Source organism: Pseudomonas sp. WC2 (genome assembly GCF_050586545.1).
Classification (GTDB): domain Bacteria; phylum Pseudomonadota; class Gammaproteobacteria; order Pseudomonadales; family Pseudomonadaceae; genus Aquipseudomonas.
Map to the genome: position 1 here is coordinate 112,528 of NZ_JBOBDR010000008.1, position 115,343 is coordinate 227,870.

Sequence of the window (115,343 nt, forward strand, 5' to 3'; positions counted from 1 at the left end):
GTCTTGCCGAGCATCTGCCCAAAGACGTGCTGATGGTGGTGCGTGACGGGCCGCAGGGTTGCTGGATTCATCAAGGTGCTGAGCGTCGGCATGTGCCGGGGTTTGCCGTGAAAGCGGTGGACAGCAATGGCGCTGGCGATGCCCATGCCGGGGTGTTCGTCGCGGGGCTGGCGCAGGGTTTGACGGCGCATGAAGCCGCGCGGCGGGCAAATGCGGCGGCGGCTATCGCAGTGACACGCTGGGGGCCGGCGACATCGCCGGGGGCGGCCGAAGTGGATGCGTTTATCCGCGAGTCCGGCGGCGCCTGATCATCTGCTATCGCTAGCAGGGCTGGCTCCCACATTGGATCTGCGTCTTACACAAATCCTCTGTGGGAGCCAGCCCTGCTGGCGATGGGTTCATCGAATTCACTACTAGACATCATGCTGGAAACCGCTCGCTGCATCGGCAGCGAGCGGCCCCGGGATTACTGCAGATCCAGCTTGCGCGCCTCTTCAACGCCTGCCGCACTGAGCTTGATCGGCAGACTCAGCGAATGCTCGCCAGCCTCATTGCAGGTCACATGACCGTGGTGAATCAGTCCGCGATCCTGCAGAGCGGCAAGGGCGCTGGCCACGACCTTCTCGCCCCGGTAATTGTCCAGCACCTCCTTGCCCAGTCCACTCGGGTGGGCATGCAGCAGGCGGGTGAGGACTTCTTTTTCCAGGTTTTTATCGACGTTCATGGTTACCTCTTCATGGGTGTGAATAGGACGCTCGCGTCGGCGAACTACTGGCCGGAACCTTCGGAACCGGAGCCACCGGTGGTGGTTTTGGAACCGACGCCAGGGCCCGCGTTGTCTGGCGTGGCGGGGGCGTCGGGAGTGTTCATGCCGCCCTGACGGCCCGGATCACTGCCCTGAGTGCGCGGATCGGTGCCAGTGGCGGGCGGCTGATTGATCAACGGCACGCCCGAGCCATCGGTGTTCATGCCAGGGGCACTGTTGATGGCGGGGGCGCGGGGCGGAGTAGGGTCGGTGGGGCCGGTGCCCGCTGCGGTGGCGGATGCGGCGAACACTGCGGGGCAGAGCAGGGCGCTGAATACGAAAGCGGTCAACCTTGACGGGATCATAGGGCTTCTCCAGTGATTGGAATCCTTACCTGTCGTTGGTCTGCCCTGGGATCGGATTGGTGCCTGATGAGCGACGAACGGTCTAGTTGGTCGCCGCAGTTTTGACGTTCATTCGACGCCAGAGCAAGCGGCCCAGGGTGATCAACCAATTCGCCAGCGCCACCGCCATTACTGTCAGCAGCAACGTCGTCATCCCCTGTTCGACGATGATTTTGCCGGCCAGCATCGGGAAGCCGAACACGCCGATAAAGTACGCAAGGCTGAACAGCAGCAACGCCTGCGACGTGGTGCCGGTCGGTGCTTCGTTGGCTGCCAGACCATTGATCACCGAATAGGTCAGGCCGTAACCGACGCCGAGCATCACCGCCGCCAGCAGATAGCTGAAGCCGCTGTGCACGCCGAACGCAAACAACACGATCGAGCCGAGCATCAACCCCGACAACAGGCACGATGCGCGCAGCGGATCACGCTTGACCACAAAACCGGCAATCAACATTCGGCTGCTGATGGCGGCGCTCATGAAGCCTAGAAAGAACAACGAATAGTCCAGCGAGCGCACCGCCGCATAACTGGTCTGGAAACTCGACAGACCGCCGAATACACAACCGCCGAGGCCGACCATGATGATCGGAAACACCGCACGCGAGCCGAGCACTTGAGTGGTCGCTCGCCAAGTGATTCTCGCCGCTGAGGTGGCTTGCGTACTGTTCAAGCGAGCGCCAAGACGCCAGAACAGCAGCACACCGATCAGGCTGGCCAACGCCGCCAGATAGAACGCCGAAGTCACCGGCAAACCCAGCGCGCTGGCTGCACGCCCGAGCAGCGGGCCGCTGCCGATGCCGGTCATCATGCTGCCGGACAACAACGCAAAGTATTTGGCGCGCTGCGTCGGCGTCACCAGACTGGCGACGATGATCGGCCCCAACGTATAGAAAACACCCCAGCCCAAACCCAAGAGCAAACCGAAAAACAGCAGCAGCTGGCCGAACCCCGGCGTCATCGCAAAGCCCAGACTCGCTGCCACCAGCAACAGGCCGAACAACGCAATCGAGCGCGCCGCGCCGAGCAGATCTGACAGGTGCCCCGACATCAGCACCGCCACGAACGTACTGAGCATCGCCGCCGAAATCACACTGCCGGCATCGTGTTCATTGCCGCCGCGCGAACCGATCAGCAGCGACAGTAAAAACGTCGAACCGTAGGACAGCGACAGCAGATAACTGGCGAGGCAGAACAGGCCGAACAACTTGCCTGACACGGGGGGTGGGGTTTGAGACATGACGCGGTTCCTTGACCGGAAAAATCAGCGTCGTCTGTTTACCACGTCGCGCCTGCGAGTTAGGTCTGAGCTTGGCGAAGTCAGGTTCTGCGTAGGCCGGAGTAAGCGGTCAAACGATGCCGATCTCTTCCTTGAACTGCTCCATGAACCCCTTCAAGCGTTGATGACGAATCTGCGCCAGACGCTGGCCGGCGGCGGTCTGGAAACCGTCGGCGAGGTGCAGCAGTTTGGTCTGGAAATGATCGAGGCAAAACCGGGTGTCGTCGTATTCGCGGTGTTTCGCTTCGGGGTCTCGCGGGTCGTACAGCGCCGAGCCCATGCGTCCGGCGACGTAGAAGGTGCGGGCGACGCCGAGCATGCCCAGCGAGTCGAGGCGATCGGCGTCCTGGACGACTTTCGCTTCGAGGGTGAGCGGGGTGATGTTGGCGGAGAAGCTGTGGGCTTCGATGGCGTGGGCGACTTCGGCGATTTTTGCGCTGGGCCAGTTCAGTTCGGTGAGCACCGATGAAGCCTTGTCTGCCGCCAGTCGTGAGGCTTGTGAGCGCAGTGGCGAGTTCTTTTCAATGGCCACGCAATCGTGCAGCAGTACGGCGGCCAGCAACACCTCAAGATCGCCCCCTTCCTCTTCATGCAACGTGCGCACGTTGTGCCAGACGCGCTGCAGATGGGCGAGGTCATGGGCGCCGTCGTCGGAGGGTTCCAGCGCGTGGGGCAGTAACTCTGCTGCCAGTGCCTCCATGGGTGTAAAAAACTCAAGGTTCATAAGCGTCCTTTCAATAAGTCGAAATTCCTGTGGGAGCGAGCCTGCTCGCGAAAGCGTCCTTTCAGCCAGCATAAATGTTGCATGACCCACCGCATTCGCTAGCAGGCTAGCTCCCACATGGAATGGCGGCGTTTGAAGCATCGCGAGAGGGTATCCAATGTTTTGCCATGTGACGAGCGCCGCTCGCGGCCTTAGTATGGCGTTTTCCTTTTTCCGACAAGGCCCGTCCATGACGATCGAAATCCGCCCGGCGACCCCCAGCGATGCCCCGCAAATCCTCGCCTTCATCACTGAGCTCGCAGATTTCGAAAAGGCCCGCCACGAAGTTATCGCCAGCGTCGCCGACATCGAACGCAGCCTGTTCGGCGAAGGCGCAACAGCCCATGGCCTGATCTGTCTGCGCGATGGCCTGCCGATCGGTTTCGCGGTGTTCTTCTTCAGCTATTCGACCTGGCTCGGCAGCAACTGCCTGTACCTCGAAGACCTCTACATCACCCCCGAACAACGCGGCGGCGGCGCCGGCAAAACCCTGCTGCGCCACCTGGCAAAAATCGCCTGCGACAACGACTGCGGCCGCTTCGAATGGAGTGTGCTGGACTGGAACACGCCGGCCATCGATTTCTACAAATCCCTTGGCGCGCAGCCGCAGGAAGAGTGGGTGCGGTATCGCATGGATGGCCAGGTCCTGAGGGAATTCGCTGAAGGTAACTGAATTCATCAATAGATCGCCGCCTTCGGCAGCTCCTACAGGGAATGGATGATCACTCTGTAGGAGCTGCCGAAGGCGGCGATCTTTTTTTGTTTAAGTCTCACAATATGGGATTGATATTTATATATTGAGATTATCCTACACCAAGGTTTATAGTCCAACGCACTCACTGCCAAAAACAAAACAGGTGAAGCGATGCTGGCGCAATTGATCGCGCTCGATTGGGGGACAACCTCATTACGTGCTTACAAACTCGCGGCGGACGGTGTGGTGCTGGAGCAGCGCTCGCTGTCGTCCGGGATCATGCAGTTGCCCAAGACCCCGCGAATCATCAACGGTCGCGAATGTGCCGATGGTTTTGAACTGGCCTTCGACGAGGCCTGCGGCGACTGGCTCGATGCGCAGCCGGATCTGCCGGTGATCGCCTGCGGCATGGTCGGCAGTGCCCAGGGTTGGCGCGAAGCGGCCTACTGCGATACACCGGCAAACGTCGCCAATCTCGGAAACTCCCTACAAACCGTTGTCAGTCTTCGCGGCACGCGCGTGCACATCGTGCCGGGCGTGATTCAGCGTTCGCGTCTGCCGAACGTGATGCGTGGCGAAGAAACCCAAGTGCTGGGTGTTCTGCAGAACCTGCCAGTCGCGGCGGGCGCTGATTTGTTGATCGGCCTGCCGGGCAGTCACTCGAAATGGGTCGACGTGGTCGATGGCTGCATCACTCATTTCGATACCTTCATGACCGGCGAAGTGTTCGCCGTGCTCAGTGAACACAGCATTCTCGGCCGCACCCAACAACACAGTGCGACGTTCGATAGCCCGGCGTTTGACCGCGGTGTGCAGGTTGCGCAGTCGGCGGACGGTGAACTCGGCGTGCTGTCGACGTTGTTCAGCGCCCGCACCCTGGGCCTGACCGGTGAACTCAGCCCGACGGCGCAGGCGGATTATCTGTCCGGCCTGATGATCGGCCATGAACTGGCGGCACTCGCCAGCGTTCAGCGCCGGCGCCGCAACAACCCGAATCTTCCTTCGATCATCCTCATCGGCAACGCGCAACTTTGCGCGCGCTACCGCCGTGCCCTCGACGCCTGTGGCTTCAGCAACGTGACGCTGGCCGAACAGGCCACCGAGCGTGGTTTGTGGCAACTGGCGCTGGCCGCTGGACTGATCGATTCCTCATCCCGTTAACCCTGACTGGAGGCCTGACATGCTCAAGCAAGCATTGGCGCAAAACGGTCTGATCGCGATCCTGCGGGGCCTGCATCCGCAGGAAGCCGCCGCTGTCGGAGAAGTCCTGTATGCCGCCGGATTTCGCGTTATCGAAGTACCGCTCAATTCCCCTTCGCCGTACGAAAGTATCCGCATCCTGCGCAAGACCTTGCCCGCCGATTGCCTGATCGGTGCCGGCACGGTGCTGACGGCTGAACAGGTCGAGTTGGTGAAGGAGGCCGGCGGCCAAGTGATCGTCATGCCGCACAGCGATGCCAAGGTGTTGCGTGCAGCGAAAGCGGCGGGGCTGTTTTTGTCGCCGGGTGTTGCTACGCCAACGGAAGCCTTCGCAGCGCTGGCGGAGGGCGCGGACATTCTCAAACTGTTCCCGGCCGAGCAGATGGGTCCGGCAGTCGTCAAAGCCTGGCTTGCGGTGTTGCCGTCCGGGACGGTGCTGGCGCCGGTTGGCGGTATCACACCGGACAACATGCAGGCGTTTATCGACGCTGGCGCGAAGGGGTTCGGTCTCGGCTCCGGCCTGTTCAAACCGGGCATGACCCCGGAGCAAGTGGCGGTGAATGCCAAGGCCTACGTCGCCGCGTGGAAGGCCCTTCGCTAAGACTTTTTGGCGCTGCGTGCGCTGCATCTATAAGAGAGACAAAAAGATGAAAATCACCAAACTCACCACCTTCATCGTTCCGCCGCGCTGGTGCTTCCTCAAAGTTGAAACCGACGAGGGCGTGACCGGTTGGGGCGAGCCTGTGGTTGAAGGACGCGCGCACACGGTTGCCGCTGCCGTTGAAGAATTGTCCGACTACCTGATCGGCAAAGACCCACGCAACATCGAAGACATCTGGACGGTGCTCTATCGGGGCGGTTTCTACCGTGGCGGCGCAATCCACATGAGTGCGCTGGCCGGTATCGATCAGGCGCTGTGGGACATCAAGGGCAAGGCGCTCGGGGTGTCGGTGAGCGATCTGCTCGGTGGCCAGGTGCGCGACAAGATTCGCGTTTATTCGTGGATCGGCGGCGACCGTCCGGCCGACACTGCGCGTGCGGCGAAAGAGGCGGTGAGCCGTGGTTTCACTGCGGTGAAAATGAACGGCACCGAAGAGCTGCAGTTTCTCGACACCTTCGAAAAAGTCGATCTGGCGCTGGCCAACGTCGCCGCCGTGCGTGACGCGGTCGGGCCGAACGTCGGCATCGGCGTCGACTTCCATGGCCGCGTGCACAAGCCGATGGCCAAGGTACTGATGAAGGAACTCGACCCGTACAAACTGATGTTCATCGAAGAGCCGGTGCTCAGCGAAAACTACGAAGCGTTGAAAGAACTGGCGCCGTTGACCAGCACGCCGATTGCCCTCGGCGAGCGACTGTTCTCACGTTGGGACTTTAAACGCGTGTTGAGCGAAGGTTACGTCGACATCATCCAGCCGGACGCCTCCCACGCGGGCGGCATCACCGAAACCCGCAAGATCGCCAACATGGCCGAAGCCTACGATGTGGCGCTGGCGCTGCATTGCCCGTTGGGCCCGATTGCGCTGGCGGCGTGTTTACAACTCGACGCGGTTTGTTACAACGCGTTTATCCAGGAGCAGAGCCTGGGCATCCATTACAACGAGAGCAATGACTTGCTCGACTATGTGAAGGATCCGCGCGTGTTCGATTACGACAAAGGTTTTGTGAAGATCCCTAACGGGCCGGGCCTGGGCATCGAGATCAACGAGGAATACGTGATCGAGCGCGCGGCAGTCGGGCATCGCTGGCGCAACCCGATCTGGCGCCACGCCGATGGCAGCTTTGCTGAGTGGTGATTTGTCTCTGACACACCCGATGAGATCGTTCCCACGCTCTGCGTGGGAATGCCTCAATGGACGCTCTGTGTCCGCTTTTGGGACGCAGAGCGTTCCGGGCTGCATTCCCACGCGGAGCGTAGGAACGATCAGGCCTCAGGCCGACCTCAATAAACATAAAAAGAGGCTCTCCCCATGCAACCGCAAACCCTCACCGGGCAGGCGTCTTTAGTCACGCCTAGCCGCAAGCGGTTTTTTATCATGGTGTTGCTGTTTATCACCGTGGTCATCAACTACCTCGACCGCAGCAACCTGTCGATCGCCGCGCCGGCGCTGACCAGTGAATTGGGTATCGACCCGATTCACGTCGGTCTGATCTTTTCCGCGTTCGGCTGGACTTACGCTGCCATGCAGATCCCCGGCGGCTGGCTGGTCGATCGCGTGCCGCCGCGCATTCTGTACAGCGTCGCGTTACTGCTGTGGTCGATTGCCACGGTGATGCTCGGTTTCGCCGCCAGTTTCATCGCGCTGTTCGTGCTGCGCATGGCGGTCGGTGCACTGGAAGCGCCGGCGTATCCGATCAACAGCCGCGTAGTCACGACGTGGTTCCCCGAACGCGAACGCGCCACGGCCATCGGTTTCTACACCTCCGGGCAGTTCGTCGGTCTGGCATTTCTGACCCCGGTTCTGGCCTGGCTGCAACACGAATTCGGCTGGCACATGGTGTTCGTCGCGACCGGCGCGGTCGGCATCATTTGGGCGGCGATCTGGTACGCGGTGTATCGCGAACCGCGAGATTTCAAAGGCGCCAACGAAGCCGAAATCGACCTGATCCGCGAGGGCGGTGGCTTGGTCGATATTCAGCAGGAGACGGCCAAGGTCAAAGCCAAATTCAGCTGGACCGATCTCGGCATCGTCCTGACCAAACGCAAATTGTGGGGCATCTACCTCGGCCAGTTCTGCCTGAACTCGACGCTGTGGTTTTTCCTCACGTGGTTCCCGACCTATCTGGTGAAATATCGCGGCATGGACTTCATCAAGTCTGGCCTGCTCGCATCGCTGCCGTTTTTGGCCGCGTTCGTTGGCGTGTTGTGTTCAGGGTTCTTTTCCGACTTCTTGATCCGTCGGGGCTACACCGTCGGGTTCGCGCGCAAGTTGCCGATCATTGGCGGGCTGCTGATTTCCACCTCGATCATCGGTGCAAACTTCGTTGAGTCGACGCCGCTGGTGATTGCCTTTCTGGCGTTGGCATTTTTCGGCAACGGTCTGGCCTCGATCACTTGGTCGCTGGTGTCGACGTTAGCGCCAGCGCGGTTGTTGGGGCTGACTGGCGGGGTGTTTAACTTCATCGGCAACCTGTCGGCGATTGCTACGCCGATCGTGATCGGCTTCCTTGCCAGCGGCGATTCGTTCGCGCCGGCGATCACCTACATCGCGGTGCTCGCATTGATCGGTGCATTGTCCTACGTGCTGCTGGTCGGCAAGGTCGAGCGTATCGAGTTGTAGTGGTCTGCGTCGGGCGACCATAATGCCGCCCGTTCCCTCGCTCAACGGTAAAGGCTGGATATGCAGGAAGACGCTCCGGAAAAAACCAAGGACGCCGCGCCCACCGGCACGCAAACACTGTTGCGTGGCTTGGGTGTGGTGCAAGCGGTGGCCAGTGGCGCCCGCGATCTCAAGGAAATTGCCCGGCTGATCGGCACCACACGCAGCACCACCCATCGTCTGGCCAGTTGCCTGGTCGATGAGCGTTACCTGCGCGTGGTGCCGCAAATCGGTTACCTGCTCGGGCCGAAGCTGATCGAACTGGGTTTCCAGGCGCGCGAAGAGTTGCCGCTGGTGACCCTGGCCGCGCCGTATCTGGACGAATTGTCGGCGCTGACCGGCGACACCGTGCACTTGGGCATTCGTGAAGGCGATGAAGTGCTGTATCTGCTGAAGAATCCGGGGCGTAATGGCCCGGAAATGCGTTCGCGGGTCGGCCATCGCATGCCGCTGGCGCGCACCGGTATTGGCAAGGCGTTGATGCTCGATGATTCGCCGAAAGATTGGCAGCGTCTGTACGACATCAGCCTGCCGGCAGGTGGGAAAAGTCAGTTCTGGCCGCAGCATCCCCAGCAATCGTGGGAACAGCTTGAGCAGCGCATGAACGAATACGTCGCCGGTGGCTACGCCTTCGATCTGGAAGACAACGAACCGTCGATCCGCTGCGTGGCGGCGCCGATTCGCGACGCGAGCAAGGGCATCGTAGCGGCGATCAGTATCGCCAGCACCGTGCCGTACATGCCACTGGAAAAAATGGCCGAGCTGATTCCCCTGATCAAAGGGGTCACAGCCCGGCTGTCGGCAGAGCTAGGGCTGAAGGTTTAAACCTTGAGCGTTGCCATGTCGATCACGAAACGGTACTTCACGTCGCCGGCGATCATGCGCGCGTAAGCCTCGTTGATCTGACGGATGTCGAGCATTTCGATGTCGCAGGTGATGTTGTGCTCGGCGCAGAAATCCAGCACTTCCTGGGTTTCGGCGACACCACCGATCAGCGAACCGGCCAGCACACGGCGGCTCATCACCAGTTTGCCGGCGTGTACCGGTGGATCAACCGGCTCGATCAGACCGACCAGAATGTGTACGCCGTCGAAACGCAGGGTGTCGAGGTACGGGTTGAGATCGTGCTGCACCGGAATGGTGTCGAGCAGGAAATCGAAGTAACCGGCAGCCGCTTTCATCTGCTCGGCGTCGGTGGAGACGATCACATGATCGGCACCCTGACGACGACCTTCTTCAGCCTTGCTCGCCGAGCGGGTGAACAGCGTGACTTCGGCGCCCATGGCTTTGGCGAACTTGATGCCCATGTGGCCCAGACCGCCCATGCCGAGAATCCCGACCTTGTCGCCAGCCTTGACGCCGTAGTGCTTGAGCGGCGAATAGGTAGTGATGCCGGCGCAAAGGATTGGCGCGGCGCTGGCCAGAGCCAGTTTTTCCGGAATGCGCACCACGAAGTGCTCGCTGACGACGATGCTGTCCGAATAACCGCCCATGGTGTTGCTGCCATCGACCCGATCCGGGGTGGCGTAGGTCATGGTCGGGCCTTCGAGGCAGTATTGCTCAAGGTTCGACTGGCAGGCTTCGCAGGTGCGGCAGGAGTCGACCATGCAGCCAACACCGACCAGATCGCCTACTTTATGTTGGGTGACATTCGCACCGATCGCGGTGACTTTTCCGACGATCTCGTGGCCGGGCATCAACGGGTAAACGGCGATGCCCCATTCATTGCGCGCCTGGTGGATGTCGGAGTGGCAGACGCCGCAATACAGAATCTCGATGGCGACGTCATCGGCGCGCGGGCTGCGGCGTTCGAATTTCATCGGGGCGAGGGGAGTGGTGGCCGATTGGGCGGCATAGCCGATGGCGGTGTACATGTGAAACCTCGCAAAAGCAGGAACAAGTGAGGCGGCGCATTCTGGGCGCTGACTGACCGGTCGGCCATGACGATTCCTCCGGGTCTCATGCCTAATCCTCCGGCATGCGGGTTTGATCGGTCGCATTGGCAAAAGGATCTGCGATGATGCTTGCATCCCTTTTTTCGCTCCATTTTCAGTGAAGAGCTTTGATGCAATTAACCCGTCATCTTGATGCCAATGCCCGGCTGGTTTCGCTGATCGAACCGTTGGCGCTGCGCGATGGTTATTCCCCGACCGGGTTGCCCGGTGTGCAGGTGTTGCGCGCCAGTTGTGACGTCGCCCGTGGCCCGCACATTTATGAACCGAGCCTGATGATCATCGCCCAGGGCAGCAAACTGGCGTTTCTCGGGCCTCGGACGATGGAATACGGCGCCGGGCATTACCTGATTCAGGCGCTGCCGGTGCCGTTCGAGTGCGAGACGTTTGCCTTGCCCGATGCGCCGCTACTCGGGGTGACGGTGGCGATTGATCGGGTGTTGCTCGGTGAATTGGTATTGGCCATGGGGCTGGCGCCGGGGCGACATATTCCGGCACAGACGCCGGAGTCGATGACCTCGGTGGTGCTCGACGATGACATGCGCGGTTGTGTCGAACGCTTGCTGAGCTGTCTGCACGATCCGCTGGAATGCCAGATTCTTGGGCCGGCGCGGGTGCGTGAGTTGTTGTTCACCGCGTTACGCGGACCGCAGGCCGATGTGTTGCGGGCGCTGGTCGAGCAGCAGGGGCAATTCGCGCGGGTGGCGGCGTCGATCAGTCATCTGCATGCGCATTACACCGAGCCGCTGAATGTCGAGACGCTGGCCGGTTGCGCGAACATGAGCGTGTCGACCTTTCATGAGCATTTCAAACGCAGCACGTTGTTGTCGCCGGTGCAGTATCTGAAGCGCTTGCGGTTGTTGAAGGCGCAGACGTTGCTGGTGGCGGAAGGGCTGGGCGTGGCGCAGGTGGCGCATCGGGTGGGGTATCAGAGTACGTCGCAGTTCAGTCGGGAATATAAGCGCTACTTTGAGCGTAGCCCGGGGGATGAGCGCGCTGCCTGATTCACTGATGACTATGTGGGAGCGAGGTTGCTCGCGAAAGCGAACTTTCAGTTGATAAAGACGTTGAATGTTGAATTGCATTCGCGAGCAGGCTCGCTCCCACAGTTTTTTTGTGGTGTCAGAGGAATTTTGGGCAACAAAAAGGCCCCCATCTCGGGAGCCTTGTCGTTCAACGGTTCGGCTTACATATTCGGGTAAGTCGGGCCGCCTGCGCCTTCCGGCGTGACCCAGGTGATGTTCTGCGAAGGGTCCTTGATGTCACAGGTCTTGCAGTGCACGCAGTTCTGGGCGTTGATCTGGAAGCGCTTCTCGCCGTCTTCCTTGGTGATCACTTCGTACACGCCGGCCGGGCAGTAGCGTTGCGCCGGTTCGTCGTACAGCGGCAGGTTCTTGCTGATCGGGATGCTCGGGTCTTTCAGCTTCAGGTGGCAAGGCTGTTCTTCTTCGTGGTTGGTACCGGAGATGAACACCGAGCTGAGTTTGTCGAAGCTGAGTTTGCCGTCCGGTTTCGGATAGTCGATCTTCTTGCAGTCGGCCGCGAGCTTGAGGCAGGCGTAGTCCGGCTTGGTGTCGTGCAGGGTGAACGGCAGTTTGCCGCCGAAGATGTTCTGATCGAGCCAGTTGAAACCGCCGCCAACGATGGCGCCGAACTTGTGGATCGCCGGGCCGAAGTTACGGCTGGCAAACAGTTCGTCGTAGAGCCAGCTCTTCTTGAACGCGTCCACATAGGTGGTCAGCTCTTCAGTGCCGTCCTTTTCAGCGAACAGCGCATCAGCCACGGATTCAGCGGCGAGCATGCCGGACTTCATCGCGGTGTGGCTGCCTTTGATCTTGGCGAAGTTCAGGGTGCCGAGGTCGCAACCGATCAGCGCGCCGCCCTTGAAGACCATTTTCGGCAGCGAGTTCAGGCCACCTTTGCAGATCGCGCGGGCGCCGTAGCTGATGCGCTTGCCGCCTTCGAGGTACTGAGCCAGCACCGGGTGATGCTTGAGACGCTGGAACTCGTCGAACGGCGACAGGTAGGTGTTGCTGTAGGACAGGTCAACGATCAGACCGACCACCACCTGATTGTTTTCCAGATGATAGAGGAACGAGCCGCCAGTGTTCTCGGTGCCCATGATGTCCAGCGGCCAACCGGCGGTGTGGACTACCAGGCCTGGCTGATGCTTGGCCGGGTCGATTTCCCAGATTTCTTTCAGGCCGATGCCGTAATGCTGGGCGTCGGCATCGCTATCGAGGTTGTAGCGCTGGATCAGTTGCTTGCCGATGTGGCCACGGCAGCCTTCGGCGAACAGCGTGTATTTGCCACGCAGTTCCATGCCCGGGGTGTACAGGCCTTCTTTCGGATTGCCTTCGCGGTCGACGCCCAGATCACCGGTGATGATCCCGCGCACCACGCCTTGCTCGTCGATCAACGCTTCCTGCGCAGCGAAGCCCGGGTAGATTTCTACGCCGAGGTTTTCCGCTTGCTGGGCGAGCCAGCGGCAGAGGTTGCCGAGGGAAATAATGTAGTTGCCTTCGTTGTGCATGGTCTTGGGCACAAAGAAGTCAGGGATTTTCTGCGCGCTGTCGGCGTTTTTCAGCACGAAAATATCGTCGCGGGTGACCGGCGTGTTCAGCGGGGCGCCGAGTTCTTTCCAGTCCGGGAACAATTCGTTCAGAGCGCGTGGTTCGAACACGGCACCGGAGAGGATGTGTGCGCCGACTTCGGAGCCTTTTTCGACCACGCAGACGCTGATTTCCTTACCGGCTTCGGCGGCCTTCTGCTTCAGACGGCAGGCGGCGGACAGGCCAGCGGGGCCGGCACCGACGATGACCACGTCGAATTCCATGTATTCGCGTTCCACAGGCTATCTCCTACTCAAGGCTCACAGTTTTTTTTCTAATTTGGAGGTTCGATCTCGCATCCGAATTGCCTTTACGTTAACGTCAAAGGGAATATCGGGAAACCCACCTTTCTCTCTAGGCGGCGCATTATATCTACACCACTCTCAGCGTCCAATACAAACGTTTGTTTGAATTGGCTCCAGCCCAGAGAAATCAAAGAAGCGCGGCTTATGAATGGTCATTTTGCTGTATTGACCGGAATAGGCGTTCCGGTCAAGATACGGGCGGTTTTGCGCTCGTCGTAGGCAGACTGGCGGTTTCAAGAGCACGTCTAAAGACAGGGCACAGGCAGTAAAAGGTGATGCGCAGCGCAGTCTGGCGCGCAGTTTACACCGCGTGAGGAGCTATGACTTGTCGGTCACCACTGACGAACGGTCGCACCCTCCAGCGTCGTGCAATCATCTCGCACCCCGGTCGGCGTTTTTAGAGGTGCCCTTTTAGCCTGATGAGCATCAACCGCCAGGTTCGCCTAGGCGACTTTCTTTTCACCGGAGAGTAACGAGGAATCCATGAAGGTTCTTGTAGCTGTCAAACGCGTTGTGGATTACAACGTCAAGGTTCGCGTCAAGGCGGACAATTCCGGCGTCGACCTCGCCAACGTCAAGATGTCGATGAACCCTTTCTGCGAAATCGCAGTGGAAGAAGCCGTACGCCTGAAAGAGAAAGGTGTTGCGACTGAAATCGTCGTCGTCTCCATCGGCCCGACCACCGCTCAGGAGCAGCTGCGTACCGCACTGGCTCTGGGTGCCGACCGTGCCATCCTCGTCGAATCCGCTGAAGATCTGACCTCGCTCGCCGTCGCCAAGCTGCTCAAGGCTGTGGTCGACAAGGAACAGCCTCAGCTGGTGATCCTCGGCAAACAGGCCATCGACAGCGACAACAACCAGACCGGCCAGATGCTCGCTGCACTGAGCGGCTACGGTCAGGGCACGTTCGCCTCGAAAGTCGAAGTCTCCGGCGACAGCGTTGCCGTGACCCGCGAAATCGACGGCGGCGCGCAGACTGTTTCGTTGAAACTGCCTGCAATCGTCACCACCGACCTGCGTTTGAACGAGCCGCGCTACGCGTCCCTGCCAAACATCATGAAAGCCAAGAAGAAGCCTCTCGAAGTGCTGACTCCGGACGCTTTGGGCGTTTCCACCGCCTCCACCAACAAGACCCTGAAAGTCGAAGCGCCGGCTGCACGCAGCGCGGGTATCAAGGTCAAGTCGGTGGCTGAACTGGTCGAGAAACTGAAAAACGAAGCGAAGGTAATCTGATCATGACTATCTTGGTAATCGCTGAACACGACAATAAAGTGCTGGCCCCGGCCACACTGAACACCGTGGCTGCTGCTGCCAAAATCGGCGGCGACATCCACGTTCTGGTCGCTGGCCAAGGCGCTGGCGCCGTGGCTGAAGCCGCTGCGAAAATCGCAGGCGTGAGCAAAGTCCTGAATGCTGACAATGCCGCTTACGCGCATCAGCTGCCGGAAAACGTTGCTCCGCTGGTTGCAGAGCTTGGCGCTGGTTACAGCCACATCCTGGCTGCCGCTACCTCCAATGGCAAAAACATCCTGCCGCGCGTCGCTGCGCAGCTGGACGTTGACCAGATCTCCGAGATCATCTCGGTCGAAAGCGCTGACACCTTCAAGCGTCCGATCTACGCCGGTAACGCCATCGCTACCGTACAGTCGACTGCTGCGATCAAAGTGATCACCGTGCGTGCCACTGGTTTCGACCCGGTTGCTGCCGAAGGTGGTTCGGCGGCTGTTGAAGCCGTTGGCGCTGCGCACGACGCGGGCACTTCGAGCTTCGTTGGCGAAGAGCTGGCCAAGTCCGACCGTCCAGAACTGACCGCTGCCAAGATCGTCGTTTCCGGCGGCCGCGGCATGCAGAACGGCGACAACTTCAAACACCTGTACGCCCTGGCCGACAAGCTGGGCGCTGCCGTCGGTGCTTCCCGCGCCGCGGTCGACGCAGGTTTCGTACCGAACGATATGCAGGTCGGTCAGACCGGCAAGATCGTTGCACCACAGCTGTACATCGCCGTCGGTATCTCCGGCGCGATCCAGCATTTGGCCGGTATGAAAGACTCCAAAGTGATCGTTGCGATCAACAAGGATGAAGAAGCGCCGATCTTCCAGGTGGCCGATTACGGTCTCGTGGCGGATCTGTTCGAAGCAGTCCCTGAGCTGGAGAAGCTGGTCTAATCCAGCGGCTTCACTTATAAAGAGCCCGGCCTGTTGGTCGGGCTTTTTTTTGTCTCGGATTTGAGTGGGAGCGTTTCGCCATGGATCTGCGCTGCGGATGGTTGTTGGGATTGGCCCTGTTGCCCGGTTTGGCCATGGCCGCTGGCAAGTGCGAGCGCCTCGTCGTCACCGGTAGCCCGGACGCGCCGCCGTACCTGTGGCAGGACCCGCAAAATCCCAAGCAGTTGATCGGTGCCAGCGCCGACCTCTTGCAACAAGTGGCGAAAGACCTCGGCATCAAGGTCGAGTTGCTTTACGCCGGCAAGCGCTCGCAAGCCCTCGACGAAGTGCGCAGCGGGCGCATGGACATGCTGGCCGACGCGCCGCTGACCTTCAATGAGCTGGAAAACCTCGACTACATCTATCCGCCGCTGCTGGAAAACGACTACCTGGTGTGGACGCGCAAAGGTTCGACACTGGTCTACAGCGACGCCAAAGATCTGCACGGCCACGCCGGCGCGTTGTCGGAAAAGTCTCGAATGACCCAGGCATTCGGCACTTTCGCCGAGCAGAATCTGACCCTGACCAAGACAGCCAACCTTACCCAGGCCCTGCAGAAATTGCTCCTCGGTGAAGTCGAATATGTACTCGCCGGGCGCTATTCGGGCATGGCTGCCGCGCAGGCATTGGGGATGGCCAGTGACTTGCTGGCGTTCGAGCAACCCGTCGACCGGCCGGGCCTGTTCCTCGCGGTTTCCCATAACTCTGCCTGCAACGATCCGTGGTTGCGCGGACAGCTAGCCAAAAAGATGACAGAATTGCCCGCGTCCGGACTGACGGAAGCCGCGCTGCAGCGCAACATCGAGCGCTGGAAGGCGCAGCAGCAACAGCCGCAACAACCTGTCAGTGCCCCAAAACAGTAGGGATTCTTTGTGAGTATTCGACCTCTTTTCGCGGCGATGGCCGTTCTGGCCCTGGCCGGTTGCGCCAGCGATCCGGCACCCAACGAACAAATGCGCCTGACCGAGCAGGCCATTACCCAGGCCAAGGCCGTCGGTGCCACCGCCGACGAAGTGCCGGAAATGAAACTGGCGGAAACCAAATACGATCGCGCCAAAGGCAGCATGGCCGACGAGTCCTACCGCAATGCGCGGATGCGTGCTGAACAGGCTGAACTCGACGCACGTCTGGCTGAAGCCAAAGTGCTCACGCAGAAAAGTGAAGAGCAGGTGAATGTGCTCAATACCCGCATCGTCCGACTGCGCAAGCAACTGGGAGATGCCCAATGAGCCTGAAATCCAAAGTCGTCGGCGCGCTGATCCTCGCCGGTTGCGCGAGCCTGTACGGCTGCGCCGGGCAACACAGTGAGTCCGCCCTGCAAGAAGCCGGCGCCGATTTTCAGAAAGTCAAAGAAGACTCCAATGTGCTGCGCATTGCGCCGAAAGACGTGATCCGCGCCGGTGAATCCCTGGCCCGCGCTGATCGCCTGTCGACCTATTGGGGCAGCGGTTCGGACGTGGTGCATTACGCCTACCTGAGCCAGCGCTACAGCGCCATCGCCCGCGAGCACACCAATCAGGTGCTCAACGAAGAGCGCGTGGCCAAGCTCGAGCTGGAGCGTCAGCGTCTGCAACTGGCCTTGCGTGAGTCGAAGCTGCTCAGCGTGCAGCAGCAGGGCAAATGGCTGGAAGAGCAAATTGTTGCACTGGCCACCACGCAGACTGACCGTGGTCTGGTGATGACCCTCGGCGATGTGTTGTTCGACACCGGTGAAGCGGAGCTGAAAAACTCGGCCAACCGTGTCGTGCTGAAGATCGTCCAGTTTCTGCAACTGAACCCGAAACGCGTGGTGCGCATCGAGGGTTACACCGACAGCACCGGCGGCAAGCAGGAAAACCTCAAACTGTCTCGCGACCGCGCGCAATCGGTGGCGGATGTGCTGATGGACCTTGGCATCGAGGACAAACGCATTCAGGTCGAAGGTTACGGCGACGAATACCCGGTGGACGCCAACGCTTCCGAGCGTGGACGTGCACAGAACCGTCGAGTGGAAATTGTCTTCTCCGACGAAAAAGGCCAGCTCGGCGCCGCCCGCTAAGGGTGGCGTCTCTGGAAAGCCCGGGCTGTCAGGCAGCACCGGGCTTTTTTACGTCTGTCGATTGGCTCGCAAATCAGTACAGTCGAGGGCAGACACCGCACTGTATGGTCGACTAAAGTGGCAACTGTCCCAGTACACTTCTAAACTGTTCCGGTATTGTTTCACACAAGAATAAAATGCCCGTGAAATCGAGTGCTGCGTCATGACCAATCTCTTGCTCTACCAACGTATTGCTCAGCAACTGGCCGAAGACATCCGCCGTGGTGTCTATCAACCGGGGGAGCGCGTGCCTTCGGTGCGCAAGATGAGTTCGCAGCTCAACGTCAGTCATGCAACGGTGTTGCAGGCCTACGCCAATCTCGAAGATCAGGGGCTGATTCGCGCACGGCCGCAGTCTGGTTATTACGTGCACCAGACTCCCGCGCTGACCGCGCCGACGCCGGACATTGCCCGGGTCGAGCGTCCAGGTCTGGTCACCCGCAGCAGCATCATTCAACAGGTTCTGGTCGAGTCGCGCCGCGAAGGCGTGTTTCCGCTGGGCGCAGCCGTGCCGAGCGTGGATTATTTGCCGGTACGTGCGCTGCATCAGCAATTGGCCAAAGTGACCCGTTTCCACAGCCCGCGCGCCTTCAGCTACATGTTCAGCCCCGGTTTCGAGCCTTTGCGGCGGCAAGTGGCGATCCGCATGCGCGACGCTGGCGTAGTGGTCGATCCGTCGGAAGTGGTGATCACCCACGGCTGCGTGGACGCGCTGCAGATGTCGCTGCGGGTGCTCACCCGGCCGGGCGATCTGATCGCTGCCGAATCGCCGACCTATTACGGCCTGCTGCAACTGGCGGACCTGCTCGGTCTGAAAGTCATCGAAATTCCCAGCGATCCTGCCACCGGCATGAGCCTCGAAGCCTTGCAACTGGCCGCCAACCAATGGTCGATCAAGGCGCTGGTGCTGACCACGCGCCTGAGCAATCCCTTGGGCGGCACCATGCCGGAAGAGCGGCAAAAACAACTGCTGCGCCTGGCCTCCGACTTCGATATCCAGATCGTCGAAGACGACATCTACGGCGAGTTGATGTTCGAGCAAGGTCGCACCAAAGCCCTTAAGGCTTATGACCGGCTGGATCGGGTGATCTACTGCTCGAGTTTCTCCAAGACATTGTCACCGGGTGTGCGCATTGGCTGGATGATCGCCGGCAAGTACCAGCAGGAGATTCAGCGCTTGCAGACTTTCAGCACCCACTCGGCGTGCAGTGTGACGCAGATGGCGATTGCCGCTTATCTGGAAAACGGTGGCTATGACCGGCATTTACGCTACATCCGCCAGGAATACCGGAAAAACCTCAGCGCCTTCCAGTTGGCGGTGCAGCAATACTTCCCCGAGGGCACGCAAATGACCCGGCCCACGGGCGGTTTCATCCTTTGGGTGAGTCTGCCGGGGAGGGTGAATACCCAGGAATTGCATGTGCGCGCATTGCAGCAGGGCATCAGCATTGCACCGGGGTTGATCTTCAGTAATACCGAACAATTCAACCACTGTATCCGCCTCAATTGCGGGATTCCGTGGAACCGGGAAGCGGAGCGGGCGTTGATGACTTTGGGCTTGCTGGCGACGCAGCTGTGTCAGGAAACTGCGGGCGGTTTCTGAATGAGCGGCCGCTGATGCTTGTCTTGTGGCGCGCAACAGGCGAGCATGTGGCCCTCTGCCGTTAGTGTCGTTGGGTCCATGAAAGCGATTTTTCCTGCCGCCGGGGTTTTGTTGTGTTTGCTGATGATCGGGCACGCGCCTGTGGTCTTCGCGGCCGCCGTGCAGGATAAGCCTGCTGCCACCAGCACAGCGAAGAAGTCAGCGGCCAGTCAGAAAAGCACTCCGGTCAAGAAAGCCCAGCCGAAAAAAGCGGCCCCGGTGAAGAAACGCCCACCGATCGCTTCCAAGTCCAAACCTGCCAGTGAAGTGGCGAAAACCAAATTGCCTCCGGCGAAAATTGATCTGAGCCTGCCCAAGGATATGGTGCAGGAGCTCAAGCCCGAGGGCACCGTCGAGCTGCCCAAGCGCGAGCCGATCCTGCCGCAGTTTTTCGGTGAGAAAAACAGCGGATTTCAGCTCAACGGCCGTTTGCTCAGCAACGAAATGCAGCTGCAACTGCGCAACGAAGAGCGTCGCGAAGTTGAAGGCGCAGCGCTGGATTTCGAATTCAAGCAATAAATCGTCCCGGCTGTGACCCGCCGAGCAGACACTTTGTCGGAGACTGGTCAGTCACTTTCGCGAATCGCTAAAAACCCCGGTATCGGCAATTTAAAACAGCCGTTTTAGCGGGTACTCTGTTCCGCGTCTCTTTAATACATCGCCCATCGCGAGGATTTGCCCGTCATGAAATGCCGTGAAGGCTGTGGCGCTTGCTGCATTGCCCCTTCCATCAGCTCGGCCATTCCCGGTATGCCCGATGGCAAACCTGCCGGCGAACGTTGCGTGCAGCTCTCGGTCGAAAACCTGTGCAGCATTTTCGGCCGTCCGGAGCGCCCTGCCGTCTGTTCTGGTTTCTCTGCCGACATCGAAGTCTGCGGCAGCAGCTCGGAAGAAGCGATCAGGCTGATCGGCTGGTGGGAGCAAATGACGGCGGCGTGATGTGTCAAACGAACGGAACTTCAACAATAAGGAATAAGACTATGGGTTCGCTGCATCGTATCGCTGTGTTGTGTGGTTTGACCGCTGTACTGGCCACCTCGGTTGCCCAAGCCGAAGACTGGAAAGTCGCCAAGAACGAAGACGGCATCAAAGTCTCCCTGAGCGAAGTGCCTGGTTCGGACTACAAGTCCTATCAGGGCGTCGCGCTGATGAAGACCACCGTCGCCAAACTGCGCGCACTGCAGGAAGACGTATCCGGCGCCTGCGCCTGGATCCACGAGTGCAAAACCCAGAAACTGCTCAAACACGAAGGCGATCAGAGCTGGACCTACACCCAGTTCAACACGCCTTGGCCAGTGACCCCGCGTGATTCGGTGCTGAAAGTCACCACCGTTGAAGGCGCCGATGGCAGTCTGACCCGCAACCTGGAAGGCTTGCCGACGTACATGCCGGAAGAAAAAGGCTTCGTCCGCGTGCAGCAGGTCAAGGGCTTCTGGAAGTTCGTGCCCAAGGGTGACCAGGTTGAAGTGACCTACCAAGTGCACACCGAGCCAGGTGGCAGCGTGCCGGCGATGGTTGCCAACAAGTTTGTCGTGGATGCGCCGTTCAACACCCTCAAAGCCTTGAAAGAACGCGCCGAGAAGTAATCTCGCGCGCAAACGGAACGCCCCGACCGACTCGGGGCGTTTTGTTTTGTATCTATATTGTGTTTCCAGATATGCGTTGCACGAAATTTTCACAAAGCGTTCAAGACAATTCGCCCGCGCTGTTTGTCTGCTATGACCGCTCTAAATGAAAGTGTCTGGCAGCGCGGCAGTAATCAATGGCAATGGTGCGGGTGATCGTGCAACATTTGCGCACCGCGCAAACCCCGGGGCCTGGAATGGCCAATAGAGGGTATGGCGCCGCTGTATTTTGCAACTTCAACTTCCAATGGGTCCTTAAACGACATGGCAAACCCGGACGCCCTGAATCAGCAGCGATCTTCTGCTCGCCTGCTGCAACCGACCGTCAAATCGCATCTGGCCTACACGTTGCTTTGTGCGCTGGTCATGATGGTGATGTTTTCCGTGCTGCGCCTCGCGCTGCTGGTCTACAACCGCGAGATGATCCTTGATACCCCGGCTTCGACCTTCCTCGAAGCCTTCGCCAATGGCCTGCGTTTCGACCTGCGCCTGGTGGTTTACCTGTGCATTCCGCTGGTGCTGGCACTGTTCAGTGCCCGCGCCATGGCCGCGCGCGGTTTCTTCCGCCTGTGGCTGACCATCGCCTCGAGCATCGCGCTGTTCCTCGGCCTGATGGAGATGGACTTCTACCGCGAGTTCCACCAGCGCCTTAACGGTCTGGTGTTCCAGTACGTGAAAGAAGACCCGAAAACCGTGATGAGCATGCTCTGGTACGGTTTCCCGGTGGTGCGCTATCTGCTGGCGTGGGTCATCGGCACGGTGATTCTCACCCTGGCCTTCAAAGGTGCTGATCGCGCCACGCGCCCACGCGGGCCGTTCAGTGGTGGCAATGTCGGCACTCGCCAAGTGGCGCCGTGGTACACCCGCCTCGCCGTATTCGTGGTCTGCCTGCTGATCTGCGTGGTAGCCGCCCGTGGCACTCTGCGTCAGGGCCCGCCAATGCGTTGGGGCGACGTCTACACTACCGAATCGAACTTCGCCAACCAGCTCGGCCTCAACGGCACGCTATCGTTGATCGCCGCTGCCAAGGACCGCATGGGCGAAGACCGCGACAACATCTGGAAAGCCACGCTGCCGCAAGAGCAAGCGCAGAAAATCGTGCGCGACATGCTGGTGATGCCGGACGACAAACTGGTCGATGGCGACATCGCCGCCGTGCGCCGTGACTACATGCCGCCCGCCGACAAGACCCTGCCGATCAAGAACGTCGTGGTGATCCTGATGGAATCCATGGCCGGTCACTCGGTCGGTGCTCTGGGTGCGCCGGGCAACATCACGCCATACCTGGACAAACTGTCGAAGGAAGGCCTGCTGTTCGACCGCTTCTTCTCCAACGGCACGCACACCCACCAGGGTATGTTCGCGACCATGGCGTGCTTCCCCAACCTGCCAGGTTTCGAATACCTGATGCAGACCCCGGAAGGCAGCCACAAGCTGTCGGGCCTGCCGCAGTTGCTCAGCCACCGTGACTACGACGACGTCTATGTCTACAACGGCGACTTCGCCTGGGACAACCAGTCGGGTTTCTTCAGCAACCAGGGCATGACCAACTTCGTTGGCCGTAACGATTTCGTTGACCCGGTGTTCTCTGATCCGACCTGGGGGGTGTCCGACCAGGACATGTTCGACCGCGGTCTGGTCGAGTTGAAGAAACGCGAAAGCGGCAAGCCGTTCTATGCGCTGCTGCAAACCCTGTCCAACCACACGCCATACGCCTTGCCGACACCCTTGCCGGTCGAGCGCGTCACCGATCGTGGCAGCCTCAACGAACACTTGACCGCGATGCGCTACTCCGACTGGGCGCTGGGTCAGTTCTTCGAGAAGGCGCGGAAAGAGCCGTACTTCAAGGAAACCCTGTTTGTCATCGTCGGTGACCACGGTTTCGGCAACGAACGCCAGATCACCGAAATGGACCTGGGCCGCTTCAACGTGCCGATGCTGATGATCGCGCCGGGCATCCAGGAGAAGTTCGGCACTCGCGACCACACCGTGGGTACGCAGATCGATATCGTGCCGACCATCATGGGTCGTCTCGGGGGCGAAGTGCGCCATCAGTGCTGGGGCCGTGACCTGCTCAACCTGCCGGAAGGCGACACCGGTTTCGGTGTGATCAAGCCGTCGGGCAGCGAGCAGACCACCGCCATCGTCACCGCTGACCAGATTCTGGTGCTGCCGAAAGACAAAGACATGTCGGCGAAAATCTATCAGTACCAACTGGGCGCCAACCCAAGTGCCGAGGTTATCCCGAATGCACCGCGCACCGCCGAGTTGAAACAGAAACTCGAGGCGTTCCTGCAAACGGCGACCAAGAGCCTGATGGACAACACCGCCGGTGTGGTTAACGGCAAGCCGGACTAACGCTTGGTAAAGTGAAAGTTCGCGCAATAAAAAAGAGGCCCTGAAAAGGGCCTCTTTTTTTTGCCGGTTAGATCGTTATATCCGGCCAAGTAGCAACAGCACCAGCAGCACGACCAACACCACACCAATGATGCCCGACGGGCCATAACCCCAACTTCTGGAGTGCGGGAAGACCGGCAGACCACCGATCAGCAACAGGATCAGGATGATGATAAGAATTGTGCCCATGTCGATTTCCTTGTTGAGAGAGTTCGAGAAGTCTTGGTGTTCAAGGGGCGACTGGAGACTAAGTAATTCCAGACGGCTTACAAATTCCGACTGCCGCGAGTGAAAGAAAATTCAATGTTTTTTTAATGTATTTAGATTTCAGGCTTATTTCCTTTTGCCGATTCCCAAGTGCAGAACTTAGTCCCCGTGATCGAATCCAACGCGCCACGGTTTGCCACCACCATTCAGCAATCTGATGGAGCGTGGGCGCATTCAGAACCTTCGCTACACTCGGCGCATCTTCCCCAGAACAACAAGGCTGTGTGCTATGCAAAATCGCATGATGATCACTGGCGCAGGCTCAGGCCTGGGTCGCGAAATAGCGCTGCGCTGGGCGCGCGAAGGCTGGCAACTGGCGCTGTCGGATGTCAGTGAGCCCGGTCTGCAGGAAACCCTCAAATTGGTGCGCGAGGCGGGCGGCGACGGCTTTGTCCAGCGCTGCGATGTGCGTGATTACAGCCAGCTCACCGCGTTCGCCCAGGCTTGCGAAGAGAAACTCGGTGGCATCGACATCATCGTCAACAACGCTGGCGTGGCCTCGGGCGGATTCTTCAGCGAGCTGTCGCTGGAAGATTGGGACTGGCAGATCGCGATCAACCTGATGGGCGTGGTCAAGGGCTGCAAAGCCTTCCTGCCACTGCTTGAACAGAGCAAAGGAAAGATCATCAACATCGCGTCCATGGCGGCCTTGATGCAAGGCCCGGCGATGAGCAACTACAACGTCGCCAAGGCTGGCGTCGTAGCGCTGTCGGAAAGTCTGTTGATCGAACTGGCACAGCAGGAAGTCGGCGTACACGTAGTCTGCCCATCGTTCTTCCAGACCAACTTGCTCGACTCGTTCCGTGGCCCGACCCCGGCAATGAAAGCGGCGGTCGGCAAGTTGCTGGAAAGTTCGCCAATCACCGCCGCCGATATCGCTGACTACATCTATCAGCAAGTCGCCGCCGGCGAATTCATGATCCTGCCTCACGAGCAGGGGCGTATGGCCTGGGCGATCAAGCAGAAAAACCCGCACTTGCTCTATAACGAAATGACCTCGATGGCCGAGAAAATGCGCGCCAAGGCCAAGCAGAACAACAGCTGACCTTGCCCGTTGCAGATTGCGTCGTTAGGGTGGCCGCAATGGTCACCCTGTCGAGACGCGTCAATGCTCAATTACTTGTGGTTCTTCCTCGCGGCGTTGTTTGAGATCGCCGGCTGCTTCGCCTTCTTCATGTGGTTGCGTCAGGGCAAAAGTGCGTTGTGGGTCATCCCGGCGCTGCTCAGTCTGACGCTGTTTGCGCTGCTGCTGACCCGTGTCGAAGCCAATTACGCCGGGCGTGCCTACGCCGCTTATGGCGGGATTTACATCGTCGCTTCCATAGGCTGGCTGATGGTGGTCGAGCGGGTTCGTCCATTGGGATCGGACTGGATTGGCGTGGCGTTGTGTGTGATCGGCGCCAGCGTGATTCTGTTCGGGCCGCGGTTTTCCGCTGCTTGAGACGTCGTGCGTGAGAAACGTCTTACGGCTCGGTGCCTGTGGGTCTGTAAGGCAAAACTGATTTGCTCGCCGCGCATTGAACAGCGGCGGCAAGCCGCGCATCTTCAGGGTCTGTTAACCCTGAAGGACGAACCCCCATGCTAGTACTCAGCCGTGTTGTCGGTGAGTTGATTTCCATCGGCGACGATATTTCCCTGCGCGTCCTGTCCGTGAACGGATCAAGCGTGCGCTTTGGCGTCGAGGCGCCGCAGAAGGTCAATGTGCATCGCGCGGAGGTCTATGACCGGATCAAGCGCAAGCAGGCCGTTGAAAAAGTCCGCTGAAGCTTTTCAGTCGAACAGATGCTTGGGCACGTCGTGTTTGAGCATCAACTGGCATTGCTCGCTTTCCGGGTCGAAGACGATCAGCGCCTGGCCCTTGGTCAATGCCTGACGCACACGCAGCACGCGGGTTTCCAGCGGCGTGTCATCGCCATTGTCGGTGCCGTCGCGGGTGACGAAATCCTCGATGAGGCGGGTGAGGGTGTCGACTTCAAGAGCGTCGTAGGGGATGAGCATGGGGCACCTCGGTCAAATCAATGGCGGGATGCTACGGCGAATGCGATTGGCCTGCCAGTTTTGTGTTGCCTGATGTGGCCCTATCGCCAGCAGGGCTGGCTCCCACATTTGGAATGCATTCCCCCTGTGGGAGCCAGCCCTGCTGGCGATGGCAATTTTCCCGACAACGCTGACTCAACTGTCGGAACGCTGCCCCACCAAGCTATCCACCGACGGCACCCGCGTATCGCTCTCCATCTGCGTGTCATGTTCGATCTGATGACTGAAGCGATCCAGCGAAGCATTCGCCGGTGCCGCATCGCTGGCAAACACCGGCGGACTCAGGATGTAAGCGCCCAACAACCGGCTCAACGCCGCCAGACTGTCGATGTGCGTGCGCTCATAACCGTGGGTTGCGTCGCAGCCAAAGGCGAGCAGGGCGGTGCGGATGTCGTGGCCGGCGGTCACCGCAGAATGCGCATCGCTGAAGTAGTAGCGGAAAAGGTCGCGGCGCACCGGTAACTCGTTTTCACTGGCCAGGCGCAGCAAGTGCCGCGACAGGTGATAGTCATACGGCCCGCCGGAATCCTGCATCGCCACGCTCACCGCGTGCTCACTGGAGTGCTGACCCGGGGCGACCGGGGCGATGTCGATGCCGACGAATTCGCTGACGTCCCACGGCAATGCTGCCGCTGCGCCGCTGCCGGTTTCCTCGGTGATGGTGAACAGCGGATGGCAGTCGATCATCAGTTCCTGACCGCTGTCGACGATGGCTTTGAGCGACGCGAGCAGGGCGGCAACGCCTGCCTTGTCATCGAGGTGACGGGCGCTGATGTGCCCGCTTTCGGTGAACTCCGGCAACGGGTCGAACGCCACCACGTCGCCGACGCTGATGCCCAGCGAGTCGCAATCGGCCTTGGTCGCGCAATAGGCGTCCAGGCGCAACTCGACGTGATCCCAACTGATCGGCATCTCGTCTACGGCCGTGTTGAATGCGTGACCGGACGCCATCAGCGGCAACACGCTGCCGCGAATCACACCGTTGTCGGTAAACAGGCTGACGCGGCTGCCCTCGGCGAAACGGCTCGACCAGCAGCCCACCGGGGCCAGGGTCAGGCGGCCGTTGTCCTTCACCGCACGGACGGCGGCACCGATGGTGTCCAAGTGCGCAGAAACTGCGCGGTCAGGGCTGTTTTTCTTGCCCTTGAGCGTGGCGCGGATGGTGCCGCGCCGGGTCATTTCAAAGGGAATGCCGAGTTCTTCCAGACGCTCGGCGACGTAACGCACGATGGTGTCGGTGAACCCGGTGGGGCTGGGAATGGCGAGCATTTCCAGCAGGACTTTTTGCAGGTAGTTGAGATCCGGTTCGGGGATTTGCGTGGTCATGGAAACTCCTGATGGGTTAAGCACACCGATGGTTTCGATGAGGAAGAATGGTGATGAATCTGAGGGCCTCTTCGCGTCAGCCCAGACAAAGCAGAATCAAGAAATGGCCGGTTGACTGTGCGGAAACAACAAATCGACAAAACGCTCCGCCGTCGGCTGCGGTTCATGGTTGGCTAACCCGGCGCGTTCGTTGGCCTCGATGAACACGTACTCCGGCTGATCCGCTGCCGGCACCATCAAATCCAGGCCAACCATCGGAATATCCAACGCCCGCGCGGCGCGCACAGCAGCGTCGACCAGCGTCGGGTGCAGAATCGCCGTGACATCCTCCAGCGTGCCGCCGGTGTGCAAATTCGCCGTACGGCGCACAAACAGATGCTCACCCGCCGGCAAAATGCTGCTGTAGTCGTAGCCCGCGGCATGCAAGGTGCGCTGGGTCTCGTGATCCAGCGGAATCTTGCTCTCGCCACTGGTCGCTGCTTGCCGACGTCGGCTCTGGGCCTCGATCAATGCACCGATGGAATGATGACCGTCGCCGACCACTTCCGCCGGCTTGCGAATCGCCGCCGCGACCACTTCAAAACCGATCACCAGAATCCGCAGATCGAGACCTTCGTGGAAGCTCTCCAACAGCACGCGGCTGTCGAACGACTTGGCCGATTCGATGGCCTTCTGCACCTCTTCGATGCTCTGCAGATCCACCGCCACCCCTTGGCCCTGTTCACCGTCGAGCGGCTTGACTACCACCCGTTGATGCTCATCGAGGAAGGCCAGATTGTCGTCGGCATTACCGGCCAATTGCTGCGACGGCAGATTCAGCCCCGCTGATTTCAGCACCTTGTGGGTCAGGCTTTTGTCTTGGCACAGGCTCATGCTGATCGCGCTGGTCAGGTCGCTCAGCGATTCCCGGCAACGCACGCGCCGCCCGCCGTGGCTCAGGGTGAACAACCCGGCATCGGCATCGTCGACTTGCACATCGATGCCCCGCCGATGGGCTTCTTCAACGATGATTCGCGCGTACGGATTGAACTGCGCTTCCGGCCCCGGGCCAAGAAACAGCGGCTGGTTGATACCGTTTTTGCGCTTGATCGCGAAAGTCGACAGGGTGCGGAAACCCAGCTTGGCGTAGAGGCTTTTCGCCTGACGGTTGTCGTGCAACACCGACAGATCCAGATAGCTCAGACCGCGACTCATGAAGTGCTCAATAAGGTGACGCACCAGCACTTCGCCAACGCCGGGGCGCGAGCACTGCGGGTCAACCGCCAGACACCACAGGCTGCTGCCGTTTTCCGGATCGTTGAACGCTTTCTGATGATTCAGGCCCATAACGCTGCCGATCACCGCGCCACTGTCCTCATCCTCAGCCAACCAATACACCGGGCCGCCCTGATGATGCGGGGTCAGCAGCGTGGCATCGATCGGCAACATACCGCGCGCCGAATACAACTGATTGATCGCCTGCCAGTCCGCCTCGCTCTGCGCGCGGCGGATACGGAAGCCACGAAACACGCGGGTGGCCTGGCGGTAATCGCTGAACCACATGCGCAACGTATCGGACGGATCGAGAAACAGCTGTGTCGGTTCCAGCCCGAGAATCTGCTGCGGCGCGGCGACGTACAAGGCAATGTCGCGCTCGCCGGGCTGCTCGTTGAGCAGTTCCTGAGCCAGTGACGCCGGGTCGGGAAAGGTGTGGCCGATCAGCAACCGGCCCCAGCCGCAATGTACGGCAATGGGATCGGCGGCCAGCGCGCTGCCGTCTTCGGCCAGACGCGCCTGCAAGCGTTCATAAGACGGTGTCTGCCCGCGAAGCAAACGCTGGTTGATGGCCGTGGCGTGGGGTTTCATCGATCAGATTCCTTGTTCACTGAGCCACAGGTTCAGGGCCGCCAGTTGCCACAGTTTCGAACCGCGCAACGGCGTCAGTTGGCCTTGCGGGTCGGTCAGCAGTTTGTCGAGCATGGCCGGGTTGAACAGGCCGCGATCCTGACTCGGATCAAGCAGCAGCTCGCGCACCCAGTTCAGTGTGTCGCCCTGCAAATGCTTGAGGCCTGGCACCGGGAAGTAGCCTTTTTTGCGGTCGATCACTTCACTCGGAATCACTCGGCGCGCAGCTTCTTTCAGCACTTGCTTGCCGCCGTCGGGCAGCTTGAATTTGCCCGGTACGCGGGCCGAAAGCTCGACCAGTCGATAGTCGAGAAATGGCGTACGCGCTTCCAGGCCCCAAGCCATGGTCATGTTGTCGACGCGCTTGACCGGGTCATCGACCAGCATCACCGTGCTGTCCAGACGCAGGGCTTTGTCCACTGCGGCATCAGCGCCGGGCTGGGCAAAATGTTCCTTCACGAAGTCGCCGGCAGCGTCATTCGCGGTCAGCCATTTTGGCTGTACGGTGGCGGCGTAATCGTCGTAGCTGCGGTCGAAAAACGCGTTGCGATACGCCGCGTACGGATCGGCGGCGCCGTCGACTTGTGGATACCAGTGATAACCGGCGAACAACTCATCCGCGCCCTGACCGCTCTGCACCACCTTGCAGTGCTTGGCCACTTCGCGCGACAGCAGATAGAAAGCAATGCAGTCGTGGCTGACCATCGGTTCGCTCATGGCGCGGAACGCGGCGGGCAGTTGCTCGATGATCTCTTTCTCGTCGATGCGCAATTGGTGGTGCTGGGTGCCGTAGTGTTTGGCGATCAGATCCGAGTATTGAAATTCGTCACCGCGCTCGCCGCCGGCATCCTGGAAACCGATAGAGAAGGTCGAGAGATTCTCCACGCCGACTTCACGCAACAGACCGACCAGCATGCTCGAATCGACACCGCCGGACAGCAGCACGCCGACATCCACCGCCGCACGCTGACGAATCGCCACCGCTTCGCGAGTGCTGTCGAGAACGCGGTCGACCCAGTCTTCGAGGGTCAGATTTTTCTCGTCATCGTGTGGGCCGTACGGCAGCGTCCACCAGGTTTTCTGCTCGGTGGTGCCATCGGCTTCAACGCGCATCCAAGTGGCTGGCGGCAGTTTTTCTATGCCCGCCAGCAGGGTGCGCGGTGCCGGGACCACGGCGTGGAAATTCAGGTAATGATTGAGCGCCACCGGATCGAGAATCGGGTTGATGTCGCCACCCTTGAGCAGCGCCGGCAGGGCCGAGGCAAAACGCAAGCGCTGGCCGGTGCGCGACAGGTACAGCGGCTTCACGCCGAGACGGTCACGGGCGATGAACAGGCGCTTGGCGTCGCGTTCCCAAATGGCAAACGCAAACATGCCGTTGAGTTTCGGCAACAGCGCTTCGCCCCAGGCGTGATAACCCTTGAGCAGCACTTCGGTGTCGCCACCGGAATAGAAGGCATAGCCCAGCGCTTCGAGCTCAGCGCGCAATTCCGGGAAGTTGTAGATCGCGCCGTTGAAGGCCAGGGACAGGCCGAGCTGACTGTCGATCATCGGCTGCGCCGAGCCGTCCGACAGGTCCATGATTTTCAGGCGACGATGACCCAGGGCAATCGGCCCTTGGGCATGAAAACCCCACGCGTCGGGGCCGCGAGGGGCCAAGTGATGGGTGATTCGCTCGATGGCTGCAAGGTCTGCAGGTTGTTGATCAAAACGTAACTCGCCAGCTAATCCGCACATAAAGTCCTTACCGGTTTTTCCGTTGGGGAGGGGCAAATGACACCGCGCCATAAGGGCGGGTACTCAGAAACTGACCCGCCTCGATCAGCGGAGTTTTAGAACGATAAGTTATAAGAGGGGTTGTCAGACCGGCGGCCCATAGCGCAAAAAGGCGAGGCGTGTGCGGTATCCGGGTATCGCATACATGCGGATTACTGCTGAAAACACGCGCTCATCGGACAGCTTTTCGTGTTTTTCACAGGCCCTTGGAATCGCTAGGGTAACGGCTCGATCCAGCGATAAAGGAATATTGCCGATGACGACCACTGACACGAAAAACCCGGCATCGCCCCCCGCCGCGCCCCCTCCAGCGACGCCAGCAGAAACTGTCGTAACACCACCGACAGCGGAGCAGGTATTGAAGACCTTGCTGGAGGCCACTGGCGATCTGGACACGGCTGAAGCCCTGCAGAACAGCCTGCCATCCTGGCTCCTCAACGCCCCGTCGAAAACCTTGGCCGCGCTGGACAAGACCGCCCGAGCGCTGCAGGCCAGCCGGACTAAAGTCGAAGCCGATCTGGGCAAGCTGCGCCCGTTGAAGACGTTCTGCAGCAATGCGCTGAATGAAGCGTTGGTCAAACAATGGGAAGACGTTGGGTTCGACGTGGAGCTCGACAGACTCGAGCTGCCCGGGGCTGACTGTGGTTGCGCCCCGGAAGCAAAAACCAGCAGCGACCAGACTTTGCTGACGATCACCCAAGCCGTCGACACCACCACACAAGTGGGCACTGCGGCGGTGCAGGCCGGCATTGCCAGCACGGAAACCGCCGTCGACCCGGCAACGAAGATCTCCGCCCCGAAAGCCGCCGCAACCCCCCAAATCAACCATCCCGTTGGCCACCCAGTCGATGCTGGACGCGGCGATGCAAAACTTCACCGCCGATGAAGAGAAGGCCGACGGTTTTCCCGATGGCAGCGTGGTGAAAATTGCCAGCAGTGACGAAGATATCGACGGCTTGACCCCGCACGCGTTCGCCCGACTGTGTCGTCAACTTGATCTGGGCAAACAGTACCAGACCCATTTCGAGGAAGTCGTCGGGTTGCGCGACGACAAAGGCAAGACCGTGGTCAACAGCCGCATCAGCCAGGACATTGCGGCCATGAAAAAGCTGCTGCTGCAACTGGACGTACAACTGGCCCGAGCCAAATCCGATATCAGTCCTTCCCGGGGTGAGCTATTGCAGCGACTCATCGACGCGGATGGTGTGGCCGGCCCGACCACCCTGCACGTGCACAACCTGCCGCTGATCATGCAAGGCATCGAGATTCACGGGGCGTGTGTCTGGGGTGTGGTGGTGTTTTCGGTGAATTCGATCGAGTCCCATGCCAACGAATGGTGCCTGGTGTACATGCCCGGCGAGCCCAAACGGCCGCTGTACGAATACCCCAGTTTCAATGCGTTCAAGGAATACCTGACGCTCAAGTTGCACGTCAAAAGCTACAAGGATTACTTCGCCAACTGCCTGGACGAAGACAACAAGGTCGACTTCTACAAAACCTTCGCCAGCAAACTCAATCTCGGCTCGATCAAGCAATTGCCGATTACTGTTCCGCTGTTCGACTTCATGGTGCAAAGCCATGTCGGCAAGTTGCAGATCGACGCGCGTTCGCTCGCCGTGCCGACGGCGGATGTCGATCAGGAGGAGCGCAAGAAGCGTCTGCTCAATTACATCGAAGTGGGGGTGACCGTTGCCTCGCTCGCCGGTTTTTTTGTACCCGGCCTCGGCCAGTTGATGATGGGCGTGGCCATCGGGCAGTTGCTCGGCGAGATCTATGAAGGCGTCGAGGATTGGCGTCATGGTGATCAGCAAGAAGCACTGCAGCATCTGCTCAGCGTGGTGGAAAACGTCGCGATGATGGGCGCGATGGCGGCCGGGCAAAGAGCCGTCACCGCGTTGGTCAAGCAAACCGTGCGTGCGCATCCGGAGTTTTTTGGTCAGTTCGCGAGCATTCTCAACGGTGCCGGGCAGCCGCGTTTGTGGAAGCCGCAACTCGCCGCTTACGCGCAATCGCTGCCTGAGGAGGCCATCAGCTTCGCCAACAATAGCGGCTTCTATCAAACACAGGGCAAGTCGTTCGGGCGCATCGGCAATCTGGTGTACGGCGGTGTGCGCACCCCCGAGTCGAAGACTTGGAAGCTCGAACACCCAACCCGCAAAGCCGCGTATTCGCCGACGCTCAAGCAGCACCCTGAGGGTGGTTGGCGTCACCCGGCGGAAAATGCCCGCGACTGGACCGGCGCCGGCTACGCCCTGAAGCGTATCGACCCCAGCCTGGCCGATGTGGAAGACCTGCGCCTGGACATGACCCGCCGGCTCACGCAAACCTCCCACGAGACGTTGTTTCACAGCTTCGATGAAAACGAGGCCTTGCCGCCGCGAATGCGCGACATGATCGAGCGCTTCAGGATCGAAGGGCGTCTGGACGGTTTCATTGAAGAAATGGAGCGCGGAGAAGCGTATAGCGGTGATTATGTGCAGGAACAGTTGCTGACCCTGCCGAAACTGAAAAACTGGCCGACGGATCACTTCATCAAAGTCGTCGGCAGTGACACCAGGACGCTCGCCACTTACCCCAACACTTTGGTGGAAGAGCCGTCGCTCGCCGTCACTGTCACGCAACAACAATTGGACGACGGCGATTTGCTCGACACGGTGATCAACCGGCTGAATCAGAAAGACGTGGATGCGCTGTTGGGCGCCAGTTACGCAAAAGATGAAAACGTCCAGTTGGCAAAAAAAATCGGTGCAGCGGTGAAGGCGAATCGGCGGCGTTTGTTCGATCAGCTCTACGGCGTTTATGACCAAGGCAACGCCGAAGAGGTGTTGAAACTGCGCCAAGCGTACCCCGAACTTCCCGCGCGCGTGGCGCAGAGCCTGATTGATCAGGCACCCAGCGTCGAACGCACAAGCTTGCGCAGCACCGGTCGGGTGCCGCTGGCACTGGCGCAAAGGAGCCGCGAAGCCGTGGGCATTTTGCGCCTGGATCGTGCGTTGAGCGGGTTGTACCTGACAACCCTGAGCAGCGCCGACAGTGAAAAACTGGCGATTCAATTGATGGCGCGTTTAGGCGGCTGGGGCACCGATTGGCGCCTGCAACTGCACGAGGGTTCGCTCAAGGGCACGCTGCTGGCGAGCGCCGGAAAGCCAACGGCGCCGGCGGCTGACACGTTCAAACTGGTCAAGTTGCGCGCTGGCTATGAGGCCTTCAACGGTGACGGCAGGTCCCTCGGGCGGGTGGCTGGCGGGCCTGAGGCGCTCTACGAGGGGATTCTGAAAACCTTGCCGCCGGCCAAGCAGCGCAAACTGGGCTTTGACGAGCCGCAGTCCGATGACGGGGCGCGGCTGCGTGGCAAGTTGCTGGACGTTGCCCTCGACGAGCGTGCGCAGGATGCCGGCATGAGCGCCGATGGCCAATACACACTGAAAGTCGCCGAACCGGCCTGTGTTCAGGCCGACCCACCGCTATTGTCGTCGAAGCATTCCAAATCGCTGCTGTACAAGGTGCGCAGGCTGTTTCCGTTATTCACCGAAGCGCAGGCCGACGAATTTCTCAACGGCGTGGGCGGTGATGCGCTTTCCCGCGAAAAGCATGTCCGACAGCTGCGGCGCGATCTGGAACGCCTCGGCGAAACCCTGGAATTCTGGCGCGAGAGCGACCCCAAGACCTCGGGGGCCGTCAAGGGGCGCGAGCTGGCGAAAAGTCGTCATACCTTGGCCAACCAGATCGAGGACAGCTTTCGTCGGCGGATTCTGTTACCTGACGCGCAAGGCCGGCCTGTGTGCGGGCTGAAGCTCGACGGCCTGCGCGTCGGCGACCTGCCGGTGCTGCCGGCGGACATCAATTTCGATCACATCAAACTGGTGTCGATGAAGAACATGCAACTGGATAACACCGTCGGCGGCTTTCTCGGTTCATTCAAACAGATCGAATCCCTGGAACTTGATAGCAATGAGCTCAGCGAATGGCCGCCGGTGATCACTGAGATGGCCAAGCTCGAGCGGCTGTGCCTGCCGGACAATCAAATCAAATTGACCGAGGCCTCGCTGAAGCAACTGGCCGATCTGCGCACGTTGCACACCTTGAACCTGAGCGGCAATCCATTGGGCGCGACCCCAGACGTAAAAAAGATGCTGGATCTGCGCTATCTGTCCCTGCGCAATACCCGCCTCACCGAATTGCCAGTGGGGTTGGCGCGCCTGCCGAATCTGGACCGGGTGGACTTGCGCAATAACGCGATCAAGGAACTGCCCGCGTGGCTGTTTGAGATGCCCAAACGCTTTACCGAAACGATCAATCTGCGTCACAACGAATTGTTGACCGCCAGTGCCGATGCGTTGAAAACCTATCGTGATCGGATCGGCATTGGCATGGGCTATCTGGAGGATGATCTGGCGCGCCTTGATGAGCAAAAGGCGCGCTCGACGTGGTTTCCGGAGCAGGCCGGTGATCAATGGTCCAAGCGTGAACCGGTGTGGAATGCGCTCAAGGACGATAAAACCGCCGAGGGGCTGTTTCATTTACTGGCGGAGTTGGGCAATACCGCCGAGAGCGACAAAGTCCGTGAGGACATGACGCAGCGGGTGTGGCAGGTTCTGCGCGCCGCAGAGGCGAAAACCAGTCTGCGCGAACAGTTGCTGGACCTGGCCGCCAACCCGATCAATTGCACGGATTCAGCGGCCTCGAATTTCAGTCATCTGGAAGTCGCTGTGGAAATCGACACGGTTGTTGCGGCGGCTGCCGAAGCCAGGGTGCCCGCCGCGCCGTTGATCAAACTGGGGCGCGGCCTGTTCCGCCTGGAACAACTGGAGCAGATCGCCCGCGATCATGTCAGCCGCAATTTGAGTGTCGATCCGCTGGAAGTCAGTCTGGCTTACCGCACCGGACTGGCCGATTACTACGACTTGCCGGGGCAGCCGCGCCACATGCGTTACGCGTCCCTGAGCGGCGTCAAAGCCGCGGATCTGGAGACTGCCATATCCAAAGTCGACGCGGCGGAACTGTCATCGAAGTGGATGGACTTCATCGTCCGCCAGCCGTTCTGGCGCGACTATCTCAGACGCACGGAGTCCGCGAGGTTCACCGACACCGATGAAGTCCATGCAGAGAAAATCCAGGCCGTGTTCGACCAGGCCGACACGCTCACCAGTGCCGAGTACCTCAAGCAACTCGACACGGTCATGGTGGCGAAAGACAAGGCTGAGACCGGTGTGTTCAAGACCCTGACCGGTGAAGCTCTGAAAGCGATCGACCTGGGCGTTTGCGCTATCCCCGATTGAGGGCGGTCATTTGCCGCGAATCAATTGGCGCAAGGCAAAACGGTTGGGGTGACACGCCTCGGCGACGCTGCGTGGCAACGGTAACGGTTCGTTGTCCAGCCACGCGGCGAGCAACTCGCCGGACAGTGGCGCGGTAATCAGGCCGCGTGAGCCATGGCCGCTGTTGACGTACAAACCGTCGAGCCACGGGCAGGCGATATCCGGCACCTGTCGGGCATCCTTGCTCAGTGCGGCGTAGGCACTGAGGAAGGCCTCGCGATCGGCGAGGGGGCCGACGATTGGCAGATAGTCAGGGCTGGTGCAGCGGAAAGCTGCACGGCCCTGAAGACTGTCGGCGGGTTGCGCGGCGATGTTCAGGCGTGCCACCAGGTCGGTGGAGATTTCTTCGAGCATCGCCAGATTGCCTTGGTGCTCGGCAAGGGTTGGCGTGAGGTCGTCGCTGTTGAAATCGAAACTGGCGCCGAGGGTGTGTTCACCGAGGCGGGCAGGGGCGACGTAGCCTTCGGCGCAGACCACCGTCGCCAGCGCCTGACTTGGCTCGGTTTGCGCGAGGCGGGTGATCTGTCCGCGAATGCGCTTGAGCGGCAATTCCGCGCTCTGCGCAAATCGTTTGATCTCAGCGGCGCCGGCCAGCACCACGACCGGCGCACTGGCCAGCAGGCGCTCGCCATCGAAGGCTTGCCATTGGTTCTCGACCTTGCGCAGTTCGAGTGCTTCGCGGTGGCTGAGCAACGTGACGTTCGGCTGTGCCGCCTGAGCCTGACACAGCGCCGGCGGATGCACCCAGCCGCCTTCGGGATAGTACAAACCGCCATGGGCCAGACCGACACCGGCCCGGGCTTGTGCTTCGGGCTGCTCCAGCCACTGCAACAGATCTTCCGGGAACGCCGCTGCCAACTGCGCGTGACGCTCGGCTTCCTTGGTATTGAAGGCCAGTTGCAGCACGCCGCAATCGTCCCAGTCGGTGCCGCGTTGCAGGGTTTCCAGCAACCGTCGGGTGTAACCGAAACCGCTGACGATCAGCTGCGACAACGCGGTGCCGTGGGCCGACAATTTCAGGTACAGCACGCCCTGTGGATTGCCCGAGGCTTCCTCGGCGACGCCCGCATGGCGTTCCAGCAGACTGACTTGCCAGCCCCGTGCCGCGAGGCTCGATGCCGTGGCGCAGCCGGCCAGACCGGCGCCGATCACTAGCGCCCGACGGTCGCCGGTCAGCGGCGCCGGGCGAGCGAACCATGGTTTTTGCGTGGCGGGTGGCGTCACGTCCGCCGGCCAGCCGAGAAATTCGCCGCGCAGGATTTCCCACTTGTGGCCGATGCCTGGCGTGCGTTTCATCTTGAATCCGGCCGCGTTGAGCAAGCGGCGCACCCAACCGGTACTGGTAAAGGTGCTGATGGTCGAGCCCGGCGCCGCCAGTCGCGCCAGTTCGACGAACAGTTCGGCAGTCCACATGTCGGGGTTTTTCGCCGGGGCAAAGCCGTCGAGAAACCATGCGTCGATCTGCGCATCCAATTGCGGCAATTGCTCCAGCGCATCGCCGATCAGCAAGGTCAGCGTGACGCGTCCATTATCCAAGGTGATGCGCTGAAAACCCTGATGAATCGCCACGTAGTGCTTGAGCAACTGATCGGCCAGCGGTTTGAGTTCCGGCCACAGGGCCAGAGCCCGTTGCAAATCGGCCGGGCTCAGCGGGTATTTTTCGACGCTGACAAAATGCAGCCGCGCACCGGCCACCGCGTTTTGCTCGAACAGTTGCCAGGCGCAGAGAAAATTCAACCCGGTGCCGAAGCCGGTTTCGCCGATGACCAGACGTCCCTCTGCCGACAACGCCGCGAAGCGCTCGGCCAGACGGTTCTGTTCGAGGAACACATAACGGGTTTCTTCCAGACCCGACTGGTCGGAAAAGTACACGTCATCGAACACTCGCGAACGCGGGCGTCCCTGGTCATCCCAATCGAGTTGGGCGTGGGGCAATACGGCTTTCATGGCAGGCTCGGCAACGACAAGGCCGCCATTCTAGCCGATCGCGCGGACGCTGCTTGATCCACGGCAAGGCTCGCCGACGATCACTCGCTGACAATCCGCAACCCGGGGGAATTTGTGCGCCGCGTCCGTGCCCAATCCGCTAGTCTTGCTGAATCCTGGAAGGAGCCGTCCCATGTTTGAATCCGCTGAAATCGGTCACGCCATCGACAAAGACACCTACGAGGCTGCCGTCCCTGCGCTGCGTGAAGCCTTGCTGGAAGCGCAGTTCGAGTTGCAGCAGCAAAAGCGTTTCCCGGTGATCATTTTGATCAACGGCATCGAAGGCGCGGGCAAGGGCGAGACGGTCAAGTTGCTCAACGAGTGGATGGACCCGCGCCTGATCGAGGTGCGCACGTTCGATCAGCAGAGCGATGAAGAACTGTCACACCCACCGGCGTGGCGTTACTGGCGGATGCTCCCGGCCAAGGGGCGCATGGGGATTTTCTTCGGCAACTGGTACAGCCAGATGCTCCAGGGGCGGGTGCACGGTTTGTTCAAGGATCCGCGTCTGGATCAGGCGATTGCCGGCGCCGAGCGTCTGGAAAAGATGCTTTGTGATGAAGGCGCGCTGATCTTCAAGTTCTGGTTTCACCTGTCGAAGAAGCAGATGAAGGCACGGCTCAAGGCGCTGGCCGATGACCCGTTGCACAGCTGGCGCATCAGCCCGCTCGACTGGCAGCAATCGGAAACCTACGACAAGTTCGTCAAGTACGGCGAGCGCGTGCTGCGCCGCACCAGTCGCGACTATGCGCCCTGGCACGTGATCGAAGGCGCGGACGCCCACTACCGCAGTCTGGCGGTCGGCAAAATTCTTTTGGAAGGTTTGCAAAACGCGCTGAAACGCCCGGATGTGCATCCGCACGATGTCAGCGCGGCACCGTTGGGCACGCCGGTCGATCAGTTGAATCTGCTCGACAGCCTCGACCTGACCCAGCGCCTCGACAAAAAGGACTACGAGGAACAATTGATCACCGAGCAGGCGCGCCTGTCCGGGTTGATGCGCGATAAACGCATGCGTCGTCACGCGCTGGTCGCGGTGTTCGAAGGCAACGATGCGGCCGGCAAGGGCGGGGCGATTCGCCGGGTGGCGGCGGCACTTGATCCGCGTCAGTACAACATCGTGCCGATTGCCGCGCCGACCGAAGAGGAACGTGCGCAGCCATATTTGTGGCGGTTCTGGCGACACATTCCGGCCCGCGGCAAGTTCACCGTGTTCGACCGCTCGTGGTACGGGCGGGTGCTGGTTGAGCGAGTCGAAGGCTTCTGCACACCGGCCGACTGGCTGCGAGCCTATGGCGAGATCAACGATTTCGAAGAGCAGTTGGCCGACGCTGGAGTCATCGTCGTCAAGTTCTGGCTGGCCATCGACAAGGACACGCAGATGGAGCGTTTCCAGGAGCGCGAGGAAATCCCGTTCAAGCGCTTCAAGATCACCGAAGACGACTGGCGCAACCGCGACAAGTGGGATGATTATCGCGCCGCCGTGGGCGACATGGTCGACCGCACCAGTTCGGAAATCGCGCCGTGGACGCTGGTTGAAGCCAATGACAAGCGCTGGGCACGGGTCAAGGTGCTGCGCACGATCAACCGTGCGCTGGAAGAGGCCTTCGAAAAATCCGACAAGCGCGCCAAGAAGCACAAGGACTGAACCGATGGGCACGCATACGCGGGGTGAATGATTGTCGCGGTCGTTGATACGGTGGACTTATGCTCGGTCCACTCTCAACCGACAACAACAATGAGGTATCCCATGCGTGAAGTGGTGATCGTCGACAGCGTGCGGACTGGCCTGGCCAAATCCTTTCGCGGCAAGTTCAACCAGACCCGCCCCGATGACATGGCGGCTCATTGCGTCAACGCGCTGCTGACGCGCAACGACATCGACCCGGCCAGCGTCGAGGATTGCATCGTCGGCGCCGGCTCCAACGAAGGCGCGCAGGGCTACAACATCGGCCGCAACGTCGCGGTGCTCTCGCGTCTGGGCACCGGCACGGCGGGCATGACCCTCAACCGTTTCTGCTCCTCGGGCTTGCAGGCGATTGCGATTGCTGCTAACCAGATCGCTTCCGGTTGCAGCGACATCATCGTCGCCGGCGGTGTCGAGTCGATCAGCCTGACGATGAAAAGCGTCAACACCGATCACCTGATCAACCCGTTGCTCAAACAGCAGACGCCGGGCATCTATTACACGATGGGCCAGACCGCCGAAGTGGTCGCGCGGCGTTATGGCGTCAGCCGTGAAGTGCAGGATCGCTATGCGCTGCAGAGCCAGATTCGCACTGCGCAGGCCCAAGCCGCCGGGCTGTTCGACGATGAAATCGTACCGATGGCGGTCAAGTATCGCGTTGAGGACAAGAACACTGGCGAGGTGCAGATCCTCGACGGCGTGGTCGATCGCGATGACTGCAACCGTCCGGACACTACTTATGAAAGCCTCGCTGGACTGAAACCGGTGTTTGCTGAAGACGGTTCGGTGACGGCGGGCAACTCGTCGCAGTTGTCTGACGGCGCGTCGATGACCCTGGTGATGAGTCTGGAAAAGGCCCTGCAATTGGGGCTCAAGCCGAAGGCGTTTTTCCGTGGCTTTACCGTGGCCGGTTGCGAGCCGGACGAAATGGGCATCGGCCCGGTGTTCTCGGTGCCGAAACTGCTCAAGGCCAAAGGTCTGCAGGTGGCGGACATCGATTTGTGGGAATTGAACGAGGCGTTTGCTTCGCAATGCCTGTACAGCCGTGATCGGCTGGAGATCGATAACGACAAGTACAACGTCAACGGTGGCTCGATTTCCATTGGTCACCCGTTCGGCATGACCGGGTCGCGGCAGGTTGGGCATTTGGTGCGGGAGTTGCAGCGGCGCAGTGTGCGTTACGGGATTGTGACCATGTGTGTTGGCGGCGGGATGGGGGCGACGGGGTTGTTTGAGGCGGTGCGCTAATCGCTGAGTTATTGGTTGTCTGATTGACCGCTTTCGCGAGCAGGCTCGCTCCCACATGGGTTCAGGGTGCGCATATTTTCCATGTTCACCCAAATCCTGTGGGAGCGAGCCTGCTCGCGAAGGCATCGACCGGATTTACCGGTTGGAATCCAGAAGCTGCATCCGCGCGATATAAGCTTTTATCTCCAGCTCAGCCTTCTCAGGACTTTCGAAAGGCCCCTCAAGGGTATTTTCCCGAGTACTGAAATACAGTTCGCCATTGACCCGGCACACCCGGTCGCTGCGAAAGTGCATTTCGGGAGCGCTGTCCTGGGCGCGCATTCCTAACATGATCGGTCTCCTTGGCTGAAGCGCTGGAAGGGATCCAATGAGCTTATGCCTGAAGCACTTGGCGCGCCCGCCCAGCCGATCAACGGCAGCGCGTCAATTAACTGCTGCGACCTGCACAGTTTCATTCGCGTCCTGACCGCAACTGTCCCTGTGTCGACCCGGGTGGCAAGCCTAGAATGGGCGCACTTGTCAGCAGGCTTTGGGGTTTCCATGCACATTTCATCCGGTCGCTGGGTCTACGGCTTGTTCCTGGCGCTGCTGACCGCGTTTCTCTGGGGCATCCTGCCGATCAAACTCAAACAGGTCTTGCTGGTGATGGACCCGGTCACGGTGACCTGGTTTCGCTTGATGGTCTCCGGCAGTTGCCTGTTCATTTATCTGGCCGCGGTCAAGCGCCTCCCCAGTCGCAAAGTGCTTGGGCCGAAGGGCGGCTGGCTGGTGCTGATGGCGGTACTCGGTCTGGTCGGTAATTACGTGCTGTACCTGATGGGCCTCAACCTGCTCAGCCCCGGCACCGCGCAACTGGTGGTGCAGATGGGGCCGATCATGTTGCTGATCGCCAGCCTGTTTGTGTTCAAGGAGCATTTCAGCATCGGTCAGGGCATCGGATTGTTGGTGCTGTTGCTCGGTTTTGTGCTGTTCTTCAATCAGCGCCTGGCTGAACTGCTCACCTCGCTATCGGATTACACCGCCGGCGTATTGTTGGTGCTGTTGGCGTCGACGGTCTGGACCTTTTATGCGCTCGGCCAGAAGCAATTGCTGACGGTGTGGAATTCGTTGCAGGTGATGATGGTGATCTATCTGTTCTGCGCGTTGTTGCTGACACCGTGGGTGCATCCCCTCGAAGCACTGGAACTGAGTCCGCTGCAGGGCTGGTTGTTGCTGGCGTGCTGCATGAACACCTTGATTGCGTACGGTGCGTTTGCCGAGGCGCTGGCGCATTGGGAGGCGTCGCGGGTCAGTGCGACCTTGGCGATTACGCCGCTGGTGACGTTTGGTGCGGTGGCGATTGCCGCCGGGATCTGGCCGGAATATGTGCATGCCGAACAGATCAATGCGCTGGGTTATGGCGGGGCGGTGCTGGTGGTGCTGGGGTCGGCGCTGGTGGCGTTGGGGCCGTCGTTGATTGCCGGGTTGAAGGCGCGGCGGATGAAGATGGCGGCCAGTTGAACCGCGCCGCTGCCATTCGCGAGCAGGCTCGCTCCCACAATTGACCGGATTCTCATGAGAGGAATGCAATCGAATGTGGGAGCGAGCCTGCTCGCGAAGACGGACTTTCAGGCGCCAAAAATCTCAGCCCTTGGCACCCGCCTCAATCATGTTCTCCGGCCGCACCCACGCATCAAACTCTTCATCGGTCAGATACCCCAACGCCAGCGCTGCCTCACGCAAGGTCAGCCCTTCGCTGTACGCCTTCTTGGCAATCTCCGCCGACTTGTCATAGCCGATATGCGGGTTCAACGCGGTCACCAGCATCAGTCCACGTTCCAGATGTCGGGCCATGACTTCGGCATCCGGCTCCAGCCCGGCGATGCAGTGCTGCTGGAAGTTGCTGCAGCCATCGCCGAGCAGGCGGATCGATTGCAGCAGGTTGTGGATGATCACCGGTTTGTACACGTTCAACTGCAGGTGCCCCTGACTCGCGGCGATACCGATCGTCACGTCGTTGCCCAGTACCTGGCAGGCGAGCATGGAAAGAGCTTCGCACTGGGTCGGATTGACCTTGCCGGGCATGATCGAGCTGCCCGGTTCATTGGCCGGCAGTTTGACTTCGGCAAAACCTGCACGCGGGCCTGAGCCGAGCAGGCGCAGGTCGTTGGCGATTTTCATCAGTGCCACGGCGAGGGTTTTCAGTGCACCGGAGAGGCTGGTCAGCGGTTCGTGGCCGGCGAGGGCGGCAAACTTGTTCGGCGCAGTGACAAAGGGCAGGCCGGACAGCGCCGCCAGTTCTGCAGCAATCGCTTCGCCAAAACCGTGTGGCGAATTCAAACCGGTGCCGACTGCGGTGCCACCCTGGGCCAGTTCACACACTGCCGGCAGCGCCGCGCGGATCGCCCGTTCGGCGTAATCCAGTTGCGCTATAAACCCCGACAGCTCCTGCCCGAAGGTAATCGGCGTCGCATCCATCATGTGCGTGCGCCCGGTTTTCACCAGTTTCATATGGCGCGCCGCCAGTTCGGCAAGGCCGCCGGACAACTCGGCAATCGCCGGCAGCAGTTGTTCCTGCACGGCGCGTGCGGTGGCGATGCTCATGGCAGTAGGGAAGCAGTCGTTGGAGCTTTGCGAGCGGTTAACGTGATCGTTCGGATGCACCGGCGTCTTGCCGCCGCGCGGGTTGCCGGCCAGTTCGTTGGCTCGACCGGCGATCACTTCGTTGACGTTCATGTTGCTCTGGGTGCCGCTGCCGGTCTGCCAAACGACGAGCGGAAACTGGTCGTCGTGCTGGCCGTCGAGCACTTCGTCGGCGGATTGTTCGATCAGGCGGGCGATGTCGGCGGGCAGGTCGCCGTTGCGGTCGTTAACCCGGGCGGCGGCTTTCTTGATCAGGGCCAGGGCGTGCAGTACCGGCAGCGGCATGCGTTCCTGACCAATGGCGAAGTTGATCAGCGAGCGTTGCGTCTGAGCACCCCAGTAGGCGTCGTCCGGGACTTCGATCTGGCCCAGGCTGTCGGTTTCGATACGGCTCATCGTGCACACTCCTGTTGGTCTGTTTGCGCAGTTTAGGCCGGCATCGGCCGTGGTGGTTCCCTCGAACCGATTGTTGACCGGTAAAACCCGGCCAATCAAGCGCGGCAAGGCTTGGGGGTTGAGCCGCGGCGTTTTTTAGGCGCAGAATGGTCGCCCTTGGGGTTTGACCTCGCTTTGCTTAAAAGGAAACTCGATGACTCGTCTTCGTGCCATCTGTACCGCGGTTGCACTGGTTTGCGCCAGCGGCCAGGTGCTTGCCGATACCGCCAGCCACAACGCCAGTGCCGAAGCTTTCCTGACGCTGGCTCACGCTGACAAACTCGGCACTCCGGTGTACATGCAAGTACAGCAAATGTTCGCTCAGCGTTTTGAGCAGACCAAAGCCCCGGAAGCCAAGAAAGCCGTTCTGGAAACCTACCAGGCCAAGGCCAACGCCGCGCTGGATCAGGCCATTGGCTGGAACAAGCTGAAGCCGGACATGGTCAAGCTCTACACCAGCAACTTCAGCGAATCCGAGCTGAAAGACCTGGTCGCGTTCTACCAGTCGCCACTGGGCAAGAAAGTCCTGGAAAAAATGCCGCAGCTGACCCAGCAATCGGCCCAGATGACCCAGGCCAAACTGGAAAGCGCCGTGCCAGTCGTCAACAAGCTGCTCGACGACATGACCAAAGAGCTGGACCCGAAAGGCGCTGCTGCGCCGGCCAAGAAGAAGTAAGCGGAGTTCGTGATGACCATGCAACAACGCATCGAATCGACGCTGGCTTTGCTTCAGCCTGAGCACCTGCAAGTGCTGGACGAAAGCCACATGCACAGTCGTGGGTTGCAGACCCACTACAAGGCTGTGGTGGTGAGCGCGCAGTTCGACGGCCTGAACCGGGTCAAGCGCCACCAGAAAGTCTACGGCACGCTCGGCGAGCTGATGGGCGAGTTCCATGCGTTGGCGCTGCACACGTACACCCCGCAGGAATGGGCAGAGATCGACGCCGCCCCGGCGTCGCCGACCTGTGCTGGCGGCAGCAAGCATTAAGCTTCGGTTTTTTGCTAGAATCCGCAACGCGCCGCTTACCCGGCGCGTTTTTTTTTGAATCCGGTTCACCCTTTGCGAGGGTAGCCACCTGGAGAAATACCCATGACACAACCGATTGTCGTGGCGGCACTGTATAAGTTCGTCACCCTCGAAGATTACGTCAACCTGCGCGAGCCCCTGCTGCAAGCGATGGTCGACAACCAGATCAAAGGCACCCTGCTGATCGCCGAAGAAGGCATCAACGGCACGGTGTCCGGCACCCGCGAAGGCATCGACGGCCTGCTCGCCTGGCTCAAGAACGACCCACGCATGATCGACATCGATCACAAAGAGTCGTACTGCGACGAGCAGCCGTTCTATCGCACCAAAGTCAAACTGAAGAAAGAGATCGTCACCCTCGGTGTTGAAGGCGTCGACCCGAACAAAAAGGTCGGCACCTACGTTGATCCGCAAGACTGGAACGCGTTGATCAGCGACCCCGAAGTGCTGTTGATCGATACGCGCAACGATTACGAAGTGTCGATTGGCACCTTCGAAGGCGCCATCGATCCGAAAACCACCAGTTTTCGCGAATTCCCTGATTACATCAAAGAACACTTCAACCCGGCCGTGCACAAGAAAGTCGCGATGTTCTGCACCGGTGGCATTCGCTGCGAGAAAGCCTCGAGCTACATGCTCAGCGAGGGCTACGAAGAGGTTTACCACCTCAAGGGTGGCATTCTGAAGTACCTCGAAGAGGTGCCGCAGGAAGAAACCAAGTGGCAGGGCGACTGCTTTGTGTTCGACAACCGCGTGACTGTGCGTCACGACCTCAGCGAAGGCGACTACGATCAATGTCATGCCTGCCGCACACCGGTCAGTGTTGAAGATCGCGCTTCCGAGCATTACGTCGCCGGCATCAGCTGCCCGCACTGCTGGGACAAACTGAGCGAGAAGACCCGCCGCAGCGCCATCGATCGGCAGAAGCAGATCGAACTGGCCAAGGCGCGCAACCAGCCGCACCCGATCGGCTACAACTATAAGCAAGCATCCACCGAGGCTTAATCATGTCTGCGCGCCTGCTCTATGTGATGGATCCGATGTGTTCGTGGTGCTGGGGTTTTGCTCCGGTGGCCAAGGCCTTGGTCGAGCAGGCGCAAGCAGCCGGAGTCGAGCTGCATCTGGTGGTCGGCGGTTTGCGCACCGGCAGCGGCTCGGCGCTGGAGCCGACCACGCGGCGCTACATTCTTGAGCATTGGCAAGCGGTCACCGATGCAACTGGCCAGCCGTTCAAGTTCGACGGCGCGTTGCCCGACGGATTCGTCTATGACACGGAGCCGGCCTGCCGGGCGATCGTCACCGCGCGCAGCCTGGCGCCGGATTGCGCGTGGACATTGTTGGGCCTGATCCAGCAGGCGTTCTACGCCGAAGGCCGCGACGTTACTCAGGCCAGCGTGCTGGTCGAGTTGGCGGAGAAGGCCGGCGTGCCGCGCATCGAATTCGCGGCGTTGTTCGACCGTGCCGATCAGCACGAAGCCACGCTGGCAGATTTCAATTGGGTGCAGGATCTCGGCATCGCCGGTTTCCCGACCCTGCTCGCCGAACGCAATGGCCAACTGGCGCTGCTGACCAACGGCTATCAACCGCTCAGCGAACTGTCGCCGCTCCTTGGCCGATGGCTGGAGCGTGCCGCCTGTGTCTGATCTGGCCGATGACACGCCAGCCGTAAAGCGTGTCGACCGGCTGAGCTGGGCAGAAGTCCGGCGTCTGGCACTCACTCACAAAAAATCCCTATGGATCGCCAACGGCGTCGCTGTGCTGGCGACGCTGTGCAGCGTGCCGATCCCGTTGCTCTTGCCGTTGCTGGTTGATGAAGTCCTGCTCGGCCACGGCGATGCGGCATTGAAAGTCATGAACCATGTGCTGCCCACCCTGTGGCAGCAGGCGGCGGGCTATATCGGCCTGATGCTGGTCGTCACCCTGACTCTGCGATGCGGCTCATTGTGCTTTGGCGTATTGCAGTCGCGGCTGTTCGCGCGGCTGGCCAAGGACATCGTCTATCGCATTCGCGTGCGTTTGATCGAGCGCCTCAAGCGCATTTCTCTCGGCGAATACGAAAGCCTCGGCAGCGGCACCGTGACCACCCATCTGGTCACCGATCTGGACACCCTCGACAAATTTGTCGGCGAAACCCTCAGCCGTTTTCTGGTGGCGATGCTGACCCTGGTCGGCACCGCGAGCATCCTCATGTGGATGCACTGGAAACTGGCGCTGTTGATTCTGCTGTTCAACCCGCTGGTGATTTACGCCACGGTGCAGTTGGGCAAACGTGTCAAACATCTGAAGAAACTCGAGAACGACAGCACCTCGCGCTTCACCCAGGCGTTGAGCGAAACCCTCGATGCGATTCAGGAAATTCGTGCCGGCAACCGTCAGGGTTTCTTCCTCGGAAGGCTGGGCCTGCGTGCGCAGGAAGTGCGCAACTACGCGGTCAACTCGCAGTGGAAAACCGACGCCTCCAACCGCGCCAGTGGTTTGCTCTTCCAGTTCGGCATCGATATTTTCCGTGCGGCGGCGATGCTCACCGTGCTGTTCTCCGACCTGTCGATCGGCCAGATGCTCGCGGTGTTCAGTTACCTGTGGTTCATGATCGGCCCGGTCGAACAACTGCTCAATCTGCAATACGCCTACTACGCGGCGGGCGGTGCGCTGTCGCGGATCAACGAGTTGCTGGCGCGCGCCGATGAGCCGCAGTATGCCGGCGGCGTCGATCCGTTCAAGGGCCGCGAGACCGTGGGTATCCAGGTGCAGGGTTTGAGCTTCGGCTACGGCGATGAACTGGTGCTGGATCAGCTCGATCTGTCGATTGCCCCCGGTGAAAAAGTCGCGATTGTCGGCGCCAGTGGCGGCGGTAAAAGTACCCTCGTGCAATTGCTGCTCGGGCTCTATACACCGCTGGCCGGCTCCATTCGTTTCGGCGGTTCGACCCAGCAGGAAATCGGTCTTGAGACCGTGCGGGAAAACGTCGCGGTGGTGCTGCAACACCCGGCGCTGTTCAACGACACCGTGCGCGCCAACCTGACCATGGGCCGTACGCGCGCGGATGAAGCCTGCTGGCAGGCGTTGGAAATTGCCCAGTTGGAGGCAACGATTCGCGCACTGCCGGACGGTCTCGACAGCATCGTCGGTCGCTCCGGTGTGCGCCTGTCCGGCGGTCAGCGCCAGCGCCTGGCGATTGCGCGGATGATCCTCGCTGAACCGAAAGTCGTCATCCTCGACGAAGCCACCTCGGCCCTCGACGCCGCCACCGAGTACAACCTGCATCAGGCCATGGCGCGCTTCCTCAATGGCCGCACCACGCTGATCATTGCCCACCGCCTGTCAGCCGTGAAGCAAGCCGATCGCGTGCTGGTCTTCGACGGCGGACAAGTGGCCGAGGATGGCGACCATCAGCAACTGATTGCTGATGGCGGGTTGTACGCCAAGTTGTACGGGCATTTGCAGCAGCACTGACCGAGGCGTCGGTTACTTCCAGACCACGTTCAATGCCTCCGGGCCGCCATCATGGCCGAATTGTTTCATCACGACCGAACAGGAATCGCACGGCGCCATGGTCGTGGCGATGGTGATGGAGTCGAGTTTTTTCGGGTCAGGGTATTGGGTGCGGATGAAGCGGATCAGCTTGCTTTCGGTGTCCAGCGAGGTCGGTCGCGACGTGAGCGCGGGTGTGTAGGTTTCTATGTTGTCGATGGTATGTGGAATCGCCCGAATCTTGCCGGAGTCTGAGACGCTCAACGCTGTCGCCGAGAATTTTTCAGCGTGGTCAATGTTGATATAGGTCGTGTCATCGACAATCGCCTTGCCCCCTGGGTGGCGGGCAAACAATGGCAACTTGCCGGTGTTGTTCTGAATGCCGGAAACACTGACGTAGACTTCGGTCAGGTCGCCGATTTTGATCTCGGCGAAGGCGATGTTGCGAATGTGACCTGAGCTCTCTCCGGGCTTGAACGTGAGGTTGCTCAGGCGTTGCATGGCCTCGTCGATTCTCAAGGCTTGGCTTGAGGCGGCGCTGACCGTAACGATCTCCTTCTCGAACAGCGCGTTGAAGTACTTTTTGGTGATCTGGCGAAGAGGTTCCGAGGCCGCGCGGGTTGCCGTCCAGGTCGAGGCACCATCGGTGGAACTACGGACGATCTGGCGTGTGGAGTGGTCGAAGAGCACCGCTTCTCCGGGGCTGGTGTCCACTTTGATGAGTTTCAGCGTGCCGGGGGGATTCGCATGACCTCCAATGGGAATGGCAATTTCTTCCATGGTTTTCATCGCGCGCTCCACCGCCGTAGTGCCATAGATCCTCGCCATGTTGTTGGCATTGAGCGAACCGGTATACACCGTCATCAATTCGTCCCGCAGTGCCTTGGGCAATTTCGAGGCGGGTTTGAAATTCAGGGCGCCGGTCAGGCTCTGGCTCTTCGTCAGTTCAGCCACGTAAAAATCCCCGGGGCTTAGACGGGTAAACACATAGTGCGTGCCGCCATCGATGGACTCGATGATGACCGCACCTTGCTGAAAGGTGTGTCTCTCGCCTCCTTGGAGAACATCGACAGTGGCCCGGGCATAAATGCCTTTGCGAAAGTCGAGGCTGCCGGCCAGTTCGGCATGATTGCGCAGGGTGCCGGCTTTCAGAGCGGCGGCTCCACTTGCCGGGCTGTAGATCGCATCACCAAACCACGGCGCCCAACCTTTTGTTTCATCAAACGTGCCCTTGGCCGGAACGGGAGCAGGGTCTCTGGCCACATAGTTTGTCTGGCAGGTGTCGCCCGGTGCACGCCTGGTCCGGCACGGAAGTGTCTTGGCGCGGCTGCTGGTGTCGATTTTGTCGAAGCGTCGCAGCTCTCCGGCGTCGAGCTGATAAGGCACATCGTCGAGATACAAAGTTGTTCGCCCGTCGACTGCCAGCACTTCACGCACGGCAGTGCCTTCAGGCAATTCGACGATGGTGTACTGATCGGTATTGTCGAGTGGTCGATAAGTTGAACGTCCCGGCGTGAAACTCTCTGCTGTGCGAGACAGTCGTGGCCCGTAAGGCAAGGCGCTGACGGGGTCGACGAGGCGATAATCGACAATGTCGGTCTTCGAGATTTTGCGCACCAGGACGTCATCGACGCCATCGAGCGATGCCAGATCATCGGTCTTGGTGAGCGATCTATATGTGCCGACGTTTGCGATCTGGGGCAAACCCTTCGCCACGTTGTAGCTGCCCATCCGTCCCGTCACATGATGGAAGCCGGTGAACGCTTTTTTAATTGAATACTTGATGCCTTTGTACAGTGCAGTCGTGCCGAGCTTTAGCAGCGATGCCGCGTCGAATATCGGGGTGATGTTTTTTCCGGTAGCGAAGAGCAGTTTTCTGGCCAGCGTGCCATACAGGGGAAGTGCGGCTTTAATCCCTCTTGCCATTAGCGTGGCGCGTACCACGCCACCAATGAACTTGCCGATAGGGAAGGCAAATGAGGCAATGTCGATGATCAAACCAAATATGCCCATTACCACGACTCGCGGATCACTGGACTTGAGGTCTTCCAGGCTTCCAATAAAGGGCAATATATATTTGAAAATGCCCGCGCCGCGTCGCTCTTTCTCTTTTTGCTCAAACTCTGTTTCATTGTGGGCGGCCGCATACAACTGTTCTTCATCGTGATAGAAGAATTTTTTGGCGATGAAGGTGGCAACTTCCGTGGCACGATCCGTGGCAATTTGCAGCGGGTATCCAGTCGGGGTTTCTGGCAAAAATGCTTCACCCAACTGTTCGACAATGACGAAGCACGATGCGTTTTTCTTCGGGATTTCCCCGTTTTCAAATGCGTCCCAGTGGAACGGAAGGGTTTTGCCCCGCACAAATTCAAGTTCCAGAATTCCCAAGGAACCGACGCGGAATTTCTGTATTCCTTTTCCGTCGTCGATTATGTCTGCCGACAGGTCGTCGCGTTTGCGAATAAGGCCGACCCGGGGCAGGCACTCGTACCACATGTCCAGATGGTTATGGGTTAAACGCAAGAGAAAACCCATGCGCAACAACAAAGGGGGATCTGACCTCGGTTGAGTTGATTCTTCGCGATGGCCGCGCAACGTGTAGATCCGGGTCGTGCCGTACTCCATTGCATGCAGCGCATCATGGGGCAGGGTGCAAAACAGGCTTTCAAGTAATACTTGATAAGCTTTTTTTGTCGAATTCAGATAGGCGTCGAACGCAGTTTTGAACAAGGGTTCGAGTTTTCTTAGGGAGAACGGCATTGGCATGGTTTGCTTGCCGATAATATGGACTTTTCCCCCAATACCTACCTCAAGTCGGCGACCGGTTTGAGTTTCTCCGTCCGGTTTCAAAATCGACCACTGATGTTCTTCCAGAAGGTCGGCCATGTAGACATCGCGAAATCGACGGGCGGCGCCTTTGAAGGCAGGCACCTGCCTGAATCCGGGAATACCGTTATCAGAACCGTGATATGGGAGAACGAGAAACGTATCAGGGTCAGACGCGATAGAGCCCAATGCACGAACCACTTCCTTGTTGGCAATGTTCACGCGCAGCGGTGGCGCAACTTCCATTTGCTCGATGGCGTCTCTCATCGCTTTGGTGTGTTTATCCAGAGCATTCAGTGCACGTTGCTGCTCGTCTGTAGAGAACGGAATGCCGGAAGCGTCGCGCAGCACGCCCGTCGCAACAGCCCAGTCGAGTGCGGGAGAAATTCGGCACCAGGTACTGAACTCTTCGTCGAGTTCGCTGGCGTTTTGGGCCTTCTCCAGCGGGTAGCTGAGCAGTTGCTGAAAACTCATGTACGCCGCGCTCTCCGGTTCCATGAGTTCGGCCAGGTTAAGGCCGTGCTGGAAATTCACCCACACCAAAGAGCGTTTGTAGGGCAGGTCGTGAGGAATGTCGATGCGGTGGAAGTCACTCGGAAACTTGTGCAGGTACAGGCGGGCGAGCAGGATGGCTTCTCGTTCGGATTGCGCTTTTTTGCTTGTCAGCAGATGCCGTTCGAAGTCATGCCAGATCGCTTGGTAACTTTTTCCATAGTTCTCGGGTTGTTGCCAGGCGTAACCGGCAATCCGGGATGAGTCAGTTTCATCGGGTGCGCCACACCACAAGCGTATAGCTCTGGAGAGCAGCTTCATGCTCACCACGGGAGAGGCCTGTTCTTGCGTACCGGCGCCAAACCAACTCAGCTTTTCCAGTAGCGCAGCGGTGATGAGCTGCGCTTCGTCCGATCGCAGCATTTTCTCCAGATAGTAAGTCGGACGTTGCCGAACCTGTTCGGTGGTCGGCGTTTCACCGCTTTTTGCCAGCAAGTAATCGATGGCCGAGGTTTTGCTGTTCGGCAGTGCCAGTCGGATCGTGTCGACGATTTCCGCGTCCGTTACCTGTCGTAAGAAGTCCGCCATCGTCATCGCAGCTTCGGGTTTCGCGCGCTTGATTTGACCGAGCGTTTTGCGGTCATGGGCCGTGGCCCGGCGCAGAAGAGTGTCGATCTCGACGCCGCCTTCCAGTTGCAACGACTGGGTGGCACGCTTTTCCTCAAAGTGGCGGATGGCGGCCTGATGCGCTTCGCTGTCCGCGCAGTCCCAAGGGGCCATGCCGTAAAACATGGCCATATTACCGACGGTAACTTTGCCGTCCGCCCTTAACTGCCCGTGAAGCTGTCGCGCGACGGTTGTGATTCGGTCAGTTCGAGACTTCCAGACTGCGTCCTGCAGCAGGGGCAGATTGATCCTGTCGTTACCAACGCGTCGTTTTATCGTAAACGTCGTGCCCGCCTCGACAATCGACACGGACAAGCTGTCTTCCAGTAGCTGCAGCTCTTCGCACTCGGCCTTGTAATCAGGGTCTTCGAGCAGTGCGCTGAAAGCTCTTTTCCCTTCCTGGCAGATCAGGTCCATGGGCGAGTTCGTGGTGGGGACCACCGTACTGTTCGCTGGTGCCGACGACACGGGGCGCAGGGTACGCAAGGCGCTGAGCAGTAAGTCGTAGTCGGCCAGCAGGGGCGCGTGGGGAACCTCGGCCGTTGCGGCGGTGGTTCCAGTTGATTCAGGTGCAAGCATGGGTTCACTCCTTGAACGGTTATCAGAAAGACCGCCTACCTCAAACGAAGGGTCGGGCAGTCCTGCGCAGTAAACCGTCCAGGCAAACACCGGGGGTGGTACATATATATGTCGATCAGTTAAAACGGCGAACAACCGCGCCTTGCCTTGATGGGCAACCCCACCTAGTCTCGTCATAGCGATTTCGTCCGGAAGACGAGCGGGCAGTGCTCATGCAAGGAATCACATGAAGCAAAAGCGGACTCTGGGAACACCACGGTTGTTGGGCATCGTCTGGCCTTTCATCGCGGTGGTGTTGTTTCAAGCCCTGCTGGGGGGCGTGAGCCTCTACGTGCTATCGGCCGTTCGCGGTTACGTTGCGGGTGAAAGTCTCTGGTCCAAAGGCCAGAAAGACGCCATCTATTACCTCAATCTGTATGCCGACAGCCGAGACGAGGCGATTTTCCTCAAGTACAAAGAGGCGATTGCCGTGCCTCAGGGCGGCCATCAGTTGCGCCTGGCCCTGGACCGCCAGCCGCCCGACCTTGCCTCCGCCCGCGAGGGCATTCTCAAGGGTGGCAACCACCCCGACGACGTCTCCAGCCTGATCTGGCTGTATCTCAATTTTCGCCACTTCAGTTATCTGGAAACCGCCATCGACCGCTGGACGCTGGGCGATGCCTATCTGGTCGAACTCGACACCGTGGCGCAGGAGATGCACGCACGGATTGACAGTAACGTGGCGACAGAGGCCGATATTCGTCATTGGAAGTCCCGGATCTTCGCCATCAATGATGGTGTAACGCCCGCCGCCAAAGCCTTCAGCGATGCCTTGGGCGAAGGCTCGCGAATGATCCTACGCTGGTTGCTGTTCACCAATCTGGCGACAGCGCTGGGTCTGATCGTGCTGGCGCTGTGGCGCACGCACAAGCTGCTCAAACAGCGCCACGCCTTTGCCGAGGCGTTGCAGCTGGAGAAAGACCGCGCGCACGTGACCCTGCAATCGATTGGCGATGGCGTGATCACCACTGACGTGACTGGCGCGATCGACTACATGAACCCGGCCGCCGAGGCCATGACCCACTGGAAGGCCGAGCAGGCTGCGAGCCTGCCGCTGTCGGCGCTGTTCAACTTGCTCGATGACAATGCGCAGGCCGAGGGGCTGACGCTGATCGAGCATATTCTCAGTGGCCAGCTCAGTGGTGGCAGCGAGCATTCGAAATTGATCCAGCGCCTTGACGGCAGCACCCTTTCGGTGACGCTGGTCGGTGCGCCGATCCGCAATGCCGGCAAAGTCAGCGGCACGGTGTTGGTGTTGCATGACATGACCCAGGAGCGGCAGTACATCGCCAATCTGTCTTGGCAGGCGACCCATGACGCGTTGACCGGGCTGGCCAACCGTCGCGAGTTTGAATATCGCCTGGAGCAGGCGCTGCACAATCTCACTCGGCAGGCGGGCCGGCATGCGCTGATGTTCCTCGATCTCGACCAGTTCAAACTGGTCAATGACACCTGCGGCCATGCGGCGGGCGATGAGTTGTTGCGGCACATTTGTACCTTGCTGCAATCCGGTTTGCGCGAGGGCGATACCCTGGCGCGACTGGGTGGCGACGAGTTCGGCATCCTGTTGGAAAACTGCGCGCCGGAAGCCTCAGAGAAAATCGCTGAAAGCCTGCGTCAGACCGTGCAGAACCTGCACTTTGTCTGGAAAGGTCGGCCATTTCTTACCACGGTGAGCATTGGCCTGGTGCACATCGCGCAAACCCCGACGACCCTCGAAGCTTCGCTACGCGCCGCCGACATGGCCTGCTACATGGCCAAGGAGAAAGGGCGCAACCGCGTGCAGGTGTATCACGCCGATGATTCCGAACTGTCCCTGCGCTTCGGCGAGATGGCCTGGGTGCAGCGCTTGCATATGGCCCTCGAAGAAAACCGTTTTTGCCTGTATGCCCAGGAAATCGCCCCGCTCAAACCGGGCAGCAGCAAGGGCGGTCACATTGAAATTCTGCTGCGCCTGCACGATGAAGCCGGGCGCATGATTTTGCCTGACAGCTTTATTCCCGCCGCCGAACGTTATGGTTTGATGAATCAGTTGGATCGTTGGGTAGTGCAAAACGTATTTAAGGTTGTTGCTCAATGTATTGCTCAGGAACATGAAGGTCCATTAGCAATGTGTGCGATTAATCTGTCAGGAATTACTATAGGAGATGACGCGTTTTTGCACTTTCTGCGAGAGCAGTTTGTGAACTACTCAATACCGCCTGAAATGATTTGTTTTGAAATTACCGAAACCAGTGCCATTGCCAATTTAGGCAGTGCAATAAGATTTATTAATGAACTCAAGGACTTGGGTTGCTACTTTTCGTTAGATGACTTTTGCGCCGGAATGTCTTCATTCGCCTATCTGAAACATTTACCTGTAGACTTCCTGAAGATCGACGGGAGTTTCGTAAAGGATATGCTGGACGACCCGATTAACCGCGCAATGGTCGAAGTGATCAATCACATCGGGCATGTCATGGGTAAGCAGACAATTGCCGAGTTTGTTGAAACAACTCAGATCGAGCAGGCATTGCTTGAAATTGGCGTGGATTACGCTCAGGGTTATGTCATAGAGCGTCCGCAATTGTTTACCTGCGACAGTTTGCAAAGTCGGCCCGCCAGACCGCAGCCGCTGTTATTCAAAGCGCCTGGCACGTTCCGTTGAAGTCTCTTGCCGATCCTTACAATCACAAATCAAAAGGAGCCGAACAGTGATCGACACATTCAACCGAACCGGACCGCTCATGGAAGCTGCAAGTTATCCTGGCTGGGCACAACAGCTGATCCAGGACTGCAGCGAGAGCAAGCGCCGGGTTGTCGAACATGAACTTTACTTGCGCATGCGTGATAACAAGCTCAGCGCCAAAACCATGCGTCAGTACCTGATCGGGGGCTGGCCGGTAGTTGAGCAGTTCGCGTTGTACATGGCGCAGAACCTGACCAAAACCAAGTTTGCCCGTCATCCGGGCGAAGACATGGCGCGGCGTTGGCTGATGCGTAATATCCGCGTCGAACTCAATCATGCCGATTACTGGGTGCATTGGAGTCGCGCGCATGGTGTAAGCCTGGAAGACCTTCAAGCGCAGCAAGTGCCACCGGAACTGCATGCGTTGAGTCACTGGTGTTGGCACACCAGTTCGGCCGATGCGCTGATCGTGGCCATCGCCGCGACCAACTACGCCATCGAGGGCGCGACCGGGGAGTGGTCAGCCGTGGTCTGCTCAACCGGCGTATATGCTGCAGCGTTCCCGGAGGAGGATCGCAAGCGTGCAATGAAGTGGTTGAAAATGCATGCCCAGTACGACGACGCTCATCCGTGGGAAGCGCTGGAAATCATCTGCACACTGGCCGGGATGAACCCGAGCAAGGCGCTGCAGGCTGAATTGCGTCAGGCCATTTGCAAGAGTTACGACTACATGTACCTGTTCCTCGAGCGCTGCATGCAGCTTGAGACGTCGGAACGCTTGTTGGTGAGCCGAGAGCGCAGGGCTGTGGTCGAGAGCTGATTCTCGGCTTCACGCAAACGAATGTGGGAGCGAGCCTGATCGCGAAAGCGGTCTGCCAGTCAACTCAGGGTTGATGGTCAGATCGCATTCGCGAGCAAGCTCGCTCCCACACTGTTTAGGCTGGTTTGAAAGGCTTAGCCCGCCATCGCCAACCGATTCCGGCCTTCACGCTTGGCCACATACAACGCGCTGTCGGCGCGGCGCAGCAAGCTGTCGGCCGATTCCCCCGGCAGTAATGTCGAGCAACCGAGGCTCACAGTCAGCTCGATCAATTGTCCATCGGCATAGTATTCAGTCGCCTGTGCCGCATAGCGCAGACGTTCACCGACCATCGCCGCCGAATCCCGGCTGGTGTTGGACAGCAGAATCAAAAACTCTTCCCCGCCGTAACGGAACACCATGTCGACATTACGCAATTGCGCCTTGATGGTGGCGGCAATCGCTTTGAGCACGTCGTCACCGGCGCTGTGTCCGTGGCTGTCATTGACCCGTTTGAAATGGTCGATGTCGAGCATCAGCAGCGATAACGGCTGCTGATGGCGGCGGGACATGTCTATCTCGCGCTGCAGGGTTTGCTCCATGGCAATGCGATTGCCCGCGCCGGTCAGCGGATCGCGCAAAGCACTCTGCGTGGCCTCGCGATATAGCAGCGCATTGCGCATCGGATAGAGCAGGGATGAAAGCAGCGATTCGAGGTTGCCTTGTTCCTTGTCGCTGAAGCGCTGATTGCGCCGGAACACCAACTCGCCCATGTGATCGCCATCGTGGCTCAGGCTGTAGCTGATCGAGTGGTGACCGCGGGTGCCGAACTCCAGGCGCAGGTCGCTGCCCTTGTGCACATAGCTCAAGGCGTCCAGCGGCACCAGACGCTGAACTTCGCGGAAAAACAGACCGAGGATGCGTTGTGGCTCAAGGCTGGTTTGCAGTTGCAGGCTCATTTGCTGACGCAGTTGCGCGAGACTGGCCGGTCGCTCCAGCAGAGGAGGCACCTGACCAAAGCCCAGGCGTTGCAATTTGGCACTGTCAAAGTCAATTGCATTGGTCTGGGAGGGTGATTTCATATGGCGTGAACCCTTAGCGGTAAGTCTGTCTTACAGGCTGGGTGAGAGCGGCTATGGGCTGCGCGTCATACTGATCCATCAGTCCCGTAGGACGTTTGGCGTAAGTCTAGTCTGCCGAATGACGATTAGTAAGCTATCGAAATCGGCCTGGCCCCATTGCCTTCACACGGCATGTTTAGAGAAGAATTAGAGCGAAAGTCGTGCCATTCGGTTCGGATTTATTTAAACCGTTTGGAATCAATGGTTTGTGTTGCAGATGGGGAGGATGGCGCTGGAAATTTGACTGAATTGTGACGCTCGTGGGCGGCAAATACATGCCGCGACAGGAATCTGCCGCGGCAACAAAAGCGACGTATGGCAGTTATTGCGCGTTGAATGCCTGGCCGTTGATGCCGGTGCTGTCCGGACCCATCAGATACAGGTAGACCGGCATGATCTCTTCGGGCGTCGGGTTGTTCAGCGGGTTTTCCCCTGGGTAAGCCTGCGCACGCATGCTGGTGCGCGTGCCACCCGGGTTGATGCTGTTGGAGCGCACGGGCGCCACGCCATCGACTTCATCGGCCAGGGTTTGCATCAGGCCTTCGGTGGCAAACTTCGACACCCCATAAGCGCCCCAGTAAGCACGGCCCTTGCGCCCGACGCTGCTGGAGGTGAACACCACCGAAGCGTCCTGCGACAGCTTGAGCAGCGGCAGCAGGGTGCTGGTCAGCATGAACATGGCGTTGACGTTGACCTGCATGACGCGCATGAAGTTTTCCCCGGACAACTGCTCGATTGGCGTACGCGGGCCAATGATCGAGGCGTTGTGCAGCAGGCCGTCGAGATGGCCGAACTCGGTTTCGATCATCGCGGCCAACTCATCGTATTGATGAGGCAGGGCGGTTTCCAGATTGAACGGAATCACTGCCGGTTGCGGATGCCCGGCGGCTTCGATCTCGTCGTACACCTGCGTCAGGTTGGCTTCGGTCTTGCCCAGCAGCAACACCGTGGCACCATGGGCGGCGTAGGTTTTTGCGGCTGCCGCGCCGATGCCACGACCGGCACCGGTGACCAGAATGACCCGATCCTTGAGCAATTCGGGACGTGCGGAGTAATCAAACATAAAAACCTCATCAAGAGTCAGATCGTTCCCACGCTCGGCGTGGGAATGCAGCCAATGACGCTCTGCGTCAGGCCTCAGCAGCTACACAGGGCGCTATCGAGCACCTTGCGCAACTCCGACGGATGATCCACCACCACGTCCGCGCCCCAATGCCGTGGGTTGTCGTCCGGGTGGATGTAGCCAAACGTCACCGCCGCGGTTTTCGTACCGGCATCGCGGCCCGATTCGATATCGCGCAGATCATCACCGACAAACAGCACCGTCGCCGGATCCAGATCAAGCATCTTGCACGCGAGGATCAACGGCTCCGGGTCTGGCTTGCTGTTCTTCACGTGATCCGGGCAGATCAACAGCGCCGAACGCTCGGCCAGCCCCAGTTGCTGCATGATCGGCTCGGCGAAGCGCAGCGGCTTGTTGGTCACCACGCCCCAGATCAAATTGGCCTTCTCGATGTCGGCGAGCAGTTCGCCCATGCCGTCGAACAACTTGCTGTGCACCGCGCAGCCGACCAGATAGCGCTCAAGGAACTCCAGACGCAGCTCTTCGAAGCCCGGCGATTCCGGGTCCATCGAAAATGTCACCGCGACCATGGCTTTGGCGCCACCGGAAATCTCGTCGCGAATGTGCTTGTCGTTGATCGGCGGCAAACCGCGGTCGGCGCGCATTGCCTGGCAGATGGCGATGAAGTCCGGCGCCGTGTCGAGCAGGGTGCCGTCCATGTCGAAAAGAACTGCTCTGATGGCCATCGGCTTATTCCTCGCGCAGGGTCTGGATCATGTAGTTGACGTCAACGTCGTTGGCCAGCTTGTAGTGCTTGGTCAGCGGGTTGTAGGTCAGGCCGATGATGTCCTTGACGGTCAGGCCAGCCATGCGGCTCCACGCGCCCAGCTCGGATGGACGGATGAATTTCTTGAAGTCGTGGGTGCCGCGCGGCAGCAACTTCATGATGTATTCGGCGCCGATGATCGCGAACAGGTAAGCCTTTGGATTGCGGTTGATGGTCGAGAAGAACACCTGGCCGCCCGGCTTGACCATGCGGAAGCAGGCGCGGATTACCGACGACGGGTCAGGCACGTGCTCAAGCATCTCAAGGCACGTGACCACGTCGAACTGCTCGGGCATTTCTTCGGCCAGGGCTTCGGCGGTGATCTGGCGGTATTCGACGCTGACACCGGATTCCAGCTGATGCAGTTGCGCGACCGCCAGCGGCGCTTCGCCCATGTCGATGCCCATTACTGTTGCGCCACGTTGCGCCATCGCTTCGCTGAGGATGCCGCCGCCGCAACCGACGTCGAGGACTTTCTTGCCGGCCAGATTGACCCGCTCGTCAATCCAGTTGACCCGCAGCGGGTTGATGTCGTGCAGCGGTTTGAATTCGCTTTCACGGTCCCACCAGCGATGGGCCAGGGCTTCGAATTTGGCGATTTCAGCGTGGTCGACGTTGCTCATGTTAAATCCTCTAAAACTTGAAAAAGGCTGTAGCCCCGGCGTGTGTTCCGGGGTTTTTACGATTCTCTGTGGCCGCTGATGCGCTGGCCCCAGGCCCGGGCAGTAGCGCCAAGCTGTTCTTCGTCCAGTCGCGTCAGTTGGCGGTCGTCGAGCAGTTGTTTGCCGGCGACCCACAGGTGTTTCACGCAATCGCGACCGGTGGCATAGATAAGCTGCGAAACCGGGTCATACACCGGTTGCTGGGCCAGGCCGGACAGGTCGAAAGCGACGATGTCGGCGGCTTTGCCGATTTCCAGCGAGCCGACCTGCGCTTCGATGCCCAGTGCCCGCGCGCCATTCAGTGTGGCCATGCGCAGCGCACGATGGGCGTCCAGCGCGGTGGCTGAACCGGCGACCGCTTTGGCCAGCAGCGCGGCAGTCCGGGTTTCGCCGAGCAGATCCAGATCGTTGTTGCTCGCCGCGCCATCGGTGCCCACGGCCACGTTGACGCCAGCCTGCCACAAACGCTCGACCGGGCAGAAGCCGCTGGCCAGTTTGAGGTTGGATTCCGGGCAGTGGATCACGCTGGTGTTGCTTTCTACCAGCAACGCCAGGTCGTCATCGCTGATCTGGGTCATGTGCACGGCCTGGAAGCGCGGGCCGAGCAGGCCGAGACGGCCGAGGCGAGCGAGCGGGCGTTCGCCGCGTTGCTCCAGTGATTGCTGGACTTCGAATGCGGTTTCATGGACGTGCATGTGGATCGAGGCGTCGAGCTCCTCGGCAATCACGCGGATTTTTTCCAGATTCTCGTCGCCGACGGTGTACGGTGCATGGGGGCCGAAAGTGATCTTGATCCGTTCGTGATGCTTCAGATCACCGAACAGCTCGACGCCCTGACGAATCGCCTCGTCGGCGCTGCTGGCGCCCGGGATCGGGAAATCGAGGATCGGAATGGCGATCTGCGCGCGAATGCCGCTGTTGTGCACGCGTTCGCTGGCGACTTTCGGAAAGAAGTACATGTCCGAGAAGCAGGTGATGCCGCCCTTGATCTGCTCGGCGATGGCCAGATCGGTGCCGTCACGGACGAAATCTTCGTCGACCCATTTAGCCTCGGCCGGCCAGATGTGGTTTTCCAGCCAGGTCATCAGCGGCAGATCATCGGCCAGACCGCGGAACAGCGTCATCGCCGCGTGGCCGTGGGCATTGATCAGGCCGGGGGCGAGCAGCACGTCCGGCAATTCGCGGACTTCGGTGGCGTTACACTTCAATGCTTCGGCGCGCGGGCCGATAAACACGATGCGACCGTCGCGGATGCCCAGGCCGTGCTCTTTGAGCACAACGCCTGCAGGTTCGACGGGTACCAGCCAGGTCGGCAGCAATAATAAGTCGAGCGCAATGGCAGGTTTCGGCATCGAGGGTCGGTTCCAGTGCTTTTGTAAAGGATGGCGAAGTATACCCGAGCGTCTTCGCGGGGGGATCGCTATAATCGGCGGCTTTTGTTCATGAGTGCGGGGTGAGGGATGCGCGATCGACTGTTGGCTGCGGAGAAAGTGAAGGCCATCGATTGGCGAGATGGCGCGCTCCACCTGCTGGATCAGCGTATTTTGCCGTTCGAGGAAACCTGGATTGCCTACACCAGCGCCGCCGGCGTCGCTGAGGCGATTCGCTCGATGGTGGTGCGCGGCGCGCCGGCCATCGGCATCAGTGCGGCCTATGGCATCGTACTCGCGGCGCGGGCGCGGATTGCCGAAGGTGGCGATTGGTATGCGGCGCTGGAAGAGGATTTCGCCTTGCTGGCGGATTCTCGTCCGACTGCGGTAAATCTGTTCTGGGCGCTGGGTCGCATGCACGATCGTCTGGATCGCTTGAAAGAAAACGCCGACCCGCTGGCGGCGCTCGAAGCCGAAGCCATCGCCATTCATGAAAGCGACCGCGAAGCCAACCTGACCATGGCTCAGCTCGGCGTCGATCTGATCCGCAAGCACCAAGGCAATGCTCAGGCGATTCTGACTCACTGCAATACCGGCGCACTGGCCACCGGTGGCTTCGGTACGGCGTTGGGCGTCATTCGCGCAGCCTTTATTGAAGGCATGGTCGAGCGCGTTTACGCCGACGAAACCCGTCCATGGCTGCAGGGTTCGCGCCTGACCGCGTGGGAGCTGGCCAACGAAGGTATTCCGGTCACTCTGAATGCCGACTCTGCCGCCGCGCACATCATGAAAACCAAAGGCGTGACCTGGGTGATCGTCGGCGCCGACCGCATTACGGCCAACGGCGACGTGGCGAACAAGATCGGCACCTATCAACTGGCGGTGAATGCCATGCACCACGGCGTGCGTTTCATGGTGGTGGCGCCGAGTTCGACCATCGACATGAACCTGGCGAGCGGCGACGACATTCCGATTGAAGAGCGTGACGGCGCTGAGCTGCTGGAAGTTGGCGGCAAGCGTGTCGGTGCTGACGTTGAAGCCTTCAACCCAGTGTTCGACGTGACCCCGGCGGACCTGATCGACGCGATCGTCACTGAAAAGGGCATCGTCGAGCGCCCGGATACCGCGAAAATGGCTCAGTTGATGTGCCGCAAGCGCCTGCACTAACAGGCTTGAATGCTGCGTCGACCGTTTCGCGAGCAAGCTCGCTCCCACAGGTTTTGTAATCGCCACAGAACTTTGTGGGAGCGAGCTTGCTCGCGAAGGGGCCCAAAAAGTCAATAAACATCCCCAAACCGAGCCACAATTCTGCATTCAACGAAGCTCTGAGCCTCTCTCGTCCCCGTTAAGCCTGTCACCGGTCAACTAACTATGCTCCATGCGCATCTGGGGGATAGGTGCGTGGCGGCCTTTGTGATAACATCCGGCGTTTTCCGAGGCAGCTCCACGGAGCTGTCTTTACTGCGCAAATCCGCGATCCAGTGTTGATTTGTCGTAAGTCGGCGCATGGCACTCGGCCGGCCCCGACGAGCTTCGTTGCTCCCACATGGATATGACGAAGTTTCACCAGAAAAAGGAATCAGGCTTCTCATGGGCGAACTGGCCAAAGAAATCCTCCCGGTCAATATCGAAGACGAGCTGAAACAGTCCTATCTCGACTACGCGATGAGCGTAATCGTTGGCCGTGCACTGCCGGATGCGCGCGATGGCCTCAAGCCCGTGCACCGTCGCGTACTGTTCGCGATGAGCGAGCTGGGCAACGACTTCAACAAGCCGTACAAGAAATCTGCCCGTGTTGTCGGCGACGTGATCGGTAAGTATCACCCGCACGGTGACACTGCCGTGTACGACACCATCGTTCGTATGGCTCAGCCTTTCTCCCTGCGCTACCTGCTGGTAGACGGCCAGGGCAACTTCGGTTCGGTCGACGGCGACAACGCTGCGGCCATGCGATACACCGAAGTGCGCATGACCAAGCTGGCGCACGAGCTGCTGGCTGACCTGCACAAAGAAACCGTGGACTGGGTGCCGAACTACGACGGCACCGAAATGATCCCGGCGGTCATGCCGACCCGTATTCCCAACCTGCTGGTCAACGGCTCCAGCGGTATCGCCGTGGGCATGGCGACCAACATTCCGCCGCACAACCTCGGTGAAGTCATCGATGGTTGCCTGGCGCTCATCGACAACCCTGAGCTGACCGTCGATGAATTGATGCAGTACATCCCTGGTCCGGACTTCCCGACCGCCGCGATCATCAACGGTCGCGCCGGTATCATCGAAGCCTACCGCACCGGTCGCGGGCGCATTTACATGCGCGCCCGCTCGATCATTGAAGACATCGACAAAGTCGGTGGCCGTCAGCAGATCGTCATCACCGAACTGCCGTACCAGCTGAACAAGGCGCGTCTGATCGAGAAGATCGCCGAGCTGGTTAAAGAGAAGAAGCTGGAAGGCATCACCGAACTGCGCGACGAGTCCGACAAGGACGGTATGCGCGTCGTGATCGAGCTGCGTCGCGGCGAAGTACCTGAGGTAATCCTCAACAACCTCTACGCCCAGACCCAGCTGCAATCGGTATTCGGCATCAACATCGTTGCGCTGATCGACGGCCGCCCACGCATCCTGAATCTCAAGGATCTGCTGGAAGCTTTCGTTCGCCACCGTCGCGAAGTGGTTACCCGCCGTACTGTGTTCGAACTGCGCAAGGCGCGCGAGCGTGGTCACATTCTCGAAGGCCAGGCCGTTGCCCTGTCGAACATCGACCCGGTGATCGCCCTGATCAAGGCTTCGCCGACGCCGTCGGAAGCAAAAGAAGCGCTGGTCAGCACGCCGTGGGAATCCTCGGCCGTGGTAGCGATGGTTGAACGTGCCGGCGCCGATTCGTGCCGTCCGGAAAACCTTGATCCGCAATACGGTCTGCGCGAAGGCAAGTACTTCCTGTCGCCAGAACAGGCGCAAGCCATTCTGGAACTGCGTCTGCACCGTCTGACCGGTCTGGAACACGAAAAACTGCTGGCCGAGTATCAAGAGATCCTCAACCAGATCGGCGAGCTGATCCGCATCCTCAACAGCGCCGTGCGCCTGATGGAAGTGATCCGCGAAGAGCTGGAAGTGATCCGTGCCGAATACGGCGATCAGCGCCGCACCGAAATTCTCGATGCCCGTCTCGACCTGACCCTGGGTGACATGATCCCGGAAGAAGAGCGCGTCGTGACCATTTCCCACGGTGGCTACGCCAAGACCCAGCCATTGGCTGCGTACCAGGCTCAGCGTCGTGGCGGTAAAGGCAAATCGGCGACCGGCGTCAAGGATGAGGACTACATCGCTCACCTGCTGGTTGCCAATAGCCACACCACGCTGCTGCTGTTCTCCAGCAAAGGCAAGGTGTACTGGCTCAAGACCTACGAGATTCCGGAAGCGTCCCGCGCCGCCCGTGGTCGTCCGCTGGTCAACCTTCTGCCGTTGAGCGAAGGCGAATACATCACCACCATGCTGCCGGTCGATCTCGAAGCCATGAAGCGTCAGGCTGAAGAAGAAGAGGCTGAAGGCGTCGAGGTTGATGTAGAAGAAATCGAAAACAGCAACGAGACCGACGAAGAGCGTCGTGCCCGTATCAAAGCTGCTGACCGCAAGAAAGCCCCGTTCATCTTCATGTCGACCGCCAACGGTACTGTGAAGAAGACTCCACTGGTGGCCTTCAGCCGTCAGCGCAGCGTCGGCCTGATCGCGCTGGAGCTGGACGAAGGCGACATCCTGATCTCCGCTGCTGTCACCGACGGCGAGCAGGAAATCATGCTGTTCTCCGACGGCGGCAAGGTAACGCGCTTCAAGGAATCCGAAGTTCGCGCCATGGGCCGTACCGCCCGCGGTGTGCGTGGCATGCGTCTGCCAGAAGGGCAGAAGCTGATCTCCATGCTGATTCCGGAAGAAGGCAGCGAAATCCTCACCGCCTCCGAGCGCGGCTACGGCAAGCGCACGGCGATCACCGAGTTCCCTGAATACAAGCGTGGCGGTCAGGGCGTAATCGCCATGGTCAGCAACGAGCGTAACGGCCGTCTGGTCGGCGCGGTTCAGGTGCAGGACGGTGAAGAAATCATGCTGATCTCCGATCAGGGCACACTGGTGCGTACCCGCGTCGACGAAGTGTCGAGCCTGGGTCGTAACACTCAAGGTGTGACGCTGATCAAGCTGGCCAAGGATGAAACCCTGGTCGGGCTGGAGCGGGTTCAGGAACCTTCGGAAGTCGAAGGTGAAGAGCTTGAGGGTGAAGAGGGCGAGGAATTCGAGGGCAGCGTCGTGATCGACGATGCTGGCGAAGACCAGCAACTCGACGCCGCAGCTGACGAAGAACCGCAGGAATAAGCGGGCAACCAAGGGGGCGGATGAGAATTCGCCCCCTTGTTATTTGTCCTGTTTGAAAATTTGCGACACTGCACGGGATCGTTCCCACGCTCTGCGTGGGAATGCCGCTCGGGACGCTCCGCGTCCCATGACGCAGAGCGTCATTGGATGCATTCCCACGCAGAGCGTGGGAACGATCATCCGCAGACCGAAAGATTTAAGTGACCACCAAATCAGAGCGAGATTGGATGTGAGCAAGCGAGCCTATAACTTCTGCGCCGGTCCTGCGGCGCTTCCTGAAGCTGTCCTGCAGCGCGCCCAGGGTGAACTCCTTGATTGGCACGGCAAGGGTCTGTCGGTCATGGAAATGAGCCATCGCAGCGATGAGTTCGTGTCCATTGCCACCCAGGCCGAGCAGGATCTGCGTGACCTGCTGAATATCCCGTCGAACTATAAAGTGCTGTTTCTGCAAGGTGGCGCCAGCCAGCAATTCGCGCAGATTCCACTGAACCTGCTGCCGGAAAACGGCTCCGCCGACTACATCGACACCGGTATCTGGTCGCAGAAAGCCATCGAAGAAGCCTCGCGCTACGGCCACGTCAACGTTGCCGCCACCGCCAAGCCTTACGACTATTTCGCCATCCCGGGCCAGAACGAGTGGAACCTGTCGAAAGACGCCGCTTACGTTCACTACGCGCCGAACGAAACCATCGGCGGTCTGGAATTCCAGTGGATCCCGGAAACCGGCGACGTGCCGTTGGTTGCTGATATGTCTTCGGACATTCTGTCGCGTCCAGTCGACATCTCGCGTTTCGGCATGATCTACGCCGGCGCGCAGAAAAACATCGGCCCGAGCGGCATCGTCGTCAATATCATCCGCGAAGACCTGCTCGGCAAGGCGCGTTCGCTGTGCCCGACCATGCTCGACTACAAAGTCGCAGCGGATAACGGTTCGATGTACAACACCCCGCCGACCCTGGCCTGGTACCTGTCTGGTCTGGTGTTCCAGTGGCTGAAAGAGCAGGGCGGCGTCGACGCGATTGCCAAGCTCAACGACGTCAAGCAGCGCACGCTGTACGACTTCATTGACGCCAGCGGCCTCTACAGCAACCCGATCAACAAGTCGGATCGCTCGTGGATGAACGTGCCGTTCCGTCTGGCCGACGATCGTCTGGACAAGCCGTTCCTGGTCGGTGCCGAAGAGCGCGGTTTGCTCAACCTCAAGGGCCACCGCTCTGTAGGCGGCATGCGCGCCTCCATCTACAACGCTGTCGACATCACCGCGGTCAACGCGCTGGTGGCGTACATGGCTGAATTCGAGAAGGAACACGGCTGATGTCCGAGCAAGAACTCAAGGCACTGCGCGTTCGCATTGACGCTCTGGACACCAAAGTCATGGAGCTGATCAGTGAGCGTGCGCGTTGCGCCCAGGAAGTCGCGCGAGTAAAGATGGCCTCGCTGGCCGAAGGCGAAGTGCCGGTGTTCTATCGTCCTGAGCGCGAAGCTCAGGTGCTCAAGCGCGTGATGGAGCGTAATCAAGGGCCGCTGGGCAACGAAGAGATGGCGCGATTGTTCCGCGAAATCATGTCGTCGTGCCTGGCGCTGGAGCAGCCGCTGAAAGTGGCCTATCTCGGCCCTGAAGGCACCTTCACTCAAGCGGCAGCCATGAAGCACTTCGGTCACGCCGTCATCAGCAAGCCAATGGCCGCGATTGACGAAGTTTTCCGTGAGGTGGCGGCCGGTGCGGTGAATTTCGGCGTGGTGCCGGTGGAAAACTCCACCGAAGGCGCGGTCAACCACACGCTGGACAGCTTCCTTGAGCACGACATGGTCATCTGTGGCGAAGTCGAGCTGCGCATTCACCATCACCTGTTGGTCGGTGAAAACACCAAGACCGACAGCATCAGCCGCATCTATTCCCATGCGCAGTCGCTGGCCCAGTGCCGCAAGTGGTTGGACGCGCATTACCCGAATGTCGAGCGCGTTGCGGTGTCGAGTAACGCCGAAGCGGCCAAGCGGGTTAAAGGCGAGTGGAATTCGGCGGCGATTGCCGGTGATATGGCGGCAGGGCTGTATGGCCTGACCCGTCTGGCCGAGAAGATCGAAGACCGTCCGGACAACTCGACGCGCTTCCTGATGATCGGTAATCAGGAAGTGCCGCCGACCGGCGACGACAAGACCTCGATCATCGTGTCCATGAGCAACAAGCCCGGCGCGCTCCACGAGCTGCTGGTGCCGTTCCATGACAACGGGATCGACCTGACCCGTATCGAAACCCGTCCGTCGCGCAGCGGCAAATGGACCTATGTGTTCTTCATCGACTTCGTCGGCCACCACCGTGATCCGTTGATCAAAGGTGTCTTGGAAAAGATCAGTCAGGAAGCAGTAGCACTCAAAGTGCTGGGTTCCTACCCGAAAGCAGTTCTCTAAGGGCGGTAGCAAATGAGTGGCAACTTCCTCGCTCTGGCACAGCCGGGCGTGCAACAACTTTCGCCGTACGTTCCGGGCAAGCCTGTGGACGAACTGGCGCGCGAGCTGGATCTGGATCCGGCGAAAATCGTCAAACTGGCGAGCAATGAAAACCCGCTGGGCGCCAGTCCAAAAGCCCTGGCGGCGATCCGCGATGAGCTGGCCGAGCTGACCCGCTATCCGGACGGCAATGGTTTCGCACTGAAATCGCTGCTGGCCGAACAATGCCGCGTCGATCTGAACCAGGTCACGCTGGGCAACGGCTCCAACGATATTCTCGAGCTGGTCGCGCGTGCCTATCTGGCGCCGGGCCTGAATGCGGTGTTCAGCGAGCACGCTTTTGCGGTGTATCCGATTGCCACTCAGGCTGTCGGCGCGCAAGCCAAAGTAGTGCCGGCGAAGGATTGGGGGCATGACTTGCCTGCAATGCTCGCGGCCATCGATGCCAACACCCGCGTTGTTTTCATCGCCAACCCGAACAACCCGACCGGCACCTGGTTCGGCGCTGAAGCGCTGGATGAGTTCCTGCAGGATGTTCCGGAGCATGTTCTGGTGGTGCTGGACGAGGCATACATCGAGTACGCCGAAGGCAGTGATCTGCCGGATGGTCTGGATTTCCTAGCCGCTTACCCGAATCTGCTGGTGTCGCGTACGTTCTCCAAGGCCTATGGTCTGGCGGCGTTGCGCGTAGGCTACGGTCTGTCGACCCCGGTGGTTGCTGACGTGCTGAACCGCGTTCGCCAGCCGTTCAACGTCAACAGCCTCGCCTTGGCGGCAGCCTGCGCAGCGTTGAAGGACGAAGAATATCTGGCGCAAAGCCGTGCGCTCAACGAGTCGGGCATGCGGCAGTTGCAAACCGGTTTCCGTGAGTTGGGCCTCGGCTGGATCGAATCCAAAGGCAATTTCATCTGTGTCGATCTCGGCCAAGTAGCGGCTCCTGTGTTTCAGGGTTTGCTGCGCGAAGGCGTGATCGTGCGTCCGGTGGCCAACTACGGGATGCCGAACCACCTGCGGGTGACCATCGGTCTGCCGGCGGAAAACAGCCGCTTCCTCGAAGCGCTGCGCAAGGTTCTGGCTCGTGGGTGATGTCACTGCACTGCAATCTGCTGCACCTATGATCGGTCGCCTTGTGGTGGTCGGTCTGGGGTTGATCGGTGGTTCGTTTGCCAAAGGCTTGCGTGAAAGCGGCGTGTGCCGCGAAGTGGTCGGGGTCGACCTCGATCCGCAATCGCGCAAGCTGGCGGTCGAGTTGGGCGTTGTGGATCGCTGCGAAGATGACCTGGCGGCTGCCTGTCAGGGTGCTGACGTGATTCAACTGGCGGTGCCGATTCTGGCCATGGAGAAAGTCCTCGCGCGGTTGGCGAGCATGGATCTGGGCTCAGCGATTCTGACTGATGTCGGCAGCGCCAAGGGCAATGTGGTGCGCGCGGCGACCGAAGCATTTGGCGCCATGCCGCCGCGTTTCGTGCCGGGGCATCCGATTGCCGGTTCCGAGCAGAGCGGGGTGGAAGCCTCCAATGCCGAGCTGTTCCGTCGCCACAAAGTGATCCTTACGCCGCTTGAGCAAACCGATCCGGCGGCGCTGGCGGTGGTCGATCGTCTGTGGCGCGAGTTGGGCGCCGACGTCGAACACATGCAAGTCGAGCGGCACGATGAAGTGCTGGCTGCGACCAGTCATTTGCCGCACTTGCTGGCCTTCGGCCTGGTCGATTCGTTGGCCAAGCGCAATGAAAATCTTGAGATCTTCCGTTACGCTGCGGGCGGTTTCCGCGATTTCACAAGAATCGCCGGAAGCGACCCGGTGATGTGGCACGACATCTTCCTCGCCAACCGCGAGGCTGTCCTGCGCACACTCGATACATTTCGCAGCGACCTCGACGCCTTGCGCGACGCGGTCGATGCAGGGGATGGGCACCAATTGTTGGGCGTTTTCACTCGCGCCCGGGTTGCCCGCGAGCATTTCAGTAAAATCCTGGCCCGCAGGGCCTATGTGGACGCTATGAATTCCAACGATCTGATCTTCCTGGCTCAACCTGGTGGCCGCCTGTCCGGTCGGATTCGCGTACCGGGTGATAAATCCATTTCCCACCGTTCGATCATGCTCGGCTCGCTGGCCGAAGGCGTCACCGAAGTCGAAGGCTTCCTTGAGGGCGAAGACGCCTTGGCGACCTTGCAGGCGTTTCGCGACATGGGCGTGGTCATCGAAGGCCCGCACCACGGCCGCGTGACCATCCACGGTGTCGGCCTGCACGGCCTGAAACCAGCGCCGGGCCCGATCTATCTGGGCAACTCCGGTACGTCGATGCGTCTGCTGTCCGGCCTGCTGGCGGCGCAGAAATTCGACAGCACGCTGACGGGCGATGCGTCGCTGTCCAAGCGTCCGATGAATCGTGTGGCCAATCCGCTGCGTGAAATGGGCGCCGTGATCGAGACCGCCGCTGAAGGTCGTCCACCGATGACCATTCGTGGCGGTCACACGCTCAAAGGCCTGACCTACACCATGCCGATGGCCAGTGCTCAGGTGAAGTCCTGCCTGTTGCTCGCCGGTCTGTACGCTGAGGGCAAGACCACCGTGACTGAGCCGGCTCCGACTCGAGACCACACCGAGCGCATGCTGCGCGGGTTCGGCTACCCGGTCAGCGTTGAAGGCGCTACGGCATCGGTTGAATCCGGCGGCAAGCTGACGGCGACCCACATTGAAGTGCCGGGCGACATCTCGTCGTCGGCGTTCTTCCTGGTGGCAGCGTCGATCGCCGAGGGTTCGGAGCTGGTGCTCGAGCACGTCGGCATCAACCCGACCCGTACTGGCGTGATCGACATCCTGCGTCTGATGGGCGCGGACATCACTCTGGAAAACCAGCGTGAAGTTGGCGGTGAGCCGGTGGCTGACCTGCGCGTACGAGCAGCTAAGCTCAAAGGTATCGAGATTCCGGAAGAGCTGGTTCCGCTGGCCATCGACGAATTCCCGGTGCTGTTCGTGGCGGCTGCCTGTGCCGAAGGGCGCACCGTGCTGACTGGCGCTGAAGAGCTGCGGGTCAAGGAATCGGATCGTATTCAGGTGATGGCGGACGGTTTGCTGGCGCTGGGCGTCAAATGCCAGCCGACTCCGGACGGCATCATCATCGACGGCGGCCAGATTGGCGGCGGCGAAGTGCACGGTCACGGCGATCACCGTATCGCGATGGCGTTCAGCGTTGCCTCGTTGCGCGCCACTGCACCGATCCGTATCCATGATTGCGCCAACGTCGCGACGTCGTTCCCGAACTTCCTCGCATTGTGCGGGCAGGTCGGCATTCGTGTGGCGCAAGAGGCTCAGTCGTGAAGAACATTGCACCGGTCATCACCATTGATGGGCCAAGCGGCTCGGGCAAAGGCACTGTAGCCGGGATTCTGGCCAAGCGTCTGGGCTGGAACCTGCTGGATTCCGGTGCGCTTTACCGTTTGTTGGCGTTCGCTGCGCATAACCATGGCGTTGACCTGACCAATGAAGAACTGCTGAAGAAACTCGCCGCTCATCTGGATGTTCAGTTCATTGCGGCGACCGAGGGTCAGTTGCAGCGCATCATTCTGGAAGGTGATGAAGTCAGCGATGTCATTCGTACCGAAAGCGTCGGTTCGGGTGCTTCGCAAGTGGCTGCATTGCCCGCTGTGCGCGAGGCGCTGCTGCAGCGTCAGCGTGCTTTTCAGGAAGCGCCGGGCCTGGTGGCCGACGGTCGCGACATGGGCACGGTGGTTTTTCCCGATGCACCGCTGAAGATTTTCCTGACCGCCAGTGCCGAGGAGAGGGCGCGCCGTCGATATTTGCAGTTGAAGGGTAAAGTCGAGGGTGTTAGTCTGTCGAGTCTGCTAGATGAGATCCGTGCACGCGACGAGCGTGATACCCAGCGAGCGGTAGCCCCGCTTAAGCCGGCGGCTGACGCCATACAGCTGGATTCCACGGAGTTGTCCATCGATCAGGTGCTTGAACGCATCATGAGCGAGATCGCCATTCGCGATATCGCCGGGTGACCAAGAAGGCCACAGGGGACCAGTCATAGTCCTGCGGCGCTTCTTCTATATGAAACTAACCCACACCGTCTGGGGTGTGGAGATGGGCGTATCCTTCGCCCTCATTTACAGGAATTAAAATGAGCGAAAGCTTTGCGGAACTCTTTGAAGAAAGCCTAAAAACCCTGAACCTTCAGGCAGGCTCCATCATCACCGGTGTTATCGTTGATATCGATTACCAAGCTCGCTGGGTAACCGTTCACGCTGGCCTGAAGTCTGAAGCACTCATCCCGCTTGAGCAGTTCTACAACGACGCTGGCGATCTGACTATCAATGTCGGTGACGAAGTTCACGTTGCTCTGGACTCGGTTGAAGACGGTTTCGGTGAAACCAAGCTGTCCCGTGAAAAAGCCAAGCGCGCTGAGTGCTGGATCGTTCTGGAAGCAGCCTTCGCAGCTGAGGAAGTGGTCAAGGGCGTTATCAACGGTAAGGTTAAAGGCGGCTTCACTGTCGACGTTAACGGCATCCGTGCGTTCCTGCCAGGTTCCCTGGTTGACGTCCGTCCAGTGCGCGACACCACGCACCTGGAAGGCAAAGAGCTGGAATTCAAGGTCATCAAGCTGGACCAGAAGCGCAACAACGTTGTCGTTTCCCGTCGCAGCGTCCTGGAAGCCGAGAACTCCGCCGAGCGTGAAGCTCTGCTGGAATCCTTGCAGGAAGGCCAGCAAGTCAAAGGTATTGTCAAAAACCTCACCGATTACGGCGCATTCGTCGATCTGGGTGGCGTGGACGGCCTGCTGCACATCACCGACATGGCCTGGAAGCGCATCAAGCACCCTTCCGAGATCGTCAACGTTGGTGACGAAATCGACGTTAAGGTTCTGAAATACGATCGCGAACGCAACCGTGTTTCCCTGGGCCTGAAGCAACTGGGCGAAGATCCATGGGTTGCTATCAAAGCCCGTTACCCAGAAAGCACTCGCGTTACCGCTCGTGTAACCAACCTGACCGACTACGGCTGCTTCGCTGAGCTGGAAGAAGGCGTTGAAGGTCTGGTACACGTTTCGGAAATGGACTGGACCAACAAGAACATCCACCCTTCGAAAGTCGTACAAGTCGGCGACGAAGTGGAAGTTATGGTTCTGGACATCGACGAAGAGCGTCGTCGTATCTCCCTGGGCATCAAGCAGTGCAAATCTAACCCATGGGAAGATTTCTCTGGCCAGTTCAACAAGGGCGATAAAATCTCCGGCACCATCAAGTCGATCACCGATTTCGGTATCTTCATTGGTCTGGACGGCGGCATCGACGGTCTGGTTCACCTGTCCGACATCTCCTGGAACGAAGTTGGCGAAGAAGCTGTTCGTCGTTTCAAGAAGGGCGACGAGCTGGACACCGTTATCCTGTCGGTTGACCCAGAGCGCGAGCGTATCTCCCTGGGTATCAAGCAACTGGAAAGCGATCCGTTCTCCGAGTACGTTCAAGAGAACGACAAAGGCGCCATCGTTAAAGGCACTGTGAAAGAAGTTGACGCCAAAGGCGCCATCATCGTTCTGGCCGACGATATCGAAGCGACTCTGAAAGCCTCCGAAATCAGCCGTGACCGCGTTGAAGACGCGCGTAACGTTCTGAAAGAAGGCCAGGAAGTAGAAGCCAAGATCATCAGCGTTGACCGCAAGAGCCGCGTAATCCAGCTCTCCATCAAGTCGAAAGACGATGCTGAAGAGAAAGAAGCTATCCAAAGCCTGAAGGCTGAAGAAGCTCCTACTGGCGACACCACCATGGCGGCACTGCTGCGCCAGGCAATGGCCAAACAGAACTAAGTTCTGCTTGATCATGAAAAAGGGCGACTTCGGTCGCCCTTTTTTGTGCCTGCGATTTACTGATCGGCGATTGCGTTTTCCTGAAATGGAGGGGGTAGTGAAACCAATCCATTTCCCGGGATGTCTGTTTCTTTAACCGGATCAATCGCCTATTCGCGACTAAGCTTGATTTCAGGTACGTAGTCGCCGGGCTTGGCCTGGCATAAGGAAGTGGATGAACAAGTTTATTGTCTTCGTTGCAGTGCTTGCGCTGGCGGGATGTACCACGAGCGCCAAATCTCATGCGGTGCGTGGTGTCAGTGGGATCGAGATTGACTGTTCGGGGCTGGGCTCTGGCTGGGAGAAGTGCCAAAAACGCGCGGCCAAGGAGTGTAAGGGTTCCGGCTATAAGGTCATTACGCGCTCTGACGACGCCAAGGATGAAGACGATTATCCTTTTGGCTTTAATCCCGCGGGCTTCGTAACCCGCACCATGCTGGTGATGTGCCGCTAGATCTGCGGTCTTCCGGCTTGGTATGGCGCCCTGAAAATGGGCGTCCAGATGCTGTGGAAGATATGTCAATCCCTGGGCTGTTCAAAATCTTCCGGGCGTGCTAAAACCTTTCAAGCGCTGATCTAGCTGCTTGAAAAAGAAGGGAAAAATATGACGAAGTCGGAGTTGATCGAACGAATTGTCACCCATCAAGGGCTGCTCTCATCCAAGGATGTGGAGCTGGCCATCAAGACCATGCTTGAACAAATGTCCCAATGTCTGGCCACCGGTGATCGTATCGAGATCCGCGGGTTTGGCAGCTTCTCTTTGCACTACCGTGCACCGCGCGTTGGTCGCAATCCAAAGACTGGCCAGTCGGTTAGCCTCGACGGTAAATTTGTCCCGCATTTCAAGCCGGGCAAAGAGCTGCGTGATCGTGTTAACGAGGAAGAGGAGGAGGGGGTTTGATCCTCGCTGCTGACTATCAGGGAGACGCTAATGCGTAATCTCAAGCGCATACTAATTGGCGTTTTTATTCTTTTATTGGTGTTGGCGATCCTGGCCTTTGTGCTTGAGAACCAGCAGTCAGTTTCTTTGCTGTTTCTGGGTTGGGCAGGACCTGAGCTTCCAGTATCGCTGGTCGTAGTGCTGGCCTTGCTCCTTGGTATGATCTTCGGCCCGATACTTGGCCTGTTTCTGGGGCGTTCGTCCAAAGCAGCGCGCAAGCGCCTTGCCTGAAAGCGACAGGTACAGGGCGTCTGTCGAATTTGCGCCTCAACCTGTCTATATCCATTAGTAAAAGATTCATTAAGCTGTAAAATGCGTCCCTTGTTCGATAGTGGCATATTCCCACATCGATTCAGACTGACTCTGACAGAAGCTTCGTAAATGGAGGCTTTTGCATTCATGGATTAGACCGCGCTCGTTGATGGCGCTGTCCGCAGCTCAAGGGTATGGTTTCGCGTGAAAATTCTAGTTACCGGCGGCGCCGGGTTCATTGGCTCGGCAGTCATCCGTCACATCATTTCCAATACCACCGACGCCGTGGTCAACGTCGACAAGCTGACGTATGCCGGTAACCTTGAGTCGCTGGCTGAAGTGAGCGGTGATTCGCGCTATGTGTTCGAGCGCGTCGACATCTGTGATCGTGATCAGATCGATCGTGTTCTGCGTGAGCACCAACCAGATGCCATCATGCACCTGGCCGCCGAGTCCCACGTCGATCGTTCGATCACCGGTCCGTCCGAGTTCATTCAGACCAACATCATCGGTACCTACACGCTGCTGGAAGCTGCACGCCATTACTGGGCTGCGCTGGATGATGCGCGTAAAGCCAACTTCCGCTTCCATCATATTTCGACTGACGAAGTTTACGGAGACCTAGAAGGTCCGGAAGACCTCTTCACCGAAACCACGCCTTATCAGCCTAGCTCGCCTTATTCGGCCAGCAAGGCCAGCTCCGATCACCTCGTTCGCGCCTGGGCTCGTACTTACGGCCTGCCGACGTTGGTCACCAACTGCTCGAACAACTACGGTCCTTGCCACTTCCCTGAGAAACTGATCCCGCTGATCATTCTTAATGCGCTGGAAGGCAAGCCGTTGCCTGTTTATGGCAAAGGTAATCAGGTTCGCGATTGGCTGTATGTCGAAGATCACGCCCGTGCTTTGTATAAAGTCGTGACCGAAGGTGTAATCGGTGAGACTTACAACATTGGCGGTCATAATGAAAAACAAAACATCGAAGTGGTGCATACCCTGTGTGCGTTGCTCGATGAGTTGCGTCCTGACTCGGCACATCGCCCGCATGCCAGCCTGATTACCTATGTTCAGGATCGCCCTGGTCACGACGTGCGTTACGCGATCGACGCCAGCAAGATCCAGCGTGAACTTGGCTGGACGCCTGAAGAAACCTTCGAAACCGGTATTCGCAAGACCGTCGAGTGGTACCTCAACAACACTGAGTGGGTTGCTCACGTCAAGAGCGGCAGCTACCAGCAGTGGATCGACCAGAACTACGCAGATCGCATGAACAAGGCATGAAGATTCTCCTGCTGGGCAAAAATGGCCAGGTAGGTTGGGAGCTGCAACGCTCCCTTGCCCCGCTTGGCGAGTTGATCGCACTTGATCGCCATGCCGTTGAAGGTTTTTGTGGTGACCTGTCCGATCTGGATGCGCTGCGTGCAACTATTCGTCGAATCCGCCCCGATATCATTGTCAACGCGGCAGCGTATACCGCTGTTGACAAAGCTGAATCGGAAAGCGAGTTGGCTGACCGGGTAAACGCTCAGGCGAGTCGGCTCTTGGCCGAGGAAGCTGCGATTCTGGGTGGCTGGCTGATTCACTATTCGACCGATTATGTCTTCAGTGGCCACGGCACCACACCTTGGCAGGAGACCGATGCAGTTGCTCCGGTCAATCAGTATGGCGAAAGCAAACTCGCGGGTGAGCAAGCCATCACTGCGTCCGGATGCAAGCATCTGATCTTCCGGACAAGCTGGGTCTACGGCGCTCGAGGCAATAACTTCGCCAAGACCATGCTGCGTCTGGCCAAAGATCGCGACACACTCAGCGTCATCGCCGATCAAATCGGAGCACCGACAGGGGCTGATCTGATTGCCGATGTCACCGCGTTGGCTATCCGCGAGGTGTTGCAGCGGCCCGAGCTGGCAGGCTTGTATCATCTGGCAGCCGCAGGTGAAGTCTCCTGGCATGGTTATGCCAGCCATGTAATTGCATTTGCTCAAGATAACGGTGAGCAGCTCGCCGTCGAGACGATCAGTCCGATCGATACGGCTGCTTATCCGACACCCGCGCGTCGGCCTCTGAACTCACGTTTGAATACTCAGAAGCTACGCGACAATTTTTCTCTACACTTGCCGGATTGGCAAAGTGGCGTAACCCGAATGCTTAGGGAAGTTCTCAACAAATGACCACGACAAATCGTAAAGGCATCATCCTCGCCGGTGGCTCGGGCACGCGCCTGCACCCGTTGACCCTGGGTGTCTCGAAGCAGATGTTGCCGATCTACGACAAGCCGATGATCTTTTATCCGCTGTCGGTATTGATGCTCGCCGGCATGCGCGAGATTCTGATTATCTCCACGCCTGAAGACTTGCCTTGTTTCCGCAAGCTGTTGGGCGACGGCAGTGTCTACGGGATCAAACTCACCTATGCCGAACAACCGAGCCCGGATGGTCTGGCACAGGCGTTCATCATTGGCGAAGAGTTCATCGGTGAGGATCCTTGCTGCCTGATTCTGGGTGACAACATCTTCTACGGTCAGCATTTCTCGGACAATCTGCGTTCGGCGAGCACCCAGCAAAAGGGTGCGACCGTTTTTGGCTATCACGTCTCCGATCCGGAACGTTTCGGCGTTGTCGAGTTTGACAAGAGTGGTCGCGCGCTGAGTATCGAAGAGAAACCGTTGAACCCCAAGTCCAACTACGCGGTAACCGGCCTGTATTTCTACGACAATGATGTTGTCGAGATCGCCAAGGGCATCAAGCCTTCGGAACGTGGCGAGCTGGAAATTACCGACGTGAATCGCGCGTACCTCGAGCGCAAGACTCTAAATGTCGAGATGCTGGGGCGCGGTTTTGCCTGGCTGGACACCGGGACTCATGACTCACTGCTGGAAGCGAGCCATTTCGTCCATACCATCGAACAGCGACAAGGCTTGAAAGTGGCCTGCCTGGAAGAGATTGCTTATCACAACGGCTGGATAACTGCTGAGCAACTGGGCGCTCAGGCTGATGCATTGAAAAAAACCGGTTATGGACAATATCTGCAGAAGCTCCTGGACTTGAGCGCTCGCTAATCACGAGTATCAGTTTTTCAATTATCAGTGTTTCAATCGTGCAAGCAGGAATGGCATGCCAGTCAGATCACCCAGGGTTGCAGTTTTGCTGGCTGCCTACAACGGAACGCAATGGATCGAGGAGCAACTGGCTTCGATCCTCGCTCAATCCGCAGTTAACGTTACCGTCTACATCAGCGTCGATGCCTCCACCGATGAAACCGAAACGCTGTGCGCGCAATTCGCTGCAGACCACCAGAATATCGTGGTGCTGCCGTCGGGTTTGCGCTTCGGTGGGGCATCGCGCAATTTTTTCCGGCTGATCCGCGATGTCGACCTGACGATCTACGACTATGTTTCCTTCGCCGATCAGGACGATATCTGGCACCCCGATAAATTGCAGCGTGCTATCGCTTCATTGCTTGAGAAGGGTGTGGATGCCTGTTCGAGCAATGTCACCGCGTTTTGGGACGATGGCAGGACTCATCTGCTCAACAAGGCGCAACCGCAGACCTGTTGGGATTATTTGTTCGAGGCTGCCGGTCCGGGCTGCACCTACGTGCTGGCAGCACCACTGGTGCAGGCGATGAAACAGTCGATGCTGGCACAGTGGGATGCCTTGCAAGCGGTCGGTCTGCATGACTGGTATTGCTACGCTTTCGCTCGCAGCCATGGTTTCAGTTGGTACATCGATCCTCGTCCTTCAATGGATTACCGCCAGCACGATAGTAATCAAGTGGGCGCGAACACCGGCTTCAGTTCAATGATCGCGCGCTACAAAACCATTCATGATGGTTGGTGGTTCAGTCAGGTTGCGCTCATTGCGCGACTGGTCGGCAAGGACAGTGACCCGTTTGTTCGCTCATGGATTGAGTTACGCCGCTGGCAGTTGATCAGGCTGTCGTTTTCCGCTTGGCGTTGCCGCCGCCGCATGAGGGATCGTGCTTTGTTTTTCGTGATTTGCTGGGCTACTGCACTTCTCGGGAAATCTGCCAAATGAATTTGCCCAAGGTCTGGGTTACCGGAGCGAGCGGCTTCGTCGGAGAAGCCTTGGTCTTGTGCTTGCTCGTACGGAAAAAATTTGCCCCTGTGGCTGCCGTGCGTGGGGCAACTCGTCTTCAAGGCTTGTGTCCCGTCGCCAGGTTCGAGTCGGGGACATGCGAGGCCACACAGTTGGCTGGCGTGCAGGTGGTCGTCCATGCGGCGGCGCGGGTGCACGTCATGAGTGAGACGGCGGGTGATGCGCTGGGCGAGTTTCGCCGGGTAAATGTCGAAGGCACGATGCAGTTGGCTCGTATGGCTGCGCAGGCTGGCGTCAAGCGCTTCGTTTACATCAGTTCGATCAAGGTCAATGGCGAGCGCACGGACCCGGGGCAACCGTTTACTGCCGATGACACTGCTGCGCCGCAGGATCCATATGGCATTTCCAAGCACGAAGCCGAACAGGCATTGCGTCAACTTGGCGAGCAGACGGGTATGCAGGTCGTGATCATTCGTCCGCCGCTGGTCTATGGGCCTGGGGTGAAAGCCAATTTTCTCAGTCTTCTCCAATGGCTGGAAAAGGGTTTCGTGTTGCCGTTGGGCGGCATTCGCAATCAGCGCAGCATGGTTGCGATCGGCAATCTGGTCGATCTCATCGAAACGTGCCTGGATCACCCGGCGGCGGCAGGGCAAACGTTTCTCGTAAGCGATGGTGACGATTTGTCGACACCTCGCTTGCTCAAGCGCCTGGCATCTGCTCTTGGGGTAAAGGCTCGATTGTTACCCGTGCCTGCGGCGCTGTTGCTGCTCGGCGGTGCACTCGTCGGCAGGCGCGGCGTTGCCCAGCGAGTCTGTGAATCTTTGCAGGTCGATATCAGCAAAAACCGCGAGTTGCTGGGTTGGGTTCCGCCCATCGACGTTGACACTGCCATGCGCCGTACTGCAAACCATTTTCTGGAAAAGCAAAAGACATGATATTTGGCGGTTTGCTCGTTACGATTTTTGCGCTGTCTTGGGCGATGACTTGGGGGTTGCGTCACTACGCCTTGTCGAAAAGTCTGATGGATATCCCTAATGACCGCAGTTCGCACTCGGTGCCGACGCCTCGTGGCGGCGGTGTGGCGATAGTGCTTGGGTTTCTGATTTCACTGCCCGTTCTGGGTGGTATGGGCCTGATGGATAACGCAACGCTCTACGCTTTGTCGGGTAGCGGGCTGCTGGTGGCTATCGTCGGGTTTGCCGATGATCACGGACATATCGCAGCCAGGTGGCGCCTGCTTGGTCATTTTGCGGCTGCCATTTGGGCCTTGTTCTGGATCGATGGGCTGCCCCCTGTCACGGTACTGAGTGCAGTGATTGATCTGGGCTGGATAGGCAACGGCCTCGCGGCAATTTATCTGGTCTGGATGCTCAATCTCTACAATTTCATGGACGGTATCGACGGCCTGGCCAGTGCCGAAGCGCTTTTCGTCTGCCTCGCCAGTGCGTTGATCTATGTCCTCGTCCGGCAGGAATCGTCGATTCAGTGCGTGCTCCTGTTGGGTGCCGCCGTGGGCGGTTTTCTGTGCTGGAATTTTCCACGGGCCCGAATCTTCATGGGGGATGCCGGCAGCGGATTTTTGGGTATTGCGCTGGGCATTCTCTCGCTTGACGCTGCCAGCCGTTCCCCTGAACTCCTCTGGAGTTGGTTGATTCTCCTCGGCGTCTTTGTGGTCGATGCGACCTGGACGCTTTGCCGGCGGCTGTTGAACGGGGACAAGGTGTACCAGGCTCATCGCAGCCATGCCTATCAATATGCCTCGCGCGAGTATCAGAGCCACAAGGCGGTGACGCTCGCGGTGGTCGCGCTGAATGTGTTCTGGTTGTTCCCGTGGGCCATTGTCGCGGCTCTGGACGTGGTTCCCGGTCTCATCGCACTGATCATCGCGTACGCTCCGCTGTTCTGGCTAGCCGTCCGGTTCAAGGCCGGCAATCGTGAGCCCGTCACGGAGACTGGAGCGTAGCCGCAGGCTATTCCCTCGGGTGATGCAGGTCGTGGGAGCGTGAATCGGATAATGATATGATCCGCGCCCTCGGTTCGGCGAATACGCGGAATTTTCAGGATTGACATGCAAGAGGGTGTCGTATTGCGGGCCAATATTCATAGGCGCTTACGACAATTCGACCCATTTGTCTTGTTCAGTTCAATGAGTGTCGGAGCAGTCATACATGCAGCACAAGGATAACAATTTAAATCTGCTTCGGCTGGTTGCTGCGCTGATGGTTCTTTACGCACACTCTTTTGATTTGTACGGCAATTTACCTGTCGGGTTTATGGATTCGACCTATGGCAGTCTCGGTGTCAACATTTTTTTCATCATCAGCGGTTATCTGATCGTAAAGAGCTGGGACTCCACACCCAACGCCAGAGCATTTCTGATGAAGCGGTCACTGCGGATTTTTCCCGCGTTGATTGTCGTAGTGGTTGCCAGCGCTTTTATTCTGGGCCCCCTGTTGTCCACGCTGACGGTTCGTGAGTACTTTGCACAACCGCTCACGTGGGGTTATCTGAAAAACATTTTCTTGAAGCCGGTGTTCATTCTTCCTGGTGTTCTTGAAAACGCAAAACTCCCACGCGTCGTCAATGGTTCGCTGTGGAGTTTGCCCATCGAGTTTTTCATGTACCTGATGGTGATGGGCCTGGGGATGGCGTTGAAGGGCGGGCGCTGGATTTATACTGCCACGACTGCGCTGTTTGCTGCGGTAGTGATTTTCTGGTGCTGGCGCGAGACCCCTTTGGTGGTGATATACGGGACCGGTGTCCAGTATGTTTTTCTCACCGGCATCTATTTCATGATCGGTGCCTGTTATGCGAAATGGCGGCTTGAGCGCTGGTTCAGTCTCTCCGGCGTTTGCGTGCTGATAATGGCAACGATCCTGCTGGCACCCTATGTGCAGGTTTCCAAAGGCCTGTTGTGGTTCACCCTGCCGTATGTGGTGTTGGCCTATGGTTTGTCCAGCAGTTGGCTGGGTAGTTGGGTCAACCGGATAGGGGACTGTTCATACGGGGTCTATATCTACGCTTTCCCGGTACAACAGTTCATTCTATTCAAATTTCCGGATATTTCGTATCCGCTTTATCTGGGCGTGACGATCGTTATTACGCTGATGCTCGGTTACCTGTCCTGGCATCTGGTTGAGAAACGGATGTTGAATTTCAAATCCAGATTGCTGGTTCGTGCAGATAAAGCTGAGCCCGTATTAATTCCGGAAATCGGAAAAAACTTAAGTCGATGAGCCCGGATAGTTAAATGGAATTCATGATGTCATGCGGTGGTTTTGAAGTGGTGGTGAATGTGTTTGTGACACACGGTGACTTTCAATGAACTGGTTGAGGACGATGCTGGCGGATCGCAGGATTTTGTTGAGCCTGGTTTCAAATGATCTCCGCGCCCGCTATTTGACCAACTATCTTGGTTTCTTGTGGGTCTTTATTCAGCCGTGCGCGACAACGCTGATCCTGTGGTTCGTGTTTCAGTTCGGCTTCAAGGCAGCACCTCATGGCGACTTTCCTTTCGTCCTGTGGCTGGTGTGCGGGCTGGTGCCGTGGTTCTTTACAGTCGAGGCATTGAATTCCGGTTGTACGGCGGTCAAGGAGAACAGTTTTCTGGTCAAGAAAATTGTCTTCAAGGTTTCTCTGTTGCCACTGGTTAAACTCACCTCGGCAGTACTGGTGCACATTTTCTTTGTGTTCATCCTGCTGCTGCTGTTCGTGATTTATGGCTATCAGCCAAATCTGTACTGGTTGCAAGTCGGCTATTACATCGCCTGCCTGTTCATGCTGCTTCTGGCAATTGCGTGGATTACCAGCTCAGTAGTGATCTTCTTCCCGGACCTTAGCCAGTTGGTGGCGATGGCCACGCAGTTCGGCTTTTGGTTGACCCCGGTGTTCTGGGATATAGATGCCATCCAGGGACGTGCGGGGTCTTACCTGCGCCTGAACCCGTTTGCCTACATCGTTGAAGGATTCAGGGATTCGCTCATTCGCAATATCTGGTTCTGGGAGCGGCCGACTCAAACCCTGGTCTTCTGGGGAGTGTTGATCGTTCTAGCGCTGATAGGCTGGCGCACATTCAAAAAATTAAGACCTCACTTCGCGGATGTTTTGTAATGAATGCAGTGAATGAGAGCGCAATCTGCGTCCGTAACGTGAGTAAGGTTTATCGCCTCTATGACAAGCCTGTTGACCGCCTGATTGAGGCACTTTCACCTTTCGGCAAGCACCGGCATCACGATTTCCACGCGCTGACTGACGTTTCTTTCAACGTCGAGAAAGGCCAGACCGTGGGGATTCTCGGAAAAAACGGTGCGGGCAAAAGTACTCTGTTGAAAATCCTCACCGGCGTTCTCACGCCTTCCAGCGGCGAAGTCCAGGTTGTGGGTCGTGTTGCGTCGCTCTTGGAACTTGGGGCCGGCTTCAATCCGGACTACACCGGTGTCGAGAATATCTATTTCCAGGGATCCCTCATGGGTTACTCCCATGCGGAAATGCAGACGCGTATTGCGGCCATTCTGGAGTTTGCCGACATCGGTGACTTCGTCAATCAGCCTGTGCGCATGTACAGCAGCGGCATGTTTGCGCGTCTGGCTTTTTCCGTGGCAATCAATGTCGAGCCCGATGTGTTGATCGTGGACGAGGCGCTGAGCGTGGGTGATGCGGGGTTCCAGCTCAAGTGCATGTTGAAAATGAAACATATGCAGGAGCGCGGCACCACGATCCTCTTCGTTTCTCACGATACTCAGTCGGTTATTCGCTTCTGTCAGGCCGTCATCGTGATGCAGAACGGGCAGATCATCGATTACAGCACCGACGTGCTGACCGCGACCAAGAACTACGAGAAGAAGGTTCGTAACAGCAGTGCGGTAGCGATTCCGGAAGCTGAGGAATTGCATGCTGATGTGTCCTACGAAAAGGAATTGGGCGATATCTCGGAAGTTCGATTCGGTTCAGGTGCGGCGAAAATAAACGCGGTGGATTTCTACAGCGCCGACGGCACCCAGACCAACCACTTCGAACCTACCGAAGATGTCACCATGCACTGTTATGTGCAGTCCTCCATGGACATCAAGGAAGTCGTGATGGGCTACTCGTTGCGCGACGCCAAGGGCGTCGATGTGGCCGGTGACAATACCCTGTTGGCCGGGTGCAAGTTCGATCTCGATGCCGGTGCGCACAAGGTCAGCTTTTCCTTCCCGCTGAATGTAGCGCCGGGGGAATATTTTCTCTTTATTGGTATGGCCAGTCTGGATGGCGAGCGCGTTGAACTGGATCAGCGTTGGCCCATGCGCAAACTCAGCGTATCGGGCGGGCGCCAGATCGTCGGAGTCGCTTATTGCCCGTCAACAGTCAACGTTGTGAAGGTTGCTTGAATCATGCTTAAGATTGGTAATGCTAAGGTCGCGGATACCGTCAAGTTTCATCTGGACGATACGGCTGACTGCATCATTGAGGATGGCGTTCAGCTGTGCGACAACGTCGTCATTGAATGCGGTGCGGGAGGCAGCGTGCGGATTGGCTCCGGGACGGTCGTCAATTACGGAACGTGGATCAACGGCAGTGGCAAAGTCACCATCGGTGAGAATGTCCTGATCGCCCCCAATGTATGCATCACCTCGTCCACCCATCGATATCATTTGCACACGCCGATCACCGAGCAGGGCATGCGGATGGCCGAGGTGAGCATAGGAGATGACGTCTGGATTGGCGCCAGTGTATCGGTGCTGGCAGGTGCGGAGGTCGGCCGAGGTTCGATTGTCGCGGCGAATTCCGTAGTCAAATTCAATGTGCCCCCTCAAAGCATTGCGGCCGGTGATCCTGCTGTCAAAGTTGCTTCACGCAAATACAAGCGTGTGGTGTTTTATACGCTGCCGCTGATCTTGCGGGATCGCCCGACGTTGTTCAGCAGCATCGTCGACATCTATCTGCCGCTCGCCGATACATTTGCCGTTAAAGGTTGGGAATGTGTTTTTGTCGGCTCCAATGAGCTGAACGAACAGTATCCGGACTTCAAATACGACTGGATCAGTCCGTCCTCCTACAATCTTGATTATCCGCGGGCCGGAAATGCCGAGTGGATGAGTGATTGGAAATGCCTGCTTGAACAGCAGCCACTGGACTTTCACGATCAATTCGTCGCGTCACTCCTGGACAATGTCGAGCCGGACCTGGTGTTCTGCTGGAACTACGACGGCAGTCTCGATACCGCGTGTTCAACTGCGGGCATCCCGTTGTTGTTCAACGAACTGGGCATGCTTCGCGCGCCCAATCCGATGGCTTACTACTCCGATAGTCGCGGCGTAAATGCGCGCAGTGGCTTCAGCGCGGAATTCCTCGAGTACCAGCAGAAGTCCGGCGGAGTACCAAGCGTTGCCGCCTTGGCGAACCTGGCGCAGATGGAAGAAAGTTACCCTCGGCAGAATTCCGGTCGTGTCCCGACGGTGTTGATCCTGCTTCAGGTTCAAGACGATTCCAATATCATCATGGGATCGCCGTTTGCCAGCATGGACGAGTATGTTCGACATGTTCTGTCTTCGATTGAGGGCGCGCCGTTTACCGTCATCGTCAAGCCCCATCCTCTGGATGAAGTGCCGGATCTGCCTGAGCATGTCCAAGTGGCAGGCAAGGAAGCAAACATCGCGGATCTGATCGCTGGCGCCGATGTGGTGTTCACCATCAACTCCTCCGCAGGCTTCGAAGCCGCTTTGGCCGGGAAAACCGTTTATACCCTCGGCAAGGCTCCCTACAGCGGAACAGGTTTGACCATCGATGTCGAACAACCGCAGGACCTCCCGGCCTTGTGGCAGGCTCATGGCGCCGTGGCACCTTGCACCCGGGATCTGCGCGCGCAGGTTCTGGATTTCGCGCGGTCACGCTACTTTCTCAGCGAGGCGCAATTCCGTGAACCATCGGCGCACCTTTCCCGGTTGCCGCGAGCGCTGCCTGTCGACCTGTCAAGAAACGCGTTTGATCCGGATCTTGAGAGTTTCCGTCAGCAGTCCTATATCAGTTGGCTGGAAGGCAAGGCAGAGGAAGCCCAGGTCGATCTTTCCACGCTGAGTGAAACGTATCTGGCCACCCAAAGCGAACTGGCAGCTGTCAGGCATGAGTTGCTGGTGGCCAATGATCAGCTCTCGATCATAGAAGGTAACTTTACCGGGGCGTTGCAATACCCTGATTTGGGCAATGAAGAATCTGTGCGGATTCAGAAGCTGCTGCTTATTGAGCGCGAGTCGCTGCAACAGCAGATTGAATCGAGCAAAGCGGAAGTTGAAGAGCTCAAACGCACACTCCATGATGTTTATGCCTCGAAGTCCTGGCGCCTTACCCGACCCATTCGCGGTGGCCGGCGTGTGCTGTGGACGCTTCGAAACAGGCTCAGCAATCCTCGCGCCGTGCTGCGGCCTATTTATCAGCGGTTGCCATTTCTGATTGGCGTGCGCATGCGATTGAGGCATTGCATCAAGGCTGTGCAAGCCAAATTCATGCGAGCCATCAACTCGCAACACAATCTGAAGTCGTTGCAAGTCATTGCCGACCGGCGTTTTGGCTACTCGCTGGATGCGCCTGTGTTCGATCTGCAGCCGATCATCGATGTCTCGATCGTTACTTATAACAGCAGCAAATGGGTGGATGGATTCTTCGCCTCCCTGCAGGCACAGGACTATCCACTCCAGCATTTGAATCTGTGCTTCGTCGATAACGGCTCCAAAGACAGCACCGTTGAGGACTTGCTCCGTTGGAAAACGCTGCTTGGCGCTGAGGTTGCAGGGTTTGAAGTCGTTCAAGGTGAGAACGTTGGTTTTGGTCTGGGGCATGACAGGGCGATCAAGTCCGGGCAATCGGAATTTATTCTGATCAGTAACATCGACATCGTCTTTGCACCTGATTCGATTGCCAAGGTAGTTGCGACTGCGAACGCGGATAAGATGGGATCCGTTGCATCCTGGGAATTGCGCCAAGCGCCCTATGAGCATCCTAAATACTACGATCCGGTCACCCATGAGACCAACTGGTCTTCCCATGCCTGTATTCTGATCCGACGTTCGGCCTATGCAAAAGTCGGCGGCTACGAACACGAAATTTTCATGTATGGCGAAGATGTCGAATTGTCTTACCGGTTCCGTTCATACGGTTATCAGTTGAAGTATTGCCCTTCAGCGGTGGTCTATCACTACACCTATGAACATGAAAATCACGTCAAGCCGATCCAGTTCACCGGCAGTACATTGGCGAATGCCTACCTGCGTCTGCGCTATGGCGATGTCAGCGACAAGTTTGGTGCGCTGGTGCTACAAAGTGCCTTGCTGTTCCGACCTGAAGTCTACGCGGGTGTGCGCCGCGATCTGATCGCGAATATCCGCAAGATCGTGCGTAAGTTTCCACACTTTCTATCCGGCAAAGGCTCGAACAGCCAGGCTTACTTTCCGTTCCGCGGTTTCGACTATGAAATGATCCGCGACGGGGCATTCTGGACGGTAGGCGAGCCTCTGGCCGAAGAGCCGCTGGTAACGATCGTTACACGAACTTACCGTAACCGGAACGAGTTCCTGCGCCAGTCGATCATGTCTGTTTTGAATCAGACCTATCCAAATGTCGAGCTGGTGGTGGTCGAGGATGGTGGTGAAACGATGAAGGAGCTGGTTGCCGAATTTCAGCGTCCTGAAGGCCGCGCCATTCGTTTCTATGGCATGGACAAAGTCGGCCGGTCCGTCACCGGCAACTACGGCCTGGAAATGGCTAAAGGCACTTACTGCATGTTCCTGGATGACGACGATCTGCTGTTTTCCGATCACGTCGAGGTGCTGGTTGCGGCCTTGGCGAATAAACCCGATTCGGTGGCGGCTTACTCGCTGGCAATGGAAGTAGGCACTAATGTCGCAGCTGACGGACGCTACACCGAAGTCAGTCATGAGACGCCGTCATACTACAAACACGAGTATGACTACGATACGTTGCTGGATCACAACTTCATTCCAATTCAGTCCTTGCTGTTTCAGCGCTCGCTGTACCTGGAGCGGGGCGGGTTCGAAACCGATATGAGTCACCTCGAGGACTGGAATCTGTGGCTGAGGTACGGTTACGGCAACACGTTCACCTATGTTGCCAAAACCACTTCACTGTTCCGTACTCCCGCCGATCCGAGTGTTCGTCTGGAGCGGCACAAGTCATTGCACGAGGCTTATTCTCTCGCCAAGGACCGAGCTGCGAAGTCTTGCGAGGGTTATCGCTCTGCAAGCTCTGAAGGGCAGGAGTAAGTGCTGTTGGAGCAAGCGCTGCCTTCTGAAAGGGCGCTTGCCTAAGTCAGGGAATGAGCAATAAAAAAGCCGATGTGGCTGATACGTTCGAGACAGCGAGCGTATCAGCCACGTCGGCTTTTTTATGGGCGGTTTATTCTTTGTGCTAAGGATGTAACGCGGTTGGCGTTCGCACCTGATCAGACTTTGGGTTCAGAGTGCTTCGGTTTTATGAAAACAAGCTTGCTCAACGTGTAGGTCAGGGGCAGCGAGAGAATAATGGCAGCAAGTGGTGCCAGAAATTCCGGCAAGAATAGAATCCTTACCCAGAACCACACGACCAATAAGCCGAACAGATACTGTGCCAGGTAAATCAGTGGGAAAAAAATGACCGATTTCAATCCCTGGTGTTCTTTAAATACAACGTATCGGCTTAGAAGAAAGGCCAATAGAATCCCGCATACGTAGCTGATCGAATAACTTGTCGTATAAGCGAAGAAGTTAAGCAGTATCAGATAGAGCGCGTAAGTGACGGCGGTGTTGAGTCCGCCGGTCAGCAAGAAGCGGAGAAATTTTATCTCGGTCAGTTTTTTCAGGTTCACGTCACAGTTGCCCGGCGTCTTTCTTTTCCAGCAGGAACTGGTCGTAATCGCGAATGTAGTCGCTTGCCTCATAATGTTCGGAAGCAAATACCAGGAGCACTGCGTCAGACGAGTATTTGTACTGAATGCCCCACGTCATTGCAGGCAGGAACAAGCCAAGAGTGTGGGAGTCGAGCACAAACTCTTGCCGGTTTGTACCGTTGTCGGCGACCACGTGGACGGTCCCTTTCACCGCGATCAAAAACTGATGGCATTCACGGTGCGCGTGTTCACCGCGGGTTTCAGCGGTAGGAACATTTGAAACGAGAAAATATCGCTTCACTGAAAAAGGAATGTCTCGCTCGAATTCCCCGACGCTGAGGCTGCCGCGGATATCGACCGCTTCAAGCATGCGATGCAGGGTCACGCCGCAAGGGTAAACTTCAGACGCTCCCACTTTGCTAGGACTTTCGATTGTCGTGGCATTCGTCGCTTTGGCGTCGACATAGCCAATGATCTTTGCCGGATTCCCTACAACGATCGCGTTGGGTGGCACCGATTTGGTGACAACCGAACCTGCGCCGACCATTGCCGATGAGCCGATGGTAATGCCAGGCAGAATGGTCGAGTTGGCACCTAGCGAGGCGCCTTTTCTGATGATGGTCCTGGCGAACTCAGTCGGATAAACCTTGCTGCGTGGGAAGATATCATTGGTGAATGTCACGTTTGGCCCGACAAACACATCATCTTCGATGGTGATGCCGTCCCATACTTGCACGCCACACTTGAGTGTCACGCGAGAACCGATAACCACGTCATTTTCAACGAAAACATGATCACAAATATTGCAGTCTTCACCGATGTCTGCATTCGGGAGTACATGTGCAAATGCCCAGATTCGCGATCCGGCCCCAACAGTTTGGGACTCGCAAATCGCTCGCTCATGAACAAAAAAATTACGTGAATCGGTCATTTGTTGACTCCAAATTCAAGGGATTGCATCGGGATTGCCAATGGACGTCCCTTGGTATTTTCATAGGTTCGCCAGGCATACGAGCCCACAACGCCGAGACCAAGTAAATTGAGGCTACCCAGAAAGGTGATCATGAATAGCGTCATCGCGTAGCCCGGTACTTCAATGAGTCCAGCCAGCTTGGAAAAAACTACGCTGATGCCATATAGCGACGAAATAAACGAGCCAGCCGCGCCGACCCTGATCAATAAGCGGATGGGCAGGTCTGTAAACGAAAAAACGCTGTCCATCAGATAATTGACTTTTTTCCGAAGCGTCCACGCCGATTTGCCGTGCTCCCGCGCCACGCGGGAATAGAGCACCACCTCTCGACGGAACCCTAGCCAGAAAATCTGTGCGATGAGAGAGCTATGGCGCTCTTCCAGCTTAAGAAGATTGTCGCGGAAAGCCAGATTGCAGCCGAACATGTCCACGCCGCCGGCAGGCATTTCCGGAATGACATAGCGCTTGTAGAGCCCCCAGAACGTTTTCGAAGCAAGCTTTGAAAGTAACGGGTCTTCCCGGCTTTCCCGAACTCCCACAACCACGTCGACAGGCTGGTTTTTCAGAACCTCGTTCATGGTCAGAACGAGGCTCGGAGGCTCCTGAAGGTCTGCCGCCATGACCGCAAAGGTCGTGCCTTTGGCGTGCTGGAGCCCCGTCCTGATCGCCATGAACGAACCGAAGTTCTTCGATAGAAGGACCAGCTGTGATACGAACGGCTGCGTTGGCAGGGCATCGCGCAGCAGTTCGAATGAGCGGTCTGGACTACCATCTACAACAAATACTACTTCCAGTTCGCCTTGAAGTTTAGTGTTCAGGTCTTGTATCGCTTGTAACAACGAAGGGATTGATTCTTCGTTGCGGTAGACTGGAATAACAAGCGATAACACACTAAATCCCCTGTTTGAAGAAGTTGCAGACGACTTCGATGACACGATCAACTTGTTCATCGCTCAAGCCTGGGAAGCACGGAAGCGAAACGAGTTTCGAACTGGCGGCTTCAGTAACCGGCAAACTGATCGACTCATTCAATGTATAAGCTGTTTGCCAATGATCGGGAACGGGATAGTGGATGTCGGTGCTGATGCCGTGTTCTTTTAAATAAAGGGTGAAGTCTTCGCGTTTTTCCACTCGCAATACAAACAAGTGTGCGACAAAGTCGTCGCCCAGGCTGGCGGGCAACTTTACCGGCAGTGCTGCGAAAGCTTCACAGTATTTCTTCGCGATGGCACGGCGTTCTGCGTTCCATTGGTCGAGCAGTGGAAGCTTGACGCGCAAGATGGCGGCCTGCATTTCATCCAGGCGGCTGTTGCGTCCCAGAGGTACGGTCACGTGATACTTGGACGCCCAGCCATATTGCCGCAACTTAAGCAGACGATCGGCAATCTCTGGCGAGGATGTGACGATCGCACCTCCGTCCCCCAGTGCACCGAGATTTTTCGTCGGGTAAAAGCTGAAGCAGGCAAGGTCGCCATAGGAGCCACATTGGCCGTCTTGCGAGCGAGCACCATGCGATTGTGCGCAGTCTTCCAGCACCGCTGCACCCGATGCTCGAGCGATCGAAGCGAGATTCTGGATATCTGCCAGTTGCCCATAAAGATGCGTGACGATGACAACTTTCGCCGGCTTGCTCAACGCTTGCTTCAGCGATTCAGGGCACATAGTAAGCGTGCTGGCGTCGACATCGACGTAAACCGGCTCGGCGCCAACTGCCCTGATGGCAGTGCTGCTATAGAATCCGGCATTAGCGACGGTGACGACGCGATCACCAGGGCCAACTCCCATGCCGAGCAACGCGATTTCCAGGGCTTCGGAGCCATTGGCAACGGAAATGCAGTGCTCTACTCCAACATAGTCGGCAAATTCGCGCTCAAACGCTTTGACCTCTTCACCCATGATGTACCAGTGACGATTGACGACACGCATGAGGGGTTCGGAAAAATCGATGCCCGCGTTTGCGGCAACGGCTGAAAAGAGAGGGATTTGTTGTTTGGCGTCCATGGTTTATCCAGAATTTTTGGCTGCCCGCATGATAAAGGGCAAAGGCTTATTTCACAATTGGCAGAGCAGGCGCGGCGTCCTTAACTCGAGCATCGGGGGCTGCGAAAAAATGACCTGCGTGACGCGTATGGGGGTGGGGTAAGCGCAGGGTGTTTTTCCGTGGGGATGAGACCGTGCAATTGCAATAAATCGTTGATAAGTCACTGCCAGAAGCGTGCCACCATGCCTCGCTTTTTGTGCACTAGTGCTGTATTTTGCAAGCGTTTTTTTCCGAATTCCTAAAAATCCAAGAGTTTGTCATTTGTATATGAATGCCTTTTTCCTTTCTTACATTCTCCAGAAAAAAACACTTGCGGAGTATTGCCGCGGCATTCTGGTTCTTGCGATTTTTTTTGGGTTCATGATTTTTGTTTCGCCTTTCAGTCGCCCCGTCCTGAATATTGACGTGGTGTCGAGTGTGTCCGGCGTGTCTCAAATATTTTTTAATGACGGGATAAGTTACAGCGAAGAAAACTCCCTGCAGTTGGCTGTGAAGAAAGGCGATAATCGCTTGGCTTATCCACTTTCAATTGTGGCATCTCCCGTTCGCTGGGATCCCTTCAATTCGTCTGGAAGCGTTGAGGTCAGGGGCACAAACGTCACTCTCTTCGGTGTGGAGTTGCTGTCGGGTGGAGTGTCATTCAAGCCGCTCAATCAAATCGAGAAGATAGACAGCGTTTCTGGCAAAACCGTCATTGACATGCACGCGGACGCTTTTGACCCTGAACTCGAACTGCATTTTGATGTGAGTCAGTTCAGCAAGGCCAGGGCGTTGTTGAGCGCGGCGGCTGGCGTTGCTGCAGCACTGCTGGTTTTTCTTTTGATTCATTTTGCCAAAGAGTTGAATTCGCTGTTTCGCTCGCTTCCGTCATGGCTGTTCGTGATCGCTTTATTGGCTTTTTTGAATTTGTACGTTTTTTACGATCATGTGTTTGGGCAAAACGTCTTTCCTTGGGACTTTTCAATCACCTACCATGCCGTTCCCAATTACTGGCTGACGTCCCTGCAATCAGGACAGTTCCCCATGTGGGTTCCTTTCCAGGGAATGGGCTACCCACTGCTGATGAACATGCAGTCGGGTCTGTTTTATTTGCCCAACTATTTCTTTTATGTATTCGACGTGCCCTACACCGTACATGCCGCGGTTGTATTTCAAGTGGTTCATGTGTTTTTTGCAGGCATTGGCGCCTACGTGCTTTTGCGCAAAGCGGGCCATGATGTTTTAACCGCCACGATTGGCAGTGTTGCCTATAACTTGTTTGGCGGATTTTTCTGTAACTCTGAACACCTTGATATCGTGCGCAGCTTTGTATTTCTACCGTGGATTTTTGCGGGTCTGGTAGATCTCATGAAAAACGGCGTCAAACCGTTTCCGGTGATTATCCTTCCGCTGATGTTGCTGTTTCAGTGGACAGGGGGCTATCCGGGCGTCTCGATCAGCATGTTGTTCATTTCATTCGTTTTGATTTTTGTCTCCGCTATTGCCAGAGAATGTTCATGGAAACACTTTGTCATTGGCGGCGCACTGATGATGAGCGGCGTGATCATGGCGTCGCCGGCATTTTTCCCAGTGCTGATGCTCAAGGGGGAGATTGCCAGATCCTCTGAGGCTGGCAGCCTGGCGAAAACGTTTGTTTCGCCTGTGAATTTGACGAGTCTGATGCAGCGTATTGATTATGCCGGGCTGCCCAATGATGTTTCGATGCGGTCGCTGCACATCCTGATCATTCCGTTCGTGTTCATCTTTTTCGTGAACATGGGCATATTCAAACGCAATCTGGGAATGGCGGCTGTTGCCTGCTGTGCATTGCTCATGGCTATGGGTGGCTGGGCTTTCGACATCATCGTCAGGTTGTTTCCACCTCTGGGTTACAGCCGATTCCCGAGTGCTGACTATCGTGGGTTTATTGCGCTGGCGCTTATATATTTCGCCATGCTCGGTTATCAGGAGTACAAGGCAAGCAGCTTTGGCGTGGTGAAAGATCGTCTGATCAGGTTTGTCCTTTTCGGTGTACTGACTTACTTCGTTGTGGATCCGTTGCTGGCAAACCAGAACGCGTTTGTCTTCTCGCTCGTTATGATCCTGTGGGTTATCGTCGCGCTGTGCATCCATCGCCTGAAATTGAGTCCACTGATTATTTTCGTGTTGTTTTTCTCAATTCAAGTAGCTGACTTCATGCGTATCGAAGCGGGTCAGGTTTATTGGAACAGCCTGGAGACTGGCGAGAAGCATTTACGCAAGTTCGGGTCACTGGAGACTCCTGCCAAACTGCTCACCCAGCGCATCAAGGGCCTCGACACTCGGGCCGAGCGTAGCGATGAATTCCGCGGTTACGTCTACGGCTATCAGGGTTACCTCACCGGCATCTACATGGTGGGGGATTACTCCGGGCCAATGCAGTTCCTCCGTCAGCGGTACATCATGGATAATCCTGATTTGCTGACGTACGCGAAAAAAGCCTGGACGCCGGTTCTGTTCAAAGCTCAGCCAGGGGCGGAAGAGGCCATCGCTGCTATCAAGTCGCAGAACAGTGCCGCCGATGAGCGAGTAAGGCTTACGTTGTATAAGCCCAACCAGATTGAATATGTTGTCAAGTCTGACTCCGGATTCGGTTTCCTCGAAAATGAAACCTACTTTCCAGGCTGGACGATGACTCTCGATAACGGAGCCACAATACAAGCCAAGGATATTCACGGCTTCCGGTACTGGGAAATGCCTGCAGGCAACTATAAGGCAGTGGCGAAATTCGAAATGCCCTATTTTCGTACCGCTACTCTTCTGGCGATCTGCGGGGTAATCGGCTATTTGCTGGGTGTCATGTGCCTGCTCATACTCCGCAAGAAGCAGCCCCAGCAGTCTGCTGCATAGGTCCAGCTTTCCGCGCCTGCGGGGCCTAGGCCCCTCAGGCGTTTTATTCTGATCAACGGCCGCCGAACTCCCTCTTATCAAGCGCGGCGTTGCCGGATTCGCCATCGTGGCGCAAAAATTCCGCCAGTGTTAAACGAGACGCTCGCCTCTATCGATTTGTCAGCGTGCTTTCGCCCGTGTTTTTTCTGTAACCCGGATCTTTTACTCCGTACAATGCGTACGCCGGTTCAACCAATGGAGTAGGTCAGATTGGTACGAGGGAATATGGGAAAACTACGCGTATTTTTGTTGGCGCTGCCGCGCAGGCAGAAACGATTGATCCAAGTGCTGACGGATACAGTCCTCGTTTGGGCCGCACTGTGGATGGCGTTTATCGTACGTCTCGGCGTTGATGAGATGGTCAACCCGATAAAGGTTCATCTCTGGCTGTTCGTTTGCGCCCCGATCGTGGCTATTCCCTTGTTCATTCGTTTCGGTATGTACCGCGCCGTCATGCGCTACTTCGGCAATGACGCACTTGTGGCCATCATCAAAGCGGTGAGTTTGTCTTCGCTGATTCTGGCATTGGTGGTCTATTGGTACAGCAACCACGAAACGGTTGTCCCTCGCTCGATCATTTTCAACTACTGGTGGCTGAGCCTGGTCATTATCGGTGGTCTGCGCTTGTTAATGCGCCAGTACTTCATGGGTGACTGGTTCAATGCTGCTCAGCACGTACCGTTCACCAATCGCGATGACGGACTGACGAAGGTGGCCATCTACGGTGCAGGCGTTGCCGGTAATCAGTTAGTGGCTGCGTTGCGCATGGGCCGCGTGATGCGGCCTGTTGCGTTTATCGATGATGATTCAAGCATCGCCGATCGTGCCATCTCCGGCCTGCAAGTCTATAAGCCCAAACATATACAGCAGATGATTGATGTCACTGGGGCTCAGGAGATTCTCTTGGCGCTTCCATCATCTACACGTGCCCGACGCCGGGAGATTCTGCACCTGCTTGAAGGTTTTCCCCTGCATGTGCGCAGTGTTCCCAATTTCACCGACCTCGCCAGCGGGCGTGTGAAGGTCGAGGACATTCAGGAAGTCGATATTGCCGACCTGCTGGGACGCGACGCGGTGCCGGCTCAGCCTGATCTGCTGGAACGCTGTATCAAAGGCAAGATTGTCATGGTGACCGGGGCAGGGGGATCTATCGGGTCTGAACTGTGTCGACAGATCTTTTCCTTGCAGCCGACCACACTTCTTTTGTTTGAACACAGCGAGTTCAACCTTTACAGCATTCTTTCCGAGCTGGAGCAGCGTGGCTGTCGGGAGTCGGTATCCGTCAAGCTCCTGCCGATCCTCGGTTCGATCCGGCATCAGGACAAGCTGCTCGATGTGATGAAAACGTGGAAGGTCGATACGGTCTACCATGCTGCGGCTTACAAGCATGTGCCGATGGTCGAGCACAATATCGCTGAAGGCGTTCTCAATAATGTCATCGGCACGCTCAATACTGCCCAGGCGGCTCTGCAGTCTGGCGTTTCAAACTTCGTACTGATTTCTACCGACAAGGCTGTGCGCCCGACCAACGTCATGGGCAGCACCAAGCGTCTGGCCGAGTTGACCCTCCAGGCTTTGAGCCGTGAGATTGCCCCGGTATTGTTTGGCGACCATTCCAAGGTCTCCCGGGTCAACAAAACGCGCTTCACCATGGTGCGTTTCGGAAATGTGCTGGGTTCGTCCGGTTCGGTGATCCCGCTGTTTCACAGCCAGATCAAATCAGGCGGTCCACTGACGGTCACGCATCCCAAGATCACTCGCTATTTCATGACGATCCCCGAAGCTGCGCAGCTGGTCATCCAGGCCGGTTCCATGGGGCAGGGCGGAGATGTCTTCGTTCTGGATATGGGCGAGCCGGTAAAAATCGTCGAACTGGCAGAGAAAATGATTCACCTGTCCGGTTTGAGCATTCGTTCGGATCGAAATCCTCAGGGCGACCTCTCCATTGAGTTCACCGGTCTGCGCCCCGGTGAAAAACTCTACGAAGAGCTGCTGATCGGCGACAACGTTGCGGCAACGCCACACCCGATGATCATGACCGCCAATGAAGATCATCTGCCGTGGGATGTGCTGAAGGCAAAGCTGAGCGAGTTGCTTCTTGCGGTCGAGAAAGATGATTACTCGCGTGTCCGCCAACTCCTGCGTGAAACCGTCAGCGGCTATACGCCTGATGGTGAAATCGTCGACTGGATCTACCAGCAGCGCCGCCTCGAACCCTGATTGTTTCACATCCTGTAACGGACACATTTTTGACAGGCTCCCATCATCGCCTAAGTTTGGGGAGCAGCTTCGGAGAAGCTGCTTTCTAAAAACGATGATGGAGCGTCACTTTATGCGTACCGGTTACTTCTATTCTCTGATGTTTGCCCTGCTTACCAGCGCCTCGATTGCCGCCGTCGCTGCACCTGTGGTGCCAGTGCCCGCGCCTAAGGGCGACATGGTGATGGGAGCGACGGCCCCTGCCCAGAGTGCAAAACTCGACCTCAACGATGCCGATGCGGCGACACTGCAAAAGGAACTGTCCGGCGTGGGTGAGGCAAAGGCGAAAGCGATTGTTGCTTATCGTGAAACAAACGGTCCGTTTGCTTCAGTGGAAGAATTACTGGAAGTGAAAGGCATCGGCAAAGCGATCCTGGATCGCAATCGCGACAAGCTGGAAGTCAACTAAGCTGTTGGTTCTGCGCCAGGAGGCCGGTCATTGACCGGCCTTTTTGTTGGGTAAAGACCAGCACCAGCGGATACACGACACCAGAGACGTTTATCGGACGGCTGAAAATTACGGCTATCATATTGCGTTGAGATTATGCCTATAATAATTTCCACGCGCTCTGGCACATCCTGTCCCGGTGGCGATTTCCCAATCAGTCTTTCAGGAGCACAGTCATGAATTCTGCCCATTCCAAAGGTACCGCTCTGGTCACCGGCGCCTCATCCGGTATCGGTGCGATTTACGCGCAACGTCTCGCGGCACGCGGTTTCGATCTGCTGCTGGTGGCCCGGGATAAGGAACGCCTCGAGAGCGCCGCAACCACGTTGCGTGATGCTCACGGTATTCAGGTCGAAGTGCTCAAGGCCGACCTGACGCAAAAGGATGACGTGCTCAAGATCGAACAGCGTCTGCGCAGTGACTCAAGCATCAGTCTGTTGTTGAACAATGCGGGAGTGGCAGCAGACGGCCTGCTGGCTAACGCTGACCTTGATCAGCTGGAGCGTCTGATCCAGTTGAATATTACTGCTGTCACGCGTCTGGCCTCGGCGGCTGCCGCCAGTTTCGCCAAAGCCGGGCGCGGCACGATCATCAATATCGCCTCTGTGGTCGCCTTGTTTCCCGAGCGGTTCAACGCAACCTACAGCGCGAGCAAGGCTTACGTATTGAGCCTGACCCAGTCGCTGAACGCCGAACTCGAAGGCGCCCGCGTGCAAGTCCAGGCGGTGTTGCCGGGCGTGACCCGCACCGAAATCTGGGAGCGTTCCGGCATTGATGCCAGCGGTATTCCGGCAGAAATGGTGATGGAGGCCGGTGAAATGGTCGATGCGGCATTGGCCGGGCTGGATCAGGGCGAGTTGATCACCATTCCGTCGCTGCCTGATGCCAGCGAGTGGCAGGCGTTTGTCAGCGCCCGGCACGTCATGGCGCCGAACCTTTCTCGCAGCTCTGCAGCCCAACGCTACAAGGCCGGCAATTGAATTGATCAGAGGTCATCACGGTATGGATCAGCGTCGAATAGTGGTCACGGGCATGGGTCTGGTTTCGCCGTTGGGCAGCGGTGTCGAAGCGGTCTGGCAGCGCTTGCTGGCTGGCCGTTCCGGTATACGTAATTTGCCGGAAGCGGTGGTTGCGGATCTGCCCACGCGTGTGGGCGGGCGGGTGCCGACACTGGAAGAGGATGCCGAGGCCGGTTTCGATCCGGATCGTGCAACACCACCGAAAGAACAAAAGAAGATGGATCGCTTCATTCTGTTTGCCATGGAAGCGGCGCGACAGGCCTTGGAACAGGCGGGATGGCATCCCGCTGATGCAAACGATCAAGCGCGCACGGCGACGATCATCGGCTCAGGTGTCGGAGGTTTCGGCGCCATTGCCGATGCGGTACGTACCACTGACAGCCGTGGCCCACGGCGTTTGTCGCCATTCACCATTCCGTCGTTTCTGGTCAATCTTGCCGCCGGGCACGTTTCGATTCAGCACGGTTTGAAAGGCCCGCTGGGCGCGCCGGTGACTGCATGCGCCGCCGGGGTTCAGGCCATTGGCGATGCCGCGCGATTGATTCGTGCCGGTGAAGCGGATATTGCCGTGTGTGGCGGCGCGGAGGCCTGCATTGACCGCGTCAGTCTTGCCGGTTTCGCGGCAGCGCGGGCGCTGTCGAGCGGTTACAACGACACCCCGGAGCGCGCCTCGCGGCCGTTCGACAGTGGCCGCGACGGATTCGTCATGGGCGAGGGCGCCGGGCTGTTGGTGATCGAGTCATTGGAGCATGCGCTGGCACGCGGTGCGCAGCCGCTGGCTGAACTGGTCGGTTACGGCACCACGGCCGATGCCTACCATCTGACAGCCGGCCCGGAAGATGGCAGCGGTGCACGTAGGGCGATGACGCTGGCACTGGCTCAAGCCGGGGTGACGCCGGATCAGGTCCAGCATTTGAATGCGCACGCGACCTCCACGCCGGTTGGGGATCTTGGTGAGCTGGCGGCCATCAAGTCGTTGTTTGGCAGCGAAAAGAAAATCGCCGTGACCTCGACCAAATCGGCCACTGGCCACTTGCTCGGTGCTGCCGGCGGGCTGGAAGCGATCTTTACCTTGTTGGCGATTCGCGATCAGAAGGTGCCGCCGACGCTCAACTTCGATACCCCTGATCCTGCGAGCGAAGGCGTGGATATTGTCCACGGCGAAGCGCGGTCGATGCCGATCGAATATGCATTGTCCAATGGCTTCGGATTTGGCGGGGTGAATGCCAGCGTATTGTTCAGGCGCTGGGAAGACTAATCCTGCTGGTTTTTCAGGTGAGCGCGCGTGACGCCGAGGATGCGCTGGGCCAGTTCCGGATCTTCGACGCTACGCGCGAGTACCAGCGCACCCAACAAGGTGGCCATGATCACGACGCTGCGATCAGCCGCGGTTTCGCCACCCAACGCGTTCTGCACTTGCTCCAGCCGCGCATTGAGCACCGCGTCGGTTGTCGGACTTGGCTGGCCGCGCAGACCGAGTTCCGAGGACATGGTCGGTAACGGACAACCTTCGTGGGGCGAGGTGTGATGCCATTCGGACAAATAACTGTCGATGAAGGCTTCCAGTGGTTGTTCTTCGGAAAACAGCATGGCGCAGTGCGCATCCAGTTGGGCGCCGGCCTCTTGCAGGGCCTTCTCGACCAATTCGTCCTTGGATTTGAAATGCGAGTAAAACCCGCCATGGGTCAACCCCAGCGCTTTCATCAAAGGTTGCAGGCCTGTCGCGCCGATACCGTCCTTGCGGAATCGCGCCGAAGCTTCCTTGATGATGCGCTGATGGGTCTGGGCTTTATGGTCCTGCGAGTAACGCATGTGGAACTCTCCGCAACAATGCCACCATCTTAACCACTGAAAATTAAATGGTGACTGTACTTCTAAAAAGCATGCAGATAAGTCCAATAGCGCCCAAAAAACAAACCCCGCCAATCCGGCGGGGTTTTTTGTCAGCGGTCTTGCGCTTCTTTAGCGTCCGCTTCGGCGTTGCGGGCAGCGACGCGTTTGCGCTCCTCATCGGTCAGTTCGACCTTGTTGGCGGTGTCGCGCAGCATCATCAAACCGCCAACGATCGAGCCGATTGCAACAACCAGAATCAACCAGGCATACCAGGGCATAACGGCTCTCCTTAATGGCAGATCGACGGGCGAGGATTTCGCCGTGCGACGTTGCCTATCATTTATGAGCGAAATCACTTCGCAGTGGTTCCATTCTAGGCCGCTTATGCCCCGTACACCTTAAATCCCTTATTGCCCGGTCAACATCGCATCGGCCGGGGCATCGGCGCGCAACTGACCGGTCAGCAGGAAGTAGCCGAACCCGACGGCCATGAAGCCGAGGAAGATCAGCCCGATCAGTGCGTTGAACCAAGCCATCGCCACCAGGCACACCACGGCCAGGACTAACGCAATCATCGGGATCAGCGGATAGCACGGCGCGCGGAAAGTGCGCTCAAGATTCGGTTCCGATTTACGCAGTTTGAACAGGCTGAGCATGCTCATGATGTACATCACGATCGCGCCGAATACGGCCATGGTGATCATCGCGGCAGTGAGGGTCATGCCGCCGAGGTTGATCAGACCGTCGCTGTAGATCGCCGCAATGCCGATGATGCCGCCGGCGATGATCGCGCGGTGCGGGGTCTGGAAACGCGACAGTTTGGCCAGTGAAGCCGGCAGATAACCGGCGCGGGCGAGGGCAAAGAACTGCCGCGAGTAGCCGAGAATGATCCCGTGGAAACTCGCCACCAGGCCGAACAGGCCGATCCACACCAGCATGTGGAGCCAGCCGGAGTTGTCGCCGACCACGGTTTTCATCGCTTGCGGCAGTGGATCGTTGATGTTGGCGAGGGTGCGCCAATCGCCGACGCCGCCGGCGAAGAACATCACGCCCATCGCCAGCAACACCAACGTCAGGATGCCGCTGATGTACGCCTTGGGAATCGTGCGTTTCGGGTCCTTGGCTTCCTCGGCCGCCATGGCCGCCCCTTCAATGGCGAGGAAAAACCAGATCGCGAAGGGAATCGCCGCGAACATCCCGGCAATCGCTGGCGCGCCAAACACGTCAGAGCCGGCCCAGCCGTTCAAGGCAAAGTTGCTGAAGCTGAACGCCGGCGCGACCACGCCCATGAACACCAGCAATTCAGCCACTGCCAGTACACAAACAATCAGCTCGAACGTCGCCGCCAGTTTCACGCCGAGAATGTTCAAACCCATAAACACAATATAGGCACCGACCGCCGCGTGTTTCGGATCGAGCGCTGGAAACTGCACATTCAAATAGGCGCCAATTGCCAGCGCGATTGCCGGTGGCGCGAAGACGAATTCGATCAGCGTCGCCAGCCCGGCAATCAACCCTCCTTTTTCGCCAAAGGCACGGCGGCTGTAGGCAAACGGCCCGCCGGCGTGGGGAATCGCGGTGGTCAGTTCGGTGAAGCTGAAAATGAAGCAGGTGTACATGGTCGCGACCATGAATGAAGTCACCAGAAAGCCCAGTGTGCCGGCGACACCCCAGCCGTAACTCCAGCCGAAATATTCCCCGGAAATCACCAGCCCGACGGCAATGCCCCACAGGTGCAACGTGCCCAGCGTGGGTTTGAGTTGTGTGTTCATGCGCTTGCTCCCTGAACGGTTTGGAAAGCTCGGAGGAGGGCGCGTGCAGTGGGCGTGCCATTGCGCTGAAACAAGTCGTAATGAGTTGAAAGCTGTCGTATCGGGGATGTCGGCTGCTGGATGCCCGCGTTTTGTGCGCCAGTTGGGTGCGATGTTGGCGGTTATGCCGCCTTCGCGAGCAGGCTCGCTCCCACAGGGGAATGCATTTCAAATTGTGGGAGCGAGCTTGCTAGCAAAGAGGCCCGGCCAGACAGCGCTAAACCCACCTGTAACGAAGCCATAAACCCACTCTTTACGCTTTCTTTATGCCCCGCCGCACCCCTCGCTCTCGTTCCTTTACAGCCTCCTTTCCGACAATCACCCCACACGCGGCAATACGCCGTAACACGGAGATCTTCCATGAGCGTTCTGGATGGGGTGTCACTGCTATTGGCAGTGGGGCTGTTCATTTATCTGTTGGTTGCGCTGTTGCGCGCGGACCGGAACTAGGAGCGGCTATGCACAGTTATGACTATTGGCTGATCCTCGCGTTTTTTGCGCTGGTCTTGCTCCCGGCGCCGCTGCTCGGGCGCTTCTACTACAAGGTGATGGAAGGCCAGCGCACCTGGCTGACGCCGATTCTCGGCCCGGTCGAGCGCGGTTGCTACCGCATCGCCGGCGTCGATCCGCAGGCTGAACAGAGCTGGCAGAAGTACACGCTGGCATTGCTGACGTTCAACCTCGCCGGTTTCCTCCTACTGTTCGCGGTTCTGTTGTTCCAGGATCACCTGCCGCTGAACCCGCAAAATCTGCCGGGCCAGGAGTGGACGCAGGCGTTCAACACCGCGGTCAGTTTCATGACCAACACCAACTGGCAGTCCTACAGCGGCGAAGCGACCCTCAGCTACCTGAGCCAGATGGTCGGCCTCACCGTGCAGAATTTTGTCAGCGCCGCCACCGGTCTCGCCGTGCTGGTTGCACTCTGCCGTGGCATCGGCCGCAAATCGACGAAAACCCTAGGCAACTTCTGGGTCGACATGACCCGCGCCACCCTCTATGGCCTGTTGCCGTTGTGCCTGCTGCTGGCGCTGTATCTGGTCTGGCAGGGCGTGCCGCAAACCTTCGCGCAGTATGTGAACGCGGTGACGATGCAGGGTGTTGATCAAGTGATCCCGCTCGGCCCGGCGGCGAGTCAGATTGCGATCAAGCAACTGGGCACCAACGGTGGCGGCTTCTTCGGCGTCAACTCGGCGCATCCGTTCGAGAACCCGACCGCGTGGAGCAACCTGTTCGAAGTCGCGTCGATCATTCTGATCCCGGTGGCGCTGGTGTTCACCTTCGGCCACTACGTCAAAGACCTGCGTCAGAGCCGCGCGATCATCGCCTGCATGCTGGCGCTGTTCCTGATCGGTGGCGCGACTTCCCTGTGGGCTGAATACCAACCGAATCCGACCCTGAACAACGCCGCCGTCGAACAGACCGCGCCGCTGGAAGGCAAGGAAGCGCGCTTCGGCACCACCGCCACCGTGTTGTGGTCGGTGACCACCACCGCAGCGTCGAACGGCTCGGTCAATGCCATGCACGACAGCCTCAACCCGCTCAGCGGCATGGTCGCGCTGGTCAACATGATGGTCGGCGAAGTGATCTTCGGCGGCGTCGGGGCCGGGCTCTACGGCATGTTGCTCAACGTGCTGATCGCGGTGTTCCTCGCCGGTCTGATGATCGGGCGCACCCCGGAATACCTCGGCAAGAAACTCCAGGCCCGTGAAGTGCAATTGCTGGTCGTGACCCTGCTGGTGATGCCGGTCGGCGTGCTGGTACTCGGTGCGATTGCTGCCGTGTTACCCGGCCCGGCGGCGACGATCAGCAACCCCGGCCCGCACGGTTTCAGCCAGTTGCTTTACGCCTACACCTCGGCGAGTGCCAACAACGGCTCGGCGTTCGGTGGCCTGAGCGCAAACACGCCATTCCACAACCTGATGCTCGGCTTGGGCATGTTGATCGGTCGCTTCGGTTACATCCTTCCGGTTCTGGCATTGGCCGGCAGTCTGGCGATGAAGAAAACCGCGCCGATCGGCCAGAACAGCTTCCCGACCCACGGCCCGCTGTTCGTGACCCTGCTGACCGTGACCATTTTGCTGGTGGGCGGCCTGACCTTTCTGCCGACTCTGGCGCTCGGCCCTATCGCCGAACATTTGAGCATGGGTTTCTGAGGATCTATCGATGAATATGCCCGCAATCAAACCCGCTGCCGTCAAGGCGCCGGAACAAGCGAAGACCGCGATCTCGGCGCTGTGGCGTCCGGCGCTGGTGCAAGCTTTCGTCAAACTCGACCCTCGGCAACTGAAGCGTTCGCCGGTGATGCTGGTGGTCGAACTGACGGCGATTTTCACCACTGTGCTGTGCTTCATTCCTGATGCCGATGTGCCGACCTTCGTCGCCGCGCAAATCGCCTTGTGGCTGTGGTTCACCGTGCTGTTCGCCAACTTCGCCGAGGCCTTGGCCGAAGGTCGCGGCAAGGCTCGCGCCGACAGCCTCAAGGCTGGCAGCGAAGGCCTCAGCGCGCGACGCAAACAAGCCAATGGCAGCTTTCAGGTCGTGCCGGCAGCGAGTCTGCGCAAAGGCGATGTAGTGCGTGTCGAAGCGGGGGAGATGATCCCCGGTGACGGCGAGGTCATCGAAGGCATCGCGGCGGTCAACGAAGCGGCGATTACCGGCGAGTCGGCACCGGTGATTCGCGAGTCCGGCGGTGACCGCTCGGCCGTCACCGGTAACACGCGACTGGTGTCCGACTGGTTGCTGGTAAAGATCACCGTCAACCCCGGCGAGTCGACCCTTGACCGCATGATCGCGCTGGTCGAAGGCGCCAAACGCCAGAAGACCCCGAACGAAGTGGCGCTGGATATTCTGCTGATCGGCCTGACGTTGATCTTTCTGCTGGTGGTGGTGACCCTGCAACCGTTCGCTCACTTCGCCAACGGCAGCCTGCCGCTGGTGTTCCTGGTGGCGCTGCTGGTCACGCTGATTCCGACCACCATTGGCGGGCTGCTCTCGGCGATTGGTATTGCCGGCATGGATCGTCTGGTGCGCCTCAACGTCATCGCCAAGTCGGGTCGTGCGGTGGAAGCGGCGGGTGACGTGCATGTATTGCTGTTGGACAAGACCGGCACCATCACCTTCGGCAACCGTCGTTGCAGCGCAGTGTATGCGGCGCCGGGAGTGACGGGGCGTGAGTTGGCCGAAGGTGCGTTGTTTGCGTCCCTAGCGGACGACACCGCTGAAGGTAAATCCGTAGTTGAGTACCTGCGCGGTCTGCACCCGCAGCCTGAGCCTGCGCTGGAAACCCTGACCGCTGTGCCATTCAGCGCAGAAACCCGGTTGTCCGGCGTCGACTATCAAGGCCGCGTCTACCGCAAAGGCGCGGTGGATTCGCTGCTGAGTTTCCTCGGCCAGAAACGCGCGGATCTGGCCCCGGCGCTGGCGCGAGAAATCGACAAGATCGCCCAGAGTGGCGGCACGCCGTTGCTGGTCTGTGCCGACGGCAAATTGCTCGGCGCGATCCACCTCAAGGACGTGGTCAAACCGGGCATCCGCGAGCGTTTTGCCGAGTTGCGCAAACTGGGGATTCGTACGGTCATGGTCACCGGCGACAACCCGCTCACCGCTGCTGCGATTGCCGCTGAAGCGGGTGTCGATGACGTCCTCGCCGAGGCGACTCCAGAGAAAAAACTTGCGCGCATTCGTCACGAGCAAAACGACGGGCGTCTGGTCGCGATGTGCGGCGACGGCGCCAACGATGCTCCGGCGCTGGCTCAGGCGGACGTCGGCATGGCGATGAACGACGGCACGCAGGCGGCGCGCGAAGCAGCGAACATGGTCGATCTCGACAGCGACCCGACCAAGCTTCTCGACGTGGTGCAGATCGGCAAGGAATTGCTGGTGACCCGTGGCGCGCTGACGACCTTTTCCATCGCCAACGACGTCGCCAAATACTTTGCGATCCTGCCCGCGCTGTTCGCCTCGATTTATCCGCAACTGGGTGTGCTCAACATCATGCAGTTGACCAGTCCGCAGAGCGCGATTCTCTCGGCGATTGTCTTCAACGCTTTGATCATTGTTGTGCTGATTCCGTTGGCGCTGCGCGGTGTGCGGGTGCAAGCGGCGAGTGCAGCGGCGTTGTTGCGACGCAATCTGTTGATCTATGGATTGGGCGGGATTCTGGTGCCTTTCGTGGGGATCAAGGCGATCGACATGTTGCTCACGGCGATGCATCTAGTGTGACCACCCCCCCCTCGCGAGCAGCCTCGCTCCCCATTGGCCATGCATGCCCCTGTGGGAGCCAGCCCTGCTGGCGATGAGATCAACTCGGTCCCGCTGACTTATTGCGCTATGTATTTTTTGAATTCGAGGATTATCAAATGTCCACAATGATCCGTCCGGCCCTGAGCCTGCTGGTGCTGATGACCCTGGTCACTGGCGTCGCCTATCCACTGGTGGTCACCGGTGTTGCGCAGGTCGCATTTCCCGAGCAAGCCAACGGCAGTCTCGTCCACGATGCCGACGGTAAGGTTCGCGGTTCATCCCTGATCGCCCAGGATTTCGTCGGCGATGCATGGTTTCATCCGCGTCCATCCGCCGGTGCGTTTGCTACGGTTTCCAGCAGCGCCAGCAACCTCGCCCCGAGCAATCCGGCACTCGCCACCCGCGTGATCGACGACGCCAATAAACTTCAGGTTCCGGGGCAAGGCCCGGTGCCGTTGGCGTTATTGACCACCTCCGGCAGCGGCCTCGATCCGCACTTGCCACCGGCGGCAATTGCCTATCAACTGGCGCGAGTCGCAGCAGCGCGAAACGTCCCGGTGTCGACCTTGCAGCAACTGCTTGATGCGCACATTGAGCAACCGCTGGTGGGGCCGCCGGTGGTCAATGTGCTTGAGCTGAACATGGCGCTGGAAAAGTTGTAGAAGATGATCGTTCCCACGCTCTGCGTGGGAATGCATCAATGGACGCTCCGCGTCCGCTTTGGTGGGACGCAGAGCGTCCCGGGCTGCATTCCCGCGCAGAGCGTGGGAACGATCATCAGGAAGAGAGAACATCAAGCATGAGCGACTCCGGCCGCGCCGACGCGCTGTTAGCTGATCTGCCCCGAGACGGCCGTGGTCGGCTCAAGGTTTTCCTCGGCGCCGCCCCCGGTGTCGGCAAGACTTACGCCATGCTCCAGGCCGCGCACACGCAACTGCGCCACGGCGTGAAGGTTATCGCTGGCGTCGTCGAAACCCATGGCCGTGCCGAAACCGAAGCGTTGCTCGGCGGCCTGCCGCAGCAACCGTTGGTGCGCTCGGAATACCGTGGCGTGATGCTCGAAGAAATGGACCTCGACGGCATCCTCGCGGCCAAGCCAAAGCTTGTGCTGGTCGATGAACTGGCCCACAGCAACGCCCCCGGCAGTCGCCACGACAAACGCTGGCAAGACATTCAGGAGTTGCTCGCCGCCGGCATCGACGTGTTCACCACGGTCAACGTCCAACACCTCGAAAGCCTCAACGATCAGGTGCGCGGCATCACTGGTGTGCAGGTGCGCGAAACTCTGCCGGATTGGGTCCTGCAAGAAGCCTACGAACTGCTGCTGATCGACCTACCGCCGCGCGAACTGCTCGAGCGTCTGCGCGAAGGCAAGGTCTACGTGCCGGAGCAGGCGCGCGCGGCGATTGATGCGTTTTTCACTCAGACCAACCTCACCGCACTGCGCGAACTGGCGATGCAAACCGCCGCTGCGCAAGTCGATAACGATCTCGCCCAAGGCTATCGCCAACTCGGCCAGGCCGCGCCGGCGGTGCGCGGGCGTTTGCTGGTCGGCGTCGATGGCGATGCCCAGGCCGAGCGCTTGGTAAGGCATGCCAGTCGCGTCGCCCAGCGTCGGCATCTGCCGTGGAGTCTGGTGCACGTCGACAATGGCAGTGTGCGCGACGAGCAATCGCGTCTGCGTCTGCAAAGTGCCCAGCAACTGGCCGAACGCCTCGGTGGTGAAGTGGTGTTGCTGCGCGCCGGTGAAGTGGCGAAAACCCTGATCCAGCACGCAGCCGAACGTCGCGCCAGTCTGGTGCTGGTCGGCCAGTCGCGACCTCGCCTGCGTCGGCGCCTGTTCGGTGGTGGGCTCGCGGCGCGGTTGTTGCGTCAAGCTCATGGGCTGGAAATCAACGTCCTCGACACTGATCAAGAACAGCATCAACCGCGCCCGCGCAATCCGTTGACGCTGGTGTGGTTTGACTATGCGCTGGCTGTGGTCGCAACGCTGTTGGCCAGTGCCTTGGCGTGGGCGGTGTCGAGTGTGTTGCCGCTGCCGAACATCTCGCTGGTGTTCCTCGCGGCGGTGTTGCTGGTGGCGGTGCGCAGCAGCCTCGGCCCGGCGCTGGCGTGTGCGGCGCTGTCGTTTCTGACCTATGATTTTTTGTTCATTCCACCGAATTTTTCCTTCAGCATCCAGCGCGAAGAAGACGTGCTGACCCTGCTGTTTTTCCTGTTGATGGCGGCGCTCACCGGTAACCTCGCGGCGCGGCAGCGTCGGCAATTGCAGGCGTTGCGCGACACCCAGGAAGAGACCACCGAACTGCTCGATTTGTCGCGCAAACTCACCGCCGCGACGGATCGCCAAGCGGTGGTCAGCGCCGCGGCGCAACACCTCAATGGCTGGAGCGACCTGCAACTGTGTCTGCTCAATCGCGATGGCCAGGGCGGCTGGAAAGTCGAGACGGGTGGGCCGCTGCAATTCACTGAGTCGGAACGCGCCGCCGCCGACTGGGCCTGGCAACACGATCAACCCGCAGGCATGGGCACCGGCACGCTGCCGTTTGGGCGTTGGTGGTGGTGGCCGCTGTCGGTCGAGGATGGGCCGCTGGCGCTGCTTGGTGTTTGCGCCAAAGAAGGCCAGACCTTGAGCGGCCAGCGTCGGCGCTTGCTCACCGCGTTGAGTCAGCCGTTGGCGCAAGCGCTGGCCCGCGCGCAATTGGCCGACGACCTCGAAGCCGCGCGCCTGCACGGCGAAACCGAGCAATTGCGCAGCGCGTTGCTGGCGTCGGTGTCCCACGATTTGCGCACGCCGCTGACCGCCATGCGCGGCAGTATCGACAGCCTGTTGGCGCTGGGCGAAGCTATCCCGTTGGAAGATCGTCGCGAGTTGCTCGAAGGCACCCGAGATGAAGCCGAACGCCTCGATCGCTACATCCAGAATCTGCTCGACATGACCCGCCTCGGGCACGGCGCCTTGAAACTGGCGCGGGACTGGGTGTCGCCCGCCGATATCGTCGGCAGTTCGCTCAATCGCCTGCGCGCAGTGCTGGCGCCGTTGCAGGTCAGCACCGCGGTGCCGGCCGAGTTGCCTTTACTGTTCGTGCACGCGGCGTTGATCGAACAGGCGCTGGTCAATGTGCTGGAAAACGCTGCACGGTTCTCGCCGGCTCACGGTCGCTTGCAACTCAACGCAGGCTCGAATGAGCAAGAGATTTACTTCTCGGTCAGCGATGAAGGTCCGGGGATTCCCGAAGACGAGCGCGCGAAGATTTTCGACATGTTCTACACCGCCGCGCGCGGTGATCGCGGCGGCCAGGGCACCGGTCTCGGTCTGGCGATCTGTCAGGGCATGGTCGGCGCGCACGGCGGGCGCATCAGCGTGGCTGATGGCATCGACGGGCGTGGCACCTGCATCACTTTGCACCTGCCGTTGCAGACGCAACCGGGATTGGACGATGAAGCCTGAATCCGACTGCGCTACTCTCTTGCCACTCTTTTCTGTTGATGTGAATTCATGAGCCAGACCGCGACCATTCTGGTCATCGACGACGAACCGCAGATCCGTAAATTCCTGCGCATCAGCCTCGCGTCCCAAGGCTACAAGGTGCTGGAGGCGGGCACCGGTGCCGAAGGCCTTGCGCAGGCGGCGCTGAACAAACCGGATTTGCTGGTGCTCGACCTTGGCCTGCCGGACATGGACGGCCAACAGGTGCTGCGCGAGTTTCGCGAATGGGCGACGACGCCGGTGCTGGTGCTGTCGGTGCGCGCCAGTGAGGGGCAGAAGGTCGAGGCGCTGGATGGTGGCGCCAATGACTACGTGACCAAGCCGTTCGGCATTCAGGAGTTTCTCGCGCGGGTGCGGGCGTTATTGCGTCAGGCGCCGGCGGGGGAGGCGCAGCAAGCGGCGCTGAATTTCGGCCCGCTGACGGTGGATCTGGCGTATCGGCGGGTACTGCTCGACGGCGTCGAAGTGGCGCTGACCCGTAAGGAGTATGCGGTGCTGGCGCAATTGGCGCGGCATCCAGGCCGGGTCATCACCCAGCAGCAATTGCTCAAGGATATCTGGGGGCCGACGCACACCGAGGACAGTCATTACCTGCGGATTGTGGTGGGGCATCTGCGGCAGAAACTGGCGGATGATCCGACGCGGCCACGGTTTATCGTGACGGAGGCGGGGGTGGGTTATCGGCTGTTGAGTGAGGTTGGCTGACTCGCTCACACACCGGATTTGCGTCGTTCACAAAACCCCTGTGGGAGCTAGCCCTGCTAGCGATGACGGACTGACAGTCAGCAAAAAATCAGCTGCGATCGCCTTGCTCGCTTTCATACCGATCCAGCGTATCCCGCGCAATCTCGCGCCCCAACGCGATCAACTCCGGCGCCTTGTAAAACTCGAAAAACCGGCACACCCGCTTCGGCACATTGATCAGGATATCCGGCGGATAACCGGCAATCTTGTATTGCGCCAGTGAGGTCTGCATCACCTCGAAACTCTGGTTGATCAAGTCCAGCAGCGACGCCGGCCCGACGTTATCGATGATGAAAGAACCGGTCGCCGACTTCGGCGCGCCTTCGCGTTCGGGCGCGGCGGCCGGTTGCTGGCTCTCGGGTTCGACACCCTCAAGCCAAGGATTGATGTCCGCCGCCTCGGCGCGCAGGGCTTCCTGCTCCAGCTTCAACAATTGCTCAGCCTGTTTGCGGCGGAACGGCATCTTCGAACCCAACGAATTGATCAGGCTGTCGAAGCGCGAGCGGAACGCCGGCGGGCGCTGGATCACCGGCAATTTGTAATGGCGCTGGTTGGTCGAGTTGAGATTCACCGCGATGATCAGATCACAGTGGCTGGACACCACCGGCACGATCGGCAACGGATTGAGAATGCCGCCATCGACCAGCATGCGGTTGCCTTGCATCACCGGGGTGAACAGGCTGGGGATCGCCGCCGAGGCGCGCATCGCCTGATGCAGGCAGCCTTCCTGAAACCAGATTTCCTGTTGATTGGTGAGGTCGGCAGCAACCGCGGTGTAGGGAATCCGCAGGTCTTCGATGTTGATCTCGCCGACGATCTTGCGGATCTGCCCGAAGACCTTTTCACCGCGAATCGCGCCGAGGCGAAAACTGACGTCGACCAGCCGTAGCACATCGAGGTAATCGAGGCTTTCGATCCAGTTCTTGTACACATCGAGTTTACCGGCCGCATAGATCCCGCCCACTACTGCGCCCATCGAACATCCGGCAATGCAGGCGATGTCGTAACCGCGTCGTTCAAGCTCTTCAATGACCCCGATATGGGCATAGCCCCGGGCGCCACCGGAACCCAGCACCAGTGCGACACGCTTTTTCATCAAACTTCCTCCCGACAAGGTTGCACAATGCACTCATCGCCGGGCCGGCTCAATCGCCAAGGTCGTTCAGTGCGCCGGTGATGTCGTTTTTTTGATATGCACTGACCCATCGACGCTATCCTTCTCAGTTGCGCAGATTCACCGTCGGCAAGGCACTTTTTCGCTGGCGGATCGTCTTACCTGCACGACTGTTGACCTGACTTTGAGGTGTGAGTGATGAAAGCCTGGATCTGTGTTCCCTTGATTGCCCTGGCATTGGCCGGTTGCGCCGGTAAAACCGCGTATCGCGACAGTTGCGGCAGCCAGCTCGATACCGCGTGGCATGAACTGGATCTGGCCAAGGCCGAAGGCTTTGCCGGCACCGTCAGCTATTCCAAAGCCTTGTCGCTGTTGACCGCAGCGAAGACCCAGCAGCAATTCGAAGGGTTCGAAGGCTGCAGCAGCAAAGCCGAAAAGGCGCGTTTCTACATTCGCGAATCCCGCGCCGGTCGCTAAGCGGCTGACCTGAAGCAAGGAGGCTGCGTTCGCCTGACGCCTGACTCATCCTCGAAGCCATTGGAAACAGGAGCACGTGATGTCTGCGTTAGTCGATCAGTTGGTGGCTCATGTTCTGAGTCTGGAAGTGCGATTGCTGGCCTGTCAGGCTCGAATGACGGCGCGCACCGATCCTGAGGCGTTGCATGATCTGCGCACCACGGTGCGACGGTTGCGCAGCCTGTTGCGACCGTTGCGCGGTTTGCCGGGTGTCGAACAACTGGAAGACGCGTCGTCCGCTGTCGGCCAACTGACCACACCGTGGCGTGACCGCGAGGTGTTGGCGGCGTACTTGCTCGAACACGATCAACCTGAAGCTGCGCAGCGGCGCATGGCGCAAATGGCCGAGGCCTATCCGGCGCTGGCGGCGAGTGCCGAACTGGCTTCGCTGTTGATGATTCTCGACGCTTTCCCACGCTTCCTGCGGGCCTCCCAGCGTCAGGGTTTGCTCAAGGGTTTAGACAAACGCATCGAGAAACGCCTTGGCAAACAGTGGAAGAAACTCGATGAGGCGCTGCACGATCCGGCCCACGACCGCCATCGTTTGCGCTTGCTGATCAAGCTCGTGCGTTATGGCATCGAAGCCTATCCCGAACTGGACCGGTTGCCCGAGGCGGCGCTGGCGCGATTGAAATCTGCGCAAGGTGCGCTGGGCGACTGGCACGATTGCTGGCAGTGGCTGGCGAAAGCCGAGCTGGAGGCAGATCTGCAACCCTGCGTGGCGACATGGCAGGCGACCATGATCAAAGCCGAAATCAAGGCTGATCGGGTGCTCGAAAAACTTAGTAGCGCCTGCTTCAAATAATCCTGAATTCACCACCGCCACTTACAAGGGATCTTCTTTGTGGCGGAGATCGGCGTAAGGCCTTTCTGTCAGCCCATTTGACCGGAATAGACGCTGCGGCGCTCTGCCGGTCTGGTTAAGATCCGTGTATTCATTTCTGGATTTCCGAGGTTGCCATGCGCTTTAGCGATTTGCTCGATGCGGTCCGCCGCCAACCGGAACTGACGATTCCTGCCGAATGGGGCCAGGGCCGCGCGAGTTTCGGTGGCTTGGTGGCGGCGCTGCAATACGAAGCCATGCGCGCGAAAGTCCCGGCGGAGCGCCCGGTGCGTTCACTGGCGATTACCTTTGTCGGCCCGGTCGAGCCTGACGTGCCGGTGAGTTTCGAAGTCGATGTGTTGCGCGAAGGCAAAGCCGTCAGCCAGGTGATGGGCCGTGCGATGCAGAAGGGTCAGGTGGTGACGATCGTTCAAGGCAGCTTCGGCGCCTCGCGACCCTCGGAAGTGGCCGTCGAAGCGTATCCGGCGCCATCAATGAAACATTGGGACGAATGCCAGGAATTGCCGTACATCAAAGGCGTCACCCCGGAGTTCATGCGTCATCTGGCTATGCGCTGGAGCGTCGGTGGCATGCCGTTCACCGGCAATCAATCGCGGTTGATGGGTGGCTGGGTACGGTTGCGTGGAGATGTCAAAGAAGAGCCGGTCAACGAGGCGCATCTGCTGGCCTTGGTGGATGCATGGCCGCCCGCGCTGTTGCCGTATCTGAAGAAGCCTGCGCCGGGCAGCACGCTGACCTGGACCATCGAATTCGTTCAGCCGTTACACGACTTGAGTACGCTGGACTGGTGCCAATACCTGGCCGACATCGAATACGCCGCCGACGGCTACGGCCATGTCGCCGCCAAGCTGTGGAGCGCGGAAGGGGAGTTGATTGCGATGAGTCGCCAAACTGTCACGATCTTCGCCTGACTCAATGTCGACGGTGGCGCTCACGCCAGGCGCGCCACCAGCCGCCGCTCAAAAAAAACCGGGGAAAGGTCAGAAACTGTTCGACCAGCAAGCGTGAAATCGCATCTTTGCGATCACTGAACGGCTCGGAGGCTTGCGCCTCCAAGCGGTGGCCGTGGCGCTGCAGACCCAGCGCCGCAACGATACCGACCACGCCGATGGCCACGCTGGCCAGACTCAGGCTGAACACTCCAGACACGATCAACAGAAACGCCACGATAAACAACGGCACGGCAATCAGGTGCAACACCAGATTGGTTGGGTGCTGATGATTGCCGGGGTAGGCGCGCCATTGCCACGCGGGAAGGTTGGGGTGACGTTTGCCCATGTTGATAACTCCTCGATCCATGTTGAACACATGGTTGAAGAATAGGCCCGCGCGGGGAGGGCGGCGAATCAAGGTTGGCTATTGAGCTGATAGCAGCAATGTCTATTTTCGATGTTGGCCGAGCTGACGCCATCGCGAGCAGGCGAAGGCTTACATTTGGAATGCATTCCCCTGTAGGAGTGAACCTGCTCGCGATGAGTCCCTCAAAGTTTCAACTGACCAATCGCCCTATTGAGTTCCCCAGCCAACGTCGCCAATTCATTACTCGTCGTCGCCGAATCCACCGTTTGCTGCACGGTGTTTTCAGTCACATCGCGAATGCTCACCACCGCCCGGTTCATCTCCTCGGCGACCTGACTTTGCTGCTCCGCCGCCACGGCAATCTGCGTGTTGCTCTCGCGCATCTGCGCCACCGCGCCGGTGATTTCCGCCAACGCTTCGCCAGCCTCCTGCGCCTGCTGCACGCAATCGTCAGCCTTGTACGAACTCTCCTGCATGAAATCCACCGCATCGCGCGTGCCGGCCTGCAACGCTGAAACCATGGTGGTGATTTCATCGGTCGAGGTCTGCACGCGTTTGGCGAGGTTGCGCACTTCATCGGCGACCACCGCAAAGCCACGGCCCATCTCCCCGGCGCGGGCG

At 58.6% G+C, this 115,343-nt stretch carries 98 protein-coding genes (2 of these 98 only partly in view); 68 read left to right on the plus strand and 30 right to left on the minus strand.

Features of this window, described 5'->3' with window-relative positions:
- On the plus strand, positions 1-308 hold the 3' portion of the coding sequence (locus ACQ4OE_RS12015; protein WP_430946755.1) for a PfkB family carbohydrate kinase. It extends 622 nt beyond the left edge of the window; 308 of the gene's 930 nt are visible here — the last part of the coding sequence; its start codon lies off the left edge, out of view; it ends in the stop codon at positions 306-308.
- Positions 309-466: 158 nt separating this feature from the next.
- Here the strand turns inward: ACQ4OE_RS12015 and ACQ4OE_RS12020 are convergent, their stop codons facing one another.
- The 4 genes from ACQ4OE_RS12020 to ACQ4OE_RS12035 form a co-directional block, all read right to left on the minus strand.
- Positions 467-724, minus strand: a complete 258-nt coding sequence (locus ACQ4OE_RS12020) for a hypothetical protein (protein ID WP_122592135.1) — start codon at positions 722-724, stop codon at positions 467-469.
- Positions 725-768: 44 nt separating this feature from the next.
- Positions 769-1,110, minus strand: a complete 342-nt coding sequence (locus ACQ4OE_RS12025; protein WP_007908306.1) for a hypothetical protein — start codon at positions 1,108-1,110, stop codon at positions 769-771.
- Positions 1,111-1,192: 82 nt separating this feature from the next.
- Positions 1,193-2,389 (minus strand): MFS transporter, encoded by a 1,197-nt coding sequence (locus ACQ4OE_RS12030; RefSeq protein WP_430946756.1) that lies wholly within the window; start codon positions 2,387-2,389, stop codon positions 1,193-1,195.
- A 109-nt stretch (positions 2,390-2,498) separates the two neighbouring features.
- Positions 2,499-3,152, minus strand: coding sequence for an HD domain-containing protein (locus tag ACQ4OE_RS12035; RefSeq protein ID WP_430946757.1), 654 nt, complete (start codon positions 3,150-3,152; stop codon positions 2,499-2,501).
- 229 nt (positions 3,153-3,381) lie between these two features.
- Between ACQ4OE_RS12035 and ACQ4OE_RS12040 the strand changes: the two genes are divergently transcribed.
- The 6 genes from ACQ4OE_RS12040 to ACQ4OE_RS12065 all read left to right on the plus strand — a co-directional run bounded on the left by ACQ4OE_RS12040 (position 3,382) and on the right by ACQ4OE_RS12065 (position 9,230).
- Positions 3,382-3,864 (plus strand): GNAT family N-acetyltransferase, encoded by a 483-nt coding sequence (locus ACQ4OE_RS12040; protein WP_430946758.1) that lies wholly within the window; start codon positions 3,382-3,384, stop codon positions 3,862-3,864.
- A 192-nt stretch (positions 3,865-4,056) separates the two neighbouring features.
- Positions 4,057-5,046 carry a 2-dehydro-3-deoxygalactonokinase gene (locus ACQ4OE_RS12045; protein WP_430946759.1) on the plus strand — a complete coding sequence of 330 codons (990 nt, stop codon included), beginning with the start codon at positions 4,057-4,059 and terminating at the stop codon, positions 5,044-5,046.
- 19 nt (positions 5,047-5,065) lie between these two features.
- The gene (locus ACQ4OE_RS12050) at positions 5,066-5,686 is read left to right on the plus strand and encodes a 2-dehydro-3-deoxy-6-phosphogalactonate aldolase (protein WP_430946760.1); all 621 of its coding nucleotides are present in this window, start codon (positions 5,066-5,068) and stop codon (positions 5,684-5,686) included.
- A 46-nt stretch (positions 5,687-5,732) separates the two neighbouring features.
- The gene (gene dgoD / locus ACQ4OE_RS12055; RefSeq protein ID WP_008085519.1) at positions 5,733-6,881 is read left to right on the plus strand and encodes a galactonate dehydratase; all 1,149 of its coding nucleotides are present in this window, start codon (positions 5,733-5,735) and stop codon (positions 6,879-6,881) included.
- Between the two features lie 174 nt (positions 6,882-7,055).
- The gene (locus ACQ4OE_RS12060) at positions 7,056-8,366 is read left to right on the plus strand and encodes an MFS transporter (RefSeq protein WP_430946761.1); all 1,311 of its coding nucleotides are present in this window, start codon (positions 7,056-7,058) and stop codon (positions 8,364-8,366) included.
- A gap of 60 nt (positions 8,367-8,426) precedes the next feature.
- The gene (locus ACQ4OE_RS12065; RefSeq protein WP_430946762.1) at positions 8,427-9,230 is read left to right on the plus strand and encodes an IclR family transcriptional regulator; all 804 of its coding nucleotides are present in this window, start codon (positions 8,427-8,429) and stop codon (positions 9,228-9,230) included.
- On the opposite strand, the gene ACQ4OE_RS12070 is transcribed toward ACQ4OE_RS12065, so the two are convergent.
- The gene (locus ACQ4OE_RS12070) at positions 9,227-10,279 is read right to left on the minus strand and encodes an NAD(P)-dependent alcohol dehydrogenase (protein WP_141127034.1); all 1,053 of its coding nucleotides are present in this window, start codon (positions 10,277-10,279) and stop codon (positions 9,227-9,229) included. The genes ACQ4OE_RS12065 and ACQ4OE_RS12070 overlap by 4 nt on opposite strands.
- A gap of 191 nt (positions 10,280-10,470) precedes the next feature.
- On the opposite strand from ACQ4OE_RS12070, the gene ACQ4OE_RS12075 reads away from it, so the two are divergent.
- On the plus strand, positions 10,471-11,361 hold the full coding sequence (locus ACQ4OE_RS12075) for an AraC family transcriptional regulator (protein WP_122592120.1): 891 nt from the start codon (positions 10,471-10,473) through the stop codon (positions 11,359-11,361).
- A 182-nt stretch (positions 11,362-11,543) separates the two neighbouring features.
- On the opposite strand, the gene ACQ4OE_RS12080 is transcribed toward ACQ4OE_RS12075, so the two are convergent.
- Complete coding sequence (locus ACQ4OE_RS12080) at positions 11,544-13,208, minus strand: electron transfer flavoprotein-ubiquinone oxidoreductase (protein ID WP_122592118.1); 1,665 nt, start codon at positions 13,206-13,208, stop codon at positions 11,544-11,546.
- A gap of 549 nt (positions 13,209-13,757) precedes the next feature.
- Between ACQ4OE_RS12080 and ACQ4OE_RS12085 the strand changes: the two genes are divergently transcribed.
- The 10 genes from ACQ4OE_RS12085 to ACQ4OE_RS12130 all read left to right on the plus strand — a co-directional run bounded on the left by ACQ4OE_RS12085 (position 13,758) and on the right by ACQ4OE_RS12130 (position 23,180).
- Positions 13,758-14,507, plus strand: coding sequence for an electron transfer flavoprotein subunit beta/FixA family protein (locus tag ACQ4OE_RS12085; protein ID WP_007908338.1), 750 nt, complete (start codon positions 13,758-13,760; stop codon positions 14,505-14,507).
- 2 nt (positions 14,508-14,509) lie between these two features.
- Positions 14,510-15,439: an electron transfer flavoprotein subunit alpha/FixB family protein gene (locus ACQ4OE_RS12090; RefSeq protein WP_007908340.1), complete on the plus strand. Its 930-nt coding sequence runs from the start codon at positions 14,510-14,512 to the stop codon at positions 15,437-15,439.
- An 80-nt stretch (positions 15,440-15,519) separates the two neighbouring features.
- A complete protein-coding gene (locus ACQ4OE_RS12095; protein WP_430946763.1) occupies positions 15,520-16,341 on the plus strand; it encodes a substrate-binding periplasmic protein in 822 nt (273 codons plus the stop codon).
- 9 nt (positions 16,342-16,350) lie between these two features.
- Positions 16,351-16,707 carry a DUF4398 domain-containing protein gene (locus ACQ4OE_RS12100; protein ID WP_430946764.1) on the plus strand — a complete coding sequence of 119 codons (357 nt, stop codon included), beginning with the start codon at positions 16,351-16,353 and terminating at the stop codon, positions 16,705-16,707.
- A complete protein-coding gene (locus ACQ4OE_RS12105) occupies positions 16,704-17,516 on the plus strand; it encodes an OmpA family protein (protein ID WP_430946765.1) in 813 nt (270 codons plus the stop codon). Before ACQ4OE_RS12100 ends, ACQ4OE_RS12105 begins: the two co-directional genes overlap by 4 nt.
- A 202-nt stretch (positions 17,517-17,718) precedes the next feature.
- Positions 17,719-19,158: a PLP-dependent aminotransferase family protein gene (locus ACQ4OE_RS12110; protein WP_103305643.1), complete on the plus strand. Its 1,440-nt coding sequence runs from the start codon at positions 17,719-17,721 to the stop codon at positions 19,156-19,158.
- A gap of 78 nt (positions 19,159-19,236) precedes the next feature.
- Positions 19,237-19,716 carry a translation initiation factor 2 gene (locus tag ACQ4OE_RS12115; RefSeq protein WP_122592113.1) on the plus strand — a complete coding sequence of 160 codons (480 nt, stop codon included), beginning with the start codon at positions 19,237-19,239 and terminating at the stop codon, positions 19,714-19,716.
- Between the two features lie 165 nt (positions 19,717-19,881).
- Positions 19,882-20,136, plus strand: a complete 255-nt coding sequence (locus tag ACQ4OE_RS12120) for a YkgJ family cysteine cluster protein (RefSeq protein WP_122592111.1) — start codon at positions 19,882-19,884, stop codon at positions 20,134-20,136.
- A gap of 41 nt (positions 20,137-20,177) precedes the next feature.
- Positions 20,178-20,783 carry an START domain-containing protein gene (locus ACQ4OE_RS12125; RefSeq protein ID WP_123375489.1) on the plus strand — a complete coding sequence of 202 codons (606 nt, stop codon included), beginning with the start codon at positions 20,178-20,180 and terminating at the stop codon, positions 20,781-20,783.
- 303 nt (positions 20,784-21,086) lie between these two features.
- Positions 21,087-23,180, plus strand: coding sequence for an LTA synthase family protein (locus ACQ4OE_RS12130; RefSeq protein ID WP_122592108.1), 2,094 nt, complete (start codon positions 21,087-21,089; stop codon positions 23,178-23,180).
- A 75-nt stretch (positions 23,181-23,255) separates the two neighbouring features.
- On the opposite strand, the gene ACQ4OE_RS12135 is transcribed toward ACQ4OE_RS12130, so the two are convergent.
- Positions 23,256-23,414, minus strand: a complete 159-nt coding sequence (locus tag ACQ4OE_RS12135; protein WP_169432680.1) for a DUF3309 family protein — start codon at positions 23,412-23,414, stop codon at positions 23,256-23,258.
- 301 nt (positions 23,415-23,715) lie between these two features.
- On the opposite strand from ACQ4OE_RS12135, the gene ACQ4OE_RS12140 reads away from it, so the two are divergent.
- The 3 genes from ACQ4OE_RS12140 (at position 23,716) to csrA (ending at position 25,250) form a co-directional block, all read left to right on the plus strand.
- Positions 23,716-24,531, plus strand: coding sequence for an SDR family oxidoreductase (locus tag ACQ4OE_RS12140; protein ID WP_430946766.1), 816 nt, complete (start codon positions 23,716-23,718; stop codon positions 24,529-24,531).
- Between the two features lie 63 nt (positions 24,532-24,594).
- Positions 24,595-24,927 (plus strand): YnfA family protein, encoded by a 333-nt coding sequence (locus ACQ4OE_RS12145; RefSeq protein ID WP_008088571.1) that lies wholly within the window; start codon positions 24,595-24,597, stop codon positions 24,925-24,927.
- 137 nt (positions 24,928-25,064) lie between these two features.
- A complete protein-coding gene (gene csrA, locus ACQ4OE_RS12150; protein ID WP_122592104.1) occupies positions 25,065-25,250 on the plus strand; it encodes a carbon storage regulator CsrA in 186 nt (61 codons plus the stop codon).
- Between the two features lie 6 nt (positions 25,251-25,256).
- Here the strand turns inward: csrA and ACQ4OE_RS12155 are convergent, their stop codons facing one another.
- The 4 genes from ACQ4OE_RS12155 to ACQ4OE_RS12170 form a co-directional block, all read right to left on the minus strand.
- Positions 25,257-25,484 (minus strand): YheU family protein, encoded by a 228-nt coding sequence (locus tag ACQ4OE_RS12155; RefSeq protein WP_003192759.1) that lies wholly within the window; start codon positions 25,482-25,484, stop codon positions 25,257-25,259.
- 174 nt (positions 25,485-25,658) lie between these two features.
- A complete protein-coding gene (locus ACQ4OE_RS12160; RefSeq protein WP_105705262.1) occupies positions 25,659-26,849 on the minus strand; it encodes an osmoprotectant NAGGN system M42 family peptidase in 1,191 nt (396 codons plus the stop codon).
- Between the two features lie 96 nt (positions 26,850-26,945).
- The gene (ngg, locus tag ACQ4OE_RS12165) at positions 26,946-28,694 is read right to left on the minus strand and encodes an N-acetylglutaminylglutamine synthetase (protein WP_430946767.1); all 1,749 of its coding nucleotides are present in this window, start codon (positions 28,692-28,694) and stop codon (positions 26,946-26,948) included.
- A 3-nt stretch (positions 28,695-28,697) separates the two neighbouring features.
- A complete protein-coding gene (locus ACQ4OE_RS12170; protein WP_283438957.1) occupies positions 28,698-30,470 on the minus strand; it encodes an N-acetylglutaminylglutamine amidotransferase in 1,773 nt (590 codons plus the stop codon).
- A gap of 295 nt (positions 30,471-30,765) precedes the next feature.
- On the opposite strand from ACQ4OE_RS12170, the gene ACQ4OE_RS12175 reads away from it, so the two are divergent.
- Positions 30,766-31,395: a hypothetical protein gene (locus ACQ4OE_RS12175; protein ID WP_430946768.1), complete on the plus strand. Its 630-nt coding sequence runs from the start codon at positions 30,766-30,768 to the stop codon at positions 31,393-31,395.
- On the plus strand, positions 31,343-35,788 hold the full coding sequence (locus ACQ4OE_RS12180) for an NEL-type E3 ubiquitin ligase domain-containing protein (RefSeq protein WP_430946769.1): 4,446 nt from the start codon (positions 31,343-31,345) through the stop codon (positions 35,786-35,788). The genes ACQ4OE_RS12175 and ACQ4OE_RS12180 overlap by 53 nt, the downstream gene beginning before the upstream one ends.
- A 6-nt stretch (positions 35,789-35,794) precedes the next feature.
- Here the strand turns inward: ACQ4OE_RS12180 and mnmC are convergent, their stop codons facing one another.
- Positions 35,795-37,774 carry a bifunctional tRNA (5-methylaminomethyl-2-thiouridine)(34)-methyltransferase MnmD/FAD-dependent 5-carboxymethylaminomethyl-2-thiouridine(34) oxidoreductase MnmC gene (gene mnmC / locus ACQ4OE_RS12185; RefSeq protein ID WP_430946770.1) on the minus strand — a complete coding sequence of 660 codons (1,980 nt, stop codon included), beginning with the start codon at positions 37,772-37,774 and terminating at the stop codon, positions 35,795-35,797.
- A gap of 172 nt (positions 37,775-37,946) precedes the next feature.
- On the opposite strand from mnmC, the gene pap reads away from it, so the two are divergent.
- Positions 37,947-39,461 (plus strand): polyphosphate:AMP phosphotransferase, encoded by a 1,515-nt coding sequence (gene pap, locus ACQ4OE_RS12190; protein WP_122592097.1) that lies wholly within the window; start codon positions 37,947-37,949, stop codon positions 39,459-39,461.
- A 102-nt stretch (positions 39,462-39,563) separates the two neighbouring features.
- Positions 39,564-40,748 (plus strand): thiolase family protein, encoded by a 1,185-nt coding sequence (locus ACQ4OE_RS12195; RefSeq protein ID WP_430946771.1) that lies wholly within the window; start codon positions 39,564-39,566, stop codon positions 40,746-40,748.
- 135 nt (positions 40,749-40,883) lie between these two features.
- Here the strand turns inward: ACQ4OE_RS12195 and ACQ4OE_RS12200 are convergent, their stop codons facing one another.
- Positions 40,884-41,078, minus strand: a complete 195-nt coding sequence (locus tag ACQ4OE_RS12200) for a DUF6316 family protein (RefSeq protein WP_122592093.1) — start codon at positions 41,076-41,078, stop codon at positions 40,884-40,886.
- 210 nt (positions 41,079-41,288) lie between these two features.
- On the opposite strand from ACQ4OE_RS12200, the gene ACQ4OE_RS12205 reads away from it, so the two are divergent.
- Positions 41,289-42,248, plus strand: coding sequence for a DMT family transporter (locus tag ACQ4OE_RS12205; protein ID WP_430946772.1), 960 nt, complete (start codon positions 41,289-41,291; stop codon positions 42,246-42,248).
- A 123-nt stretch (positions 42,249-42,371) separates the two neighbouring features.
- On the opposite strand, the gene ACQ4OE_RS12210 is transcribed toward ACQ4OE_RS12205, so the two are convergent.
- On the minus strand, positions 42,372-43,766 hold the full coding sequence (locus tag ACQ4OE_RS12210; protein ID WP_430946773.1) for a class II fumarate hydratase: 1,395 nt from the start codon (positions 43,764-43,766) through the stop codon (positions 42,372-42,374).
- A gap of 193 nt (positions 43,767-43,959) precedes the next feature.
- Between ACQ4OE_RS12210 and ACQ4OE_RS12215 the strand changes: the two genes are divergently transcribed.
- The 5 genes from ACQ4OE_RS12215 (at position 43,960) to ACQ4OE_RS12235 (ending at position 48,285) form a co-directional block, all read left to right on the plus strand.
- Complete coding sequence (locus ACQ4OE_RS12215) at positions 43,960-44,481, plus strand: DUF2059 domain-containing protein (RefSeq protein WP_034155305.1); 522 nt, start codon at positions 43,960-43,962, stop codon at positions 44,479-44,481.
- A gap of 12 nt (positions 44,482-44,493) precedes the next feature.
- A complete protein-coding gene (locus ACQ4OE_RS12220; protein ID WP_430946774.1) occupies positions 44,494-44,793 on the plus strand; it encodes a BolA family protein in 300 nt (99 codons plus the stop codon).
- A gap of 102 nt (positions 44,794-44,895) precedes the next feature.
- On the plus strand, positions 44,896-45,837 hold the full coding sequence (locus ACQ4OE_RS12225) for a rhodanese-related sulfurtransferase (RefSeq protein WP_053122483.1): 942 nt from the start codon (positions 44,896-44,898) through the stop codon (positions 45,835-45,837).
- A 35-nt stretch (positions 45,838-45,872) separates the two neighbouring features.
- The gene (locus ACQ4OE_RS12230; protein ID WP_430946824.1) at positions 45,873-46,475 is read left to right on the plus strand and encodes a DsbA family protein; all 603 of its coding nucleotides are present in this window, start codon (positions 45,873-45,875) and stop codon (positions 46,473-46,475) included.
- Complete coding sequence (locus ACQ4OE_RS12235; RefSeq protein WP_430946775.1) at positions 46,468-48,285, plus strand: ABC transporter ATP-binding protein; 1,818 nt, start codon at positions 46,468-46,470, stop codon at positions 48,283-48,285. The genes ACQ4OE_RS12230 and ACQ4OE_RS12235 overlap by 8 nt, the downstream gene beginning before the upstream one ends.
- A 12-nt stretch (positions 48,286-48,297) precedes the next feature.
- Here the strand turns inward: ACQ4OE_RS12235 and ACQ4OE_RS12240 are convergent, their stop codons facing one another.
- A complete protein-coding gene (locus tag ACQ4OE_RS12240; protein ID WP_430946776.1) occupies positions 48,298-52,866 on the minus strand; it encodes a deaminase domain-containing protein in 4,569 nt (1,522 codons plus the stop codon).
- 226 nt (positions 52,867-53,092) lie between these two features.
- Here ACQ4OE_RS12240 and ACQ4OE_RS12245 point away from each other — a divergent pair, with 226 nt between their 5' ends.
- Positions 53,093-55,552, plus strand: coding sequence for an EAL domain-containing protein (locus tag ACQ4OE_RS12245; RefSeq protein WP_430946777.1), 2,460 nt, complete (start codon positions 53,093-53,095; stop codon positions 55,550-55,552).
- Positions 55,553-55,631: 79 nt separating this feature from the next.
- Positions 55,632-56,393: a TenA family transcriptional regulator gene (locus ACQ4OE_RS12250; RefSeq protein WP_430946778.1), complete on the plus strand. Its 762-nt coding sequence runs from the start codon at positions 55,632-55,634 to the stop codon at positions 56,391-56,393.
- A gap of 134 nt (positions 56,394-56,527) precedes the next feature.
- Here the strand turns inward: ACQ4OE_RS12250 and ACQ4OE_RS12255 are convergent, their stop codons facing one another.
- The 5 genes from ACQ4OE_RS12255 to ACQ4OE_RS12275 form a co-directional block, all read right to left on the minus strand.
- Complete coding sequence (locus ACQ4OE_RS12255) at positions 56,528-57,454, minus strand: GGDEF domain-containing protein (RefSeq protein ID WP_122592077.1); 927 nt, start codon at positions 57,452-57,454, stop codon at positions 56,528-56,530.
- Between the two features lie 361 nt (positions 57,455-57,815).
- On the minus strand, positions 57,816-58,556 hold the full coding sequence (locus tag ACQ4OE_RS12260; RefSeq protein ID WP_025113079.1) for a YciK family oxidoreductase: 741 nt from the start codon (positions 58,554-58,556) through the stop codon (positions 57,816-57,818).
- Between the two features lie 74 nt (positions 58,557-58,630).
- A complete protein-coding gene (gene mupP / locus ACQ4OE_RS12265; protein ID WP_016986964.1) occupies positions 58,631-59,302 on the minus strand; it encodes an N-acetylmuramic acid 6-phosphate phosphatase MupP in 672 nt (223 codons plus the stop codon).
- A gap of 4 nt (positions 59,303-59,306) precedes the next feature.
- A complete protein-coding gene (ubiG, locus tag ACQ4OE_RS12270) occupies positions 59,307-60,005 on the minus strand; it encodes a bifunctional 2-polyprenyl-6-hydroxyphenol methylase/3-demethylubiquinol 3-O-methyltransferase UbiG (protein ID WP_007908399.1) in 699 nt (232 codons plus the stop codon).
- Positions 60,006-60,061: 56 nt separating this feature from the next.
- Positions 60,062-61,396, minus strand: a complete 1,335-nt coding sequence (locus tag ACQ4OE_RS12275) for a TRZ/ATZ family hydrolase (protein WP_430946779.1) — start codon at positions 61,394-61,396, stop codon at positions 60,062-60,064.
- A gap of 108 nt (positions 61,397-61,504) precedes the next feature.
- Between ACQ4OE_RS12275 and mtnA the strand changes: the two genes are divergently transcribed.
- The 21 genes from mtnA (at position 61,505) to ACQ4OE_RS12380 (ending at position 88,580) form a co-directional block, all read left to right on the plus strand.
- A complete protein-coding gene (gene mtnA / locus ACQ4OE_RS12280) occupies positions 61,505-62,581 on the plus strand; it encodes an S-methyl-5-thioribose-1-phosphate isomerase (RefSeq protein WP_053122467.1) in 1,077 nt (358 codons plus the stop codon).
- A gap of 423 nt (positions 62,582-63,004) precedes the next feature.
- Positions 63,005-65,779: a DNA gyrase subunit A gene (gene gyrA, locus ACQ4OE_RS12285; protein WP_430946780.1), complete on the plus strand. Its 2,775-nt coding sequence runs from the start codon at positions 63,005-63,007 to the stop codon at positions 65,777-65,779.
- A 229-nt stretch (positions 65,780-66,008) separates the two neighbouring features.
- Positions 66,009-67,094, plus strand: a complete 1,086-nt coding sequence (gene serC / locus ACQ4OE_RS12290) for a 3-phosphoserine/phosphohydroxythreonine transaminase (protein ID WP_122592070.1) — start codon at positions 66,009-66,011, stop codon at positions 67,092-67,094.
- Positions 67,094-68,188: a prephenate dehydratase gene (gene pheA / locus ACQ4OE_RS12295; protein WP_007908404.1), complete on the plus strand. Its 1,095-nt coding sequence runs from the start codon at positions 67,094-67,096 to the stop codon at positions 68,186-68,188. Before serC ends, pheA begins: the two co-directional genes overlap by 1 nt.
- A 12-nt stretch (positions 68,189-68,200) precedes the next feature.
- On the plus strand, positions 68,201-69,313 hold the full coding sequence (gene hisC / locus ACQ4OE_RS12300) for a histidinol-phosphate transaminase (RefSeq protein ID WP_430946781.1): 1,113 nt from the start codon (positions 68,201-68,203) through the stop codon (positions 69,311-69,313).
- Positions 69,314-69,341: 28 nt separating this feature from the next.
- Complete coding sequence (locus tag ACQ4OE_RS12305) at positions 69,342-71,549, plus strand: bifunctional prephenate dehydrogenase/3-phosphoshikimate 1-carboxyvinyltransferase (protein ID WP_430946782.1); 2,208 nt, start codon at positions 69,342-69,344, stop codon at positions 71,547-71,549.
- Positions 71,546-72,235: a (d)CMP kinase gene (cmk, locus tag ACQ4OE_RS12310; protein WP_064391442.1), complete on the plus strand. Its 690-nt coding sequence runs from the start codon at positions 71,546-71,548 to the stop codon at positions 72,233-72,235. Before ACQ4OE_RS12305 ends, cmk begins: the two co-directional genes overlap by 4 nt.
- A 119-nt stretch (positions 72,236-72,354) precedes the next feature.
- Positions 72,355-74,037 carry a 30S ribosomal protein S1 gene (gene rpsA / locus ACQ4OE_RS12315; RefSeq protein ID WP_053122458.1) on the plus strand — a complete coding sequence of 561 codons (1,683 nt, stop codon included), beginning with the start codon at positions 72,355-72,357 and terminating at the stop codon, positions 74,035-74,037.
- 214 nt (positions 74,038-74,251) lie between these two features.
- Positions 74,252-74,530: a hypothetical protein gene (locus ACQ4OE_RS12320; protein ID WP_430946783.1), complete on the plus strand. Its 279-nt coding sequence runs from the start codon at positions 74,252-74,254 to the stop codon at positions 74,528-74,530.
- Positions 74,531-74,680: 150 nt separating this feature from the next.
- The gene (gene ihfB, locus ACQ4OE_RS12325; RefSeq protein ID WP_003189779.1) at positions 74,681-74,977 is read left to right on the plus strand and encodes an integration host factor subunit beta; all 297 of its coding nucleotides are present in this window, start codon (positions 74,681-74,683) and stop codon (positions 74,975-74,977) included.
- Positions 74,978-75,007: 30 nt separating this feature from the next.
- The gene (locus ACQ4OE_RS12330) at positions 75,008-75,247 is read left to right on the plus strand and encodes a lipopolysaccharide assembly protein LapA domain-containing protein (protein ID WP_430946784.1); all 240 of its coding nucleotides are present in this window, start codon (positions 75,008-75,010) and stop codon (positions 75,245-75,247) included.
- A 225-nt stretch (positions 75,248-75,472) separates the two neighbouring features.
- Positions 75,473-76,549, plus strand: a complete 1,077-nt coding sequence (gene rfbB / locus ACQ4OE_RS12335; RefSeq protein ID WP_430946785.1) for a dTDP-glucose 4,6-dehydratase — start codon at positions 75,473-75,475, stop codon at positions 76,547-76,549.
- Positions 76,546-77,439, plus strand: a complete 894-nt coding sequence (gene rfbD, locus ACQ4OE_RS12340) for a dTDP-4-dehydrorhamnose reductase (RefSeq protein ID WP_430946786.1) — start codon at positions 76,546-76,548, stop codon at positions 77,437-77,439. Before rfbB ends, rfbD begins: the two co-directional genes overlap by 4 nt.
- Complete coding sequence (rfbA, locus tag ACQ4OE_RS12345; RefSeq protein ID WP_221729253.1) at positions 77,436-78,326, plus strand: glucose-1-phosphate thymidylyltransferase RfbA; 891 nt, start codon at positions 77,436-77,438, stop codon at positions 78,324-78,326. The genes rfbD and rfbA overlap by 4 nt, the downstream gene beginning before the upstream one ends.
- A gap of 55 nt (positions 78,327-78,381) precedes the next feature.
- Positions 78,382-79,305, plus strand: coding sequence for a glycosyltransferase (locus ACQ4OE_RS12350; RefSeq protein ID WP_430946787.1), 924 nt, complete (start codon positions 78,382-78,384; stop codon positions 79,303-79,305).
- Complete coding sequence (locus ACQ4OE_RS12355) at positions 79,302-80,261, plus strand: NAD-dependent epimerase/dehydratase family protein (protein ID WP_430946788.1); 960 nt, start codon at positions 79,302-79,304, stop codon at positions 80,259-80,261. Before ACQ4OE_RS12350 ends, ACQ4OE_RS12355 begins: the two co-directional genes overlap by 4 nt.
- Positions 80,258-81,289 (plus strand): MraY family glycosyltransferase, encoded by a 1,032-nt coding sequence (locus ACQ4OE_RS12360; protein ID WP_430946789.1) that lies wholly within the window; start codon positions 80,258-80,260, stop codon positions 81,287-81,289. The genes ACQ4OE_RS12355 and ACQ4OE_RS12360 overlap by 4 nt, the downstream gene beginning before the upstream one ends.
- A 205-nt stretch (positions 81,290-81,494) precedes the next feature.
- Entirely contained in the window at positions 81,495-82,562 is a 1,068-nt protein-coding gene (locus ACQ4OE_RS12365; RefSeq protein ID WP_430946790.1) for an acyltransferase family protein, read from the plus strand.
- 85 nt (positions 82,563-82,647) lie between these two features.
- Entirely contained in the window at positions 82,648-83,436 is a 789-nt protein-coding gene (locus tag ACQ4OE_RS12370; protein ID WP_221729248.1) for an ABC transporter permease, read from the plus strand.
- Positions 83,436-84,695 (plus strand): ABC transporter ATP-binding protein, encoded by a 1,260-nt coding sequence (locus ACQ4OE_RS12375; RefSeq protein WP_221729247.1) that lies wholly within the window; start codon positions 83,436-83,438, stop codon positions 84,693-84,695. Before ACQ4OE_RS12370 ends, ACQ4OE_RS12375 begins: the two co-directional genes overlap by 1 nt.
- A 3-nt stretch (positions 84,696-84,698) precedes the next feature.
- Positions 84,699-88,580, plus strand: coding sequence for a glycosyltransferase (locus tag ACQ4OE_RS12380; protein WP_430946791.1), 3,882 nt, complete (start codon positions 84,699-84,701; stop codon positions 88,578-88,580).
- Between the two features lie 179 nt (positions 88,581-88,759).
- Here ACQ4OE_RS12380 and ACQ4OE_RS12385 read toward each other — a convergent pair whose 3' ends face one another.
- From ACQ4OE_RS12385 to ACQ4OE_RS12400, 4 genes are read right to left on the minus strand one after another with little or no spacing between them, the layout of a single operon-like run.
- Complete coding sequence (locus ACQ4OE_RS12385) at positions 88,760-89,161, minus strand: GtrA family protein (protein ID WP_430946792.1); 402 nt, start codon at positions 89,159-89,161, stop codon at positions 88,760-88,762.
- A 1-nt stretch (position 89,162) separates the two neighbouring features.
- A complete protein-coding gene (locus tag ACQ4OE_RS12390; protein WP_430946793.1) occupies positions 89,163-90,113 on the minus strand; it encodes a WxcM-like domain-containing protein in 951 nt (316 codons plus the stop codon).
- The gene (locus ACQ4OE_RS12395; protein WP_430946794.1) at positions 90,110-91,105 is read right to left on the minus strand and encodes a glycosyltransferase family 2 protein; all 996 of its coding nucleotides are present in this window, start codon (positions 91,103-91,105) and stop codon (positions 90,110-90,112) included. The genes ACQ4OE_RS12390 and ACQ4OE_RS12395 overlap by 4 nt, the downstream gene beginning before the upstream one ends.
- Complete coding sequence (locus ACQ4OE_RS12400; protein ID WP_430946795.1) at positions 91,047-92,156, minus strand: DegT/DnrJ/EryC1/StrS family aminotransferase; 1,110 nt, start codon at positions 92,154-92,156, stop codon at positions 91,047-91,049. Before ACQ4OE_RS12400 ends, ACQ4OE_RS12395 begins: the two co-directional genes overlap by 59 nt.
- Before the next feature lie 307 nt (positions 92,157-92,463).
- Here ACQ4OE_RS12400 and ACQ4OE_RS12405 point away from each other — a divergent pair, with 307 nt between their 5' ends.
- The 5 genes from ACQ4OE_RS12405 to fabF all read left to right on the plus strand — a co-directional run bounded on the left by ACQ4OE_RS12405 (position 92,464) and on the right by fabF (position 100,087).
- Positions 92,464-95,064, plus strand: a complete 2,601-nt coding sequence (locus ACQ4OE_RS12405) for a hypothetical protein (RefSeq protein WP_430946796.1) — start codon at positions 92,464-92,466, stop codon at positions 95,062-95,064.
- Positions 95,065-95,328: 264 nt separating this feature from the next.
- The gene (locus tag ACQ4OE_RS12410; RefSeq protein WP_430946797.1) at positions 95,329-97,323 is read left to right on the plus strand and encodes a polysaccharide biosynthesis protein; all 1,995 of its coding nucleotides are present in this window, start codon (positions 95,329-95,331) and stop codon (positions 97,321-97,323) included.
- 112 nt (positions 97,324-97,435) lie between these two features.
- Positions 97,436-97,771: a ComEA family DNA-binding protein gene (locus ACQ4OE_RS12415; RefSeq protein ID WP_430946798.1), complete on the plus strand. Its 336-nt coding sequence runs from the start codon at positions 97,436-97,438 to the stop codon at positions 97,769-97,771.
- Positions 97,772-97,986: 215 nt separating this feature from the next.
- On the plus strand, positions 97,987-98,790 hold the full coding sequence (locus ACQ4OE_RS12420; RefSeq protein WP_430946799.1) for an SDR family NAD(P)-dependent oxidoreductase: 804 nt from the start codon (positions 97,987-97,989) through the stop codon (positions 98,788-98,790).
- Between the two features lie 22 nt (positions 98,791-98,812).
- Positions 98,813-100,087 (plus strand): beta-ketoacyl-ACP synthase II, encoded by a 1,275-nt coding sequence (gene fabF / locus ACQ4OE_RS12425; protein ID WP_430946800.1) that lies wholly within the window; start codon positions 98,813-98,815, stop codon positions 100,085-100,087.
- Here the strand turns inward: fabF and ACQ4OE_RS12430 are convergent.
- The 3 genes from ACQ4OE_RS12430 to eat all read right to left on the minus strand — a co-directional run bounded on the left by ACQ4OE_RS12430 (position 100,084) and on the right by eat (position 102,434).
- Complete coding sequence (locus tag ACQ4OE_RS12430; RefSeq protein WP_095189201.1) at positions 100,084-100,641, minus strand: TetR/AcrR family transcriptional regulator; 558 nt, start codon at positions 100,639-100,641, stop codon at positions 100,084-100,086. The genes fabF and ACQ4OE_RS12430 overlap by 4 nt on opposite strands.
- Positions 100,642-100,772: 131 nt before the next feature.
- The gene (locus ACQ4OE_RS12435; protein WP_080896048.1) at positions 100,773-100,940 is read right to left on the minus strand and encodes a DUF2897 family protein; all 168 of its coding nucleotides are present in this window, start codon (positions 100,938-100,940) and stop codon (positions 100,773-100,775) included.
- Between the two features lie 129 nt (positions 100,941-101,069).
- The gene (eat, locus tag ACQ4OE_RS12440; RefSeq protein WP_430946801.1) at positions 101,070-102,434 is read right to left on the minus strand and encodes an ethanolamine permease; all 1,365 of its coding nucleotides are present in this window, start codon (positions 102,432-102,434) and stop codon (positions 101,070-101,072) included.
- A 399-nt stretch (positions 102,435-102,833) separates the two neighbouring features.
- Between eat and kdpF the strand changes: the two genes are divergently transcribed.
- The 6 genes from kdpF to ACQ4OE_RS12470 all read left to right on the plus strand — a co-directional run bounded on the left by kdpF (position 102,834) and on the right by ACQ4OE_RS12470 (position 110,910).
- Complete coding sequence (gene kdpF / locus ACQ4OE_RS12445; protein WP_007899818.1) at positions 102,834-102,923, plus strand: K(+)-transporting ATPase subunit F; 90 nt, start codon at positions 102,834-102,836, stop codon at positions 102,921-102,923.
- An 8-nt stretch (positions 102,924-102,931) separates the two neighbouring features.
- On the plus strand, positions 102,932-104,626 hold the full coding sequence (kdpA, locus tag ACQ4OE_RS12450) for a potassium-transporting ATPase subunit KdpA (protein ID WP_430946802.1): 1,695 nt from the start codon (positions 102,932-102,934) through the stop codon (positions 104,624-104,626).
- Between the two features lie 10 nt (positions 104,627-104,636).
- The gene (gene kdpB, locus ACQ4OE_RS12455) at positions 104,637-106,694 is read left to right on the plus strand and encodes a potassium-transporting ATPase subunit KdpB (RefSeq protein WP_430946803.1); all 2,058 of its coding nucleotides are present in this window, start codon (positions 104,637-104,639) and stop codon (positions 106,692-106,694) included.
- A gap of 137 nt (positions 106,695-106,831) precedes the next feature.
- Positions 106,832-107,377 carry a potassium-transporting ATPase subunit KdpC gene (kdpC, locus tag ACQ4OE_RS12460; RefSeq protein ID WP_122592017.1) on the plus strand — a complete coding sequence of 182 codons (546 nt, stop codon included), beginning with the start codon at positions 106,832-106,834 and terminating at the stop codon, positions 107,375-107,377.
- A 137-nt stretch (positions 107,378-107,514) separates the two neighbouring features.
- On the plus strand, positions 107,515-110,166 hold the full coding sequence (locus tag ACQ4OE_RS12465; RefSeq protein ID WP_430946804.1) for a DUF4118 domain-containing protein: 2,652 nt from the start codon (positions 107,515-107,517) through the stop codon (positions 110,164-110,166).
- A 48-nt stretch (positions 110,167-110,214) separates the two neighbouring features.
- Positions 110,215-110,910: a response regulator gene (locus ACQ4OE_RS12470; RefSeq protein WP_122592014.1), complete on the plus strand. Its 696-nt coding sequence runs from the start codon at positions 110,215-110,217 to the stop codon at positions 110,908-110,910.
- A gap of 88 nt (positions 110,911-110,998) precedes the next feature.
- Here ACQ4OE_RS12470 and ACQ4OE_RS12475 read toward each other — a convergent pair whose 3' ends face one another.
- Positions 110,999-112,045: a patatin-like phospholipase family protein gene (locus ACQ4OE_RS12475; protein WP_430946805.1), complete on the minus strand. Its 1,047-nt coding sequence runs from the start codon at positions 112,043-112,045 to the stop codon at positions 110,999-111,001.
- A 216-nt stretch (positions 112,046-112,261) separates the two neighbouring features.
- On the opposite strand from ACQ4OE_RS12475, the gene ACQ4OE_RS12480 reads away from it, so the two are divergent.
- From ACQ4OE_RS12480 to ACQ4OE_RS12490, 3 genes are all read left to right on the plus strand, one after another.
- Positions 112,262-112,540, plus strand: a complete 279-nt coding sequence (locus ACQ4OE_RS12480) for a hypothetical protein (RefSeq protein WP_122592011.1) — start codon at positions 112,262-112,264, stop codon at positions 112,538-112,540.
- A gap of 79 nt (positions 112,541-112,619) precedes the next feature.
- Positions 112,620-113,384 (plus strand): CHAD domain-containing protein, encoded by a 765-nt coding sequence (locus tag ACQ4OE_RS12485; protein WP_430946806.1) that lies wholly within the window; start codon positions 112,620-112,622, stop codon positions 113,382-113,384.
- Positions 113,385-113,539: 155 nt separating this feature from the next.
- A complete protein-coding gene (locus ACQ4OE_RS12490; RefSeq protein ID WP_430946807.1) occupies positions 113,540-114,334 on the plus strand; it encodes an acyl-CoA thioesterase in 795 nt (264 codons plus the stop codon).
- Between the two features lies 1 nt (position 114,335).
- Here the strand turns inward: ACQ4OE_RS12490 and ACQ4OE_RS12495 are convergent, their stop codons facing one another.
- Positions 114,336-114,701 (minus strand): terminase, encoded by a 366-nt coding sequence (locus tag ACQ4OE_RS12495; RefSeq protein ID WP_430946808.1) that lies wholly within the window; start codon positions 114,699-114,701, stop codon positions 114,336-114,338.
- Positions 114,702-114,904: 203 nt separating this feature from the next.
- A protein-coding gene (locus tag ACQ4OE_RS12500; protein ID WP_430946809.1) for a methyl-accepting chemotaxis protein crosses the window boundary here: on the minus strand, positions 114,905-115,343 show its 3' end. Its footprint extends 1,043 nt past the window's final position; the window shows 439 of its 1,482 coding nt (coding positions 1,044-1,482); its start codon lies off the right edge, out of view; its stop codon occupies positions 114,905-114,907.

Coding starts and splice junctions, on each gene's coding strand:
- ACQ4OE_RS12105 (WP_430946765.1), top strand. CDS start 16,704: ATGAGCCTGAAATCCAAAGTCGTCGGCGCGCTGATCCTCGCCGGTTGC.
- kdpA (WP_430946802.1), top strand. CDS start 102,932: ATGCACAGTTATGACTATTGGCTGATCCTCGCGTTTTTTGCGCTGGTC.
- kdpB (WP_430946803.1), top strand. CDS start 104,637: ATGAATATGCCCGCAATCAAACCCGCTGCCGTCAAGGCGCCGGAACAA.
- ACQ4OE_RS12255 (WP_122592077.1), bottom strand. CDS start 57,454: ATGAAATCACCCTCCCAGACCAATGCAATTGACTTTGACAGTGCCAAA.
- ACQ4OE_RS12205 (WP_430946772.1), top strand. CDS start 41,289: ATGCACATTTCATCCGGTCGCTGGGTCTACGGCTTGTTCCTGGCGCTG.
- csrA (WP_122592104.1), top strand. CDS start 25,065: ATGCTAGTACTCAGCCGTGTTGTCGGTGAGTTGATTTCCATCGGCGAC.
- rfbA (WP_221729253.1), top strand. CDS start 77,436: ATGACCACGACAAATCGTAAAGGCATCATCCTCGCCGGTGGCTCGGGC.
- ACQ4OE_RS12125 (WP_123375489.1), top strand. CDS start 20,178: ATGGGTTCGCTGCATCGTATCGCTGTGTTGTGTGGTTTGACCGCTGTA.
- rfbD (WP_430946786.1), top strand. CDS start 76,546: ATGAAGATTCTCCTGCTGGGCAAAAATGGCCAGGTAGGTTGGGAGCTG.
- ACQ4OE_RS12365 (WP_430946790.1), top strand. CDS start 81,495: ATGCAGCACAAGGATAACAATTTAAATCTGCTTCGGCTGGTTGCTGCG.
- ACQ4OE_RS12260 (WP_025113079.1), bottom strand. CDS start 58,556: ATGTTTGATTACTCCGCACGTCCCGAATTGCTCAAGGATCGGGTCATT.
- ACQ4OE_RS12170 (WP_283438957.1), bottom strand. CDS start 30,470: ATGTGCGGATTAGCTGGCGAGTTACGTTTTGATCAACAACCTGCAGAC.
- ACQ4OE_RS12030 (WP_430946756.1), bottom strand. CDS start 2,389: ATGTCTCAAACCCCACCCCCCGTGTCAGGCAAGTTGTTCGGCCTGTTC.
- ihfB (WP_003189779.1), top strand. CDS start 74,681: ATGACGAAGTCGGAGTTGATCGAACGAATTGTCACCCATCAAGGGCTG.
- ACQ4OE_RS12200 (WP_122592093.1), bottom strand. CDS start 41,078: ATGTTAGGAATGCGCGCCCAGGACAGCGCTCCCGAAATGCACTTTCGC.
- pap (WP_122592097.1), top strand. CDS start 37,947: ATGTTTGAATCCGCTGAAATCGGTCACGCCATCGACAAAGACACCTAC.
- ACQ4OE_RS12420 (WP_430946799.1), top strand. CDS start 97,987: ATGAATTCTGCCCATTCCAAAGGTACCGCTCTGGTCACCGGCGCCTCA.
- ACQ4OE_RS12470 (WP_122592014.1), top strand. CDS start 110,215: ATGAGCCAGACCGCGACCATTCTGGTCATCGACGACGAACCGCAGATC.
- kdpF (WP_007899818.1), top strand. CDS start 102,834: ATGAGCGTTCTGGATGGGGTGTCACTGCTATTGGCAGTGGGGCTGTTC.
- eat (WP_430946801.1), bottom strand. CDS start 102,434: ATGAACACACAACTCAAACCCACGCTGGGCACGTTGCACCTGTGGGGC.
- ACQ4OE_RS12155 (WP_003192759.1), bottom strand. CDS start 25,484: ATGCTCATCCCCTACGACGCTCTTGAAGTCGACACCCTCACCCGCCTC.
- ACQ4OE_RS12390 (WP_430946793.1), bottom strand. CDS start 90,113: ATGACCGATTCACGTAATTTTTTTGTTCATGAGCGAGCGATTTGCGAG.
- ACQ4OE_RS12230 (WP_430946824.1), top strand. CDS start 45,873: ATGTGTTCGTGGTGCTGGGGTTTTGCTCCGGTGGCCAAGGCCTTGGTC.
- ACQ4OE_RS12220 (WP_430946774.1), top strand. CDS start 44,494: ATGACCATGCAACAACGCATCGAATCGACGCTGGCTTTGCTTCAGCCT.
- ACQ4OE_RS12430 (WP_095189201.1), bottom strand. CDS start 100,641: ATGCGTTACTCGCAGGACCATAAAGCCCAGACCCATCAGCGCATCATC.
- ACQ4OE_RS12095 (WP_430946763.1), top strand. CDS start 15,520: ATGGATCTGCGCTGCGGATGGTTGTTGGGATTGGCCCTGTTGCCCGGT.
- ACQ4OE_RS12025 (WP_007908306.1), bottom strand. CDS start 1,110: ATGATCCCGTCAAGGTTGACCGCTTTCGTATTCAGCGCCCTGCTCTGC.
- ACQ4OE_RS12435 (WP_080896048.1), bottom strand. CDS start 100,940: ATGCCCTGGTATGCCTGGTTGATTCTGGTTGTTGCAATCGGCTCGATC.
- pheA (WP_007908404.1), top strand. CDS start 67,094: ATGTCCGAGCAAGAACTCAAGGCACTGCGCGTTCGCATTGACGCTCTG.
- ACQ4OE_RS12045 (WP_430946759.1), top strand. CDS start 4,057: ATGCTGGCGCAATTGATCGCGCTCGATTGGGGGACAACCTCATTACGT.
- ubiG (WP_007908399.1), bottom strand. CDS start 60,005: ATGAGCAACGTCGACCACGCTGAAATCGCCAAATTCGAAGCCCTGGCC.
- ACQ4OE_RS12245 (WP_430946777.1), top strand. CDS start 53,093: ATGAAGCAAAAGCGGACTCTGGGAACACCACGGTTGTTGGGCATCGTC.
- ACQ4OE_RS12090 (WP_007908340.1), top strand. CDS start 14,510: ATGACTATCTTGGTAATCGCTGAACACGACAATAAAGTGCTGGCCCCG.
- mnmC (WP_430946770.1), bottom strand. CDS start 37,774: ATGAAAGCCGTATTGCCCCACGCCCAACTCGATTGGGATGACCAGGGA.
- rpsA (WP_053122458.1), top strand. CDS start 72,355: ATGAGCGAAAGCTTTGCGGAACTCTTTGAAGAAAGCCTAAAAACCCTG.
- ACQ4OE_RS12305 (WP_430946782.1), top strand. CDS start 69,342: ATGATCGGTCGCCTTGTGGTGGTCGGTCTGGGGTTGATCGGTGGTTCG.
- ACQ4OE_RS12480 (WP_122592011.1), top strand. CDS start 112,262: ATGAAAGCCTGGATCTGTGTTCCCTTGATTGCCCTGGCATTGGCCGGT.
- fabF (WP_430946800.1), top strand. CDS start 98,813: ATGGATCAGCGTCGAATAGTGGTCACGGGCATGGGTCTGGTTTCGCCG.
- ACQ4OE_RS12225 (WP_053122483.1), top strand. CDS start 44,896: ATGACACAACCGATTGTCGTGGCGGCACTGTATAAGTTCGTCACCCTC.
- ngg (WP_430946767.1), bottom strand. CDS start 28,694: ATGAAACCCCACGCCACGGCCATCAACCAGCGTTTGCTTCGCGGGCAG.
- ACQ4OE_RS12065 (WP_430946762.1), top strand. CDS start 8,427: ATGCAGGAAGACGCTCCGGAAAAAACCAAGGACGCCGCGCCCACCGGC.
- ACQ4OE_RS12350 (WP_430946787.1), top strand. CDS start 78,382: ATGCCAGTCAGATCACCCAGGGTTGCAGTTTTGCTGGCTGCCTACAAC.
- hisC (WP_430946781.1), top strand. CDS start 68,201: ATGAGTGGCAACTTCCTCGCTCTGGCACAGCCGGGCGTGCAACAACTT.
- ACQ4OE_RS12490 (WP_430946807.1), top strand. CDS start 113,540: ATGCGCTTTAGCGATTTGCTCGATGCGGTCCGCCGCCAACCGGAACTG.
- ACQ4OE_RS12370 (WP_221729248.1), top strand. CDS start 82,648: ATGAACTGGTTGAGGACGATGCTGGCGGATCGCAGGATTTTGTTGAGC.
- ACQ4OE_RS12140 (WP_430946766.1), top strand. CDS start 23,716: ATGCAAAATCGCATGATGATCACTGGCGCAGGCTCAGGCCTGGGTCGC.
- ACQ4OE_RS12210 (WP_430946773.1), bottom strand. CDS start 43,766: ATGAGCCGTATCGAAACCGACAGCCTGGGCCAGATCGAAGTCCCGGAC.
- ACQ4OE_RS12320 (WP_430946783.1), top strand. CDS start 74,252: ATGAACAAGTTTATTGTCTTCGTTGCAGTGCTTGCGCTGGCGGGATGT.
- ACQ4OE_RS12410 (WP_430946797.1), top strand. CDS start 95,329: ATGGGAAAACTACGCGTATTTTTGTTGGCGCTGCCGCGCAGGCAGAAA.
- ACQ4OE_RS12070 (WP_141127034.1), bottom strand. CDS start 10,279: ATGTACACCGCCATCGGCTATGCCGCCCAATCGGCCACCACTCCCCTC.
- ACQ4OE_RS12130 (WP_122592108.1), top strand. CDS start 21,087: ATGGCAAACCCGGACGCCCTGAATCAGCAGCGATCTTCTGCTCGCCTG.
- ACQ4OE_RS12085 (WP_007908338.1), top strand. CDS start 13,758: ATGAAGGTTCTTGTAGCTGTCAAACGCGTTGTGGATTACAACGTCAAG.
- ACQ4OE_RS12415 (WP_430946798.1), top strand. CDS start 97,436: ATGCGTACCGGTTACTTCTATTCTCTGATGTTTGCCCTGCTTACCAGC.
- ACQ4OE_RS12145 (WP_008088571.1), top strand. CDS start 24,595: ATGCTCAATTACTTGTGGTTCTTCCTCGCGGCGTTGTTTGAGATCGCC.
- ACQ4OE_RS12275 (WP_430946779.1), bottom strand. CDS start 61,396: ATGCCGAAACCTGCCATTGCGCTCGACTTATTATTGCTGCCGACCTGG.
- ACQ4OE_RS12110 (WP_103305643.1), top strand. CDS start 17,719: ATGACCAATCTCTTGCTCTACCAACGTATTGCTCAGCAACTGGCCGAA.
- ACQ4OE_RS12375 (WP_221729247.1), top strand. CDS start 83,436: ATGAATGCAGTGAATGAGAGCGCAATCTGCGTCCGTAACGTGAGTAAG.
- ACQ4OE_RS12250 (WP_430946778.1), top strand. CDS start 55,632: ATGGAAGCTGCAAGTTATCCTGGCTGGGCACAACAGCTGATCCAGGAC.
- ACQ4OE_RS12050 (WP_430946760.1), top strand. CDS start 5,066: ATGCTCAAGCAAGCATTGGCGCAAAACGGTCTGATCGCGATCCTGCGG.
- ACQ4OE_RS12215 (WP_034155305.1), top strand. CDS start 43,960: ATGACTCGTCTTCGTGCCATCTGTACCGCGGTTGCACTGGTTTGCGCC.
- ACQ4OE_RS12360 (WP_430946789.1), top strand. CDS start 80,258: ATGATATTTGGCGGTTTGCTCGTTACGATTTTTGCGCTGTCTTGGGCG.
- ACQ4OE_RS12485 (WP_430946806.1), top strand. CDS start 112,620: ATGTCTGCGTTAGTCGATCAGTTGGTGGCTCATGTTCTGAGTCTGGAA.
- ACQ4OE_RS12330 (WP_430946784.1), top strand. CDS start 75,008: ATGCGTAATCTCAAGCGCATACTAATTGGCGTTTTTATTCTTTTATTG.
- dgoD (WP_008085519.1), top strand. CDS start 5,733: ATGAAAATCACCAAACTCACCACCTTCATCGTTCCGCCGCGCTGGTGC.
- mtnA (WP_053122467.1), top strand. CDS start 61,505: ATGCGCGATCGACTGTTGGCTGCGGAGAAAGTGAAGGCCATCGATTGG.
- mupP (WP_016986964.1), bottom strand. CDS start 59,302: ATGGCCATCAGAGCAGTTCTTTTCGACATGGACGGCACCCTGCTCGAC.
- ACQ4OE_RS12115 (WP_122592113.1), top strand. CDS start 19,237: ATGAAAGCGATTTTTCCTGCCGCCGGGGTTTTGTTGTGTTTGCTGATG.
- ACQ4OE_RS12160 (WP_105705262.1), bottom strand. CDS start 26,849: ATGACCACGCAAATCCCCGAACCGGATCTCAACTACCTGCAAAAAGTC.
- ACQ4OE_RS12175 (WP_430946768.1), top strand. CDS start 30,766: ATGACGACCACTGACACGAAAAACCCGGCATCGCCCCCCGCCGCGCCC.
- ACQ4OE_RS12465 (WP_430946804.1), top strand. CDS start 107,515: ATGAGCGACTCCGGCCGCGCCGACGCGCTGTTAGCTGATCTGCCCCGA.
- ACQ4OE_RS12495 (WP_430946808.1), bottom strand. CDS start 114,701: ATGGGCAAACGTCACCCCAACCTTCCCGCGTGGCAATGGCGCGCCTAC.
- ACQ4OE_RS12400 (WP_430946795.1), bottom strand. CDS start 92,156: ATGGACGCCAAACAACAAATCCCTCTCTTTTCAGCCGTTGCCGCAAAC.
- ACQ4OE_RS12040 (WP_430946758.1), top strand. CDS start 3,382: ATGACGATCGAAATCCGCCCGGCGACCCCCAGCGATGCCCCGCAAATC.
- ACQ4OE_RS12060 (WP_430946761.1), top strand. CDS start 7,056: ATGCAACCGCAAACCCTCACCGGGCAGGCGTCTTTAGTCACGCCTAGC.
- ACQ4OE_RS12240 (WP_430946776.1), bottom strand. CDS start 52,866: ATGCTTGCACCTGAATCAACTGGAACCACCGCCGCAACGGCCGAGGTT.
- ACQ4OE_RS12120 (WP_122592111.1), top strand. CDS start 19,882: ATGAAATGCCGTGAAGGCTGTGGCGCTTGCTGCATTGCCCCTTCCATC.
- ACQ4OE_RS12395 (WP_430946794.1), bottom strand. CDS start 91,105: ATGAACAAGTTGATCGTGTCATCGAAGTCGTCTGCAACTTCTTCAAAC.
- ACQ4OE_RS12035 (WP_430946757.1), bottom strand. CDS start 3,152: ATGAACCTTGAGTTTTTTACACCCATGGAGGCACTGGCAGCAGAGTTA.
- ACQ4OE_RS12380 (WP_430946791.1), top strand. CDS start 84,699: ATGCTTAAGATTGGTAATGCTAAGGTCGCGGATACCGTCAAGTTTCAT.
- ACQ4OE_RS12405 (WP_430946796.1), top strand. CDS start 92,464: ATGAATGCCTTTTTCCTTTCTTACATTCTCCAGAAAAAAACACTTGCG.
- gyrA (WP_430946780.1), top strand. CDS start 63,005: ATGGGCGAACTGGCCAAAGAAATCCTCCCGGTCAATATCGAAGACGAG.
- ACQ4OE_RS12075 (WP_122592120.1), top strand. CDS start 10,471: ATGCAATTAACCCGTCATCTTGATGCCAATGCCCGGCTGGTTTCGCTG.
- kdpC (WP_122592017.1), top strand. CDS start 106,832: ATGTCCACAATGATCCGTCCGGCCCTGAGCCTGCTGGTGCTGATGACC.
- ACQ4OE_RS12195 (WP_430946771.1), top strand. CDS start 39,564: ATGCGTGAAGTGGTGATCGTCGACAGCGTGCGGACTGGCCTGGCCAAA.
- ACQ4OE_RS12020 (WP_122592135.1), bottom strand. CDS start 724: ATGAACGTCGATAAAAACCTGGAAAAAGAAGTCCTCACCCGCCTGCTG.
- ACQ4OE_RS12355 (WP_430946788.1), top strand. CDS start 79,302: ATGAATTTGCCCAAGGTCTGGGTTACCGGAGCGAGCGGCTTCGTCGGA.
- ACQ4OE_RS12475 (WP_430946805.1), bottom strand. CDS start 112,045: ATGAAAAAGCGTGTCGCACTGGTGCTGGGTTCCGGTGGCGCCCGGGGC.